Source organism: Streptomyces sp. NPDC059850, assembly GCF_042731515.1.
GTDB lineage: Bacteria > Actinomycetota > Actinomycetes > Streptomycetales > Streptomycetaceae > Streptomyces.
Genome location: NZ_JBHWJI010000013.1, coordinates 13,675 through 126,553, shown reverse-complemented (window position 1 = coordinate 126,553; position 112,879 = coordinate 13,675). Strand labels below are relative to the sequence as shown.

Genomic DNA, 112,879 nt, shown 5'->3' with positions numbered 1-112,879 from the left:
CGTTGCTGCCCTTGTAGACGGCCCAGGTGTGGCCGCCGAGGGTGACCGTGCCCTGCGAGGTGCCGAGGGGGCCGACCGGGCCGGTCTTGTTGACCCACAGCATGATCTCGTAGTCGTAGTTGCTGTCCCAGATGTCGTACGAGGTGTTGTACGCGCCCGAGGACGGGACCGTCACGCTGTAGTTGCTGGTGAGGGTCTTGATCGCGCTGACCTTCTTGCCGACGACCTTCTTGGCGTTCGGGTAGGACTTGATGCCACCGGTGTTCGGGTGGTTGGCCCACACGCCCCAGTCGCTCGCGGAGTTGGCCCAGATGGACTGGGAGCCCGCGCCGGAGCCCCAGATGTTGTTGTAGAGGGTGTAGCCGCCGGTGGACCAGTTGCCCCACTGGTCGGAGGAGGACCAGGTCGCGGCCTGGGCGGGCGCGGCGGCGAAGCCGACCACGGCGAGGAGCGCCAGTAACGGGGTGAGGAGAAGCGTTCGCACGGCTCTGTGCACGATGCCGTCCTTTCGGTGGGGGGACATTCGGGGATTCCGCCGGTCAGAGCGGTGCCAGGACCACGACCGCGAAGCGGTCCAGCCTGACCTGGGTGTCGTACACGCGCCCGGTCAGCAGATCGGTGCGCGCGGACGGGAGGGGGACGACCGCCGGGGAGCGGCCGTGGTTGAGGAGGAAGAGGTACGGGCCGCGCGGTACGGCTTCGACGCCCTCGGGGATGCCGGGCAGCGGCGGCGCGAGCCCGGCCTCGTCGGCGGCGCGGGCCAGCAGGGCGCGCAGCGCGGCGGGTTCGGGGAGGGTGGAGACGTACCAGGCGGTGCCGTCGCCGTAGGCGTTGCGGGTGACGGCGGGCTGCCCGTCCAGCTCGCCGCCCTTGATCCGGGCGACCGGTTCGGCGGTGGCGGGCTCCAGGTCCTCGGACCAGAGGGTGCCGGTGAACGGGCCGAGCCAGGGGCTCTCGGCGGTCAAGGTCACGGTCTCGCCCTCGTCCAGGGGCCACCACTCGTGGACGGTCCGCAGGCCGAGGATGTCGCGCAGCCGCTGGTCGACCCCGCCGGGGCGGACCCGGTCGTCCTCGTCGGCGACGCCGGTGAAGAAGCCGCAGACGAGGGTGCCGCCGCCGCGCACGTAACCGGCCAGGTTCTCCAGCGCCTCATCGGTGAGCAGGTACAGCTGGGGGACGGCGACCAGGGCGTAGTCGGCGAGGTCGGCGTGCGGATGGGCGAAGTCGGTGGTGAGGTTCCGCTCCCACAGCGCCTGGTGCCAGGCGCGCAGCGCCTGGTCGTACTGGACCCGGGAGGAGGGGCGGCCGTCCTGGACGCTCGCCCACCAGGCGTGCCAGTCGTGGAGGAGGGCGGCCCGGGCGGGCACGTCGGAGCCTGCGACGTCGCCCAGCTCGCCCAGGTGGGCGCCGAGTTCGCGCACCTGCCGGAAGGTGCGGCTGTGCTCCCCGGCGTGGGTGACCATGCCGGAGTGGAACTTCTCAGCTCCCTGCCGGGACTGACGCCACTGGAAGAAGCAGACGCCGTCGGCGCCGCGCGCGACGGCCTGCAGCGACCAGAGCCGCATCAGCCCGTGCGGCTTGGGGTGGTTGACGCCGCGCCAGTTGACCGGGCCCGCGGCCTGTTCCATCAGCATCCACGGCCCGCCCGCCTGGGAGCGGGTCAGGTCGTGGATCATCGCCCCGTACGCGCCGCCCCGCGGGTCCTTGGGGTCGGGGTAGACGTCGACGGAGACGACATCCTCCTCGGCGGCCCAGGCCCAGCCGTCCTGCCCGATGAACAGCGGCATGAAGTTGGTGGTCACCGGGATGCGCGGGGTACGCGCGGCCAGGGCGTCGCGCTCGGCGGTGAAGCACTCCAGCAGCGCGTCGCTGGTGAAGCGGCGGAAGTCCAGCGCCTGCCCGGGGTTGCCCAGGTACTGGGCCCGGCGCGGCGGAATGATCTCTTCCCAGGAGTCGTAGCGCTGGCTCCAGAAGGCGGTCCCCCAGGCCTCGTTGAGGGCGTCGAGGCGACCGTACTTGCCGCGTAACCAGCGGCGGAAGTGGGCGGCGGTGGTGTCGCACCAGCAGTGGGTGCCGTACTCGTTGCCCACGTGCCACATACGCAGGGCTGGGTGATCGCCGTAGCGGTCGGCCAGGTCCTCGGTGATCCGCAGCGCGTAGTCGCGGTAGACGGGGGACGAGGCGCAGAACTGGTTCCGCGAGCCGTACCAGACGACCGAGCCGGTCTCGTCGCGCGGCAGGCTCTCGGGGTGGCGGGCGCCCATCCAGGGCGGCGGGGAGGCGGTGGGGGTGGCCAGGCACACCTCGATGCCCCCTTGGTGGAGCAGGTCCATGACCCGGTCGAGCCAGCCGAAGTCGCGGGCGCCGGGGCGGGGTTCGAGCCTCGCCCAGGAGAAGACGCCGACCGTGACGGTGGTGACGCCCGCCTCGCGCATCAGCCGGACGTCGTCGTGCCAGACGCTCTCGGGCCACTGCTCGGGGTTGTAGTCGGCGCCGTAGAGGACGCGGCCGCGGGTGGCGTCGTTCAGGTCGGGCATACCGGCTCTCCCGGGTCGTGACGGTCTGGTGGAACGGGGCACACGGCTTGGTCAGCCCTTGACGGCGCCGATGAGCATGCCCTTGGTGAAGTGCTTCTGGACGAACGGGTAGAGGACGGCGACCGGGATCAGCGCGAGCACCATCACGGCCATCTGCACGGCCAGGCCCGGGACCTGCTGGGTGGAGATCATCTGGGCCATGCCCTGTGGCGCCTGCTGCTTGATGACGAGCTGGCGCAGGATCATCTGGAGCGGCCACATCTGCTGGTCGTTGAGGTAGAGCATCGCGTTGAACCACTGGCTCCAGTAGCCGACCGCGTAGAACAGCGAGACCACCGCGATCACGGCCCTGGACAGCGGCATCACGATCTGGAACAGGATCCGCCACTCCCCCGCGCCGTCGATGCGGGCGCTGTCGACCAGCTCGGGCGCGGTGTCCTGGAAGAACGCGCGCAGCACCAGCACGTTGAAGACCGAGATGGCGCTCGGCAGGATCATCGACCAGTAGCTGCCGTCCAGGCCGACCCCGGTGACCAGCAGATAGGTGGGGATCAGACCGGCGTTGAAGAACATGGTGACGAGCAGCAGCATCAGGATCGGGCGGTGGAGGAACGATCCGGAGCGGGAGAGTCCGTAGGCGCACAGCACGGAGACGACGGTGCTGATCGCGGTGCCCACGGCGGTGAGCGCGAGGCTGACGAGCGTCGCGCGGGTCACGGTGCCGCCGCTCAGCAGCTCGGTGTAGGCGCGGAAGGTGATCGTCTTGGGGACGATGACCAGACCGCCCGCGTCGGTGATGGTCTTCTGGTCGGAGAGGCTGGTGACGACCACCACCCACAGCGGGCCGAGGATCGCCAGGCACACCCCGGTGAGGGTGATGCCCTTGAGCCCCTGGCCGACCTTGCTGGGCTCCTCCTCCCACACCGGGCGCTTCTCCCGGCCACGGCGGCGCAGCGGCTGGGTGGAGGGGGTCGCGGCGGGGGCGGCGGGCCGTTCGGTCACGGTCATTTCCGGTAAACCCCCTGCTCGCCGAGCATATGGGCGACTTTGTTGGCCATCAGCACCAGGACGAGGCTGAAGACGCCCTTGATCAGGCCGCCCGCGGCGGCGATCCCGTAGTCGGTGTTGGCGATGCCGACCCACCACACGTAGGTGTCGAAGACCTCCGAGGCGCCCGGCCCCACCGCGTCGCGCTGCAGCAGGATCTGCTCGAAGCCGACGGTCAGCGCGTCGCCGACGCGCAGCACCAGCAGCAGGGCGATCACCGGGCGCAGCGCGGGCAGGGTGACGTGCCACATCCGGCGCCAGCGGCCCGCGCCGTCCACGGCGGCCGCCTCGTACAGGTCCTGGTTGACGGCGGACAGCGCGGCGAGGAAGACGATCACGCCCCAGCCCGCGTCCTTCCACACCAGCTGGGCGGTGACCAGGTACTTGAAGACGCCGGGGTCGGTCATCAGGTCGAAGCCCTCGTACCCATGGGAGCGCAGCCGCTGGGCGAGGAGCCCTGCGCCGCCGAGCATCTGCTGGAAGATCGTGACGACCAGCACCCAGGAGAAGAAGTGCGGCAGGTAGAGGATCGACTGCACCAGGCCCCGGAGCCGGTCGCTGAGCACGCTGTTGAGCAGCAGCGCGAGCGCGACCGGCACCGGGAAGAACAGCACCAGCTGGATGAAGGTGATGCTGAGGGTGTTGGCGAAGGCGTCCCAGAAGCGGCTGTCCTCGAAGAGCAGGGTGAAGTTGTCGAACCCGACCCAGGGGCTGGTCCACAGCCCCTGGGTGAACGGGTCGTAGTCCTTGAACGCGACCGTGGTCCACAGCAGCGGTACGTAGGTGAAGAGCAGGAGCAGACCGACGGCGGGGGCCGTCATCAGCAGCAGGGCGCGGTCGCGGCGCAGCCGGTGCCACCACCGGGCGCCGCCGGTCCGGTGGCGGTTCCGGTCGCGAAGATTGATCGCCATCAGGCGCCGCTGCCGTTCTCGTCGAGCAGCTTGGCGTACCAGTCGCGGAGCCGGTCGCCGCCGCCGCTGCGCCAGTCGCCGATGGCCCGCTGGGCGTCCTTGATCGACTTGCGGCCGCGGGTGACGTCCTTGGCCAGGTCCTCGAAGGGGGTGTAGAGGGAGGCGTACCGGTTGGGCTCCTGGATCTGCATGCCGTAGAAGAGCGGCTTCTTCGCGAACTTCCCCATGCGCCCCATCCAGCCGCAGTAGTCCTCGACCATCTGCGGGAAGTCCGGATAGGCGACGCTGGCCTGCGGGGATACGACGAAGCGGTAGGTGTCCTGGACATCCCGCACACCGGTGGCGTTCTTGACCGGAACGCCGTCCTTCATGGTGTGGTGCACGCCCTCGACGCCGTAGTCGATGAGCCGCTGCTCCTTGGTGCCGAAGGGCGCGGCGATGAAGTTGGCGAGGGCGAGGATTTCCTCGAGCTGCTCCTTGGAGAGGTTCTTGTTGAGGAAGGACCAGATCGCGGCGGGCGGGTCGAGATAGAGGACCGGGTCGCCGCCGTCGGGGCCGAAATAGTCCATTCCCTGAATCTTGAAGTCCGGGTTGCTCTCGGCCTGTTCGAAGGTGGCGCCGTACCATTTGGCGTCACCGTCGTTGTAGATGAGGGTCTGGCCGGAGGTGAAGCGGGTCAGCGCGTCATTGGCCTTGCCCGCGATGGCGTCGGGGTGGACATAGCCCTGGGCGAAGAGCTTTCGGCACCATTCCAGGGCTTCCAGGTAGTTGTCGGTCTCCACCTTGTGGACGAGCTTTCCGTCCTTCTCCACCCAGTAGTACGGCTTTTCGCCGGGGCAGCCGAAGAATCGCTGCGCCGCCCACCACATGTCGTCGCACGCCCACACCTTGCTCTTGGGGCGGGTGATCTCCTTGGCGAGGGCGAGGAACGCGTCCGGGCTCTTCGGGACCTCGTAGCCATTCTTCTTGAAGAGGTCCTCGCGGTAGAACGGGACGACACTGCCGAGCGGGCGGGACGGCATCGGCAGGCCGCGGAGCTTGCCGCCGAAGACGGACATCTGCCAGGCGGCCGTGGGAATGGCGGCCAGGTTAGGGTATTTCTTCACCTTGTCGCCGGAGAGATACGGGCCGAGGTCGGCGAATTTGGCGCTGACCGCGCCATGGATCTTTCCGCCCATCTCCCACAGCGGAATCATCACGATATCGGCGATGTCACCGGAGGCGAGGACCGCGCTCAGCTTTTCGCCGTAGGTGTTGCCGTCCTGCGGCTGAAGCCTGATCTTCGCGCCGAGCGCGTCGTTGACCGCCTTGTAGTAGGCGTTGTCCTTGGGCGGCGGGGTGCCCCACAGCGGCTCGAACATGGTGTAGCCGCCGCCGTGACCGGGCTTGCCCTTCACGGAGGCGACCAGGGCGGCGGCGGACGGCGCCTTGGTGTAGCCGGGGCTGGAGCCGTTGACGCTCGGAATATCGGGGTCCGCCACCTTGGAGGCCACATAGGTCGGCAGCAGCTTCTTCAGATCCTTGCCGGAGGTGGTCCCGTTCTTGTTGCCGCTCCCCTCCGTGGAGCACGCGGACAACAGCGGAACGCCTCCCGTCACGGCCGCCGCGGCGATCGCCGTGGAGGCCAGGAAGGTTCTCCGGCTGGGAGCGGAAGTAGAGGCCGAAGCCTGGGAGTTCGGCATTGCGTCAACCCTTCGTGGCGAGCCCGCCGTACGACCGATGGTCGAAGCGCTTCGATATTGCGCTGAGATTAAGTCGGGGGGTCAGGTCGCGCAAGGGCCGGGCGGGAAGAGGTCGTTGGCGTTCCGTTGATTCCCGTCTTTCCGTAACCGGGTGGCGGGAAAGGGCCGTTGATACGCCGAGCCTTGACAGGGCGGGACCTGGGCCCCCAGCATCGAAGCGCTTCGAATCACACCTCCGACCTCCGCGAGGGGACCTGTGAGCGGTTGCGAGCCCGGTGAACCGGCGACCCGTCCGCCCTTCCGCGATCCGCGGCTGCCGGTCGGCGCCCGCGTGGACGACCTGCTCGCCCGGCTCACGCCCGACGAGCGGATCGCGATGCTCCACCAGTACGCGCCCGAGGTGGAGCGGCTCGGCCTCGCCGCGTTCCGCACCGGGCAGGAGGCGCTGCACGGCGTCGCCTGGATGGGCCCGGCGACGGTGTTCCCGCAGGCGGTCGGGCTCGGCGCCACCTGGAGCCCGGACCTGGTGCGGCGGGTCGGCGAGGCGGTCGGCACCGAGGTACGGGCCATGCGCGCCCGCGACCCCCGGGTCGGGCTCAACGTCTGGGCGCCCACGGTCAACCTGCTGCGCGATCCGCGCTGGGGCCGCAACGAGGAGGGGTACGCCGAGGATCCGTACCTCACCTCCACCCTGGCCGCCGCCTACACCCGCGGGCTGCGCGGCGACCACCCGGACCGCTGGCGCACCGCGCCCGTCCTCAAGCACTGGCTGGCGCACAACAACGAGACCGACCGCGACACCTCGTCGTCCTCCGTGCGCCCGCGCGTCCTGCACGAGTACGACCTCGCGGCCTTCCGCGGCGCGGTGCGGGCGGGCGCGGTGGCCGGGGTGATGCCCGCGTACAACCTGGTCAACGGGCGGCCCAACCACCTCTCCCCGTATCTGCGGGAGCACTTGCGCACCTGGACCGACCAGCAGTTGGTGGTCTGCTCGGACGCGGGCGCGCCCTCCAACCTGGCCGGGTCCGAGCACTACTTCGACACCCACGAGGAGGGCGTGGCGGCCGCCCTGCTGGCCGGTGTGGACAGCTTCACCGACCACGACCAGGACGCCTCGAAGACCATCGCCCGGGTGCGGGGCGCGCTGGAGCGCGGGCTCATCGACGCGTCCGCCGTCGACACGGCGGTGCGGCGGCTGCTGACGATGCGGTGCGCGCTGGGCGAGTTCGACGGTTTCGGCGGGGAGGACGATCCGTACGCCGATCCACGGAGCGCCGGTTTCGACACACCCGCGCACCGGGCGCTCGCCCTGGAGGCCGCCGAACAGGCCGTCGTCCTGCTCAAGAACGACGGGCTGCTGCCGCTGTCGCCGTCCGCCACCGGAACCGTGGCCGTGGTCGGCCCGCTCGCCGACGAGTGCAAGCTCGACTGGTACAGCGGCAGCCTGCTGCGCCGCAGCTCGCCGCGCGAGGCGCTGGCGGCGCGGCTCGGCGCGGACCGGGTGGTGTTCGCGGAGGGGACGGACACCGTCCGGCTGCGCACCTCGGGGGGCTGGGTGCGGGTGCCGTCCGGTGCCGTAGCGGAGGAGGCGGCGCGGGAGGCGGCGCGGGAGGCGGCGCTCAATCCGGCGCATACGGCGGGACGCACCGATCTGCCGCCGCTGACCATCGGCGACACCCCCACCGACCTGGCCCTCGCTAACTGGGGCGGGGGCGTGCTCACGCTGCGCGCCCCCTCCGGCCGCTATCTGACGGTCGCCGACGACGGCTTCGTGCGGGCCGCCGCCGAGCAGCCCGGAGGCTGGGTGGTCCAGGAGACGTTCGCGCTGGAGCGGCACGGGGACGGGCATCTCCTCAGACACGGCGGGACGGGCGGATATGTCTGTGTCGCCGCCGAGGGCCTGAAGGTTGCCGACCGGTCCCGGGCCGAGATCTTCCACCCGGAGGTCGTCGAACGCGGCGAGGACGCCGTCGCTCGGGCCGCCGCCGGGGCCGACGCGGTCATCGTCGTCCTGGGCAACGATCCGCACATCAACGGCCGGGAGACCGAGGACCGCACCACCCTCGCCCTGCCCGCCGCGCAGGACCGGCTGTGGCGCGCGGCCCACGCCGCCAACCCGCGCACCGCGCTGGTGCTGACCAGCAGCTATCCGTACGCCGTCGGGGACGCGGCCGACGCGCTGCCCGCCCTGCTGTGGACCGCCCACGGCGGCCAGGCGGCGGGCACCGGGCTGGCCCGGGTGCTGTGCGGCGACGTCTCACCGGCCGGGCGGCTGCCGCAGACCTGGTACGCGTCCGAGGACGACCTGCCGGACCTGCTGGACTACGACATCATCGGCTCCCGCGCCACCTACCTCTACTTCGACGGCGCCCCGCTCTTCCCCTTCGGGCACGGCCTGTCGTACACCCGGTTCGGCTACGACGGCCTGTCGGTGCGGCAGTCGGGAGAGGGGGCGGTGGCCGTCGAGTGCACGGTCACCAACTCCGGTCCGTGCGACGGCGACGAAGTGGTGCAGATCTACGCGAGCGCCCCGGGGGCGCGCGCCCAGCGCCCGCACCGGCGGCTGATCGCCCACCGCCGGGTGGCGCTGCGCCGGGGCGAGATGGTGCGGCTGTTCTTCACCGTGCCGGTGGACGAGGCGCTGGGGTTCTGGGACGTGGCGCACGGCCGCTGGACCGTCGACCCGGGCACGTACGAGATCCACGCGGGCGCCTCCAGCGCGGACATCCGCCGCATCGCCGCCCTCACCCTGGAGGGCCCGCCGCCCGCCCCGCGCCCGGTGCTGCGGCGCGGGCTGGAGGCGGCGGACTACGACGCGGCGGACGGCACCGTGCTCGTCGACCGCACGAAGGTGAGCGGTGACGCGGTGGCCTGCGGCGACGAGGCGGTCGGACGGCTCCTCTTCCGCGCCTGCGACTTCGGCGCGGGCGCGGCGGCGGTCACGGTCGAGGCGGCCGTCCAGGCGGTGGCCGGGGCCGTGGTCGAACTCCACCTCGCCGACGGCACGCCCCTGGCCACCGTCGCCGTCCCGCCCACCGGCGGCCGCTACGCGTACACCACCGTGCGCGCCGTCCTGTCCGCGCCGCCGACCGGTGTGCACGACCTCCACGTCACCCTGCGCGGGGCCGTCAGACTGGCGCGCCTCGGCTTCTCCGGCTGAGGGTCCGGAGCAGCCGAGGCGGGCCGCTGTGTTGGTTACAGGTCGATCCCGGTGAGGACCATGACCCGCTCGTACGTGTAGTCCTCCATCGCGAACCGCACGCCCTCGCGACCCACGCCGGACTTCTTCGCGCCCCCGTAGGGCATCTGGTCGGCCCGGTAGGACGGCACATCGCCGACGATCACGCCGCCGACCTCCAGCGCGCGGTGCGCGCGGAACGCGGTCCGCACATCGCGGGTGAACACGCCCGTCTGCAGGCCGTACTTGGAGTCGTTGACGGCCGCGTACGCCGCCTCCTCGCCCTCCGCCGACTGAACGGTGAGCACCGGGCCGAAGACCTCCTCGCAGGAGACCGTGACGTCCGCCGGGACGTCCGCGAGCACCGTCGGGGCGTAGTTCGCGCCCTCGCGCTTGCCGCCCGTCAGCAGCTTCGCACCGGCCTGGACCGCCTCGTCCACCCAGGACTCGACGCGCTTGGCGGCGGCCTCGTCGACCAGCGGGCCGACATCGGTCGCGTCATCGGACGGGTCGCCGGTGACCTGCGCCTCGACGGCCGCGACGATCTTAGGCAGCAGCCGCTCGTACACGGACGCGTCCGCGATGACCCGCTGCACGGAGATGCAGGACTGGCCGCCCTGGTAGTTGGAGAACGTGCCGATGCGGGTGGCCGCCCAGTCGAGGTCGGGGTCGGTGGCGTAGTCGGACAGGACCACCGCCGCGCCGTTGCCGCCCAGCTCCAGCGTGCAGTGCTTGTGCGGCACGGACGCCTGGATCGCGTAGCCGACCTTGTCCGAACCGGTGAAGGAGATGACCGGCAGCCGCTCGTCCTGGACCAGTGCGGGCATCTGGTCGTTCGGTACCGGCAGCACGCTCCAGGAGCCCGCCGGAAGCTCCGTTTCGGCGAGCAGTTCGCCGAGGATCAGCGCGGACAGCGGGGTCGCGGGCGCGGGCTTGAGGATGATCGGCGTACCGACGGCGAGCGCCGGGGCGACCTTGTGCGCGCACAGGTTCAGCGGGAAGTTGAACGGCGCGATGCCGAGCACGGTGCCGCGCGGGAAGCGGCGGGTCAGCGCGAGCCGCCCCTCGCCACCGGCGTCGGTGTCCAGCCGCTGGGCCTCCCCTCCGTTGAACCGGCGGGCCTCCTCCGCCGCGATCCGGAAGACGGAGACGGCGCGGCCGACCTCGCCGCGCGCCCACTTCATGGGCTTGCCGTTCTCGCCCGAGATGAGCCGGGCGATCTCCTCGGTGCGCTCGGCGAGCCGTCGCGACACGTGGTCGAGGGCGGCGGCCCGTACGTGCGCGGGCGTCGCGGCGAACTTCCCGCGCACCGCCTCGGCGGCCGCCACGGCCTCCTCGATCTGCGCCTCGGTGGGGACGCTCACCGCGCCGACGCGCCGGCCGTCCCACGGCGACGTGACCTCGAGCGTGCTCTCGCCCGTCGCCTCGCGGCCGGCGAGCCAGAACGCATGGGTGACAGCTTCGTTTGTGTCTGGCACAGCGGATCCCGACCCTTCTGAAGTGGTGGGGTGATGGTGCGGATGTCTCTCTGCTCCCACCGTAGGCGCGCGGGCCGCGCGGCGCGTTTGTCCGGGGCGGCGCAGTCGGTGCCCGGGGCGCACCGCAATGGCGTGTGGTCTGTCGGACCTCAGGACTTCAGCGTGGGGGTCGCCGGGGCCGTGGCCTTCAGGGCCAGCCAGAGTTCCATGCGGACGTCCGGGTCGTCGAGGGAGCGGCCCAGGATCTCCTCCACGCGGCGCATCCGGTAGCGCAGGGTGTGCCGGTGGACGCCCAGGTCGGCGGCGGCCGCGTCCCACTGCCCATGCCGGGACAGCCAGGCGCGCAGGGAGGCGACCAGGTCACCGCGGCCCGTCGCGTCATGGTCGTGCAGGGCGCGCAGCATGCCGTCCGCGAAGGCCCGTACGGCGTCGTCGGCGAGCAGCGGCAGCAGCGAACCCGCCGCCACGTGCTCGTGCTCGACCAGCACCCGGCCGCGCCGCCGGGCCACCGACAGGGCCTGTTCCGCCTGCCGGTAGGCGGCCGCGGCCGCGATGGGGCCCGCCGGGGCGGACAGGCCGACGACGAGGTCGCCGCCCGGGGCCGCGGCGGCGCGCTCGCGGGGTCGGGTCGCCGCGCCGCGGCGGCTCTCGATCGCCTCGGCATGCTCCGCACAGACGGCGACCGCGGCGCCGCCGTCCGGGGCCAGCACGATCAGCCGCTCGCCGTCGGGCACGACGAGCACCGCCTCGCCGGTGCGGGCCGCGGCGGCCTCCATCGCGTCCACGAGCACCCCGAGGGGGTCGGCGCGGTCCGGATCGCCCGCGCCGGCGCTCGTATCGGCCTCGGCGGCCGCCTCCGCCGCTGTCTCGTCCGCCGCGTACGCGCCGTGCTGCTGGTGCGAGGCCTGCGTACCGCCGCCCGGCACCGCCTCCGCGACGAGCATCCGGAACGGGGCGTCCAGCAGCCCCCCGTACAGCCGACCGGCCACTGCCCGCGCATGGTCCGGCTCCCCCGCGAGCAGCATCCGCAGGACGGCGGTGCCCAGCCGCTGTTCGGCCTCCCGCAGGGCCCGGGACCGCTCGGTGGTGAGGGTCAGCAACGCCACGGCCGAGTGGACGGCGTAGCGCTCGGCGGTGCCCAGCGGCGCGCCCGTACCGACCGCGAGGACGCCACGGGTACGGCGCCCCGTACCCAGCGACTGCAGCTCCACCCGGTCCGTCGCCTCGCCGCCCGCCTCCGCGCCGCCCCCGCCGACCACGACGCTCGCCGGGGCAGGCCGGGCGCGCAGCCGCTCGGCGTCGGCCGTATGGCGGGCGGCGCGGCGGGCCGCCCAGTCGGGGGCGGCGGCGACCACGGAGCCGGAGGCGTCGTAGAGCGCCGCCCAGCCGTCGACGTGCGCGGCGAGCCGGGCGACCAGCGCGGCGGGCCCCTCGGCGCCGATCGCGGCCCGGGTCAGCTCCCGCTGCGCCTCGAACCCGGCGGTCACCGCGCGGTACTGGTCGGCGGCTATCGCCGCCGAGACGGCCTTGCTGATGGCGATGAAGGGCGTCCGCCGCGGCACCACGAGCAGCGGCAGCCCCTCCTCCTTGGCCGCGGCCACGAGCGCCGACGGCACCTCGTCATAGGCGACCCCGACCGCGAACCCCAGCCCCACCACCCCCGCGCCGACCAGCCGCCGGACGTAGCGGGCCATCGCGTCCGGGTCGTCGGCGTCCAGCTTCATCGCGGTGATGAGCAGCAGCTCACCGCCCTCCATATAGGGCACGGGGTCGGCCAGCTCGCTGACATGGGCCCAGCGCACCGGCGTCTCCAGCCGGTCCTCTCCCGCGAGGACGGACAGCTTGAGCGCGGTGTGGTGGACGAGTGAGGCGAGCGTGGGAGGCATGGCACCTTCGATGCGGATGCGACGACGAATGCGACTTCACCGCCCCGTATGAACGGCTACTGCCGATTCTGCCTCAATGGACGAATCCGTGGTATCCACGCCGAGCGGCCCCGCGCCCGGCACACCGGACAGAGCCCCGGCCGGATCGGCCGGGGCTCTCGCTCAGCCGCGCAGGTCCAGCAGTACCGGGGGGCCGCCCTCGCCTCGTACCGATGTCACCGACAGCACCGCGTGTCCGGCGGGGACCGAGTGCGCCAGTTCCGAGGCGGACCAGCGCTCGCGCTCCACCTTCCGCACCGTCACGGACTGGGTCGTGACCGCCTTCCCCGTCACCACCTTGCGGATGAAGTGCAGGACCTTGGTGAACGGCTCGTCCGAGATGATCTGCCGGTCCGTGACGTCCCGGGTCTCGACCCATTCCGTCCCCCACACCTCCGCGAACCGGGCCCCGTCCCACGTCGTCACCCCGGCGCAGGCCATCCGGCAGCCGACCGCTCCCAGCAGCGCGCTGCGCAGCGTCTCGGGGACGTCGTCGAGGGTACGGAGGGTCAGCACCGCGCCCGCGTGGGCGGCGCGGAGGCGCTGGATACCGCGCAGCGCCTCGGGGGTGATGGTGTGCGACGCGTCGTCGAGGACCAGGCACGCGAAGAGCGACCGGTCGGCGCGGCCCGCCGCGCACTCGGAGAACTGCGCGAGCACGAGACGGGCCAGCATGCGGGACGCCTCGGCGTGCCCGCGCTCCGGCAGATCGATACGGACCCGCAGCGGGTGTTCGAGCGCGCGGAGGGAGAACGGACGGCGGTCACCGGTGGTGTCGAAGAAGTTGGCGAACGCGGGCCGGTCCAGCAGCGCGATCCGGTCCGCCAGCAGCGCGCCCGCGTCCCCGGGCGCCCCGGACTGCCGTACCCGCGCCTCCAGCTCGCGCGCCTGCGCCCGCTCCCCCGCCGCGTCGAGCGCCTCGCGCAGCGCGCCGACCGCCGTCTTCGCGCCGTCCAGCAGCTCCCGCAGCTCCGGCACGGACGGGAAGCGGCCGTGCGCGGCGCGATAGGGGCCGAGCAGCTGGGCCAGCGCCGTGGCGGCCCGGCGGCTGTCGCCCCCGGGCAGCGAGGCGGCCATGTCGCCGATCAGCGCCTCGGCGAGGATGCCCGCGGCCTCGTCGGGGTCCGTGGTGCCGCCGTAGAGGTCGAAGTCGTAGACGGAATCGGGGCGGCCGATCTTCACGACGACGTCGAACGCCTCGTCGGGCCCCAGGCCCGCCCCCGCCGCCCCCACGGCCACCACCGCGACCCGCCCGGCGAGCGCCTGCAGACACAGCGACTCCACGACGGGCCGCACCAGCCGCCCGGTCTTCCCCGACCCGGGCGGCCCGACGGCGAGCAGCGAGGTCCCGAGCACCTCGGGGTCGAGGGCGAGCCCGGCGCCACGGTGCTGGTACGGATTGCGCAGATCGTCGACGGCGGTACCGAGGCGGACCTGGTGGGCGAGGAGATCGTGCTCGGCCGTGCGCGCGGGCAGGTCCCGGGCCCCGGACGGATGGCCGTGCGAGGCGGCGCCGTGGCGCAGCACGGTGTCGGTGAACGATGCGAGGGAGTTCCGTCCGGTCCGGACCGACTGCCAGGCGTGCTCGATGCGGGCGTGGTCGACGTCGTTCATCGCCCCGGCCCGCGCCTCGGCCGCCAGCCGGTCGGCCGCCCCATGCGCCCCGGCGGCCCGCAGATGCGGCCACTCGACGGGATCGGCCTCGGGCCGTGCAGGGGCCGCCCGAGACGCACGGTCGCCTCTGACGCGCTGCCAAACAGGCGATACAAAGCGGCGCCAGACCTCGCCCCAATGGCCGACACGGCCGAAGACCGCGAAGATCAACACCCCGAGAACATATTCGTAGACACGTGTGGCCTGAGCGAATCCCTCAAGATCCACGACTCGCCCATCACTCATCCCGACCCAGGAATCTGGAGTGAACACGTAGAAAAACCACATGTACCAGCCGCCGAGATAGTTGTGGATGAGCAGCCGCCAAGCCAGCCAGCCGCAGATTCCAGCGATCAAGGCACCGCTGATCAGCCGTCGCCCAGGGATCCTTTCCGGATCCTCCGGCGGCTTGGGCCTGTGCCCATACGCCCACACCCCCGGCCCCGCCCCCTCGGCCCGCGGAGTCCGCAGCCATGCGGCGAACGACGGCCGGGCGCCGGATGCCGCAGGCGCGCCCGGCGGCACCGGCGCGCCCGGCGGCATCAGCGGTGGCACCGCCGGGGCCGCAGGGGGCACCCGGGGCGGGGTGGGGGGATGGGGGGGTGGGGTGGGTCGGGTGTTGCGGGAGTCGTACGTACCCTCGGTGTCCATCTGCTACCCCTTGCCCCCTGACCGGCTGTGCCTCTGCGTTTCGCGCCACCGCGCCACCGCTCAATCTAGTGTTCCCGCCCGGGGAGTTCAGCGACCCCACCGGGGTGGCACCTCATGACGTGCCGAGGTGACGGCCGGGCCGCGGCTATGGCCGCCGCGGACAACGCACCACCCGCACTGCTCCCGAACGGAACATGCCGCTTCCCGCGCCGCGCGCCTAGCCTGCGAGTAAAGCCCCTGTCACGCCCCCTTCATCCCGTGGAGTACCTCATGACCGAACTGTCCGGAGGCCCGTCCCTCCCCCAGGAGCGTCGCGTCGTCACCGCGATCCCCGGCCCGAAGTCGCAGGAGCTGCTCGCCCGTAAGAACGCGGCGGTCGCCGGTGGCGTGGGGAGCGTGCTGCCGGTCTTCACCACCCGCGCGGGCGGCGGCGTGATCGAGGACGTGGACGGCAATTCGCTGATCGACTTCGGCTCCGGCATCGCCGTGACCTCGGTCGGCTCCAGCGCCGAGGCCGTGGTGCGCCGGGCGTCGGCGCAGCTGGCGGACTTCACGCACACCTGTTTCATGGTGACGCCGTACGAGGGGTACGTGGAGGTCTGCGAGGAGCTGGCGCGGCTCACGCCGGGCGATCACGCCAAGAAGTCGGCGCTGTTCAACTCCGGCGCCGAGGCCGTCGAGAACGCGGTGAAGATCGCCCGCGCGCACACCAAGCGCCAGGCGGTCGTCGTGTTCGACCACGGCTACCACGGCCGGACGAACCTCACCATGGCGCTCACCGCCAAGAACATGCCGTACAAGCACGGCTTCGGCCCCTTCGCGCCCGAGGTCTACCGCGTGCCGGTCGCCTACCCCTACCGCTGGCTGACGGGCGCGGAGAACTGCGCCGAGGAGGCCGCGGCGCAGGCCATCGACATGATCAGCAAGCAGGTCGGGGCGGAGAACGTGGCCGCGATCATCATCGAGCCGGTCCTCGGCGAGGGCGGCTTCATCGAACCCGCCAAGGGCTTCCTGCCGCGGATCGCCGAGTTCGCGAAGGACAACGGCATCGTCTTCGTCGCGGACGAGATCCAGTCCGGCTTCTGCCGCACCGGCCAGTGGTTCGCGTGCGAGGACGAGGGCATCGTCCCGGACCTGATCACCACCGCCAAGGGCATCGCGGGCGGCCTTCCGCTGGCCGCTGTCACCGGCCGCGCCGAGATCATGGACGCGGCGCACTCCGGCGGCCTCGGCGGCACCTACGGCGGCAACCCGGTGGCGTGCGCGGCGGCGCTGGGCGCGATCGAGACGATGCGCGAGCTGGACCTCAACGCGAAGGCCCGGCGCATCGAGGAGGTCATGAAGGGCCGCCTGTCCGCGCTGCAGGAGAAGCACGACATCATCGGTGACCTCCGCGGCCGCGGCGCGATGATCGCCGTCGAACTGGTGAAGCCGGGCACCAAGGACCCGAACCCGGAGGCGACGGCGGCCGTCGCCAAGGCCTGCCACGCCGCCGGTCTGCTGGTGCTGACCTGCGGTACGTACGGCAACGTGCTGCGCTTCCTGCCGCCGCTGGTGATCGGTGAGGACCTGCTGAACGAGGGGCTGGACGTCCTCGAAAGCGCCTTCGCCGAGCTGTAGAGCCACCGGTGACACGAGCGGTGACTGTGGGTGGATCGTCGAGCCGCGTGAAGAAGATGTGCGGGGCCCATGACAGGTGGGTGATCGGCCTGTCCGACAGCCTCTCGCTGCCGTACGGTCATTCCAGATGAGAGAAACACCCCGCTCGCAGGGGACTGCGGGCGATGCCGAGCCGGTGCTTCCCCAGCTCCGACCCGGCTGTGCCCTCGCGCACACCACTGGAGCCTCCGGCTCCGGATCTCCTCACCGATCGGACGGCCGCCCGCCCCAAACCCCCCGGGGCGTGCGGCACACCGGTCGCCACGGCGGCCCCGGAACCACCCCCCCTGTTCCGGGGTCGCCGTCTGTCTTCCTCACGTTCGCGCTCCCCGCCGCGCTGCTGGCGGTGTTCGCGCTGTGCGCCTGGCAGGTCGCCGTCCACGGTCCGCTGCGTACGTTCGACGAGCGGCTCGGCCGCGCGATCGCCGGATCGCCCTTCCCCTCCCCCGTCGCGGAGTTCTTCGCCGACCTCGGCAATACGGCGGTGGCGCTCCCGGTCCTCCTCGCCGCGCTCGCCTGCGCGGTGTGGCGGGCCCGGGCGGCGGCACTCCGGTGGTGGCCGGGTCCGCTGGCCGCCGCGCTGGCGATGGCGGCGGTCCCGGCCCTGGTCGCACCGCTCAAGGCGCTACTCGACCGCCCTGGCCCGCCCGGCCCGCTGGCGGGCGAGACCGGATTCTTCCCGTCCGGCCATGCCGCGACGGCCGCCGTCGCCTATGGCGCGGCGGCCGTGCTGCTGCTCCCCCTCCTGCGCGGTCGGGCCCGGGGGTGGCTCCGGGGGTGGCTGATCGGCGCCGTCGTCCTGCTCAACCTCGCGGTGGGGGTGGGCCTGGTCCGCCGGGCGTACCACTGGCCGCTGGATGTGGCCGGGAGCTGGTGTCTGTGCGGCATCCTGCTGTGGGTGGTGTTCCGGGTACGTGAACGGAGCGAAAACCCGCCCGTCTGACATCGGCGCTCAGCTGTCGAAGCCCAGCCCCACCCGGTCCATCGCCTTCAGCCACAGATTGCGCCGTCCGCCGTTGGCGTCGGCCCGGCTCATCGACCACTGGGTGAGGCCGATCCCCGCCCAGCGGACCGGTTCCGGCGGGAACGGCAGCGGTTTGCTGCGCACCATCTCCAGCCGGGTCCGCTCGGTGGGCTCACCGGCCAGCAGGTCGAGCATCACCTCCGCGCCGAAGCGGCTCGCACCGACGCCGAGGCCGGTGTAGCCGAGGGCGTAGGCGACGCGTCCGCCGTGTGCGCTGCCGAAGAACGCGGAGAAGCGGGAGCAGGTGTCGATCGCGCCGCCCCAGGCGTGGCTGAACCGCACGCCCTCCAGCTGCGGGAAGCAGCGGAAGAAGTGCCGGGCGAGGGTGCGGTAAGTGGCCGGGTGGTGATCGTATTCGGCGCGCACCCCGCCGCCGTAGCGGTAGACGATGTCGTAGCCGCCCCACAGGACGCGGTGGTCGGCGGTGATGCGGAAGTAGTGGAAGTGGTTGGCGGTGTCGCTGAGGCCCTGCCGCCGCTGCCAGCCGATCGCGGCGAGCTGCGCGGCGGTCAGCGGTTCGGTCATCAGGGCGTGGTCGTAGACGGGGACGATGTACGGGCGGACGCGGCGGACCAGGGCCGGGAAGGCGTTGGTGGCCAGGGCGACCTGCCGGGCCCGCACCCGGCCGTACGGGGTGCGCACGAGCATCCCGGACGTGCCGGTTCCAGACGCTCCGGTTCCGGCGCGGCTCAGCTGCTCGGCCGGGGTGTGCTCGTAGATCCGTACGCCCAGCTCGGCGCAGGCCCGCTTGAGCCCCCAGGCGAGCTTGGCGGGGTGCAGCATGGCCACGCCCCGGCGGTCCCACAGCCCGGCGAGGAAGGTGGGCGAGTCGACCTCGGCGCGCACCGCGTCGCGGTCCAGGTACTGGGGCTCGGCGACGCCGAGCGCGGCGGCCTGGGCGGCGGTCTCGCGCAGTCCGGCGATCTGGTGGGGCCGGGTGGCGACGTCGATCTCGCCGGTGCGCTCGAAGTCGCAGTCGATGGCGTAACGGGCGACGGCGGCCTCGATGGCGTCCAGGTTGCGGTGGCCGAGCCGTTCCAGTTCGGGCAGTTCACGGGGCCAGCGGGCGGCGCCGTTGCCGAGGCCGTGGGTGAGGGAGGCGGCGCAGAAGCCGCCGTTGCGGCCGGAGGCGGCCCATCCGGCCTCCCGCGCCTCGACCAGGACCACGTCGCGGCCGGGGTCGCGCTCCTTGGCGGTCAGGGCGGTCCACAGCCCGCTGTAGCCGCCGCCGACGACGAGCAGGTCGCAGTGCTCGTCGCCGACCAGGGCGGGGCGCGGGCGGGGCCGTGCGGGGTCGTCCAGCCAGTACGGGGTGTAGGCGACGTCGGCGAGAGCTTCCATGGCGGTCAGCTCCTTCTGCGGCGGGAACCGGCCAGCTGACCGGCGAGGACGCACAGCACCGCGACGGCGAACATCGCCGTGCCGATCACATTGATGTGGACGGGGGTGCCGCGCTGCGCGGATCCCCACACGAACATGGGGAAGGTCACGGTCGATCCGGCGTTGAAGTTGGTGATGATGAAGTCGTCGAAGGAGAGCGCGAAGGACAGCAGCGCACCGGCGGCGATGCCGGGGGCGGCGATCGGCAGGGTGACGCGCAGGAACGTCTGGGCCGGGGAGGCGTAGAGGTCCTGGGCGGCCTGTTCCAGCCGGGGGTCCATGCTCATCACGCGCGCCTTGACGGCGGTGACGACGAAGCTCAGGCAGAACATGATGTGCGCGATGAGGATCGTCCAGAAGCCGAAGCCGACGCCCATGTTGAGGAAGAGCGTGGCGAGGGAGGCGGCCATGACGACCTCGGGCATCGCCATCGGGAGGAAGATCAGGCTGTTGACCGCGGGGCGGGCCCGGAAGCGGTAGCGGGCCAGCGCGAAGGCGATCATCGTGCCGAGGACGGTCGCGCCGAGCGTGGCCCACACCGCGAGCCGCAGGCTCAGCGCGAGCGAGCCGCACAGGTCGGCGACGCCGCACGGATCGGTCCAGGCGTCGGTGGAGAACCGCTGCCACGCGTAGTTGAAGCGGCCGTTCGGCTTGTTGAACGAGAACACCAGGACGATGACGTTCGGCAGGATCAGATACGCGAGGGTGGCGAGCCCCGCGAGGACCACCAGGTTGCGCCGTATCCAGCGGATGAGGGCCATCAGACGAGATCCTCCGTCCCTGCCTTGCGGATGTAGACGGTGACCATCGCGAGGATCGCCGCCATGAGGAGGAAGGACAGCGCGGCGGCCGTCGGGTAGTCGAGTACCCGCAGGAACTGCGACTGGATGACGTTGCCGATCATTTTCTGGTCGGTGGCGCCCAGCAGCTCGGCGTTGATGTAGTCGCCCGCGGCCGGGATGAAGGTGAGCAGGGTGCCCGCGACGACGCCCGGCATGGACAGCGGGAAGGTGACCTTGCGGAAGACCGTGACGGGGCGGGCGTAGAGGTCGCGGGCGGCCTCGTGCAGCCTGCCGTCGACGCGTTCCAGCGAGGTGTAGAGCGGCAGGATCATGAACGGCAGGAAGTTGTACGTCAGCCCGCACACCACGGCGAGCGGCGTGGCCAGCACCCGCTGCCCCTCGGTGATCCCCAGCCAGCTGGTCACGTCCAGCAGATGCAGGGAGTTCAGCGCCCCCACTACCGGGCCGCCGTCGGCCAGGATCGTCTTCCAGGCGAGCGTGCGGATCAGGAAGCTGGTGAAGAACGGCGCGATGACCAGGACCATGAGCAGATTGCGCCAGCGGCCCGCCCGGAAGGCGATGAGGTACGCGAGCGGATAGCCGAGCAGCAGGCAGAGCACGGTGGCGGTGGCCGCGTACAGCACCGAGCGCAGGAAATGCGGGGCGTATTCGGTGAGCGCGTCCCAGTAGGTCTGTACGTGCCAGGTGACCCGGAACCCCTCTTCGAGGGAGCCGGTCTGGACGGACGTCGACGCCTGGTAGACGAGCGGGGCCACGAAGAAGACCAGCAGCCACAGGATGCCGGGGAGCAGCAGCCAGTAGGGCACCAGCCGCTTGCGTACGGGACGGGGCGCGGCGCTGGCGGGGGTCGGGGCCGCGTCGCGCGCCTCGGTGGCCGTGGCGCTCACGCCGCCTCCCCGCCGGCAGCGGTGTCGGTGCCCGCGCCGATGCCCTGGGCCGGGTCGAGGCCGAAGGTGTGGGCGGGGTTCCAGTGCAGGACGACCTCGGCGCCGGGGACGAGCCGGGGGTCGCGCTCGATGTTCTGCTCGTAGACGGCCAGCTCGGCGCCGTCCGGGGTGGCCACCACGTACTGCGTGGAGACGCCGAGGAAGCTGGCGTCCGCGATGCGGCCGGTCATCCGGTTGCGGGCGGCGGGGACGGCGTCCGTGTCCCCGGCGGGGGTGAGGGAGATCTTCTCGGGGCGCACCCCGACCAGCACCGTGGCTCCGGTGCGGGCGGGCGCGCGGCAGCGCCCGGCGGGCAGGGCGAGACGGCCTCCGGCGGCGGTGAGCAGGAGGTCGCCGCCGCTCTTGTCGGTGATCTCGGCCTCGATGAGGTTGGAGGTGCCGAGGAAGTTGGCGACGAAGGTGGTGCCCGGGCTCTCGTACAGCTCGGCGGGGTCGCCCAGCTGCTCGACGCGGCCGCCGTTCATCACCGCGACCGTGTCGGCCATGGTCATGGCCTCCTCCTGGTCGTGGGTGACATGGACGAAGGTGATGCCGACCTCGGTCTGGATGCGCTTGAGTTCGAGCTGCATCTGACGGCGCAGCTTGAGGTCGAGCGCGCCCAGCGGCTCGTCGAGGAGCAGCACCCGGGGGTGGTTGATCAGTGCGCGGGCGAGGGCGACGCGCTGCTGCTGGCCGCCGGAGAGCTGCTGGGGTCTGCGGCGGGCGAAGTCACCGAGCTGGACGAGTTCCAGCATCTCCCCGACCTGCTTCTTCACCGACTTGATGCCCCGGCGGCGCAGCCCGAAGGCGACGTTCTCGTAGATGTCGAGGTGCGGGAAGAGGGCGTAGCTCTGGAAGACGGTGTTGACCGGCCGCCGGTGCGGCGGGAGGGCGGTGACGTCGTCCCCGGCGAGCCGGATGGTGCCGGTGGTGGGCTCCTCCAGTCCGGCGATCATGCGCAGGGTGGTGGTCTTGCCACAGCCGGAGGCGCCGAGCAGGGCGAAGAAGGAACCGGCGGGTATTCGGAGGTCGAGCGGGTGGACGGCGGTGAAGGACCCGTAGGTCTTGCTGATCCCGTCGAGCCGGACATCGCCGCCGCTGGTGGTGGGCTGGGTCATGGGGGCTTCCTCGCGTGTCAGGCCGTCAGGCGCCGGTGAGCTTGGCGAACGCGTCCTCGAACGCCGTCTCTTCCTTGCTCGACAGGGAGCGGAAGGCATGGGACTTGGCGGCCATCTCCGCGTCGGGGAGGATCAGCGGGTTGTCCGCCAGCTCCTTGTCGATCTTCGCGAGTTCGGCGCGTACGCCGTCGACCGGGCAGACGTAGTTGATGTAGGCGGCGATCTTCGCGGCGACCTTGGGCTCGTAGTAGTAGTCGATGAGCCGTTCGGCGTTCTTCTTGTGGCGGGCCTTGGCCGGGATGAGGAGGTTGTCGGTGGCGGTCATGTAACCGGCGTCGGGGATGGCGAACTCGATCTCCGGGTTGTCGGCCTGGAGCTGGATCAGGTCACCGGCCCAGGCGACGCAGGCGGCGAGGTCGCCCCGGGTGAGGTCGCCGGTGTAGTCGTTGCCGGTGAAGCGGCGGATCTGGCCCCGGTCGGAGGCCTTCTGGAGGCGGGCGATCGCCGCTCCGAAGTCGTCGGCGGTGACGTCCTCGGGCCGTTTGCCCATGTCGAGAAGGGTCAGCCCGACGGTGTCGCGCATCTCGGTGAGCAGGCCGACCCGGCCCTTCAGCCGAGGGTCGTCCAGGAGCTGGGAGACGGAGGTGACGGCGCGGCCGCCGGTGGCCTTCTTGTTGTACGCGATGACGGCGGGGATGCCGGTCCAGGGGTAGGAGTGGGCGCGGCCCGGGTCCCAGTCCGGGTCGCGGAACTCCGCCGCCAGATGCGTATAGGCGTGGGGCAGGTTGGCCGCGTCCAGGGTCTGCACCCAGCCGAGCCGGATCATCCGGGCGGCCAGCCAGTCGGTGACGCAGATGAGGTCGCGGCCGGTGTCCTGGCCCGCGGCGAGCTGCGGCTTGATCTTGCCGAAGAACTCGACGTTGTCGTTGATGTCCTCGGTGTACTTCACCGTGATGCCGGTGCGGCGCCGGAACTCCTCCAGGGTCGGGCGGCGGCCGCCCTTGGTCTCGTCCATGTACTCCGTCCAGTTGGAGAAGGTGACCCTCTTCTCCTCGGCGGAGTGATCGTCCGCGGCGCTGTCGGCGCCGGTCCGCCCGGCGGGCGGGATGCCGCAGCCGCTGAGCGCCCCGAGCCCGCACGCGGCGAACGCTCCGGCGCCGCCCGCGCGCAGCAGGGCGCGGCGGGACAGCGCCATGCGGCCGCCGGTCATGCTGCGCCGGATCGCGGCGAGTTGGGGCGCGGACAGGCTCTCGGGCTCGTGCCGTGATTCCATACGCGGTGCCTTTCGAGGAAGAGCGGCGTGCCTCCGACCACGATTGAAGGCCGATCCTGACAGAGCACCCTTGCCTCAACAAGGGATTTCGTCGTTGCTTTTTGGTTGCGCAACGGATTCGGTGACGCCACCCCGCCGTAACCGTCCCCGCCGCCCGGACCACTGTCGGTGGCCGGGAAGGCGCGGCTGTTCGGGGATGGGGACGCCGAGCGGCGGGCGCTGGCCGCCTCGCACCCCAAGCAGGCCAAGGACGCGGGCCGTTCGGTGCGCGGGTTCGACGAGGCGCGGTGGCGGGAGCACCGCTTCGCGCTGGTCGTCGAGGGCAGTGTGCACAAGTTCGGGCAGCATCCGCCGCTGCGCGACTATCTGCTCGGGACCAACACCCGGGTGCTGGTGGAGGCCAGCCCGGTGGACCGGATATGGGGCATCGGGCTGGCGGCGGACGACGAGCGGGCGGCGGACCCGGCCCGCTGGCGCGGGCTCAATCTGCTGGGCTTCGCGCTGATGGAGGCGCGTCAGCGGCTCATATCGGCGGACGGCACCAGCCGCACGACCGACATCCGCGCATAGCCCGAGTCGTCGGTGTCATCCGAGCTGTCCCCGTCCGCGGCCGCGACATAGACGAAGATCATCGCCACGCCCGCCACCACGGCGGCCGACCCGACGATGAGCCCGGCGAGGGCCACGTTGCCGTTGGTCGCCTCGCCCCGGCTCGCCTTGGCGCGGCCGATCGCCCCGAAGATGATCGCGAGGACGCCGAGGATGATGCCCAGCACGACGCTGGCGAAGAAGGCCAGACCGATGATGCCGAGCACCAGGGCGGCCGTGCCGGTGCCGTTGTTCGGCATCGAGGGACCGCCCGCCTGCCAGCCCTGCGCATAGCCCGCGCCGGGGTAGCCCGCACCCGGGTAAGCCGTGCCGGGATAGGCGGTGCCGGGGTGGCCGGGATAGGCGGTGCCCGGGTAGCCGGGGTACGCCGCGCCGGGGTAGCCGTAGCCGGGCCCGCCGTACGGGGCCTGGCCGCCGTAGCCCGGCTGACCGTAACCGCCGGTGCCGTACGGCGAACCCCGGTACGCGCTCGGGGTGCCCGGGCCGGTCGGGGCGGGCGGCGGCGGGGGCACCGCGCCCGGCGGGATGGCGCCGCTCGGCAGGGTCGGGCCGCTCGGCAGGGTCGGGCCGCTCGGCAGGGTCGGGCCGCCCGGCGGGGGTCCCGGCGCGGCGGGCGGCGGCCCGGGGGCGGGAGGCGGGGGCGGGACGGCCGGGCCCGTGGGCAGCGAGGTGAGCGTCTGCTGTTCGGCCACCGAGGGCCGGGACGACGGCTTGTCCAAAGATGTACGCGGGGCCGGCGGGGCCCAGGGGTCGTGGTCGCGCGGCTCCGGCTGCCGCGGCTGGTCGTGCTGGTCGGGCTGGTCAGCCATGTATCTCCCCCACAGCGATGTCCGCCCATGCTACGGCCTGGCGCTACCGCCCCGTAGGGCCGCGTCTACGATGACCGGAGCCCGCCGCAGGCGGCCGTCACCCGGAGGTTCTCGTTGACCGATCTCACCGCCTTCATCGCCGGACTGCCCAAGGCGGAGCTGCATGTCCACCACGTCGGTTCGGCGTCCCCGCGCATCGTGGCCGAGCTAGCGGCACGCCACCCGGACTCCAAGGTGCCCACCGATCCGGAGGCGCTGGCCGACTACTTCGTCTTCCGTGACTTCGCGCACTTCATCGACGTCTATCTCTCCGTGGTGGATCTGATCCGCGACGCCGAGGACGTGCGGCTGCTCACCTACGAGATCGCCCGCGACATGGCCCGGCAGAACATCCGCTACGCCGAGCTGACCGTCACCCCCTACAGCTCGACCCGGCGCGGCATTCCGGACGCCGCGTTCACCGAGGCGATCGAGGACGCCCGCAAGGCGGCCGAGGCCGAGTTCGGCACCGTACTGCGCTGGTGCTTCGACATCCCCGGCGAGGCCGGGCTGCAGTCCGCCGAGGAGACCGCCCGCATCGCCTGCGACCTGCGCCCCGAGGGGCTGGTCTCGTTCGGCCTCGGCGGGCCCGAGATCGGCGTGCCGCGCCCGCAGTTCAAGCCGTACTTCGACCGCGCCATCGCCGCCGGGCTGCACAGCGTTCCGCACGCGGGCGAGACCACCGGACCGCAGACCATCTGGGACGCCCTCACCGAGCTGCGCGCCGAGCGGATCGGCCATGGCACCACCGCCGTCCAGGACCCGAAGCTGCTGGCCCATCTCGCGGAGCACCGCATTCCGCTGGAGGTCTGCCCGACCTCCAACATCGCCACCCGCGCGGTCGCCACCCTCGACGAGCACCCCATCAAGCAGCTGGTCGAGGCCGGGGTGTTCGTCACCATCAACAGCGACGACCCGCCGATGTTCGGCACCGACCTCAACACCGAGTACGCGGTCGCCGCCCGGCTGCTCGGCCTGGACGCGGCGGGTGTGGCGGCGCTCGCGAAGAACGCCGTCGAGGCGTCGTTCCTGGACGCGCCGGGCAAGGCACGGCTGGCCGCGGAGATCGACGCCTACACGTCGGTCATGACCCGATGACGGTGGCGGGCGCGGCCTTCATACCGGTCGGCCACCGCGGCGACCCGTACACCCACCGCGAGAACACCCTCGCGTCGCTCGGCTCGGCGGTGCGCGCCGGGGCGGGCGCGGTGGAGATCGACGTCCGGCTGACCCGGGACGGCGTCCCGGTCCTGCTGCACGACGCCACCCTCAAACGGCTCTGGGGGCACGACCGGCCGCTGTCCGCGCTGACCGCCGAGGAGGTGCGGCAGCTGTCCGGCGGGGGCATACCCACGCTGCGCGACGCGCTCACGGCGACCGGCCCGGCCCGGCTGCTGATCGACCTGCCCCACGCGTCGGCGGCCCTGGCGGCCGTCGCCGAGGTGCGCGAGGCCGGGGCCGCCGACCGGGTGTACTACTGCGGCGAGCTGTCCGCGCTACGCCGGGTGCGCCGCGCGGAACCCGGCGCTGAGATCTCCCTGACCTGGACCACCCTCGCGCCGCCCCGGCCCACCCTGCTGGCCGATCTGCGCCCCCGCTGGCTCAACTACCGCTTCGGCCTGGTCTCCCCCGGCCTGGTCGAACGCGCCCACGCGGACGGCCTGCTGGTCTCCGCCTGGACCGCCGACACCCGCCGCTCGATGGCGCGGCTGCTGCGCGCGGGTGCCGACGCGATCACCACGAACCGCATCGGCACCCTCTGCGCCCTGCTCAGCCGCCGCTGATCCCGAAAAGGATCAACCCAGCGACGTCATCACGTGCTTGATGCGGGTGTAGTCCTCGAAGCCGTACGCCGACAGGTCCTTGCCGTAACCGGACTTCTTGAATCCGCCGTGCGGCATCTCGGCGACCAGCGGGATATGGGTGTTGATCCAGACGCAGCCGAAGTCCAGCGCCTTGGACATCCGCATCGCGCGGCCGTGGTCCTTGGTCCACACCGATGAGGCGAGCGCGTACTCCACGCCGTTGGCGTACCGCACCGCCTGGGCCTCGTCGGAGAACGACTGGACGGTGATGACCGGCCCGAAGACCTCGTGCTGGACGATCTCGTCGTCCTGCTGGAGCCCGGAGACCACGGTGGGCGCGTAGAAGAAGCCCTTCTCGCCGACCCGGTGGCCGCCCGCCTCGACCTTGGCGTGCGCGGGCAGCCGCTCGATGAAGCCGCTGACCTGGGCCAGCTGGTTGGCGCTGTTGAGCGGGCCGAACAGCACGTCCTCGTCGTCCGGGGCCCCGGTCTTGGTGTCCGCCGCGGCCTTGGCCAGGGCGGTCACGAACTCGTCGTGGATCGACTCGTGGACGAGCACGCGGGTGGCCGCCGTACAGTCCTGGCCCGCGTTGAAGAAGCCCGCGACCGAGATGTCCTCGACGGCCTTGGCGATGTCGCTGTCCTCGAAGACCACGACCGGCGCCTTGCCGCCCAGCTCCAGGTGGACCCGCTTGAGGTCCTTCGACGCGCTCTCCGCGACCTGCATACCGGCCCGCACCGAGCCGGTGATGGACGCCATGGCGGGCACGTCGTGCTCGACCATCAGCCGCCCGGTGTCCCGGTCGCCGCAGATGACGTTGAAAACGCCCTGCGGATGGCCCAGTTCCGCCAGCACCCCGCCGATGATCTCGGCGAAGAGCACGGTGGAGGCCGGGGTGGTGTCGGAGGGCTTGATGACGACCGTGTTGCCCGCCGCCAGCGCCGGCGCGAACTTCCACACGGCCATCATCATCGGGTAGTTCCACGGCGCGACCTGCGCGCACACCCCGACCGGCTCGCGCCGGATGATCGAGGTCAACCCTTCCATGTACTCACCGGCCGAGCGGCCCTCCAGCATCCGTGCCGCGCCCGCGAAGAACCGGATCTGGTCGATCATCGGCGGGATCTCCTCGTCCCGCGTGAGCCCGATCGGCTTGCCGGTGTTCTCCGACTCGACCGCGATCAGCTCTTCCGCCCGCGCCTCGAAGGCGTCGGCGATCTTCAGCAGGGCCTTCTGCCGCTCGCCGGGCACCAGGTCGCGCCAGGCCGGGAAGGCGGCCGCGGCCGCGGCCATCGCCGCGTCCACGTCGGCCGCTCCCGACAGCGGCGCCGTGGCGTACACCTCGCCCGTGGCCGGGTTGACCACCTCCGTGGTGCGCCCGTCCGCGGCGTCCCGGAACTCCCCGTCGATGTAGTTGCGCAAACGACGCAGCTCGGTGGTCACGTGCCACCCCTCCTGTCAGCTGTCCGATGGGTGAGACACCCACCCTAGTCTCGGGGACGACGCTTTCAACATACCCGCCACACCAGAACAACGGAATCAGTGAATTAAACCCACCGCGACAACGAAATTCATTGATCGAGGGTTGCCAGACAGTCGAGGCTCGTGCACAGTGAGGGTCGTGGCCACACCTGATAAGAACGGCACGCAGTCGCTCGACTCCGTATCCCTGGCGATCATCGAGCAGCTCCAGGAGGACGGGCGCCGCCCCTACGCCGCCATCGGCAAGGCCGTCGGACTGTCCGAGGCGGCGGTGCGGCAGCGCGTGCAGAAGCTGCTCGACCAGGGCGTGATGCAGATCGTCGCCGTCACCGACCCCCTCACCGTGGGGTTCCGGCGCCAGGCGATGGTCGGGATCCACGTCGACGGCGATCTCGACCCGGTCGCGGACGCGCTGACCGCCATGGAAGAGGTCGAGTACGTGGTCGTCACCGCGGGCTCCTTCGATCTCCTCGTCGAGATCGTCTGCGAGGACGACGACCACCTCCTTGAAACGATCAACAAGCGGATCCGGACGCTGTCCGGCGTGCGCTCCACCGAGAGCTTCGTCTACCTCAAGCTCCGTAAGCAGACCTACACCTGGGGAACGAGATAGCCATGAGCGCGGACCTCTCCAAGACGGCGTACGACCACCTGTGGATGCACTTCACCCGCATGTCGTCGTACGAGAACGCCCCCGTGCCGACGATCGTGCGCGGCGAGGGCACGTACATCTACGACGACAAGGGCAAGCGCTACATCGACGGCCTCGCCGGGCTGTTCGTGGTGCAGGCCGGTCACGGGCGCGTCGAACTCGCGGAGACCGCCTACAAGCAGGCGCAGGAGCTGGCCTTCTTCCCGGTGTGGAGCTACGCCCACCCCAAGGCCGTCGAACTGGCCGAGCGGCTGGCCCAGCACGCGCCCGGCGACCTCAACAAGGTCTTCTTCACCACCGGCGGCGGCGAGGCCGTCGAGACCGCCTGGAAGCTGGCCAAGCAGTACTTCAAGCTCACCGGCAAGCCCACCAAGCACAAGGTCATATCCCGGGCGGTCGCCTACCACGGCACCACCCAGGGCGCCCTGTCGATCACCGGCGTCCCCGGGCTCAAGGCCCCGTTCGAACCGCTGGTCCCCAGCGCCCACAAGGTGCCCAACACCAACATCTACCGGGCGCCCATCCACGGCGACGACCCGGAGGCGTTCGGCCGCTGGTGCGCCGACCAGATCGAGCAGCAGATCCTCTTCGAGGGCCCGGACACCGTCGCCGCCGTCTTCCTGGAGCCGGTACAGAACGCGGGCGGCTGCTTTCCGCCGCCGCCCGGGTACTTCCAGCGGGTGCGCGAGATCTGCGACGAGTACGACGTGCTGCTCGTCTCGGACGAGGTCATCTGCGCGTTCGGGCGGCTGGGCACGATGTTCGCGTGCGACAAGTTCGGCTACGTCCCGGACATGATCGCCTGCGCGAAAGGCATGACCTCCGGCTACTCCCCGATCGGCGCGTGCCTCGTCTCCGACCGGCTCGCCGAGCCCTTCTACCGGGGCGGCAACACCTTCCTCCACGGCTACACCTTCGGCGGCCACCCCGTCTCGGCCGCCGTGGCCCTCACCAACCTCGACATCTTCGAGCGCGAGGGGCTGAACCAGCATGTGCTGGACACGGAGGGCACGTTCCGGTCCACCCTGGAGCGGCTGCACGACCTGCCGATCGTCGGCGACGTCCGGGGGAACGGCTTCTTCTACGGCATCGAGCTGGTGAAGGACAAGGCCACGAAGGAGTCGTTCAGCGCGGACGAGACCGAACGCGTCCTCTACGACTTCCTCTCCAAGGCGCTGTACGACAACGGCCTCTACTGCCGCGCCGACGACCGAGGCGACCCGGTCATCCAGCTGGCCCCGCCGCTGATCGCGGACCAGGCGCTGTTCGACGAGATCGAGCAGGTGCTCAGGGCCGTGCTCACGGAGGCGTGGACGAAGCTCTGACCGGCGGCGGGGTGGCACTTCCCCACCCCGCCCCTCCCCGAACCCAGGGGCTCCGCCCCTGGACCCCACACCCGGTGCGCTGCCGCGCGCGGCACCCGCAGCGCGAACGAGGTACGCGGCCCAGGCCACAGCCGGGACGCGGCGCCGTCGGCGCGAACGGGGTACGCGGCCCACGCTCCGGCCAGCGGTGGCACCCCTCCGGCAACAAGGCCGAGGCCGAACGCCGAGTTCGTCCTCCACCTCGCCCGGCGCGGTCGGCGGGGCGCCGTCGTCATCCGCGAGCGACCCCGGCGCCCTGCCAGCCGGGCCCCGGCCGCCGGTCCGCCAGCGGCGCGGTCCCAACCCCCGGACGGGTCCGCCCCTTCCCCAGCCGGAGGCTCCGCGGCCGGGGCGCCACCGCCTGCGGGCGGCACCGCCTGCGGGCGGCACGCGGCGGACCGGCGTCCGCACGCGGGAGACGGCGAACCGGCGCCAGGACGACGCGGCCTCACTGCCACTTGAGGGCGAACCACAGTTCCATCCGTACGTCCGCGTCGCTCAGGTCCGCCTCCAGCAGGGCCGCCGCGCGGGCTATGCGCTGGCGGACCGTGTTGCGGTGGATGTCCAGTGCCACCGCCGTACGGTCCCAACTGCCGTGCAGCGACAGCCACATCCGCAGCGTCTCGCGCAGCGCCGGGGCCCCGTCCAGCGGGGCCAGCCGAGTGCGGCCCAGGGCCTGGGCCTCGGCCGGGTCGACCAGCGAGGCGACGCCGCCCGGCTCCGGGGCGTGCCGTACCACCGGCAGCCGCTCCGCGACCGCGCGGCGCAGCGCGCGGGCCGCGTCGGTGCCGCCGTGCGCCAGCCCGTCGGCGGGCACCGGTGCCCCGGTGCCCAGGGTCCAGCCGGGCTGGGCACGGACCTCCACGGCGCCGGGCACCAGGGCGCACAGGTCGTCCCCGTCCAGGTCGATCAGCGGCGTACCGAGCCCGGCGGCGAGGGCCGCCACGGCCAGCAGCCCGTCGTCTCCGCCCCCGCCTCGACCGCGGCGGCGCCCGCGTACCACGGTCCACAGGTCCGCGCCGGTCAACAGCCCGGCGACATCGGCGGGTTCGGCGCCCAGCATCAGCCGTACCAGCGCCGTGCGTTCGGCACCGGCGTCGGCCGTCGCGCGCCCGGTGAGCAGCGCGAGCAGCACCATGGCCACCCCCACCGTGCCCTCGGTCGCGTCGCGCCGGGGCGCGCACACCCCCAGGGCGAGCGGCCGTTCGGGTCCGCCCAGGCCGTACGCGCTCAGGGACGCGCCGTCCGCCGTGCCCGAGGCCGAGACCGGGCCCGCGCGCAGCCGGGCGGCCAGCGAGGCGAGCGCGGTACGCACCTCCGGGGACGGCCGGGCCCCCGCCGCTGCCAGCTCCGCGCCGTCCGGCCCGTACAGCACGGCCCATCCGCCCAGGTGCCGCGCCAGTTGGCGCAGTACGGCCGGGACCGGGTGGGGCCGCGCGGCGGCGGCCGCGAGCGACTGCTGCACCTCGGTGAGCCGCCGCAGCTCCTGGTGGCGGCGCTCGGCCATGGCGTCCCATACGGCGCTCGCGACGGCCGTGAAGGTCGTCTCCCGTGGCACCTCCACCAGCGGCAGCCCATGCCGGTCGCACGCCTCGGCCAGCGCTCGCGGCACCTCCTCGTGCACCGGCGCGATGCCGAACCCGAGCGCGGTGGCGCCCGCCTCGACCGTACGGGCCACATAGCGGTCCCAGTACGCGTCGGTCGCCTCCGGACCGTGCACCCCGGCGCTGAGCAGCAGTTCACCGCCCAGCAGATACGGAACGGGGTCCTCCATCTCGCTCGTGTGCACCAGGTACACCGGCGCCTCCCCGCGCGGCCCGGCGACCTGCCGCAGCCCCAGGCCGGGGTGGTCCAGCAGGACGGCGAGGGGCACGGGCACTGTCGGCGGCATGGCCGTTTCCTCCATCCCGGGAACCACGAGTGGAGGAAACGTACACTTCCCGGCCTCCTCGGCGACACCCTAGGGTCTCGGTCACCGTCCCCCCGCTGAGGAGCCCACCATGAGCGCTGCCGACTACACGGTGATCGTCGTCTATCTCGCGGGCATGCTCGCGCTGGGCTGGTGGGGGATGCGCCGCACCACGTCCACCAGCGACTTCCTGGTCGCGGGCCGCCGCCTCGGCCCCGCCATGTACTCCGGGACGATGGCCGCGATCGTCCTCGGCGGCGCCTCCACCATCGGCGGCGTCGGCCTCGGCTATCAGTACGGGCTCTCGGGCGCCTGGATGGTCCTCACCATCGGCCTCGGCCTGCTCGCGCTGTCCGTCTTCTTCTCCGCGCGCATCGCCCGCCTCAAGGTCTATACGGTCAGCCAGATGCTGGACCTGCGCTACGGCGGGTTCTCCGGGCTGATCTCGGGCATCGTGATGTGGGCGTACACCCTCATGCTCGCGGTCACCTCGACCATCGCGTACGCCACCATCTTCGACGTCATCTTCGGCCTCGACCGGGTCGTGGCGATCGTGCTCGGCGGGGCCATCGTGATCTGTTACTCCACCCTCGGCGGCATGTGGTCGATCACGCTCACCGACATGGTGCAGTTCGTCGTGAAGACCATAGGCGTGCTGCTCCTGCTGCTGCCGATCGCCGTCACCAAGGCGGGCGGCTTCGCCGCGATGAAGGCCGAACTGCCGGACAGCTACTTCACTCCCATGGGCATCGGCGCGCAGACGGTCTTCACCTATGTGCTCATCTACTCCTTCGGCATGCTCATCGGCCAGGACATCTGGCAGCGCGTCTTCACCGCCCGCGACGACAAGGTCGCCCGTCTCGGCGGCACCGCGGCCGGTACGTACTGTCTGGCCTACGCGGTCGCCGGAGCGGTCATCGGTACGGCGGCGAAGGTCCTCTACCCCGATCTCGGCTCCCCCGACGACGCGTTCGCGACCATCGTCAAGGACGCCCTGCCGGTCGGGGTCAAGGGCCTGGTCCTGGCCGCCGCCCTGTCGGCGGTGATGTCGACGTCCTCCGGCGCGCTCATCGCCTGCGCCACGGTCGCGAACAACGACATCTGGGCCCGCCTCCGGGGCCGCCCCGCCGCCGCCTCGCACGACGAGGTCGCGGGCAACCGCCTCTTCATCCTCGTCATGGGCGTCACGGTCGTCGGGATCTCCATCGTGCTGAACGATGTCGTCGAGGCGCTGACCGTCGCCTACAACGTGCTGGTCGGTGGGCTGCTGGTACCGATCCTGGGCGGCCTCCTGTGGAAGCGCGGCACGGGTACGGGAGCGCTGGCCTCGGTGTCCGTGGGCGGTCTGACGGTGATCGGGCTCATGGTCTGGAAGGGCATCCTCGCCAGCGAGCCCATCTACATCGGCCTGCTGGCCTCGCTCGTGGTGTACGTGACGGTGAGCCTGTCCACCAGGCCGACGGACGCGGCGGTCCTGGACGCCTGGCAGCGCCGCCTGTCCGGCGCCCCGTCCCCGGACCCGGACGCGGAACCGGCCCCGGCGAACGTCTAACCCTCACACCCCCCACAGGAAGGGCCACCACCCCATGGGCACCGCACAGGGCGAGCGCCACGGCGGCGATCTCGTCGTCGAATCCCTCACCGCACTCGGCGCGACCACCGTGTTCGGGCTCCCCGGACAGCACGCGCTCGGCGCCTTCGACGCGCTGCGCCGCTCCGGCCTCGACTACATCGGCCTGCGCGTGGAGAACAACGCGGGGTTCGCGGCGGACGCCTTCGCCCGCGTCACCGGCTCCGTCGCCCCGCTGCTGGTGTCCACCGGGCCCGGCGCGCTCATGACCCTCGCCGCGCTGCAGGAGTCGGCCGCGGCGTCCGCGCCGGTGCTGGGGATCGGCAGCCAGGTGCCCACCCCGGGGCTCGGCGGCGGCCGTAAGGGATATCTCCATGAACTGGTCGACCAGAAGGCGTCGTTCCGCGACATCGTCAAGTCCGTCCACCCGGTCCGCACGGCCTCACAGATCCCGTCCGCCATCGCCGCCGCCTGGGCGTCCGCCCTGGAGGCACCGGCGGGCCCGGTGTGGCTGGAGATACCGCAGGACGTCCTGCTCGCCCCCACCTCCGTACCGCCCGTCACCGCGCTGACCGCCACGCCGCGCCCGCTGCCGCCCCGGCCGGAACTGACCGAGCGGGCCGCGCGGCTGCTGGGCGCGGCGGAACGGCCCGTGATCCTCGCCGGGGGCGGCGTCGTCCGCGCGGGGGCGTGCGAGGAACTGCGCGCGCTGGCCGAGCGCCTGGACGCCCCCGTGGCCACCACGTTCGGCGGCAAGGGCGCGTTCCCCTGGGACCATCCCCTCTCCCTCCGGTCCTGGCTGGAGGACCGGCACACCACGGACCTGCTGGAGGACGCGGACGTCCTGCTCGTGGTCGGCTCGGGGCTCGGCGAACTCTCGTCCAACTACCACACGTTCCACCCCCGGGGTCAGCTCGTCCAGATCGAGGCCGACCTCGGCAAGCTGGAATCCAACCACCCGGCCCTCGGCATCCACGCCGATGCTCACCTCGCCCTGACGGCCCTCGCCGCCGCCGTCCCGCCCCGCCCGGAGTCCACCGGCGCCAAGATCGCGGCCGACCTGCTGGCCCGCGTACGGGAGCGGATCGCGGCGCAGGACCTGGACCTGGAGCAGCGGGTCCTGGGCGCCGTACGGGAGGCGCTGCCCGATGACGCGCCCAGCTTCTGGGACATGACGATCCTCGCGTACTGGGCCTGGTCCGCGTTCGACCCGCGCGCGGGCGCGACGCACTCCGCGCAGGGCGCGGGCGGCCTCGGCTACGGGCTGCCCGCCGCGCTGGGGGCAGCCGCCGCGGACCGTACGAAGCCGGTGCTGGCCGTGTCGGGCGACGGCGGGGCGATGTACTCGATCGCCGAACTCGCCACCGCCCGCCAGTACGACCTGCCGGTGACCTGGCTGATCGTGGACGACGGCGGCTACGGGATCCTGCGCGAGTACATGACGGACGCGTTCGGCGAGGCGACCGCCACCGAACTGGCCCGCCCGGACTTCACCGCGCTCGCCGAGTCCTTCGGCGTACCGGCCGTACGGACCGCGCCCGACCGGCTGCGCGCCGACCTGGCGGCGGCGCTGGCCGCCCCGGGCCCCTCGGTCGTCGTCCTCCCCGCCCGCCTGCGCATGTTCGCGCCCACCCACCTCGGAGAGCCGCACCAGGGCTGATCGGAGGAACCCGGCCCGCGCCCGGCCGAGCCTCAGGCGCGGGCCCCGGCGGGAGTCCTTACCGTGCAGTGACCCATTGGCTCCGGCCTCGTTCACCCCGTCGGGGGAACGGGACGATCGCAGGTAAGGCGAGGTGCTCTGGATGGTGGCTCCGCCGGACAACGACGTGCTCCGGGCAGGCACCCTGTCGTACGCCCATGACGGCTCGCCCGCCCTCGCCAGTGTCACCGTCGGCGCCCGCGAGGGCGAGATCCTGGCGGTGACCGGCCCCCGGGGCTGCGGGAAGACCACGCTCCTCAAGTGTCTGTCGGGCCAGTTCCTCCCGGACGACGGCGAGGTGTGGTTCCACGACACCGCCGTGCACTCCCTCACCCCCCTGAGCCGCGAGCGGCTGTGGCGCGACCACTTCGGCTGGATCGACACCGAACCGCAGCTGGTGCCCGAGCTGACCGGCTGGGAGAACGCCGCGCTGCCGCTGATGCTGCGCGGCACCGGGCGGCGCGCCGCGAAAAGCGCGGCGTGCGAATGGCTGGAGCGGCTCGACGTCGCGGAGTGCGCCGGGGCGCGCCCCGGCGCGCTGCTGCAGTCGCAGCGTCAGCGGGTCGCGATCGCGCGGGCGCTGGCCCCCACGCCCAGCGTGCTGTTCGCCGACGAGCCCACCGCGCCGCTGCACCGCGCCGACCGCGCCCAGGTGCTGCGCAGCCTCACCTCGGCGGCGCGGACCCACGGCATCACCGTCGTCCTCGCCACCCAGGACCCGGAGGTGGCCACGCTCGCCGACCGGACCGTGACCCTGCTGGACGGCCGCCTGGTGGACTCGGCGGCGTCCCCCGACGCGGAGGGCATCGCGGCGTGCTCAGCCTCCGCCTGACCCGCGGCTCCCATCCGCTGATCCTGCTGCGCCGGTCGCTGGTGGCCGTCGCGGCGGCGGGCGCGAGCTTTCTGCTGCTGTCCGCCCTGGCGTTCGCGGCGAGCCACCCGGCCGACCCCGACGGGGCGCTGGCGCGGCTGCTGTGGTGCGTCGTCCCGCTGGCCGCGACCGTGCAGCTGGCCATGTCGGTCGCCCGCGCCGACCCCAGCACCCGCCCGGGAGCGGGGTTCGCCGCGGCGGGGCTCGGCCCGGCCCGGCTGGCGCTGCTGGCGGGCGCCGCGACGGCGACGGCCTGCGCGGCCGGGAGCGCGCTGGCCCTGCTGGTCTTCCTCCATCTGCGCGGCGATGTGGGCGGCTCGTGGCTGCTGTGGGCGGGCAGCGGCGCGGCGGGCCGCGCGCTCGGCGGTGAGCGGCCGTTGCCGCTGGTCGGGGCGGTCACGCTGGTGGCCGTCGTCCCGGTGGTGGCGGGCGCGGCGAGCGCGGCGGGGCGGTGGCCCCGGCGGCCGGGGGCCGGGGCGCCGAGGCCGTTCGTCCCCACCCTGGCGACCGGCTCGCCGCACCCGCCACCGCACCGCGCGGCGGCCGCCCTGCCGTGGGGCGTCGCGCTGATCGCGACGGGGCTCGCGCTGGGGGCGTACGCGGGGCGCGGGGCGCATCCGTCCCCCATGCCCCTGTCCGGGCGGTTCGGCGACAGCGCACCCGAGATGGTGGGCGGCTGGGCGCTGACGGTGACCGGTCTTGTCCTGGCCGGACCCGGCCTCGTCCACGGCTGCGGGCGGCTGCTGGCCCTCGGCCGTCCGCGCCCGCTGCGGCTGCTCGCGGGGCGCGTGCTGCAGCAGGAGGCGGGACTGATCGGGCGTCCGGTGGGGGTGCTGTGCACGGTCGCCGCCGGGCTGTACGGAGCGCTGTGGCCGCACGGAGCGGCCCACGGTCGCCCCGGCCCCCATGGGTTCGGTCCGCTCACGGAGCTGGGCGTGGGCCTGGTCCTGATGTGCGCGTTCGCCACGGCGCTCACGGCGGCGCTGGAGGCGCGGAGCGCACGGCGGCGCACCACGGCAGCGCTGCTGCGCCTCGGCGCGTCGGCCCGGTTGCTGCGGGGCGCGGCCGCGCTGCGCGGTGGGGCGCTGCTGCTCCTGCTGGCGCCGGTGGCCTGGGGCGTGGCCCAGCTGACGACGATGCCGTTCGCCCACTCCTGACCCCGCCGACCCTTCCGACCCTGGTCTGACCCCCGCGCCGTCCGGTGTGATTAGCATGACGCCGTGCCCACCAATGACGCTTCGGCGCCCACTGAGACCACCGCACCCGACGTCGAAATAGAATCCCTGGAGGAGTTCGACCAGGTTGTCGCCCGCGGCACCCTGGCCGGATACCGGGTCCAGTCCGTCGATCTGACGGCCCGTACGTCCGCGCTGCTGTCCACCGACACCGACCGGGCGGTGTTCCTCGGCTGCCCGATGGAGCCGGAGGCCGCCGCGCGGATCCGGGCGGCGGGGGCGCTGGTCTTCCCGCCCGTGCCGGACCTGCCGTTCGATCCGTACCGGGGCACCCTCTACACCCCGGCCGAGCTGTTCGAGGGCCTGGACGACGGGGCCGACGGGTACGCGGGCACGCCGGACGCGCTCTCGTACGCCTGGTTCCAGCGGACCAAGGCGGACGGCGACATCTTCGCCTCGATGCTCCGCTCGATCCACGACGACGCGGTCTCCGACGCGCTGGACGAACTCCTCACCGGCTGCCGGGTGGTGGGCGTGATGGGCGGGCACGCGCTGGAGCGCGGCTCCGAGGGGTACGCGGGCGCCGCCCGGCTCGGACAGGCGCTGGCGCGGTCCGGGCTGACCGTCGCGACGGGCGGCGGCCCGGGCGCGATGGAGGCCGCCAACCTGGGCGCGTACACGGCCCCGCTGCCGGACGCGGCGCTCAAGGAGGCGCTCGAACTCCTCGCCCGGACGCCCTCGTTCCGCCCCTCGGTCGGCGCGTGGGCCGGGGCCGCGTTCACGGTGCGGGAGCGGTGGCCGGACGGCGGCGCGTCGGTCGGGATACCGACCTGGTTCTACGGGCACGAGCCGCCGAACGCCTTCGCCTCGCACATCGCCAAGTACTTCGCCAACGCGATCCGCGAGGACGGGCTGCTGGCCCGCTCGAACGCGGGCGTCGTCTTCCTGCCCGGCGCCGCCGGAACCCTTCAGGAGATCTTCGACAACGCCACGCCGAACTACTACGAGTCGCGCGGCGAGCCGACCCCGATGGTGCTCGTGGACCGCGACCACTGGACGCGCCGCCTCCCGGCCTGGCCGCTGCTCGAAGCGCTCGCGGAGGGGCGGTCGATGAAGGCCCGTATCGCGCTGGTGGACTCGGTGGACGAGGCCCCGGACGCGCTGGCCGCCCTGACCGGCTGAACGTTTCTACGGCGCGCCGAGCACCACCACGTCCGCCGCGTCGAACGCCACCCCGACCCGCTCCCCCGCCTCCGGAGCGTCCCGCAGCGCGCAGGACGCCTCCAGGCGGGGGCCGTCGGACGGCTGGAGGATGAGCGCCACATGGTCGCCACGGAAGGTACGGGCGGCGACCGTACAGGGCAGCCCGTCCGAGGGGGCGGTGAGCCGCACCCCGGCCGGGCGGACCAGCAGCCGGACCGGGCCCGGCCGGGAGCCCGGCGGCACCGGCAGCTTGCCCCACACCGTGTCGGCGACATCGCCGTGCACGGTCGCCTCCACCACGTTGTCGAAGCCGAGGAAGCGGGCGACGAACTCGTTCGCGGGGTGCTGCCACACCTCCAGCGGGGTGCCGGACTGTGCGATCCGACCGTTCTCCATGACCACGACCCGGTCGGCGAGCGCGAAGGCCTCGCCCTGGTCGTGGGTGACGGCGAGGACCGTGGTGCCCAGCCGGGCGAACAGCTCCCGCAGCTCCATGACCAGCCGCTCCCGCAGCCCTCGGTCGAGCTGGCCCAGCGGCTCGTCCAGCATCAGCAGCCGGGGCCGAGGCGCCAGCGCGCGGGCGAGCGCGACGCGCTGCTGCTCACCGCCGGACAGCGAGTCGATGGGCCGCCGCTGCGCGCCGGGCAGTCCGACCAGCTCCAGCAGTTCGGCGACCCGGCGATCCGCCTCCGCGCGCCCGGTGCCCCGCATCCGCAGCCCGAAGGCGACGTTGCCGCCCACGTCGCGCTGCGGGAAGAGCTGGTGGTCCTGGAACATCAGCCCCACGCCGCGCCGGTGGGTGGGCACACCGCTCTGGTCGCGGTCCGCGAGCCACACCCGGCCGGAGGCGGCGCGCTGGAGCCCGGCGACCACGCGCAGCAGGGTGGACTTGCCGCTGCCGCTGGGGCCCAGCACACAGACCGTCTCGTGCTCGGCGACGGCCAGGTCGACGGCGTCGAGCGCGTCATGGCGGCCGTACCTGACCGTCACCTCGTCCAGTCGCAGCAGCGTCATCGGGCTCCCCCCATGTCAGAACCCGCCATGTCAGAACCCCTCATGTCAGAACTCCCCCGAGCGGTCGGTGCGGACGCGTTCCAGGGCCAGCAGGGAGCACGCGCACACCAGCATCAGGATCGTGCTCAGGGCCATCGCCTGCCCGTAGTTGAGCTGCCCGGCGCGGCCCAGGAAGCGCGCCACGGCCACCGGGAGCGTAGGCAGGTCCGGGCGGGCGATGAACACCGTGGCCCCGAACTCGCCGAGCGATACGGCGAACGCGAATCCCGCCGCGACCGCCAGCGCCCGCCCCACCAGCGGCAGGTCCACCTCGCGCCAGGCGCGCAGCGGGGAGGCGCCGAGCACGGCGGCCGCCTCCCGCAGCCGGTGGTCCACGGCGCGCAGGACGGGCAGCATCGTGCGCACCACGAAGGGCACGCCCACCAGGGCCTGGGCGAGCGGGACGATGACCCAGGAGGCGCGCAGGTCCAGCGGGGGTTCGTCGAGGGCGATGAGGAAGCCGAAGCCGACGGTGACGGCGGAGGTGCCCAGCGGCAGCATCAGCAGCGCGTCGAAGCCTCGGACGAACCGCCCGGCCCCGCGGGTGAGCGCCGCGGCGGCGAGGCCGCCGACGACGAGCGCGAAGAGGGTGGCGACCGCCGCGTACTGGAGGGAGTTCCCGATGGCGTCCACGGGCGCCACGAAGAAGGTGCCGCCGCTGTCGGCGGCGGACTGGAGCGCCCGGTAGTACGTGAACCCGTAGCCGTCCGGCCCGTGCAGCGAGCGCTCCACCAGCACCGCCAGCGGCAGCACGATCAGCAGCGCGACGACGGCCAGCACCCCCGCGAGCAGCCCCCACTGCGCCGCGCCCTGGGGGCGGCGCGCGGTCCGGGCCGCGTCGACGAGCCGCAGGGCGCCCTCCCGGCGCCGTACGGTCCAGGCGTGCAGGGCGAGCACGGCCGCGACCGCCGCGAACTGGACGAGGGTGAGCACCGCGGCCGTCGGCAGGTCGAGCAGCTGCGCGGTCTGCCGGTAGATGGCCACCTCCAGGGTGGCGTAGCGCGGGCCGCCGAGGATCTGGATCACCCCGAAGGAGGTGAACGTGAACAGGAAGACCATCAGCGCGGCGGCGGCCACGGCGGGCCCCAGAGCGGGCAGGGTGACCCGGCGCCAGGCGGCGAGGCGGCTCGCGCCGAGCACCCGGGCGGCCTCCTCCTGGCGCGGATCGAGCTGCGCCCACAGCCCGCCGACGGTGCGGACGACCACCGCGTAGTTGAAGAAGACGTGGGCGAGCAGGATCGCCCAGACGCTGGTGTCCAGCCGTATCCCCCACAGCTCGTCCAGCAGCCCGCCCCGGCCGAGCAGCCCCAGGAACGCCGATCCGGCGACCACGGTCGGCAGCACGAACGGCACGGTCACCACGGCGCGCAGCAGCCCCTTGCCGGGGAAGTCGAAGCGGGCGAAGACATACGCGCCGGGCAGCGCGACCGCCAGCGTCAGCCCCGTCGACGCGGCCGCCTGCCAGCCGGTGAACCACAGGGTGTGCAGGACGGACGGATCGCCCAGCACCTCGGGTATCCGCCCGAGCCGCCAGCGGCCGTCGGCGCGCAGCCCGCGGGTGACGATCGCGGCCACCGGATACGCGAAGAAGACGCCGAAGAAGGCGAGCGGGATGGCCATAAGGGCGAACCGCACGGCGGCATCGCGGACGCTCCTCCCCGCACCCTTCTCGCGAGGCGCTACAGAACGAGCGAGGACCATGCCTTGACCCAGGGCTCACGGTTCTTGGCGATCTTGCGCGGGGGCAGCGTGGCCGGATCGGCGACCTTGGCCCCGTAACGGGTGAAGATCTCCGGCAGCTTCGCGTCCTCGCGCACCGGATTGACGTACATGTTCAGCGGTACGTCCTCCTGGAAGCGCTTGGTCAGCAGGAAGTCCAGCAGCGCCTTGCCCCCCTTGGTGTTGCCCGCGCCCTCAAGCAGCCCGGCGAACTCCGTCTGCCGGAAGCAGGTGCCCTCCGCCACCCCGGTCGGGGCCTTCGCGGGCTTCGACTTCGCGTCGGCCACCTCGGCGGGCGGGCTGGAGGCGTACGAGACGACGAGCGGCTTGTCGCCCTTGGCGCCGCCCGCAGAGCCGGAGAAGCGGTCGTAGTACGCCTGCTCCCAGCCGTCGACCACCTCGACGCCGTTGGCCCGCAGCTTCTTCCAGTAGTCCCGCCAGCCGTCGTCGCCGTAGCGGGCGGCGGTGCCGAGCAGGAAGGCGAGGCCGGGGGACGAGGTGGCGGCGTTCTCGGTGACCAGGAGGTTCTTGTACGCGGGCTTGGTCAGATCGGCGAACGTCTTCGGCGGCGCCAGCTTCTTCTCGGCGAAGTACGCGCGGTCGTAGTTGACGCAGATGTCGCCGTAGTCGACCGGGGTGACGCGGTGCTTCGCCTGGTCGAGCTGGTACGCGGCCGGGACCTGGTCCAGGCCCTTCGCCTCGTACGGGGTGAACAATTCATTGTCCAGCGCGCGGGAGAGGAGGGTGTTGTCGACGCCGAAGAACACATCGCCCTGCGGATGGCCCTTGGACAGGATCGCCTGGTTGACGGCCGCTCCCGCGTCGCCCCCGGCCTGCACCCGCACCTTGTAGCCGGTGGTGCGGGTGAACTCCTTGAGGACCGCCTTGGACGCCGCGAACGAATCGTGCGAGACCAGGGTGACGGTCTTGGAGTCCTTGCCCTCCGCCGCACCTCCGCCGCAGCCGCTGAGGACGCCGGTGCCGAGGGAGCCGACGAGGGCGGCGGTGAGCGCACGCCGAAGATGGCTGTTCATGGTGAGGCTGACTCCCTACGCCGGTATGACCCGGATCAGGTTGGAGGGTCTGCGGCCATACCGCACTCTCAGCGCTGTCGCGCTCCCCTGTCGGAATGTTCAGTTGTCCGTCACTACGGGATGGTTGTACGACGGATGTGCGAAGGCACCGTATCAGCCGGTGGTCAGCGCTCCGTGGCCGCCAGCTGACCGCACGCCCCGTCGATCTCCTGCCCCCGGGTGTCCCGGACGGTCACCGGCACCCCGTGCCGCTCCAGGGCCGCCACGAACGCCTTCTCGTCCTCCGGCCGGGACGCCGTCCACTTGGAGCCGGGCGTCGGGTTGAGCGGGATGAGGTTGACGTGCACCCGGTGGCCCTTGAGCAGCCGGCCGAGCAGATCGCCGCGCCATGCCTGGTCGTTGATGTCCCTGATCAGGGCGTACTCGATGGAGATCCGGCGGCCGGACTTCTCCGCGTACTCCCACGCCGCGTCCAGGACCTCGCGCACCTTCCAGCGGGTGTTGACCGGGACGAGGGTGTCGCGCAGCTCGTCGTCGGGCGCGTGGAGGGACACCGCGAGGCGGCACTTGAAGCCCTCGTCGGCGAACCGCAGCATCGCCGGGACCAGCCCCACGGTCGAGACGGTGATGCCGCGCTGGGACAGCCCGAGGCCGTCCGGCTCGGGGTCGGTGAGCCTGCGGATGGCGCCGATGACCCGGTTGTAGTTGGCCAGCGGCTCGCCCATGCCCATGAAGACGATGTTGGACAGCCGGGCCGGGCCCCCGGGGATCTCGCCGTCGCGCAGCGCCCGCATCCCGTCGACGATCTGGTGCACGATCTCGGCGGTCGACAGGTTGCGGTCCAGACCCGCCTGGCCGGTGGCGCAGAACGGGCAGTTCATGCCGCAGCCCGCCTGGGAGCTGATGCACATGGTGACCCGGTCCGGGTAGCGCATCAGCACGGACTCGACGAGCGTGCCGTCGAAGAGCCGCCACAGGGTCTTGCGGGTGGTGTCGTCGTCACAGCTGATGTGCCGCACCACGCTCATCAGGTCCGGCAGCAGCTCCGTCGCCAGCTTCTCGCGCGCGGCGGCCGGGATGTCGGTCCACTGGGCGGGGTCGTCGGTGTAGCGGGCGAAGTAATGACGCGACACCTGCCCGGCCCGGAAGGGCTTCTCCCCGAGGGCGGCGACGGCCTCGCGGCGCTCGGCGGGGGTGAGGTCGGCGAGATGCCGCGGGGGCTTCTTGGCCCCACGCGGCACGGCGAAAGTGAGTTCTCCGGGCTTAGGCATGGCCGTACCAGTGTCGCAGACACGCGGAAGGCCCCGCGCCACGGGCGGCGCGGGGCCCTGAACAGCCCTGTTCGGTACGGACGGCTCAGCCGCCGCCCACGAAGATCACGAACAGCAGCCACACCACGGGCGCGGTGGGCAGCAGTGAGTCGAGCCGGTCCATGATCCCGCCGTGGCCGGGCAGCAGCTTGCCCATGTCCTTGATGCCGAGGTCCCGCTTGATCATGGACTCGCCGAGGTCCCCCAGGGTCGCGCTGACCGCGACGGCGAGGCCGAGCAGCAGCCCCTGCCACCACACGCCGTCCCTGATGAGGTACTGCATGCACAGCGCCCCCACGACCATCGCGAACGCCACCGCGCCCATCAGCCCCTCGCGGGTCTTGCCGGGGCTGATGCGGGGCGCGAGCGGATGCTTGCCGAAGCGCCAGCCGACCGCGTACGCGCCGGTGTCGCTCACCACCGTCAGCAGCAGGAAGGTCAGCACCCGCTGCGGGCCGTCGTGCTCGGCGGCCAGTATGAGCGCCACGAAGGTGGCGAGGAACGGCACGTAGAAGGCGGCGAACACGCCCGCCGTGACGTCCCTGAGGTAGTTGTCGGGCGGCTCGGTCATCCGCCACACGAGCACGGCGAGCGCCGTGAGCGACACCGCCACCCAGGCGCCCTGCGCCCCGCGCACATAGCCCGCGACGACCATGGCGACACCGCCGACGGCGAGCGGCACCAGGGGGACCCGGATGTCCTTCCGCTCGGCCAGCCGGGAGGTCAGCTCCCACAGCCCGACGACCACGGCGACCGCTATCACGCCGATGAACACGGGCTTGTAGATGAAGAGCGAGGCGACGATGATCGCGCCGAGGCCGACGCCCACCCCTATCGCGGCGCGCAGATCGCGGCCCGCGCTCTTCTTCTTCGTACCCTGACCGCCGCCGCTGCCGGGCGCGCTCCCGGCGGACTCGGGGCCGGGGCCGGGGGGCGTCGACGGCTGCCCGGCGGGCTGCTGCCGGGGGCCGGGCCGAGGCTCACGCTCATCGCGGAACAAGGGGCCGCCCGGCCGGGCGGCCCCCCGGTCACGGCCGGCGGCGTCGCCGGGGTCGCCGCCTGCGTGCGGCACGGTGGGCATGGGGCGAGTCTGCGCCGCTTCGGCCACGTCGTGCGCGGGACCCGCCGAAGCGGGACCTGCCGAAGAAGGGGGCACCTCCCAGCCGTAGCCGGGGGAGGTGCCCTGATCAGTCGGTCCCCAGAGTCCGGCGCGTGGTGGGGCCCCCCAGGAAGAGTCGTTCATCAGACCTCGAGCAGCTCGGCTTCCTTGTGCTTGAGCAGCTCATCCACCTGCGCGACGTACTTCGCGGTGAGGTCGTCGAGCTCCTTCTCGGCACGGCGGCCCTCGTCCTCGCCGACCTCGCCGTCCTTGATCAGCTTGTCGATGGACTCCTTGGCCTTGCGGCGGATGCTGCGGATCGAGATCTTCGCGTCCTCGCCCTTGCCCTTGGCGACCTTGATGAACTCCTTGCGGCGCTGCTCGGTCAGCTCCGGGAACACCACCCGGATGATGTTGCCGTCATTGCTGGGGTTGACCCCGAGGTCCGAGTCCCGGATCGCCTGCTCGATGTTGCGCAGCGCGCTCTTGTCGAACGGAGTGATCACAGCCATGCGCGGCTCGGGCACCGAGAACGACGCGAGCTGGTTGATCGGCGTCAGCGCACCGTAGTAGTCCGCCACGATCTTGTTGAACATCGCCGGGTGCGCACGCCCGGTGCGGATCGCGGCGAAGTCCTCCTTGGCGACCACAACGGCCTTCTCCATCTTCTCCTCGGCCTCGAGGAGGATTTCTTCGATCACCACTTGCTCCTGGTGTTATCCGTAAGCAGAGCCTCGCCCCTGCGTGCGTCTTCTCCTGCACGGTGTCCGACCGGCAGGCCGTTGTCCATCCCCCGAACGAGCCGTCAGGCGCGTACGTCCCGGTCGCTCACGAGCGTGCCGATCTTCTCACCCTTCACCGCGCGGGCGATATTTCCTTCGGCGGTCAGCTCGAAAACCAGGATCGGAAGCTTGTTGTCCCGGCAGAGGGTGATCGCGGTGGCGTCGGCGACCTTGAGGTCCCGGGTGATCACCTCGCCGTACTCCAGAGCGTCGAACTTGACCGCGTCCGGGTTCCGCTTGGGGTCGGAGTCATAGACCCCGTCGACCCCGTTCTTGCCCATGAGCAGCGCCTCGGCGTCGATCTCCAGGGCACGCTGGGCGGCGGTGGTGTCCGTGGAGAAGTACGGCATGCCCATGCCCGCGCCGAAGATCACGACGCGGCCCTTCTCCAGGTGGCGCACCGCGCGCAGCGGGATGTACGGCTCCGCGACCTGGCCCATGGTGATGGCGGTCTGGACGCGGGAGTCGATGCCCTCCTTCTCCAGGAAGTCCTGGAGAGCGAGGCAGTTCATGACGGTGCCGAGCATGCCCATGTAGTCCGAGCGCGCCCGGTCCATGCCGCGCTGCTGCAGCTCGGCCCCGCGGAAGAAGTTGCCGCCGCCGATCACGATGGCGATCTCCGCGCCGTCCCGCACCACGGCGGCGACCTCGCGGGCGATGGCGTGCACGACATCGGGGTCGACCCCGAGTCCCCCGCCCCCGGCGAACGCCTCGCCGGACAGCTTCAGCAGGAAACGGCCGTGTCGTACTGGGCCGTCCGCGTTCTTGTCGGCGGCCTGATTGGCGTCCGCGCCGTGATTCATTGGAGATCTCCTCGTGCACATACGAAGAAGGCCACTGCCGGGTCCTGGTACGACCTCTGCGGCAATGGCCTCCTCGTCACATCTGCGGCCGACCGGTTGACGGTTGGCTGCCTACGACCCTATCGGTGTCGCCGGTGTTTCGCTGCTCGGCTCAGACGCCGACGCGGAAACGGGCGAAACGGGTCAGGGAGACGCCGGCCTCGTCCAGGACCTTCTGGACGCTCTTCTTGTTGTCCTTGGCGAACGCCTGGTCCACCAGGACGTTCTCCTTGAAGAAGCCGGTGACGCGACCCTCGATGATCTTCGGGAGGGCGGCCTCGGGCTTGCCCTCCTCGCGGGCGGTGGCCTCGGCGACGCGACGCTCGTTCTCGACCGTCTCGGCCGCGATCTCGTCACGGCTCAGGAACTTCGGCGCGAAGGCGGCGACGTGCTGCGCGATGTCCTTGGCGACCTCGGCGTTCTCCTTGTCCAGCTCGACCAGGACGCCGACCTGCGGCGGCAGGTCCGGGCTGGTGCGGTGCATGTACGCGGCGACGAAGCCGCCGGAGAACTGCGCGAAACGGTCGAGGACGATCTTCTCACCGAGGGTGGCGTTGGCCTCGTCCACAAACGCCTGGACGGTCTTACCGGCCTCGATCTCGGAGGCGAGCAGGGCCTCCAGGTCGGCCGGGACGGTCTTGGCGACGTGGGCGGCGATGGCGTCGGCGACGGCGATGAACTTGTCGCCCTTGGCCACGAAGTCGGTCTCGCACTTCAGCTCGACCAGCACACCGGAGGTGTTGTCGTCGGCGATGAGGGAGACAACGGCACCGTTCTCGGCGCTGCGGCTCTCGCGCTTGGCCACGCCCTTCTGGCCCTTGACGCGGAGGATCTCGACGGCCTTGTCGACGCTGCCCTCGGCCTCGTCCAGCGCCTTCTTGCAGTCCATCATGCCGGCGCCGGTGAGCTCGCGGAGCTTCTTGACGTCAGCGGCGGTGAAGTTCGCCATGATCTGTGAATCTCTTCTCGAAAGTCGAAAGCTCTACGGGTGAACGACGGGGGCGGTGCCACCGCACCGTCCCCCGCCGTTGTACACCGTCTGCGTAGGTCAGGCCTGCTCGGCGTCCGCGGCCGGGGCCTCGGCGGGCTTCGCGTCCTCGACCGGCTTCGCGTCCTCGGCCGGCGTCTCGGCGACGGCCTCGGCGGGCTTCTCCTCGACGGCCTCGGCCGGCTTGGCCTCGGGCTCGTCGGCCTTCTTCTCACCCTCGAGCAGGTCGCGCTCCCACTCGGCCAGCGGCTCGGCCGCCGCGCCCTTGTCGGCCTTCTCGTCACCGGTGGCGACACCGGAGCGGGCGATGAGGCCCTCGGCGACGGCGTCGGCGATCACGCGGGTGAGCAGCGTGACGGAACGGATCGCGTCGTCGTTGCCCGGGATCTTGTAGTCGACCTCGTCGGGGTCGCAGTTGGTGTCGAGGATCGCGACCACCGGGATGCGGAGCTTGCGCGCCTCACCGACGGCGATGTGCTCCTTCTTGGTGTCCACGATCCAGACGGCGCTCGGCACCTTCTGCATCTCGCGGATACCGCCGAGGGTCTTCTCCAGCTTGGCCTTCTCGCGGGAGAGGACCAGCAGCTCCTTCTTGGTGAGGCCGGAGGCGGCCACATCCTCGAAGTCGATCTGCTCCAGCTCCTTGAGGCGCTGCAGGCGCTTGTAGACAGTCGAGAAGTTGGTCAGCATGCCGCCCAGCCAGCGCTGGTTGACATACGGCATACCGACGCGGGTCGCCTGCTCGGCGATCGCCTCCTGCGCCTGCTTCTTCGTGCCGACGAACATGATGGAGCCGCCGTGGGCGACGGTCTCCTTGACGAACTCGTAGGCGCGGTCGATGTACGACAGCGACTGGAGCAGGTCGATGATGTAGATGCCGTTGCGCTCGGTGAAGATGAAGCGCTTCATCTTCGGGTTCCAGCGGCGGGTCTGGTGCCCGAAGTGGACGCCGCTCTCCAGCAGCTCCCGCATCGTGACGACGGCCATGGCCGTACTCCTTGAGGTACTCGGTTCCACGGCGGCCGGGCGGCCGCCGCTCCTGACGCCCCGGCGCGCCTGCCACGAACGAGGGCCCTGGTAGGGGGCTCGTCCGAGGACCGAGGGGCGCGGCCGCCGTGCTGCCGATACATGCTCGGGGCGTCGGCGGCGGGGCGTGCGAAGTCGATCCGGTGACCCGGATCGCCATAAGAAGTGTACGGGACCCGTGCGGTGCCGGGTGACGGCGATATCCACAACCCGTGGGTAGTCCCCAGTTCGCGTCCATGATCCACCGGATGCGGCGATTGGCGTCACCGTGGGTGACATGCGACGGCTTGGTGCGGTGTGGGCTCTTGCCCTGTGCGTTCTGATGTGTGTGGTGCGGGCCCCGGCCGCGGTGGCGGCCCCGGGATCCGAGGGCCGGTCATGGCCGGTGGCGGGCCCGGCGGGGGCGGCGCGGCCTGCGGTGCTGAGGGCGTGGCGCCCGCCGCCCGCGCCGTGGGCGGCGGGCCACCGCGGGGTCGATCTGGCGGCGCGGGCGGGGCAGCCGGTGCGGGCGGCGGGCGCGGGGCGGGTGAGCTTCGCGGGGCCGGTCGCGGGGCGCGGGGTGCTCACCATCGAGCTGTCCGGGACCGGAAAGCCCCCGCTGCGGACGTCCTACGAACCGGTGCGGGCCACGGTCGCCAGGGGCGCGCGGGTGGCGGCGGGGCAGGTGGTCGGGGTGGTGGAGGCGGGGCCGTTCCACTGCGCGGCGGGGTGTCTGCACTGGGGGCTGCGGCGCGGGGACCGCTATCTGGATCCGCTGTCGCTGCTGCCGCCGTCGATGCTGAGGGGCGGCCCGTCCCGGCTGCTGCCGGTCTTCGGCGTCCCGGCCGCCGGGGAGTCCGCGGCGGCGCCACCTCCGCGAATCGCCGGGTCGCGCCCGCTTCTGGCGGCGGCCGCCTCCCCCACCGGACCGTCGGGCCTGGTACCGGCCACGGCGCTGGCGGCCGCGGCCGCCTACGCCGGACGCCGCCTGCGCGCCCATGCCCGCTGGGCGCGCGGCGGCGGGACCTCGGGTGTCAGCCGCGCACGCCGTTCAGGACCATGGCGACCGCCGCCTCCGTGATGCGCTCGGGGTCCTCGGCGGCCCCCAGTTCGGTGCGGCGGACCGCGGCGTCCACGACGCCCTGCAGCAGCACCGCGGCCAGTCGGGGCTGCTGATGGCCGAGGGCACCGAGGGCGTCGACCACCATGCCGATCAGCCCGCCGTGGGCGGCGCGGATCTTCTCGCGCGCGCCCGCGTCCAGCTCACCAGCCGAGATCGCCACCACCGCACGGTGGCGGCGGTCGCCGACGAGGGCGAGTTGTCGGCGCACATACGCCTCGACCTTCGCCTCGGGCGTACCGGCCGCCTCCATGGCGGCCTCGACCTCGGCGGCCCAGACCGGGAAGTCGACGGCGCACAGCTCCTCGACCACAGCCGCGCGGGAACGGAAGTACTCATAGACGGACGAGCGGGCGAGGCCCGTGCGCTCGGCGAGTGCGGGGAAGGTCAACGCCTCCGTACCGCCCTCGGACAGCAAGGAGCGGGCGGCCTCCAGCAGGGCGCCGCGCTGCATCGTCCGGTGCTCGGCCACTGAGGCCGCTCGAATCCTGGGCACGCCACCACTGTACGGAGACGTCACGTTCACGTCACGGCGGCGGCGATCCCGGCGGGACGATTCAGCGTCCGACGTCGGCGAGTTTGGCGCGCAGCTGGAGCACGGATTTGGTGTGGATCTGGCTGACCCGGCTCTCGGTGACCCCGAGGACCTGGCCGATCTCGGCCAGGGTGAGCCCCTCGTAGTAGTAGAGCGTGACCACGGTCTTCTCCCGCTCCGGAAGGGTGTTGATGGCGCGGGCGAGCAGCCGGCGCAGCTCCCGGTCCTCGGCCACCTCGACCGGGTTGTCCGCGGCGGTGTCCTCCAGGGTGTCCATGAGGCTGAGCCGGTCGCCGCCCTCGCCGCCGACGTGCAGCAGCTCCTCCAGGGCGACCACGTTGGCCAGCGACAACTGGCTGAAGACCCCGTGCAGTTCGTCGACGCTGATGTCCATCTCGGCGGCGACCTCGGCCTCGCTGGGGGTGCGGCGCAGCGCCGCCTCCAGCGTGGCGTACGCCCGCTCGACCGCCCTGGCCTTCTGGCGGACCGAGCGCGGGATCCAGTCCAGCGCCCGCAGTTCGTCGATCATCGCACCGCGAATGCGGGTGATGGCATAGGTCTCGAACTTGATGGCGCGCTCGGGGTCGAACTTCTCGATGGCGTCGATGAGTCCGAAGACACCGGACGAGACGAAGTCGGCCTGCTCGACGTTGGAGGGCAGCCCGACGCTGACCCGCCCGGCCACGTATTTCACCAGGGGCGAGTAGTGCAGGATCAGCTGCTCCCGCAGCCGCCCGTCGCCCGTGGCTTTGTACGACCGCCACAGCTCGTCGAGCGAGGACGGTGCCGCGGGGCGCACCGCGCCGCGGGCAGCGGGCGGCGCCGCGCGGTCAGACCCGGAGATGTGCTGGGGCATTCGTCGCCTTGAGCCGTTCTGCCATGACATGGGTGAGGTCGTACGCTTCCACCGGAAACCTTGTGAGCGTAGCGTGACTGCGGCGTCGCGGTATGCGAAGGGCGTCGACTCGGCGGTCTGCGGATACGGTCATCGCCTCAACCCTTTCACCCGATTGCCCCGATTTGGGGGATCGCCTCGCCGTGTGCCGTCACTACGGCGTGCGGGCGGCGCCAACTGCCAGCGGTCGCCATGGCGTTCGACGAAACCCAGGGCGAGCAGTTCATAGAGCCGGCCCACGGCCTCCTCACAGCTCGTCCCGGAATCCCTGGCCACCTCACGTCCGTCGTTGCCGCCCTGTGCCGACAACGCTTCCAGCACCCGTGCCGTCACGGGATCGAGGAGGTCCCGCTCGACGAGGGGCCCTTCCCGGACAGGGGCGAGGTCCCCGATGGCGCCGATCAGCTCGGCGACTTCGTCGGCGTCGGTGACCAGGACGGCCTCGCCGCGCAGCAGTTCATGGACCCCCGCGGAGAGCCCGCTGGTGACCGGGCCGGGCACGCCCATGGTGGACCGGCCGAGCTGCTGTGCCCGGCGGGCGGTCACCAGCGATCCGCTGCGGTACTCGGCCTCGATGACGACCGTGCCCCGGGTGAGCGCGGCGATGACCCGGTTGCGCAGCACGAAGCGGCTGCGGGTGGGATGCGCGCCGGGCGGCAACTCGGCCAGTACCAGCCCCTGTTCCGCGATGCGCTCGATCAACTCGGCGTGCCCCCGCGGATAGGGGGTGTCCACGCCGGAGGCGAGCACGGCCACGGTGGCCCCGCCCACGGCGAGCGTCCCGCGGTGCGCCGCGCCGTCCACCCCCTGGGCCGCGCCGGAGACCACGACCCAGCCCCGCTCGGCGAGCCCGGCGCCCATCGTCGCCGCGACATGCGCGCCGTAGTCGCTGCAGGCGCGCGCCCCCACCACGGCGACCGAGCGCAGCGCCCACATGCGCAGCGACGCGGGGCCCCGCACCCATAACCCGACCGGGCGAGCGTCCCCCAGGTCGTCGAGCTGACCGGGCCACTCCATGTCCCCGGGGCAGATGAACCGCCCGCCCCGGGCGGCGATCAGGGCGAGGTCGGCCGCCGGGTCGAGCCCGGCGGCCCGCAGCGCGCATCCGGCCAGCCGGGACGGGCTCGCCCCGGGCGGCGGCTCGGCCTCCCCGGTGAGCGCCCGCCACAGACCGACCGGCCCCAGCCCGCGCAACCAGCGCCCCACCGCTTCGTCGCCGGGCTCCACGAGCCGGGTGAGGGCCGCGCGGGCCAACCGCTCCCCGTCGCCCACGCCCGGCCCGGGGTCCATGGCCGGTGACGGCCGGGGCGCCGCGACCCGGCCTCCCGCCGGGAAGGCGGCCATCAGCACTCCCCCGCGCCGACCGGCACCCCGCGGACCACTCCGGTGCGCAGCTGGAGGGCCTGGGCGACATCCGGCGCCAGCGGCCGGTCGTGCCCGGCGAGGTCGGCGACGGTCCAGGCGACCCGCAGCACCCGGTCCAAGCCACGGGCGGTGAGCAGCCCCCGCTCCATGTCGCGCTCGGCCTCCCGGAGCGCCCCGGGGCAGGCCTGCCAGCGGGTGCGCAGCTCATGGCCCGGCACCTCGCTGTTCAGCCGCCAGGGGGTGTCCGCGAGGCGCGCGGCGGCCCGCTCTCTGGCTTCGCGCACCCGGGCCGCGACCTCGGCGGTGCTCTCCGCCGTGCCGCGCGCCCCGGTCAGCTCGGCCCGGCTCACCGCCTCGACACGGACGCGCAGGTCGACCCGGTCGAGCAGCGGGCCGGACAGCCGCGACTGATAGCGGCGGACCGTCGAGGGCGAGCATTCACAGCCGTCCCCCAGCAGCCCGTGCCGCCCGCAGGGGCAGGGGTTGGCGGCCAGCATGAGGAGGAAGCGCGCGGGCATGCGCATCATGCCCGCCGAGCGGGCGACCACCACATGGCCCGATTCCAGCGGCTGCCGCAGGGCGTCCAGCGCCCGGCCGCTGAACTCCGGCGCCTCGTCCAGGAAGAGCAGCCCCCGGTGGGCGAGCGAGACCGCGCCCGGCCGTGGCAGCCCGTTCCCGCCGCCGACCAGGGCGGCCATGGTCGCCGAGTGGTGCGGCGCGCAGTACGGAGGTGCCTCCACCAGGGGCTGGCCCGGTGGCAGCACCCCGGCCACCGAGTGCACGGCGGTGACCTCCAGCGCCTCCTGCTGGGTGAGCGGCGGCAGCAGCCCGGGCAGCCGCTCGGCGAGCATGGTCTTGCCCGCGCCCGGCGGCCCGACGAGGAACAGATGGTGGCCCCCGGCGGCGGCGACCTCCAGCGTGGTGCGCGCGGCCCGCTGCCCGGCGACCTCGGCCAGATCGGGCCGCCCCGCCCCGGCCCCGGGGAGCGCGGCCACTCCGGTGCCCATGCCCGCGCCGGGCATCGTGAGCCCCGCCAGCATGGGATCGGGCCGCCCGGCCTCCAGCGGCTCGTCCTCCTCGGGGACCGGTTCGTCGGTGAGGACCGCGATCAGCTGGCGCAGGCTCCGCACGCCGAGCACCGAGACGCCCGGCACCAGAGATGCCTCGGCCGCGGTCTGCTCCGGGACGACGACCTGCCGGTATCCGGCCTCGGCGGCCGCGAGCACGGCGGGCAGCACCCCGCGCACCGGCCGGACCCGGCCGTCCAGGCCCAGCTCCCCGATCATCATCAGATCGGCGATCTCCCGTGGGTCGATGCGCTCGGCCGCGCCGAGCACCGCGCAGGCCACGGCCAGGTCGAAGCCGCTGCCGCCCTTGGGGACGGACGCCGGGCTGAGCCCGACCGTGAGCTTCTTCTGCGGCCAGGCGTCACCGGAATTGACCACGGCGGCGCGGACCCGGTCCCGGCTTTCCACCAGGGATTTGTCGGGCAGGCCGACCAGGGCGAAGGCGGCCACGCCGGGCTCCAGATCGGCCTGGACCTCGACCACCACGCCCTCGACCCCGACCAGGGCGACCGAGCAGGTGCGGGCGAACCCCATTCAGGCCACCCCCCGCAGGTGCTCGACCACGGGCCCGCCGCGCCGCGGCAGCACCACGCCCACCAGGTCAATCCGCACGCCCTCGGGCGGCGGCCCGCCGTGCCGCTCCAGCCAGCGCTCGGCGAGGCGGCGCAGCCGGTCGGCCTTGCCGGGCCTGACCGCCGCCGCCGGAGGTTCGTACCCCTCCGCGCGACGCGTCTTGACCTCGCAGACGACCAGCGCCCCGGCGTCCAGCGCGACAATGTCGATCTCGCCGTCCCGGCACCGCCAATTGCGCTGCAGGACGGTCATACCGGCCTCGGCCAGCCGACGCGCCGCCAGATCCTCGCCGTAGCGGCCCAATGCTCCCCGGGCGTTCATTCGGCACCACCTCCGGCACCGACTGTGACGCCCCCGCCCCGAATTCAGGGATCTTGGTGGATTTCTGTGGACGGCCCGCCGCCGGTGGAGAACTCAGCCACCCGGAAGAGTGAGTCAGCCACGGACGGCCGGGTCCGGAAGATCAGCCCCCCGGAAGGTCGAGGTCGCTCTTGTTCAGCTCCTCGATATTCACGTCCTTGAACGTGAGTACGCGTACCTGCTTGACGAACCGCGCCGGTCGGTACATGTCCCAGACCCAGGCGTCCGCCATCGACACCTCGAAGAAGACCTCACCCTGGACCGAGTGCACCTGCATCTCGTAGTCGTTGGTGAGATAGAAGCGGCGCTCGGTCTCGATCACGTATTTGAACAGACCGACGACATCGCGGTACTCCCGGTAGAGCTTCAGCTCCATCTCGGTCTCGTACTTCTCGAGGTCCTCGGCGCTCATGGCATGTTCCCCTTCAGCCGTGCGTCCCCCCATTGTGCGTCAGACGCGCTCAGTCTCCAGGATCACCGGTGTACTGGGCGGTCCCTGTTCCAGCAGCGTACGCAACAGTCCCACGAGCCGGGTCGGGTATACCGGCTCGGTCGCCCCGGCCAGCTCCTCCACCGTCCACCAGCGCAACCCGGTCATACTGCGCCGCTCCAGCTCCGTCAGCCCCTCGGGGCGCGTGGTGGTCTGCTCCGTACGGGCCAGGTAGTACCACTCGTCCTGGTCCCAGCGGCGGCCGTAGAACGGGAAGGAGCAGGTGCGCCGCCACAGCAGCGGGCCGAGCCGGACATCGGTGATCCCGGTCTCCTCCGCCAGCTCGCGCAGGGCGGCCTGCTCGCGGCTCTCGTCGCCCTCCAGCCCGCCGCCCGGGGTGAACCACCAGGTCAGCGAGGGGTCATCCGGTTCGAAGCCGTGCAGCAGCAGGATCCGGTCCTGGGGATCGAGCAGCACCACCCGGGCGACCTTCCGCAGCGGCGTCGCCTCCATACCGGCCTCGTCGGCCCCGTCAGCCATGCCAGTCCCGTCAGCCACTGGCCGCCACCTTCTCCCGCGTCTCGTCCCGCCGGGTGGTGCCGCCTCCCATCCGGCGCGCGACCGGTCCGTAGGCCGCGCCTCCCAGGATGAGCACGGCGCCGGTCAGGACCGAGACCAGGACGATCCGGAGCGGACCGGGCTGCGAGACCCCGCCCGGCAGTTCCTTGAACACCTCCGGGCGCCCCATCATGCCGAAGGCCCCCAGCGGCCAGGCGGTGGCGTCCACCCGGGCCGTCACGGCATCCGTGGGGACGGCTCCATGGCTGCTGTCGCCGAGGTGCACCCGGGAGTCGAGGGAGTCGCTGCGGTGGTCGCCCATGAGGAACAGGCGCCCCTTGGGCACGGTGGTGGAGAACCGGGTCATCGAGGCCGGTTCCTTGGCCTGCAGATACGGTTCTTCGAGGACCTTGCCGTCCACGGTGATGCGGTTCTGCTTGTCGCAGCACACGACCTTGTCACCGCCCACCCCGATGACCCGCTTCACCATCGGCAGGGCGCCCCAGATCTCGTCCTGGAAGACGACCACATCACCGCGGCGCACCTCACCGCCGTCGATGCGCTCCGCGAGCACCCGGTCGCCCTTGCCGATGGTCGGCGACATCGAGTCGGTCGGGACGCTGTACGGCTTGTAGAGCACCGCACCCCAGGCGAAGCCGCCCAGGAACAGCACACAGCCGACGGCCACCGCCAGCCCGGACAGCACGGCGCCCAGCCTGCTGCCCCCCGCCCCTCGGGCATCGCTCATTCCAGTGCTCCCACCGTGTCCAGCAGACATAGAAGGCCATGTTCCGCATGCCCCATGGCACGGGATCGCACCTTACCCGCGGTACGGGCGTCAGTCAGCCGTCCCCCGCACCTTCGCCGCCTGCCTGCGACGACGCCACAGCACGAGCGGCACCGCGCCCGCGAGCCCGAGCGCCGAGGGGGCCATGGAGGCCGCCGCGCTCAGCCCCGGCTGCTCGAAGGTGCCCGGGATCGACAGGGCGGACCAGCGGTTGATGGGCCAGGCGACCACGATCGCGCGCCCGACGACGTCGTCCACCGAGACCGTGCCGTTGTGCAAGTTCTGGTGGTAGCGGGAGTCCAGCGAGTCCTGGCGGTGGTCGCCCATCACCCAGATCCGGTCCTTGGGCACCTTGATCGGACCGAACGGCTTCTCGTCACACGGAGTGTTCCCGGGGAAGATGTACGGCTCGTCCAGCGGCTTGCCGTTGACCATCACCTTGCCGCCGCGCCGGCACGAGACCGTGTCCCCGCCGGTCGCGATCACTCGCTTGATCAGGTCCTTCTCATCGGCGGACGGCATCAGGCCGACGCGGCTCAGCGCCTCCTGGATGCCCTCGGCGATCGGGCCCGCGTCCTGCGTCTGGGTCTCGCCGAGCCAGCCGCCCGGGTCGTGGAAGACGACCACCTCGCCGCGCTCCGGCTTCGAGCCGAACCACGGAGTGAGCTTGTCCACCAGCACCCGGTCGCCCCGCTGCAGCGTGTTCTGCATCGAGTCGGACGGAATGGAGAAGGCTTGCACCAGGAAGGTCTTGATCAGCAGCGCCAGCACCAGCGCGATGAAGATCAGGATCGGCAGCTCCTTCCAGAAGGAGCGCACCTTCTTCCCCTTCGCGGGCCGCCGCCCGGCCCCGGCCGCCTTGCTCGCCTCCTCGGAGCCGGTCTCCCGCTCCGCGCCGGGCCCGGGCCCGGGCCCCGGACCAGGCGGTCCCGAAGGGCCGGAGGGCGGGGTGTCAGCCGGTCCGGCCTCGGGGGCGCCGCCCGGTGCCGGGGACGCCCCGGGCGCTTCCGGTGCCTGGTCCGCGGTCCCCTCTCCGCTCGTACCGGGCCGCCTCTCGGGCTCTTCGTGACCGGAGCGCGCTCCGACCGCCAAGTCCCCCACATTCACTCCTCACGCCGCTGCCGCCTGCTCCACGAACGGCGCAGGCCCACCACTCCCATAACGAGCGGGAGTTCCGCAGGGGTCGGGAGCTGGATCATTCCTTGCTGATCCATGGGGGACAGCCTATGCGGCGCACCGCTCACCTGTGTCGCCCCGCTCGGCGCGCCCGCCACGGACGCGTACGTTCCGGGCTCCTCCAGCTGCCGCATATGGCCGAACGGCCAGGCGATCACCACGGCCCGGCCCACCACGCTCTCATCCGCGACGGTGCCCTGGTACGCCTCGCCGAGGTGCACCCGGGAGTCCGCCGAGTTGGACCGGTGGTCGCCCATCATGAACATCCGCCCCGCGGGGACGGTCACCTTGAACTTGCGCTGCGACGGCGCGTTCCCCGGGTACAGATACGACTCGTTCAGCGGTGTCCCGTTGACCGTGACCCTGCCGTTCGTGTCACAGCATGCCACCGTGTCGCCGCCGACGGCGACCACCCGCTTGATCAGGTCCTGCTCGTCCGACGAGGGCAGCAGACCGATGAAGGTCAGGAACTCCTTGCCCTGCTTGATGACCGGCGGATCGTCCTTGGGCGGCTTCCGCTCGTCCTCGAGCCAGCCGCCGGGGTCCTTGAACACCACCACGTCCCCGCGGGTCGGCTTGGAGCCGAACCACGGGGTGAACTTGTCGACCAGCACCCGGTCGCCGATCTTGATCGTCTGCTCCATCGAGCCGGACGGGATCACGAACGCCTGGACCAGGAAGGTCTTGAGGACCAGCGCGATCACCAGCGCCACACCGATCAGGATCGGTATCTCCCGCACCGCGGAACGGCGTCTTCTGCGCTTGATCCGCTGCTGCACCCGGCGCCGCTCCGCGCGCGTGGCCAGCCGCCGCTGCCCCGGTTCGCGCTGCGGACCGTCGGGAGCGGGCGTGGGAGAGGGCGTGGGAGAGGGAGATGGCCCCGCCCGGCGGGTGCCGGAACGGGGGCGTCCGCGGTTACCCATGCGCACCACCGGGGACCGCCGCGCCCTGCGCACCGCCGGGTCCTGGGACGTGTGCGAAGGCCTCCGCGCCCCTGACGCGGGACCAGCGGCCGAACGGCCAGCCGATCCAGTCGGCCCGCCCGATCACCTGGTCCACGGGGACGGTGCCGCCGCCCGGCTCGCCGAGGTGGTCGCGGGAGTCCCGGGAGGCGCTGCGGTGGTCGCCCATCACCCACAGCCGCCCTTCGGGCACGACGGTGTCGAACGGCACCCGCGAGGCGCTGTCCCCGGGGTACAGATAGTCCTCGTTCACGGGCCGGCCGTTCACCTCGATCCTCCCCCGCTTGTCGCAGCAGACGACCCGGTCACCGCCGACGCCCACCACGCGCTTGATGTAGTCGGTCTCGGCGGGCTCGGCGAGACCGACCGCCGCGGCCGCCGTGCGCAGCGCACCGGTCACCGGGTTCCCGGACGGCCCCTCTCGCAGGAAGGAGCCGGTGCCGTCGAAGACGACAACGTCGCCACGGCGCGGATCGTCCCCGAAACGGTAGGCGAGCTTGTTCACCAGCACCCGGTCCCCCGGGCGCAGGGTGTTCTCCATCGAGCCGCTGGGGATCAGGAACGGCTGCACCACGAACCCGCTCACCAGCAGCACCAGCGCCATGGAGACGGCCGCGAGGAGCGCCGCCCGCCGCCACGGCGGCCGCTCCGGGGTATGCGAAGAGCGCGATCGCTCCTCGTGCTCCGGGTCGGAGCAGGAGGAGCGATCGCGCTCCGCGAGCCGTCCTTCGATGTCCATCGGGCCTGAGCCTATCCGGCCCGGCCGGGGCATCCGACGCTAGCTCAGTAGTCGCACAAAAGTCAGCGGGTGCGCTTCTCCTTGATCTTCGCGGCCTTGCCGCGGAGGTCACGCAGGTAGTACAGCTTCGCGCGGCGCACGTCACCGCGGGTGACGACCTCGATCTTCTCGACGATCGGGGTGTGCACCGGGAAGGTGCGCTCGACGCCGACGCTGAAGCTCACCTTGCGGACGGTGAAGGTCTCGCGCACGCCGGAGCCCTGGCGGCGGATGACGACGCCCTTGAACTGCTGGACACGCGAGCGGTTGCCCTCGATGACGCGGACGTGCACGTTGACCGTGTCGCCGGGGCGGAACGTCGGGATGTCGCTGCGCAGCGACGCGGAGTCGACGTTGTCGAGCAGGTGAGTCATGATCGTCTGCTTTCTTCGCTGATGCCACAGGTCATCAGCGGCATATCGGAATGTTGATTCGGAGTGCCGCCCTCATCGGGCGAGCGTCGGTCCCCCTGTGGCAGGGGCGCACACCCGGACGTACGGCAGCGGCCTATTCTTCCACGGGCCGGTCCGGCCGCCCAAATCGGGCCCGTCCCCCGGTTTCGCCCGCCCCGGGCAGCTCCTCCCAGCCGAGATCGGCCAGGAGCGCGCGGTCGTGCTTGTCGAGCGTCGCCGGGTCGCAGCGCTCGATCAGATCGGGGCGGTGGGCGCTGGTGCGGCGGAACGCCTCGTCCCTGCGCCACCGGGCGATCTTGCCGTGATGGCCGCTGACCAGCACCTCCGGGATGCCCCGGCCGCGCCACTCGGGGGGCTTGGTGTAGACGGGCCCCTCCAGCAGATCGGCCATCGCGCCGGGGGCGAAGGAGTCGTCCTGGTGCGACTCGGCGTTGCCCAGCACACCGGGCAGCAGCCGGGCGACGGCCTCCGTGATCACCAGGACCGCGGCCTCGCCGCCCGCCAGGACGTAGTCGCCGATGGAGACCTCGTGGATCTCCAGCCGCTCCCCGTACTCCTCGATCACCCGCCGGTCGATGCCCTCGTACCGCGCCGGTGCGAAGACCAGCCAGGGGCGCTCGGACAGCTCCACCGCGAGGGTCTGGGTGAACGGGCGGCCGCTCGGCGTGGGCACCACCAGGGTCGGCTTGGGCAGCCCCTCGCCCTCGCCCGACGCGATGACCGTATCCAGCGCCTCGCCCCACGGCTCGGGCTTCATGACCATGCCCGGGCCGCCGCCGTACGGGGTGTCGTCCACCGTGTTGTGCCGGTCGTGCGTCCAGGAGCGCAGGTCGTGCAGGCGGACGTCCAGTACGCCGCGGGCGCGGGCCTTGCCGACCAGCGAGACGTTCAACGGCTCCAGGTACTCCGGGAAGATCGTGATGACGTCGAGCCTCATGACGACGCGTCCTCACCGCCGGTGGCGATCTCCGCCTCGGCCTCGTCCAGCAGTCCCGGCGGCGGGTCGACGACCGCGCGCTGCTCCTCCAGATCGATCTCCGGCACCATCTCGGAGACGAACGGGATCATCACCTCGCCGCCGTCGGGCCGCTTCACGATCAGCAGGTCCTGGTACGGCAGGTGGGAGATCTCGGAGATCCGGCCGACCGCCGTGCCGTCCACGGTGACCACGTCGAGGTCGATCAGCTGGTGGTCGTAGAACTCCTCGGGGTCCTCCGGGACCTCCTCGGGATCGACCTCCGCGATGAGCAGGATGTTGCGCAGCGCCTCCGCGCCCGTACGGTCCCGCACCCCCTCGAAGCGCAGCAGCAGCCGGCCGCTGTGCACGCGGCCGGTCTCGATGGTCAGCGGTCCGGCCGAGGCGGGCTCGGTGGCCAGCACGGCGCCCGGGCCGAGCCTCAGCTCGGGCTCGTCCGTACGCACCTCGACGGTGACCTCGCCCTTGATGCCATGGGCACGGCCGATCCGCGCGACAACCAACTGCACGATGCATGTCCCTTTCACGCACACGGGCCGGGGACGGCCCAAAGCCCTCCCCGGCCCGTGCCGGTGCTCCTATTGATCGCCTCTCAGCTGACCTGATCCACGTCGACGAGGTCGACGCGGATGCCACGGCCGCCGATGGCGCCCACAACGGTGCGCAGCGCGCGGGCGGTGCGGCCGTTACGGCCGATCACCTTGCCCAGGTCATCGGGGTGCACCCGGACCTCGAGCACGCGTCCGCGACGCAGGTTGCGCGAGGCGACCTGCACGTCGTCGGGGTTGTCGACGATGCCCTTCACCAAATGCTCGAGGGCTTCCTCGAGCATCCTCAGGCCTCGGTCGACGCGGTGGACTCAGCGGCCTCGGCCGCCTCGTCCGACTTCTTCTCGGACTTCTTCGCCTTCGGGGTGATGGCCTCACCCTTCGGCTCGTCACCGGCGTCCTTGGCCGCGGCCTCGAACAGGGCGCGCTTGTCGGCCTTCGGCTCGGCGACCTTCATCGGGGCCGGGGCGGGCAGGCCCTTGAACTGCTGCCAGTCGCCGGTGACCTTCAGGATGGCGAGCACCGGCTCGGTCGGCTGGGCGCCGACCTTCAGCCAGTGCTGCACACGCTCAGAGTCGACCTCGATGCGCGAGGGGTTCTGCACCGGGTGGTACAGGCCGATCTCCTCGATCGCCCGGCCGTCACGGCGGGTGCGGGAGTCGGCGACGACGATGCGGTAGTGAGGCGAACGGATCTTGCCCAGACGCTTCAGCTTGATCTTGACTGCCACGGGAGTGGTGTCTCCTGGTCTTGACGTGGTTGAGCACTGCGAAGTGCCGCGTGGGGTTGCGGTACCCGAGTGCCCGATGGACGCGTCAGCCGGAGGAGAGAGGGGTCCTGGTCGACTGTCGAGTACAGCGGACCATTCTGCCACACCGTGGCAGGTCACCCGACCGCGGCCACCGCGTCCGGAATACGGAACGGCTTCCCGCAGCCGCCGCACATGATCGGCGCCTGGGCCAGCACCGACGGAACCACGCGAACGTTCCGCCCGCAGTCGCACACCGCCTTGACGCGGACGCCGCCCCCGGACGAACCGTGCCGTGCCGCGGGCCCGCGGAAGGCGCGGGAGGTCTCGGCCGCGGTCGCGACGGTGTGCGCCTTGAGGGCGCGGTGCAGCCGGTCGATCGTGGTCCGGTAGCGCTTTCTCGCCTCGGGACTGAGGGTGACCAGCGAGAAGCCACTGCTGGGATGCGGTTCCTCGGAGTGGTCGAGACCCAGCTCCTCGGCGATCGCCAGGAACCGGCGGTTGTGGTAGCGGCCGGCGCGCGAGGTATCACGGACACCGCGGGCGGCGGCGATGCCGTGGACTGCCTCGTGCAGCAGCCGTTCGAAGGAGAGCTCGGCGCCACATGCGGACGACGACTCTCCGATCAGCGATTCGGGCGCGGCTAGATCTGGCAGCTCGGGGTGGTGCCGTTGAATGTCGGCCCACGCCTGTGCCAGCTCTGCGGCGAGTACAGGTGGTGTCGTGCTCACGTCGTGCTAACGAGCAGGAGCCGCCCGGTGTTCCGATTCCGGGGCATCTCAAATAATTTGCACGTACCAGTCAGTTCAGCGCTGATGCGTCGCGACGAGGGCGGGTGCGCACATGCATGGATGAGCCGCCCACGGCGCACCAAGGCGGTACGTACCGCCATGTACGGCCCGGCCCGTAGACACCGGACCCGCGGCGGGCCCGTACACCGCCGGGAGGGCCCGTGCACCGTCGGCACCGGCTCACCGGTCCCGCGCCCTCAGTAGGCGCGTGCCACGAAGGCGACGTTACCTGGCGCGTCATCAGCGTCCGGCACCGCCCCGTCCTCGGCGACCAGACACCGTACGGACACCGCCCGCTCGGCGAGCGCGGCCTCGCCCTCCGGGCCTAGATCGGCCCACCGGATCCGCGCCCAGCCGCCCGCGGCCGCCGCCTCCGCGGCCTCCTCCACGGTCCGCGCCTCCACCGTGCGCGCCGCGCGGCGCTCCCGCGCCTGGCGCAGCAGCAGCGCCTGGTCCTCCTCCAGCGCCTTCGGCACCGCCTCGGCCAGCAGGTCGGCGCGCACCGGTTCCTTGCCGCCCGGAACGCGCCGGGCGAGGGTGGCGGTCCCGGCCGCCAGGTCGCGCGGGCCGATCTCGACGCGCACCGGTACGCCCCGCAGCTCCCAGTCGACGGCGCGGCGGCCGAAGGGGACGTCGGTGCGGTCGTCGACCTGGACCCGCACTCCCGCCGCCGCCAGCCGGTCAGCGGTCTCGCGGACCGCGGCGAGCACCGCGTCGTCGCCCTTGACCGCGAGGACGACGGCCTGGACGGGGGCCAGCCGGGGCGGCAGCCGCAGCCCGTCGTCGTCGCCGTGCATCATCACCAGCGCGCCGACCAGGCGGGTCGTACTGCCCCAGGAGGTCTGCCAGACCAGCTCCTGCTCGCCGTCCCGGGACAGATAGCGGGTGTTGAAGGCGCGCGCGAAGTTCTGCCCCAGCTCATGGCTGGTGCCCAGCTGCAGCGCCTTGCCGTCGCCCATCATCCCTTCCAGGGTGAGGGTGTTGACGGCGCCCGCGAAGCGCTCCCGGTCGGTCTTGCGCCCCAGGACGACGTCCATGGCGAGCACGTTCTCCATGAAGTCGGCGTAGACGTCGCGGTGGATGCGGGCGGCGAACTCGCGGGCGTCCTCGTACGTGGCGTGCGCGGTGTGGCCCTCCTGCCAGAGGAATTCGGTCGTCCGCAGGAACAGCCGGGGCCGCAGCTCCCAACGCACCACATTGGCCCACTGGTTGATCAGCAGCGGCAGATCGCGGTAGCTCCGCACCCACTTCGAGAAGTACTCGTTGACGATCGTCTCGGAGGTGGGCCGGACCACCACCGGCTCCTCCAGCTCCTTGCCGCCGCCGTGGGTGACGACCGCGAGTTCGGGCGCGAAGCCCTCGACGTGCTCGGCCTCCCGGGTCAGATACGACTGCGGGATGAAGAGGGGGAAGTAGGCGTTCTGGACACCCGCCGCCTTGATCCGGGCGTCCAGATCGCCCTGCATCCGCTCCCACAGCCCGTATCCGTACGGTCGGATGACCATGGTGCCGCGCACCGGACCGTTCTCGGCCAGCTCGGCCTTGCTGATCACATCCTGGTACCAACGCGGAAAATCCACCGCACGTGGGGTGAGAACGGGTGCTTTGACCATGGCGCCGATCGTACGGCGGCGGCGCGGCGAGCCGCGGCGATTTTCTCCCGGGGCGGGGCGGGGGCGCCTGGGGAGCGGGGCGAACGCGAGGGTGCGTGGGGGCGCACGGAGGGGGCACGCAAGCACGGCCGTGAAAGCTCTGGACGCGGGGACGGATGCGGAGTTCTCTGGCATACGGGGGTGGGACGCGACGAGCGGGTGCCCTGTGGAAGAGCCCGGCACAATCCACACGGCACCCTCTGGCGCACAACGGCGGATCTGACGACGGCACTGCTCTTCGCTGATTGGGGCCCTTTCGATGACATCTACGCTCGTACGGCGGCGCCACCCGCACCCCTCCCCACCGCGCACGGCGGACCCACGCGCCCGCGCCCGCGACTGGGCGGAGATCCAGGAACGGATGCTGGTGCCGCTGTACGAGGCCGTGTACGAACGGCTGGACGTCGGCACCGGCACACGGCTGCTGGGCCTGGGCTGCGGCTCGGGGCTCGCCCTGCTCATGGCGGCCGGGCGCGGCGCCGACGTCTGCGGGGTCGACACGGACGAGCCGCGCCTCGCGCTGGCGCGGGAGCGGCTGGGCGGCCCGGTGCGGCTGGGGCCCGGCGGTCCGGAGTCGGCGTGCGCGCGGGAGGCGGCGGCGACCGCGCGCTTCTCGGTCGTGACCGCCTTCGAGCCACTGCCCGCCCCGGCGGCGGGCGGCCCCGGCGGGCCCGGCGCGGCGGCCTCCTCGCTCACGGCGGCCGCGGCGCTCGCCGAGCGCGGCGGCGCGGTGGTGCTGGCCGGGTGGGGTCCGCCGGAGCGGTGCGCCACCTCGTCGGTGCTGCGGGTGGGGGCCCGGCTCGCCGACCCGATGTGCGCCCCGGCGCGCTGGCGGCCGTGCGGCCGGGACGACCTGGAGACGCTGGCCGAGCGGGCCGGGCTGCGGCCGGACGGATCGGGGCGGGTGGCCTGCCCGTTCGGGTACGCCGACCTGGACAGCGCGGTGCGCGGACTGCTCTCTACGGGGCTGTTCGACGCGGCGGAGCGGGCGACCGATCCGACGCAGGTGCGCAAGGAGATAGCGGAGGCGCTGCATCCGTATCAGCGTCCGGACGGGACGGTGTGGATGCCGAACGTATTGCGGTATCTGATCGCCCGGGTGTGAGGGTGCGGGCGTAACCCATTCGTACACACGCTCGTTGGAGCTCACGTCCGGAGATAACGCGATCTGCTCTCCGCCATCGCGGAGGTGATCCGGGCAACCAGCGGTGCGGCAACCCGATGAAGCGCCGCTCCCCGCCGCTCTGCGGGGTGCTCTTGGGTGGGGCGCACGTGCGCCCCACCCAAGAGCCTCACTTCGGGGGAAGGAAGTTCTTGAACTCCTGCGGCAATTCGAAGTCCTCCGCACCCTGACCACCAGGTGCGCCGAACGCGCCGCCTTGCTGGCCTGACGCCTTGCGCTCGGCAGCCTCCCGCTCCTGCTGCGCCCTCTTGAGCGGGTTGCCCGAGCGCTGCTTGCCCTTGACCTTCTTCTGCGGCTTGCCCTTGCGCTTGGTGGCGCCACCGCCGGGCATGCCCGGCATCCCGGGCATCCCCGGCATGCCGCCGCCCTGGGCCATCTTCGACATCATCTTGCGCGCTTCGAAGAACCGCTCCACCAGGTTCTTGACCGCGCTCACCTCGACGCCGGAACCCCGGGCGATACGGGCGCGGCGGGAGCCGTTGATGATGTTCGGGTCCTGGCGCTCGCCCGGCGTCATCGACTTGATGATCGCGGCCGTGCGGTCCACGTCCCGCTCGTCCAGATTGTTGATCTGGTCCTTCATCTGGCCCATGCCCGGCAGCATGCCGAGCAGCTTGGAGATGGAGCCCATCTTGCGGACCTGCTCCATCTGCGCCAGGAAGTCGTCGAGCGTGAACTCCTTGGGGCCCTTCGCCAGCTTGGCCGCCATCTTCTCGGCCTCTTGCTGGCTGAAGGTCTGCTCGGCCTTCTCGATGAGGCTGAGCATGTCGCCCATGCCGAGGATGCGGGACGCCATGCGGTCCGGGTGGAACGCGTCGAAGTCGTCCAGCTTCTCGCCGTTGGAGGCGAACATGATCTGACGGCCGGTGACATGCGCGATGGACAGCGCGGCACCGCCGCGCGCGTCGCCGTCGAGCTTGGAGAGCACCACGCCGTCGAAGCCGACGCCGTCGCGGAACGCCTCGGCGGTGTTCACCGCGTCCTGGCCGATCATCGCGTCGACGACGAACAGGACCTCGTCCGGGCTGACCGCGTCGCGGATATCCGCGGCCTGACGCATCAGCTCCTCGTCGATGCCGAGGCGGCCGGCGGTGTCGACGATCACGACGTCGTGCTGCTTGGTGTTGGCGAACTCGACGGAGTCCTTGGCGACCTTCACCGGGTCGCCGACGCCGTTGCCCGGCTCCGGCGCGAACACCGCGACGCCCGCGCGCTCGGCGACCACCGAGAGCTGGTTGACGGCGTTGGGGCGCTGGAGGTCACACGCGACGAGCAGCGGCGCGTGGCCCTGGCCCTTCAGCCAGCGGCCGAGCTTTCCGGCGAGCGTCGTCTTACCGGCGCCCTGCAGGCCCGCGAGCATGATGACCGTCGGGGGCTGCTTGGCGAAGCGGAGGCGGCGGGCGTCGCCGCCGAGGATGCCGATCAGCTCCTCGTTGACGATCTTGATGACCTGCTGGGCCGGGTTCAGCGCCTGGGAGACCTCGGCGCCGAGGCTGCGCTCCTTGACCTGCTTGATGAACGCCCGTACGACGGGCAGCGCGACGTCCGCCTCGAGCAGGGCGATCCGGATCTCGCGTGCCGTCGCGTCGATGTCCGCCTCGCTGAGGCGGCCCTTGCCCCGGAGGTTCTTGAAAGTCGCTGCGAGGCGATCGGAGAGGGTATCGAACACGGTGGTCGCGAATCCTTCGGTCGGATGTCGGGTCGGCGGTCGGCCTCCAAGGGTATCCGCACGCCGAGGTAACGGTCTGCCCCCGGGCGCACGACGCGGCATTCCCCCACCCCGCCCCTTCCCGAACCGGGGCCCCGCCCCGGACCCCGCTCCTCAATCGCCGGAGGGGCTGGAGGCGGGGCACATCCGCCCCGGACCCGACACCTCAAACACCGCAGGGCCAGGGACAAGGGCGTCTCCGCCCCCAGGTCCCCAGCCGCTCAAACACCGCAGGGGCTGGGGTGGGGCACCTTCACCCCAGGGCCCGCTCCTCAATCGCCGGAGGGCTGGAGGTGGGGTATCCCCGCCCCGCACCCGACTCCCCAAACACCGGAGCGGCTGGGGGCTGGGGCGTCTCCGCCCCGGGGTCCCCGGCCGCTCAAACGCCGCAGGGGCTGGAGGTCAGGTATCCCCGCCCCGGAACCGACTTCTCAAACGGCGCAGGGGCGGGGGCAGGGCGTCTCTGCTCCGGGGTGCGCGGCTGCGCGGCGTCGGGGAGGCCGGTGGCCGAACGGCGGACAGCGGTGGGGGCCTAGCGCAGGGTCTGCTCTACCTCTTGGGCCAGCTCCGCGGCGCGCATGGGGGACAGCGGGGCGCCCGAGGGGTCCGTGACGTAGAACGCATCGACCGCGTTCGCGCCCAGCGTGCTGACGTGGGCGCTGCGGACCGTCACACCGGACGCCTCCAGGGCGCGGCCGATGCGGTGGAGGAGGCCGGGGACGTCCTGGGCGCGGACCTCGATCACGGTGGCGAGCTGTGAGCTGCCGGGCGCGACCGTCACCCGTGGGGGCGGGGCGTGGACGCCGCGGCGGCGCGGGTACTTGCGGTAGGCGGCCTCGCGCTCGGCGAGCCGGGCGACGATGTCGAGCGAGCCGTCCAGCGCCCGGAGCAGATCGTTCCGCAGCCGCGCGGCCTGCGGCAGCGATCCGTATTCGGCGGCTACCCGCCAGCTCAGAAGCAGGACGCCGCCGGGCTTGTCCGTGCCGTCCAGCTCCGACGGCAGCTCCACGGCGCGCAGGTCGGCCGCCCGGACCGTGAGCCGGTGCAGGGCCAGCACCCCGGCGGCCGCGGCCAGCACTCCGGACTGGTCGGGGACGGCGATCAGCAACTCGACGCCGATCGGTTCCGGTTCCGTCGCCGAGTCACTGGACGGCAGCGCTTCCGACCTCGCGTGCAGGGCCAGCACCGGGCCGCCGGTGCGGCACGCCTCGATCGCGAGCCGTTCCTGCTCGGCGGTGATCTGCTGCGGGTCGTCCGGGTCCGCCGCGGGCTCGCCCGCGAGGACGGCGGCGACCCGCTTGACCAGGTCGGCGACGAGCGCGCCGCGCCAGGCGCTCCACGCCGCTGGCCCGGTGGCCAGCGCGTCGGCCTCGGTGAGGGCGTGCAGCAACTCCAGGGTGGCGGGGGCGCGGACCGCCTCGGCGACCGAGCGCACGGTGGCCGGGTCGTCCAGGTCGCGACGGGTGGCGGTCTCGACGAGGAGCAGATGGTGACGTACGAGGGTGGCGAGGACGGACACATCGGCGCGGTCGAAGCCGATCCGGGCGGCCATGTCCCGGACGATGGTCTCCCCCACCACCGAGTGGTCGCCGGGCCAGCCCTTGCCGATGTCGTGCAGCAGCGCGGCGACCAGCAGCAGGTCGGGGCGGCCGACGCGGCGGCTGAGGGCGCTGGCGCGCACCGCGGTCTCCACGAGATGGCGGTCGACGGTCCAGCGGTGCACGGGGTTGCGCTGCGGGCGGCAGCGCACCCGCTCCCAGTCCGGCAGCAGCCGGGTGATCAGGCCCTCGGCCTCCAGCGCCTCCCAGACCGGGACGGTGGACTCGCCCGCGCCCAGCAGGGTGACCAGTTCCTCCCGGGCCTCCGGCGGCCACGGCACCGGCAGCGGGCCCGAGGCGGCGGACAGCCGCCGTACGGCGTGCAGCGAGAGCGGAAGACCGGCCTGGGCGGCGGCCGCGGCGGCCCGCAGGGGGAGCACGGGGTCGCGCTCGGGGCGCGCGGCGCGGGCGAGCACCACCTCGCCGTCCTGTTCGACGACGCCCTCGGCGAGCGGGCTGCGCTCCCCCGGCGTCTGCCCGGTGCCGGAGCCCCCGCGGCCGCGGCCGCCGAGCAGTCCGCGCAGCCTCGGGCGGCTCGCCGAGCGGGCGCGCAGCACCCGGTCGACCTCGCGCCAGGTGACATCGCTCGCGTACGCGATGGTGCGGGCCGACTCGTAGACCTGGCGCAGCAGGGCGTCGGCGTCCATCAGCCCGACCGCCACCGCGATCTGGTCCTGTTCCTGGAGGGACAGCCGGTCGGTGGCCCGGCCGGTGGCCAGGTGGAGCGCGTCGCGGGTGTCCAGCAGCAGCCGCCGGGCCTCGTCCAGGCCCTCGCGGGGCGCGTCGGCGAGCCAGGAGGCGGCGATGGCGCGCAGCGCGGTGGCGTCGCGCAGCCCGCCGCGAGCCTCTTTCACGTCGGGTTCGAGCAGGTACTGCAGCTCGCCGTGGCGCTCGGCACGCTCCTGGCACAGCTCGCGCAGCTCGGGCAGGCGCTTCGGGGCCTGGGCGCGCCAGTCCGCGAAGACGGAGGTGCGCAGGCCCGCGGTGAGGGCGGCGTCTCCCGCGAGATGGCGGGCGTCCAGCAGGCCGAGCTGGACCTTCAGATCCTCGGCGGCGGTCTTGCGGGCCTCGCCGGGGGTGCGTACGGAGTGGTCGAGGGCCAGCCCCATGTCCCAGACGGGGTACCAGACGTGGTCGGCCAGCGCGGCGAGGGCCGAGGGGTCGGCGGAGCCGTCGTGCAGCAGGACGACGTCGAGGTCGCTGCGCGGGGACAGTTCGCCGCGTCCGTATCCGCCGACCGCCACCAGCGCGACGCCCTCCGTGATCCCGGAGGTCTCGGCGCCGCCGGTGAGCAGCGCGGCCAGCCACTGGTCGGTGAGTCCGGCCAGCGCGCTACGGCGCGGCGGCCCGGACCGCGACTCCTCCTGGAGGAGCCGCAGCCGGGCCGCCGCGTAGCCGCCGGGGCCCGAGTCGGTGGTCGTCTCTGTCGTTGCCTCGACGCGTTCCATCAACTCGGCTGCTCCCTGTCAGCTGGACATGCGCTTGCTGGATGCCTCACGGCTGCTGTCACAGCGCGTCCGGGCCCCGTTCGCCGGTCCTGACCCGGACCGCGGTCTCGACGGGGACGCTCCAGACCTTGCCGTCCCCGATCTTTCCGGTGCGGGCGGCCTTGACCACGACCTCGATGAGGTCGTCGGCTTCCTCGTCCTCGGCCAGCACCTCGATGCGGACCTTGGGCACCAGGTCGACGGTGTACTCCGCGCCCCGGTAGACCTCGGTGTGGCCGCGCTGGCGCCCGTAGCCGCTGGCCTCGGTGACGGTCAGGCCCTGCACGCCGAACGCCTGGAGGGCTTCCTTGATCTCGTCGAGCCGGTGCGGCTTCACAACCGCCGTGATGAGCTTCACGCGTCCACCTTCTTCGGGTCCTTCTTGGCGTCCTTCTTCTTCGCCTCACCGGCCGCCGAGTGCGCCGCCGCCTGGAGGCCGCCGAGGGAGGTGCCGCCGCCCGCGCCCGCGAAGTCGTACGCCGTCTCGGCGTGCTCGACCTGGTCGATCCCGGCGACCTCGTCGTCCTCGTCCACCCGGAAGCCCATGACCAGGTCGACGACCTTGGCCAGGATCGCGGAGACGATCAGGGAGTAGGCGAGGACCGCGAAGGCACCGGCGGCCTGCTTGCCGAGCTGGCTGGCGTCGCCGCCGTAGAACAGGCCCTTGGCCTCGCTCTGCACCCGGCCGGTGGCGAAGAGGCCGATGAGCAGCGAGCCGATGAGGCCGCCGACCATGTGGACGCCGATGACGTCGAGCGAGTCGTCGTAGCCGAACTTGTACTTCAGGCCGACCGCCATGGCGCAGACGACACCGGCGATGACGCCGATCGCGATCGCGCCGAGCGGGCTGACCGCGCCGCAGGCCGGGGTGATCGCGACGAGTCCGGAGACCGCGCCGGAGGCGGCGCCGAGGGTGGTGAAGGAGCCGTGCCGGATCTTCTCGTACGCGAGCCAGCCGAGCATCGCGGAGGCGGTGGCGACCTGGGTGTTGGTGAAGGCGGCCGCGGTGACGCCGTCGGCGCCGAGCCAGGAGCCGCCGTTGAAGCCGAACCAGCCGAACCACAGCAGACCGGCGCCGAGCATGACCAGCGGCAGGCTGTGCGGCCGCATCGGGTCCTTCTTGAAGCCGACCCGCTTGCCGATGACGAGGATCACGCCGAGCGCGGCGGCGCCCGCGTTGATGTGGACGGCGGTACCACCCGCGAAGTCGATCACGCCGAGCTTGAAGGCCCAGCCGTCGGCGGCCCACACCCAGTGCGCGACCGGGAAGTAGACGACCGTCGCCCACAGGGCGATGAACACCGCCCAGGCGGTGAACTTCACGCGGTCCGCGAGGGCGCCGCTGATCAGCGCCGGGGTGATGATCGCGAACATCATCTGGAACAGGGCGAAGACATAGATCGGAATCGTGTAGCCGGGCCACAGCTCGGTCAGCCCGATGTTGTGCATGCCCAGCCAGTCGAAGCCGCCGAACAGGTCATTGCCCTGGTCGAACGCGACGCTGAAGCCGTAGAGGACCCACAGGACGGTGACGATGCCGATGCTGATGAAGCTCATCATCAGCATGTTCAGCACGCTTTTGACGCGGACCATGCCGCCGTAGAAGAAGGCAAGGCCGGGCGTCATGATCAGGACCAGCGCGGCGCACAGCAGCATGAACCCGGTGTTGGCCGCGCTGAGTGCGTCATCGGGCGTGATCTTGTCCGCGGCAAGCGTCGTGATGCCCACTGGCATCGGCGTCTCCTCGCTGTCGAAACGGCCCGTGCGGGCAATAAACAAAAGGGCCGGTATTCGCCACGAGATTGGCGCAGCGCCGTTTCAGTCGATGCCGCTCGATGTTTCGCGGCAGTGACGAAGGGCGCGGGCGTGTTACGCGCCGATGAATTGACGGTAAGCGGTCCTTCCGCTCCGTTACCGTGTCGCAACCCGCTCCGGGCCGCCTCAGACGGCCCGGGGGGAGCCCGTCTCGTCCGGGGAATCGGGCAGCATTTCGACGAGCCTGTCGCTCAGCTCGACGACCTCGGGCACGTCCCCGAAGTGGCGCACCGCCGTGTCCACGGTCTTGCGGAGGCGGTTGTTCACCCGCTCCGAGCGGATGCGCTGGGCGAGCGGCAGCGCCTTCTGGGCGACCTCCACGCACTGCTCGGGCTGCTTCTGGAGGAGGTGGACGGTGGCCATGCCGATCAGGTTGAGCGCATACGAACGCTGGTGCCCGCCCCCACCCTCGGCGGTCTCCTCGCCGAAGAGGCGCACGGCGTTGCGCATCACCGGGTCGGCGAGCTGGGCGTAGGTGGGGCTGCGGCCCGCGACATAGGCGAGGTCGCGGTAGGAGTGGGCGTTCTCCGCGTTCAGCTCGGCCTCGGAGAAGAAGCCGATCCAGTTCGGGTCGCCGTCGCCCGTGGCGCAGTCGGCGAAGGTGTCCTCGGCCATCTTGACGGCGCGGTGGCACTTGCTGGGCTGGCCCATGTTGGCGTACGCCCGGCCCTCCATCGCATACAGCATGGCCTGGGTGCGCGGGGTGGCGCTCTCCCGGCTGCCGTACTGCGCGAGGTGGATCAGCTCCAGCGCGTCGTCGGGCCGCCCGACGTGGATCATCTGGCGGCTCATGCTGGAGAGGATGTACGAGCCGAGGGGGCGGTCGCCGGACTCCTTGGCGGCGTGCAGCGCGAGGACGAAGTACTTCTGGGCGGTGGGCTGGAGCCCGATGTCGTAGCTCATCCACCCGGCCAGCTCGGCCAGCTCGCCCGCGACCTTGAACAGCCGCTTGGACACCGCCTCGGTATGCGACTCCTGGAGCAGGTCGGTGACCTCGTGCAGCTGGCCGACCACCGCCTTGCGGCGCAGCCCGCCGCCGCACTGGGCGTCCCAGGCGCGGAACATCGTGATGGTGGACTCCAGCAGCTCCAGCTCCGGTTCGGAGAGCCGGGAGATGCGCCGTGAGCGGCCGCTGTCCGCCGCGCGCGCGCCGCCGGGCGCCCCGCTCGGCGAGGGCACCAGCCAGCGCTGCATCGGCTCGATGAGGGCGGGGCCCGCCGAGAGGGCGAGGGAGGTGCCGAGGAAGCCGCGCCGGGCGAGCATGAGGTCGCTGCGGGAGAACTCGCCGATCAGCGCGACGGTCTCGGGACCGGCCCACGGAAGATCCACTCCGGACACGGACGGTGACCGGTGGGCGGGGCGCAGCCCCAGGTCCTCGATGCCGACCACACAGCCGAAGCGCTCGGAGAACAGCTCGGAGAGGATCTGCGGGATCGGCTCGCGCGGCTGTTCCCCATCCAGCCAGCGGCGCACCCGCGAGGTGTCCGTACTGATGTGATGCGCGCCTAACTGACGCGCCCTGCGGTTCACTTGGCGGGCCAGCTCCCCCTTCGACCAGCCGCTGCGCACAAACCACGATCCCAGCTGCGCGTTGGGTCGCTTGTCAGCACCGCCGCCGCTGTCGCCCACCGGAACGCCCCCATCCCACGAATCTTCCCGGACCGCCACCAGAATGCCTTCTGTCACGGTCAGTTGTCCCCGCGATACGGCGCATCAACCGTCCGCCACGGGAACCGGCCCTTGCCAGTGGCAAGTACCGGACCGCGGCCGGGCATATGCTCGCAACCGGGGATCGTGCACCGAAAGTAATCCTACGATCACGCCCCATGCGAGGTGGATCGGGAAAACGCCACCATTCGCCACCCCTTCGAATGAACCCCTTCACCGATTCACACGATTCACTTGACACGGAGCGACCGGAAGAACGCGAAGAGGTGCACAGCGGGGCGCATGCGCCGTTCCGCACCACCCGTTACACCGCGACACACCACCTGCCGCACCACTTCGGCGACGGAGCGTCATGAGTGCGCTCCGGCTCGTAACCATCGAGAGCGCGACCCGTTGGAGGGGGCATGGGCTTCACGATCGGCGGCATCCGGGAGATGCGGTCCGGCTCACGGCGCCGCGGCCGTACGTCCGAGTCCACCACGGTGGCGGAGTACACCGGGCTGTGGGGCTGGGACGTGGTGCCGGGCGCCCGGGCCGCGCGCGGTTCGGGCGAATGCTCCTGCGGTGCGGCCGACTGCCCCGCCCCCGGCGCCCATCCGCTCGGCTTCGTCCCCGGCGTGCCCGCAGGCGCCACGCTCGACGCCGCCGCGGCGGCGTGGGAGGAGGTCCCGGGGGCGGCCGTGCTGCTGCCGGTGGGCCGGTCGTTCGACGTCCTGGAGGTGGCCGAGTACGCGGGGCGGCACGCCCTGGTGCGGCTGGAGCGGATGGGGCTGCCGCTCGGCCCGGTCGCCGTCACCCCGCACGGGCGCGCCCAGTTCTTCGTCGAACCGGGGGCCGCGGCCGAACTCCCCGAGCTGCTCTACCGCATGGGCTGGGACGACGCGGACCTCGATCTGCGCTGCTTAGGGAAGGGCGACCACATCACCGCGCCGCCCTCCGACCTCGGGGGCCTGGGGCCGGTGCGCTGGCTGCGCCCGCCGACCCTCGACACGGCGGGCCACCCGCCGCACGCCCGGCTGGTGCTGGGCACCCTCGCCTATGTGAGCCACCGCGCCGGGTCCTGAGTCCTTCCCGTACAACGCCGGACAGCCGGACAAACGCCGGACGGGCTTGAATCGATGGTCGATTCAAGCCCGTCCGGCGGTGCGGGACCGGATCAGTCGCCGATCAGCGCGTCGACGAACGCCTCCGGCTCGAACGGCGCCAGATCGTCCGCGCCCTCGCCCAGTCCGATCAGCTTGACCGGTACGCCCAGTTCGCGCTGGACCGCGACGACGATGCCGCCCTTGGCGGTGCCGTCCAGCTTGGTGAGCACGATGCCGGTGATGTCCACCACCTCGCGGAAGACCCGCGCCTGCACCAGGCCGTTCTGCCCCGTGGTGGCGTCGAGCACGAGCAGCACCTCGTCCACCGTGCCGTGCTTCTCCACGACCCGCTTGACCTTGCCCAGCTCGTCCATCAGACCGGTCTTGGTGTGCAGCCGCCCGGCGGTGTCGATGAGGACGACGTCCGCGGACTCGGCGATGCCCTCCTTCACCGCGTCGAAGCCGACCGACGCCGGGTCGCCGCCCTCGGGGCCGCGGACCGTACGGGCGCCGACCCGCTCGCCCCAGGTCTGCAGCTGATCGGCGGCGGCCGCCCGGAAGGTGTCCGCCGCGCCCAGCACGACCGACTTGCCGTCGGCCACCAGGACCCGGGCCAGCTTGCCGGTGGTGGTGGTCTTGCCGGTGCCGTTGACCCCGACGACCATGACGACGCCCGGCTTCTCCTCGCCGTTCGCCCCCACCCCGCTCTCGGTGTGCACGGTGCGGTCGGCCTCGGTGCCGACGAGGTGCAGCAGCTCCTCGCGCAGCAGCCCGCGCAGCTCCTCGGGGCTGCGGGTGCCGAGCACCTTGACGCGCTCACGCAGCCGCTCGACCAGCTCCTGGGTCGGGGCGACGCCGACGTCGGCGGTCAGCAGCGTGTCCTCGATCTCCTCCCAGGTGTCGTCGTCGAGGTGCTCACGGGAGAGCAGCGTGAGCAGCCCCTTGCCCAGAGTCGTCTGGGAACGGGACAGCCGGGCGCGCAGCCGGACCAGCCGTCCGGCGGTCGGCTCCGGGACCTCGACCGGCGGGGCCTCCGGCGCGGCGGGGGCGGCGGCCTCCGCGGGCGCGGCCGGCGCCTCGGCGCCGGGCAGGTCCACCTCTTCGATGGTTCTGCGCGGTTCCTCGCGCGGGGTTTCGGCCTCCTCGCCGACGTGCGGTTCGGCGGGCGGCGCGGTGACGGACGGGCTGCTCGGCGGTGCCGGGGGCAGTCGCTTCTTCTTGCGGCTGCTGATCACAAGCCCGCTGATCGCGGCGAGCGCGACCACAGCGATGACTACAGCAAGGATGACGAATTCCATAACCCACCCAGTATCAGACACATGGCCAAGCGAGTCATTCGCCTCGTCATCGCCTCATCGTCCGCCTCGTCACTCGCCGCCGAGCCCGGCTTCGCGGGCCCGGACGATCGCCTGGGCCCGGTCGTGCACTTGGAGCTTGGCGAAGATCGAGCCGACATGGTTGCGCACGGTCTTGTCCGTGACCACCAGCCGCTGGGCGATCTGCCGGTAGCCGAGCCCGCCCGCGAGCAGGTCCAGCACCTCCCGCTCGCGCGCGGTGAGCGTCGGGAACGCCTCCTTGGCCGACGCCGCGCCGGAGGCGCCCAGCAGCACCCCCAGCCGCTCCGCCATGCGCGGGCTGAAGACGGCGCCGCCGCGCACCACCGTGTGCAGGGCGCGCAGGATCTCGTCCCGGCCCGCTCCCTTGAGGAGATAGCCACGAGCCCCGGCGCGCACGGCGGCCAGCAGGCTGTCGTCGTCCTCGGACATCGTCATGACCATCACCCGCGCCTCGGGGCGGGCGCACAGGATGCGCCGGGTGGCCTCCAGACCGGACCGGCCGGGCAGCCCGAGGTCCATCACCACCAGATCGGGCGCGGCCCGCCCCGCCTCGGCGACCGCCTCGTCCGCGCAGGCCGCCTGGCCGACGACGGTGAAGGCGTCGTCCAGGTTGAGGGCGGCGGCCAGGCCCTCGCGGAAGAGCGGATGGTCGTCGACGAGCAGGACGCGCCACTGCGCGGTGTCCACAGGGGCGGTCACGGCGGCGCCCACCGGGGCGCCCACCGGCGCGGTCATGGCGCCGGGGTCCTCTCTCTGGGCTTGGCCTGGGTGATGAGTGTCGTACAGGACCGGCATCCGGTGTGCTCCAGGTGTTCCTCTGGGTCCTCGTGCTCCCCCGGGCCGATGAGCGGCAGCACCGCGTGCACCACGGTGCCGGTCGCGGAGCCGGTGACCGTGCAGGAGCCGCCGATCTCCTCGGCCCGCTCCCGGACCGAGGCCAGCCCGACGCCGCGCACCGCGGTCTCCGGAAGTCCGCTGCCGTCGTCGGTGATCGTGATGTCGAGGGTTTCGGGGGTGTCGGGGTCGGTGGCGAGTTCGACCCGGACCTGGCGCGCCCGGGCGTGTCGTACGGCGTTGGTGAGCGACTCGGCCGCGATCCGGTACGCAGCGGTCTCCACCCCCGGCGACAGCGGGGGCAGGACGGCGGGTCGGCTGGCCACGCTCACCCGCAGCCCGTCCACGCCGAGCCGCCGCGCCAGGTCCCGCACCGCACCGGCGAGGCCGCGCTCGGCGAGGGCGGCCGGGGCGAGCCCGGCGGTGATGCGGCGCACCTCGACCAGCGCCTCGGCGAGGGTTTCGGCGGCCTCGGAGAGCTGGACGCAGGCCGGGTGGCCGGGCGGGCAGGAGGTCTGGGCGATGTCCAGGCGCAGCCGTACGGCGGCGAGTTGGGGCCCGAGGCCGTCGTGGATCTCCCGGCGCAGCCTGCGCCGCTCCTGTTCGCGGGCGAGCACCAGCCGCTCGCGGGCGGCCTGGGCCTCCTCGGCCAGCCACAGGGCGGCGAGCGCGGGGGCGGCCTGGTCGGCGAGGAGGGACAGCAGCCCGCTGTCGCGCTCGGCGGGGGTGCCGGAGCCGTCGCGGGAGACTTCGAGCCGCCCGACGGTGCGGCCGTGGTGGCGCAGCGGGTAGGTCTGGACGCGGCCGGTGAGCGGCGCCCCGGCGTCGGCCAGGCGACGGGGCCCGGCGCGGGTGTCGACGCTGACGGCGGCCCCGGAGACGCCGAGGTCCTCGACGGCGCTGCGGCAGATCTGCTGGGGCACCTCGCCGGGGTGCGGGGCCTGTTGCAGGCGTACGGCCAGGGCGCTGACGGCTTCGTGCGGCCGGGCCCGGGGCCCGTAGAAGGCGCGCTCGACGCGGAGGGTGAGCCAGCGGGCGGACGGCCGCAGGGCCCAGCCCAGCAGCAGGGCTCCGCCGACGGCGACGACGGTGGTCCCGTCGCGTACGGAGGGGAGTCCGGCCTGCACGGCGACGGCGGCGCAGACGACGACGGCGGCGAACGAGGTGAGGACGAAGGCGCGGGCGAGCCGGTGGCTGGTGGAGCGGTCGAGCCGCCAGATCCCGGTGCGGGCGACGCCCAGACAGATGGCGGCCGCCCAGACCGCGCTGCCGAGGGTGCGGGCGGCGATGGTGGGCATGCCCTCGCCCCACTCCGACAGCAGGAGCGAGACGCAGGCCGGGTAGGCGGCGGCCAGCAGAGCCCAGTCGCGCCGCTCGGCGCCGCCGGAGACGGCGGCGCGGCAGCACAGGGCGGCGGTGACGGCGACCGCCACGCTGCGCAGCACCCAGGGTTCCGCCGCCGCGTAGGTGTCGAGGTGGTCGAAGGCCCATTGGCCGCCCGCGGTGTGGAAGGCGGGGTTGGTGACCGCGCCGACCCGTGGCTCGCTGATCAGCCACAGCGCGGCGTAACCGAGCCAGTAGGCGGAGGCGGCCGCGCTCATGGCCCACCAGTGCCAGCGCCGCTTGGCGCCGCGCGGGAAGAGCCACAGCGGCAGCAGCAGGACGGTCAGCGGCCGGCAGACCATGGCGGCCACCGCGAGCAACAGGGACAGGGCGGCGCCCGCCGGTCCGAGCCCGGCGGGCCCCAGCAGGTCGGCGACGGCCGAGGGCAGCAGCCACAGGGCGCCCGCCACCAGCAGCACTCCGCCGTAGCGCCGGGCGGACCGCTCGGCGAGCAGCAGGACGCCGACGCCGAGCACCGGGACGCCCACGGCCACCGAGGTCAGGAGCGTGGTGCCACGCATGCGGGTGGAGGACAGGTCGAGCCACTGGTCGTTGATCCGCAGCAGACCGGCGAGCCAGCCCGCCAGCACCACGACGAACAGCGCCGACACCCCGCCCGCGGCCTGCACGGCACGGTCTTTCGGAAGGGCGTGCCGCATGTCAGCCGGCGGTCGGCCCGGTGAGGCGCGCGCCGCCGCCCCGGACCCACAGCGTGACGTAGTTGGCGCTGCGGCCGGGGCGGCACTTGTACTCGTCCCACTTGCTCTTCTCCACCCCGGCCTGTCCCGCCTTCCGGCAGGCGCCCTGGGTGTCGAAGTGCCCTTCCTCGCGCCACCCCGCGCCACCGGAGGCGGTGGCGGGGGAGGCACTGGCGGTCCACATGACGGTTCCCGCGAGCAGGCCGAGCGCCGTGGTGGCGCGGATTCGGGAAAGTCGCATCTTCAACCTCCTGGTACTCGCCCGTGCCTTACCCCGCTCCACGGCGCTGAAGTGCGCGGACGGCATGCCCCACCCGAACCGGTGACCCGCCCGCACCCGCGTTCCGGTGGCGCGTTCACCCTTTCCGGTTCATCGCGGCTCCACCGCGCCCGCTGCCAGACCTGTCACCAGACCTGGAAGAGGATGGCGACGGCGATCGACTCGGCCTCGTCGTAGGGGATTCCGTACCGCATCAGGGTGAGCATGACGGGCTGCGCGGCCCAGATGTCCAGGGTGTCCAGGTAGTTGGCGAGCCGGTGGGCGTAGCGGCGCACCATGGCGGTCTCGCGCGGGGTGAGCCGCCCGAGCACCTTGGCGAGGAGATCGCCGCCGTGGCGCAGCGCGGTGACCATCAGCCGCTGACGGATGCGCTGTGCCTCGGCGGGGGTGAGCCCGCCCGCGAAGAGCGCTTCCTTCGCGGCCTCCAGTTCCCGGGTGTCACCCGCGCCGAGCCGGACCCGGCCGACCAGGTCGTCGATGTCGGATGTGGTGATGAGCGTTTCCCCCGTGGTGATCATGCGCCCCTCCTCGGGTGATGGTGCGATGTGGTTCCCGGGCCCGGCTCGCCGGGCCCAGGATGAGATTCGCGCGCCCCGCGTCCCAGGCGCATGAGTCATCCGTCCCGGCTCCGCCCGGCGCCTCGTGGTGGCGATTTGACGTTCCGTCAGCTACGGTCCGGTGGCCCGCTCCCGCCCGCCCCGCGCCGAAGGGGGACCCTCCGCCATGGCCGTCACGGTCGTACGCCTCAACCTCGTCGATCCCGCCGCCACTCCGCGCGCACTGGCCGAGCGGTACCGCGCCGCCCTCGACATGGCCGCCTACGCCGACGAACGGGGCATCTCCACCGTCCAGACCGAGGAGCACCACGGCGCCGCGAACGGCTGGCTGCCCGCGCCGCTGGTCTTCGCGGGCACGGTGCTCGGCGCCACCCGCCGGATCACCGTGACGGTCTCCGCGCTGATCACCCCGCTGTACGACCCGCTGCGGCTGGCCGAGGACATCGCGGTGCTCGACCTGGCCAGCGGCGGACGGCTGATCACGGTGGCCGGGATCGGCTACCGGCCGGAGGAGTACGCGGCGCACGGCAAGGACTGGCCGGGGCGCGGCGCGCTCCAGGACGAGGCGCTGGAGACGCTGCTCGCGGCGTGGACGGGCGAGCCGTTCGCGTACCAGGGCCGCACCGTGCGGGTCACCCCGCGCCCGTACACCCAGCCGCATCCGCTGCTGCTGGTCGGCGGCAGTTCGAAGGCGGCGGCCCGGCGCGCGGCCCGGCTGGGGCTGCCGTTCTTCCCGAGCGCTCATCTGCCGGAGCTGGAGGGGTACTACCACGCGCGGCGCATGGAGTACGGGACCGACGGCTGGTGCCTGATGCCCCCGGCGGTCACCCCGCTGCTGCACATCGCCGAGGACCCGGACCGGGCCTGGGCGCTGTACGGGGAGCATCTGCTGCACGAGGCGCGCACGTACGCGTCCTGGCAGTCGGGCGCGGTGCGCTCGGCGGTCCGCTCGCACGCCGCGGACGCGGGGGCGCTGCGCCGCGAGGGCGTCTACCGGATCGTCACGCCCGAGGAGTGCGTGGCGTACGCGCGGCAGAGCGGCGAGCAGGCGAGCCTGGTGCTGCATCCGCTGTGCGGCGGGATGCCGGTCGAGGAGGGGTGGCGGGGCTTGCGGCTGTTCGCGGAACGAGTGCTGCCCCGCCTCAAGGAGTGAGGCGGGGCAGTTCTCTTGGGGTGAGGAGTGGGCGGCGGGGGGTTAGCCCATCTCCTCCAACGCCTTGCCCTTGGTCTCCGGCACCCACTTGAGGATGAACGGGATCGAGAGCACGGCGAAGGCCGTGTAGAGGATGTAGGTCGCGGAGAGGTTCCACTCCGACAGGCTCGGGAAGCTGGCGGTGATGGCCCAGTTGGCGATCCACTGCGCGGAGGCGGCGACGCCCAGGGCGGCGGCGCGGATCTTGTTCGGGAACATCTCGCCGAGCAGCACCCAGACGACCACGCCCCAGGAGAGCGCGAAGAAGAGCACGAACGCGTGGGCCGCGACCAGCGCCACGACGCCCTCGGTGTGCGGAAGCTTGCCGTCCACCAGGTTCGCGGAGAAGGCCCAGGCCACCAGCGCGAGCGAGAGCGCCATGCCGATCGAGCCGATGAGCGCGAGCGGCTTACGGCCGATCTTGTCGACGAAGATCATCGCGATCACGGTGCCGAGGATGTTGATGATCGACGTGGTGAAGGAGTAGAAGAACGAGCTGCTCGGGTCGACTCCGACGGACTGCCACAGCGTCGAGGAGTAGTAGAAGGCCACGTTGATGCCGACAAGCTGCTGGAAGACCGAGAGTCCGACGCCGATCCACACGACCGGCAGCAGCCCGAACCGGCCGCCGAGCAGGTCCTTGAACGTCGACTTGTGCTCGCTGCGCATCGCCTGCTCGATCTCGTCGACCCGGACGTCCAGGTCGACGGCCTTGCCCTCGACCTCCGCCAGGACCTTCTTGGCCTGGTCGTTCCGGCCGACCGAGATCAGGTAGCGGGGGGACTCGGGGATGGCGAAGGAGAGCAGCCCGTACACGACGGCCGGGATGACCATGACCCCGAGCATCCACTGCCAGGCCTCAAGACCGGCGATCTTGCCGCGCTGGTCGCCGTCGGCCAGGTTGAGGATGCCGTAGTTGACGAGCTGGGAGACGGCGATGCCGATGACGATCGCGGCCTGCTGGAACGAGGCGAGCCGGCCGCGGTACGCGGGCGGGGCGACCTCGGCGATGTAGGCCGGGCCGATCACGGACGCCATGCCGATGCCGATGCCGCCGAGCACCCGCCACATGGCCAGGTCCCACAGGGCGAACGGCAGTGCCGAGCCGACCGCGCTCACGGTGAACAGCACGGCGGCGATCTGCATGACGCGGATCCGGCCGATCCGGTCGGCTATCCGGCCCGCGGTGGCCGCGCCGATGGCCGAACCGATCAGTGCGATGGCGACGACCTGGGCGAGGGCGGCGGACCCGATGTCGTACCGGCCGCGGATGGCCTCGACCGCTCCGTTGATCACCGAGCTGTCGTAGCCGAAGAGAAAGCCGCCCATCGCGGCGGCAGCGGTAATGAAGATGACATGGCCGAGATGGTCCGGCTTGGCCTTGCGGCCTTCGGACCCCTGTGCCTGCACGGTGGTGGACAACGTGAACTCCTGTGGCCCGTCCGGCAACGCTGCCGGACGTGGGGGGCAGACCCTTCCGGTGGAGGCGGAGCCGGAGAGGTCGGCCACCACTTAAAGGTAAAAGCGACGTTGCAGAGACTATTCCTTCAAGTTTCGAAGTCAATAGGGGGAGGCCAAGAAGTTACGCTGCACCCTTTGCACCATTGACTTCAAGTATTGAAGTGGTCACCGCAGGCGTTGACTAATGACTTTCGACACTCCGTCGCCCTGCATCGAGACGCCGTACAGCGCGTCCGCGACCTCCATCGTCCGCTTCTGGTGAGTGATCACGATCAGCTGGGACGACTCCTGCAGCTCCTCCATGATCCGGATCAGCCGCTGCAGATTGGTGTCGTCCAGCGCCGCCTCGACCTCGTCCATCACATAGAACGGACTCGGCCGCGCCTTGAAGATCGACACCAGCAGCGCCACGGCCGTCAGGGAGCGCTCCCCGCCGGACAGCAGCGACAGCCGCTTGACCTTCTTGCCCGGCGGCCGCGCCTCCACGTCCACGCCCGTGGTCAGCATGTTGTCCGGGTCGGTGAGCACCAGCCGACCTTCCCCACCTGGGAAAAGCCGCGAGAACACGCCCTCGAACTCGCGCGCGGTGTCCCGGTACGCCTCCGTGAACACCTGCTCGACGCGCTCGTCGACCTCCTTCACCACCTGGAGGAGATCCGCCCGCGTCTTCTTCAGGTCCTCCAGCTGCTCGCTCAGGAACTGATGCCGCTCCTCCAGCGCCGCGAACTCCTCCAGCGCCAGCGGATTGACCTTGCCGAGCTGCTGATACGCCCGCTCGGCGGCCTTCAGCCGCTTCTCCTGCTGCCCCCGGACGTACGGCACCGGGCGGTTGCGCGGGTCCTCCGGATCCTCCGGCAGCTCCTCGCCCTCCGCGGGCGGCGACGGCGGTACGAGCTGATCGGGGCCGTACTCGGCGATCAGCCCGGCCGGTTCCACGCCCAGCTCTTCCAGCGCCTTCGACTCCAGCTGCTCGATCCGCATCCGCTTCTCGGCACCCAGCACCTCGCCCCGGTGCACCGAGTCGGTCAGCTTGTCCAGCTCGCCCTTGAGGTCACGGCCCCGGTTGCGCGCGGCCTCCAGCTCGCGTTCGCGCTCGGCCTTGGCGCGCTCGGCCGCGTCCCGCTCCTCGGCGGCCCGTACGAGCGACACCTCCACGTGCGCCAGCAGCTGCCGGGTTCCGTCCGCCACCGCCGACGCCACCCGCTCCTCGTGGCGCAGCCGGGCGCGCCGCTGCTCGGCGCGCGCCCGCGCCTCGCGCTCGGCGCGCGCGCCCCGGTCGAGCGCGTCGGCCCGCCCCGCGAGCCCCTTCACACGCTCCTCATGGGTACGGGCCTGGAGCCGCGCCTCCATCTCGGTCTGCCGGGCATTGGCGCCGTCCGCGGCGAGCCGGTCCCGTACGGAGGTGTCCGGCTCCTCCTCCCCCGGCTGCTCCTCGGCCACCGCCAGCCGCTCGGCCAGCTCCTCGGCCTCCCCCATCGCCTTCTCCAGCGCCTCCTCGGCCCGTGCGGCGGCCGCGGCCGACCGCTCCGCCTCCCCCGCGGCGCCCCGCGCCTGCCCGGAGAGTCGGCCGAGGTCCTGCGCGACCTGCGACTTCTCCCGGTCCGCCGCGCTGCGCCGGGCCGCCAGCTCATCCACCAGCGCCACGCACTCGGTACGCCGCTCCCCCGCCGCGCGCTGCGCCCCGGCCAGCTCCTCGCACCGTACGGCCAGCTCCTCCAGCTCCGCCGCCGCCTCGTCGACCGACGCCTGCACCTCCAGCAGACTGGGCGCCCCGGCGGACCCGCCCTGCGCGAAGTGCGCCCCGAGCAGATCGCCGTCGGCGGTCACCGCGGTCAACTCGGGCCGATCCCGGACCAGTTCCTCGGCCTCCTCCAGCGTCCCGACCGCCACGACACCGTCAAGCAACCGCCGCACGACCCCCACCAGCCCAGCGGGCCCGTCCACCAGCCCCGCCACCGATTCACCCCCGGCAGGACCCGGCACCCGAACCGCCTGCGCGGCATCCACGCCCCGCGCCCCTGGCACCACGGGCTGCTCCACACCGGCGACCGTGGCCGTCACCTCCGGCCCGGCCGGGCCACCCGGCGCCGCGTCAGCGGCCACCGGACGAGGCTGATCGCCGCCCCCACCAGTACGGGCCTCCGGCAGCCCCGCCGGACCGTCCGACACCTCGGAGGCACCTCCGGCCCCCGCGCCCGGGACAGGCGAGTCCGCCCGGGCGGTGACGCCACCCGCCCCCGACACCGCCGCGCTGGCACCCCCCGAAGCGGCGGCCGGGACGGCGGGCTCACCGGCAGCACCGGGCGCCCGCGTACCCGGCACCGCACGGGACGCGGCACCCGACGACAGGTCCGCCGGACCGGGCGCGTGCTCAGCGCCTCCTGTACCGGAACCGCCGACGGCCGCCCCCGGCACGGGCTGCGAGCCCGATCCCGAGCCGCCGCCCGCCTCCGGCACCGCCGCGTGGGCCTGACCCCCCGAAGCGGCCACCTGGGCGGAGGGCTCACCGGCAACACCGAGCGCGGCGCCCGAGGACAGGTCCGCCGGACCGTCCGACACCTCGGAGACGACACCGGCCCCCGCGCCCCGGGCGGGCGAGGCACCCTGCTCGGCGTCGCCGCCTGCCGGGGCGATGGGGTCACCACCGGCGGCACCGGCCGCCCGCGTGCCCGGCACCGCGTCAAGCGCGGCGCCCGAGGACGGGTCCGCCGGGCCGTCCGCCGGGGCGGGGGCGGCCTCACCAGGCGGGGTCCGTGTGCCCGGCACCACGGGCGGGCCCGTTGGCCCGTCCGACGCCACGGAGGTGGCGCCCGGATCCGTACCCGCACCGCCCGGCGTGCCGACGGCAGCCGCTGCCGCGTCGGTCTGGCCCCCCGAGGCGGCGGCCTGGGCGGAGGGCTCACCGGCGGCGCCGGGCGTTCGGGTGCCCGGGGGCGGGGCGCCGGTTGGGAGCAAGGTGGCTCGGCCCGCGTCTTCGGTGCGGAGGTGGCGGATCGCCTGCGCGGCGGTCGTGGGGTCGGTGACGGCGATCGCGTCGGCGGCGGCGCCCAGGGCCGCGGCGACCTGGACCTCGTAGCCGGGGCTGACCGTCAGCAGTTCGGCGGCCGGGCCGAGGAGGCCGGTGAGGCGGTCGGCCGCGGCCAGCAGCGCGCCGGTGCCGTCCTTGCGGCGGAGGCCGAGGGCCAGGGCGTCGTGCCGGGCGGCGGTCGCGGCGCGGTCGCGTTCGGCGGCGGTCGCGGCCTCGCGGGCCGCGCTCAGCGCGGTCTCCGCCTCGGACAGCTCCCGCTTGGCGGCCTCGTGGCGCTCCGCCAGTTCCGCGTCGTCCGCGTCGAGTCCGTCGACCTCGGCCTTGAGCTGTTCGTACTCCTCCTGCGCGGCGGTGGCCCGGGTCCGGGCCTCGTCGCGGGCGGCGGCCAGGCGTTCGATCTCGGCGCGGGCCGAAGCGGCGCGGCCACGGGCGGCGTTGACCTGGCCCTGGAGCCGGGCGAGCCCTTCGCGGCGGTCGGCGATGGCGCGGGCGACGTCCTTCAGGCGGCGCTCCTCCTGCGCCAGGTTCCGTTCGAGTTCCGCGCGGTGCTCGACGGTGTCGTCCAGGGCGCGGCTGGCCGCCTCCAGGGCGGCTTCCAGTTCGGCTTCCTGTTCCCGGATGCGGGCCGCCTCGCGTTCCATGTCCTCGGGGTCGCGGCCGCGCCGCTCCTCGGCGGGGGTGGTGGTCGCGCTCTTGACCCGGGCGTCGGCCAGGCTGACCGTGCCGCGCACCCGCTCGGCGAGCTGGGACAGCTCGTACCAGGTCTGCTGGGCGTCGCGGAGCCGCGGGGCGAGCTGCCGGACGTGTTCCTCCAGGGCGGCCTCGCGCTGCTGGGCGGTGCGCAGCTCCGCCTCCGCGGCCTCCTTGCGCTTCTTCAGCTCGGCCTCGTCGGCGACCTCGGCGCGCAGTGCCTCGCGCAGGGTGACCAGGTCGTCGGCGAGCAGCCGCAGCCGGGCGTCGCGCAGGTCGGCCTGGATGACGGCGGCCCGGCGGGCGACCGCGGCCTGCCGCCCGAGGGGTTTGAGCTGCCGCCGCAGCTCGTCGGTGAGGTCCTGGACGCGGGCCAGGTTGGCCTGCATGGCGTCCAGCTTCCGCAGCGCCTTCTCCTTGCGTCTGCGGTGCTTGAGGACGCCCGCGGCCTCCTCGATGAAGGCCCGGCGGCCGGTCGGGTCGGCGTGCAGGACGCCGTCGAGCTGGCCCTGTCCGACGATGACGTGCATCTCGCGGCCGATGCCGGAGTCGGACAGCAGTTCCTGGATGTCCAGCAGACGGCAGGTGTCGCCGTTGAGCTGATACTCACTGCCGCCGTTGCGGAACATGATCCGCGTGATGGTGACTTCGGCGTAGTCGATGGGCAGCGCGCCATCGGCGTTGTCGATGGTGAGGGAGACCTCGGCGCGGCCGAGCGGGGGCCGCCCGGTCGTCCCGGCGAAGATGACGTCCTCCATCTTGCCGCCGCGCAGCGACTTGGCGCCCTGTTCGCCCATGACCCAGGACAGCGCGTCCACGACGTTGGACTTGCCCGACCCGTTGGGGCCGACGACGCAGGTGATACCCGGTTCGAAGCGGAGCGTCGTGGCAGAGGCGAAGGACTTGAAGCCTCGTAGGGTCAGGCTCTTCAGGTGCACGCCGTTGGACTCTACCTTCCGGGCCCCTTCCGGCAGCCTCCCCTGCGCGTGGCGCCGCGGGCCCGTCCCGGCTTTTTCCCGCTTTCCTCAATGATCGGTTTCACCGACGAGGGGGTGGGGCACATCAGTCGGTAAGAGAAAACTGGAAACGCGGGGGAACGACGAAGGGACGCCGAGGCGTCCCTTGAAGATTCTCAAGCGGCTGACGGTTCAGCCCGACCGGCCCGAGGGCTGGGTCAGGCGAGCGCAGGCTCCGCCTGGGATACGTCGATGCTGTCGAGCAGCGAGTCGCCGTGACGAGCGGCGGCCGACAGCGAGTCGTTCTCGGCCTGAATCCGAACCAGCTCGGATTCAAGATCCTGAACGCGCTGCTGAAGCCGTCGCATCTCGGCGAGGACTCGGGGGTCGGAGCCGCCGACGTAACCGAGAAGCGCCTTTGCCATGATGGATGGTCCTCCACACTGAGTGACCGACCGAAGCGGTGTGGGTCGTGAGGGATTCGCACCCGCGATGTCCGCCGATATTGCCGTGCTGAGGTGGCGGACAAGTTAAGGTGCGCGGGGACTTCCAGAGTCTCACCAATTGGTTTGAGGGTCAACACGATCACATGCCGCCGGCACCGCGAGGGCCGAGAGCACAAGGGGGCACGAGCTGCGCCGCCGCTCTCCAGAGGACCCGTAGCGGTTGGGGATCTTCCTACGCTCCGCAGCCTTCCACGGAGCGGCGTCGTTCGCAACCATCAGCCGATTTCTGCTCACAGCGCGCACGGAAGCCGTGGTCAGCGGGGCGTCGGGAGGGGGCCGAACGGGGGTCCCGCGAGGGCTCGCTCAGCGGATCTCGAAGCTCTCGTAGACACCCCGCGGTGTGTCCCAGATCTCGGTGACACCGTCGACCCGCCCGGGCGTGTCGCCCTCCCGCAGCCAGTCGAGCAGCTGTTCGCACCCCGCACGCGAGCCCTCCGCGACCACCTGTACGCGACCGTCGGCGAGGTTGGAGGCGAAGCCCGCGAGGCCTCCGATGCGCAGCGCGTTGGCCCGGGTGAACCACCGGAAGCCGACGCCCTGGACCCGGCCGCGGACCCACACCGTAAGGCGCACATTGTCGTTCATGTGCGCACGCTAACCGGCTAATTGGCGCCTCGGCACATTCAGCTCCTACCGCATGGCGTACAGTCCCGCCTCAACGAGACTCACTCACACGAGTGACACATGAGTTGCCCACAGAAGCCACACATTTGACGCTCTCACACATAAGGAAGGCAGGAGATGGGCCGCCATCGACGATCTGCCCCCGGCTCCGCGACGCCGCCCGAGGTGGGCGCCGGCCGCCACCGGGGACCGCGCCGTAGCCCTCTCGCACCGGTGAGAACCGGACTGTTGAGTGTGTCCGCCGCGGTCGCGGTGGGCGCTGTGGCCATGGCCTCCGGCCTGGTTCCGGGTGGCCCCGCCGGTCTCGGCGGCGGCAGTGAACCCGCCGGTCAGGTGCAGGCGGGCGGATCGCCCGGCACCGGCCTGGACACCCAGGGCCCGGGGGCGTCCTTCCCCTCGGGCGGCACCGGGACGTCGACGGGTTCCGGCGAAGCGAGCCCGCAGTCGCCGTCCACGTCCCCCTCCCAGACCCCCTCGAAGCCCGCCGGAACGCCGTCCACGACACCGGCCGAGCGCCCCGGGTCCGGCAGCAAGCCCGGCGGGTCCGGCGGCGGTGACGGGTCCGGCGGCGGTGGCGGTGGCGGATCGGACTCGTCCACTCCGTCCCGTACGCCCACGACCGACCCGGTGCCCAGCCTGCCGCCGGAGAAGCCGGACCGGGCGGCGGCGGCCGAGAAGGCGGTCATCGCCCTGGTGAACCAGGAGCGGGCGGCGGTCGGCTGCCAGCCGGTGACCGAGGACCGGAAACTCGCCCAACTGGCGCAGGACTTCAGCGACGACATGGCGATACGCGACTTCTTCGACCACACCAGCCCGGACGGCGAGGACCCCTGGGAGCGCGCCAAGCTCGCGGGCATCCTGGACCTGGGCGGGGAGAACATCGGCCGGGGCCAGACCACCGCGCAGGACGTGATGGACTCGTGGATGGACAGCCCCGATCACCGGGCGAACATCCTCAACTGCCAGTACACGACACTCGGCGTCGGCGCGCACTTCGGTGACGACGGCCCCTGGTGGACCCAGGACTTCGGTTACTAGACGCGGAGAGTGCTCCAGACGCGGAGAGCGCTCACCGGACGACAGCGCGATCCGGCGGAGAGCGCTGAGCGTATGGTGTGTGCATGGAATGTGAACGCACCGCCGCCAGCCACCCGGCGGAGGACACCGCCGGGGACCTGGCCTTCGACGTGTTCGCGCGCGCCTGTCCGTCCCGCGCCACGCTGGAGCACATCACCGGCAAGTGGGGCGGCCTCACCCTGACCGCCCTCGCCGAGAGCGGCTGCCGCTTCAACGAGCTGCGGCGGCGGGTCGACGGGGTCAGCGAGAAGATGCTGTCCCAGACGCTGCACGCGCTGGAGCGGGACGGTCTGGTGCACCGCGAGGCCCAGCCGGTCAATCCGCCGCGCGTGGACTACCGGCTCACCCCGCTGGGGCAGGCGGTCGCCGAACGGCTGCTGGCGCTGATCCACCTGGTCGAGGGGCGGATGCCGGAGGTGCTGAGCGCCCGGGAGGCCTACGACGGGCGGCGCGGCGAGAGCGCCGAGGCGCCGACCGGGCGCGGCGGGCGCTGACAGCGCGGGCAGAAGTAGCTGGAGCGGTTCATCCACGGGCGGCGGCGCATGGCGGTGCCGCAGCGGCGGCACGGCTCGTCCTCCCGGCCGTAGGCGTCGAGCGAGCGCTCGAAGTAGCCCGACTCGCCGTTCACGTTGACGTACAGGCTGTCGAAGCTGGTGCCGCCCACCTCCAGTGCCGCGCTCATGACATCCCGCACATGGCCGAGGAGTTCGGTGGAGCGCGGCCGGGTGAGGGTGGCGGTCGGCCGGTCGTAGTGCAGCCGGGCGCGCCACAGCGCCTCATCGGCGTAGATGTTGCCGACGCCGCTGATCAGCGACTGGTCGAGCAGGGCCCGCTTGACGGTGGTACGGCGGCGGCGCAGCGCGAGGTGGAAGGCCGCCTCGTCGAACGCGGGGTCCAGCGGGTCGCGGGCGATGTGCGCGATCGCGTCCGGCAGCCCCTCCAGGTCGCCGGGTACGGAGCCGTGCAGCGAGAGCCCGCCGAAGGTGCGCTGGTCGACGAAGCGCAGCTCGGTGCCCACGTCGTCGGCGAACCGGACCCGGATGCGCAGATGCTTCTCGTCCGGGGCGGCGCCGGGCTGGACGAGCAGCTGACCGCTCATGCCGAGATGGGCCAGGACCGCTTCGGCGGTGTCCTCGAACGGCAGCCACAGATACTTGCCTCGGCGGCGGACCGCCCCGGTGCGGCGGCCCTTCATCCGGGCCGCGAAGTCCTCCGCGCCGCCCAGGTGACGGCGGACCGCGCGGGGGTGCAGCACCTGGACCTCGTCGACCGTACGGCCGCTGACCCAGCGCTCCAGACCGCGCCGGACCACCTCGACCTCGGGCAGCTCGGGCAACGTGACTCCTGAAGAGGGATCACCGGCACTCCGGCCCCGGTCGGTGACCGGGGCCGGGGCGGTGCCTAACGGGTGGTGGTGGCCGAGTCCGCGGCCGGGGCGCTCGCGGCCCCGGCGCCGTCGGCGGCTGTCCCGGCCTCAGCCTCGACCTCCGCCTTGGCCGCTGCCTCGGCTTCCGTCGCGACTTCCGCCTTGGCCTCGGCTTCCGCCGCGGCTTCGGCCTCCGCCTTGGCCTTCGTCTGCGCCTCGTCGGCGGCAGCGCGGATCGCGCGCCAGGCGGCCTCGGCCGCCTGCTGCTCGGCTTCCTTCTTGCTGCGGCCGGTGCCGGTGCCGTACGCGACACCACCGACGCGGGCGGCAGCCGTGAAGGTCTTCTCGTGGTCGGGCCCGGTCTCGGAGACCAGGTACTCCGGAACCCCAAGACCCTCGGTGGCGGTCAGCTCCTGGAGACTGGTCTTCCAGTCCAGGCCGGCGCCGAGGTTAGAGGACTTCTCGATCAGTGGGTCGAAGAGCCGGTGCACCAATTCGGCGGCGGCGTCGAGTCCCCGGTCGAGATAGACCGCGCCGATCACCGCTTCCAGGGTGTCGGCGAGAATGGATGCCTTGTCCCTGCCCCCGGTGCCCTCTTCGCCCCGGCCGAGCCGGATGAAGGCGCCGAGGTCCAGACCCCGGCCCACCTCGGCGAGCGCGCGCGAGTTGACCACCGCGGCCCGCAGCTTGGCCAGCTGACCTTCGGGCAGATCCGGGTGGATGCGGTACAGCGTGTCGGTGACCACCAGGCCGAGCACCGAATCCCCGAGGAATTCCAGCCGCTCGTTGGTGGGCAGCCCGCCGTTCTCGTACGCGAAGGAGCGATGGGTGAGCGCACGCACCAGAAGGGCGGACTCGAGCTGATACCCGAGCCGCCCTTCCAGGATCGTGTGGGACGAGGCCTTGTCCGCCTGGACCGTATCGCCGCCGCGCTGATGACCTCCGCGAGGTTCACCCGCGCGCTTGCGGGACGGCGTGCTGGCGTCCGACATAGAGCCTGTCACCCGCCGATCAGACCTCGAGGACCTGGCGGCGGTTGTAGGTGCCGCAGCTCGGGCACGCGATGTGCTGCTGCTTCGGCTCGTGGCAGCGCTCGCACGCCACCAGAGTGGGGACCGCAGCCTTCCACTGCGACCGGCGGTGGCGCGTGTTGCTGCGCGACATCTTCCGCTTCGGAACAGCCACGGCTACTTCTCCTGTGGGTCATCCCCGCGCGGGCGGGGGGCGTTGTCCTTCTCGCCGTCCTGAATGGACCCGGCGAGTCCCTGCAATGCCGCCCAACGGATGTCGACGGCTTCGTGGTGGTGGTCCGGGTCGTCCGCGAGGCGCGCACCACAATCGGCACACAGCCCCGGGCAGTCCTCCCGGCACACCGGCTGCAACGGCAGTGCGAGCACCACCGCGTCGCGCAGCACGGGCTCGAGGTCGAACAGGTCGGCCTCGAGGAAGAGGGTGTCCTCCTCCTCGGCGTCGTCGCCGGTGTCCGCGTCGCGGCTCCGGTCGTCGGCGTCGGGGTAGGAGTACATCTCCTGGAAGTCCACTTCGAGCTCTCGCTCCAGCGGCTCCAGACACCTTACGCACTCCCCCGTGAGCGGTGCACGGGCGGTGCCTGTGACAAGCACCCCTTCCATGACCGACTCAAGGCGGAGGTCAAGCTCCACGGTCGCGCCTTCCCGCACCCCGATGACCTCGATGCCGAGGTCCTTGGGGGCCGCCACGGAGCGGGAGACCCGCTTGAGCGCACCAGGACGCCGCCCCAGCTCGCGTGTGTCGAACACGAGGGGGGCGCGGTGGTCGAGGCGGGCGTTCAGGGCTTCCTGCTTTCTACGCTGCGGCGGGCAGCCCGGCATGGACTTGAAGCGGGCAGCCGAGATCGCGGACGTACTCGCGACCGAAGAGCCAGGATACTGGACGGGCCGCTTCAGGCCCAATCGGGTGCCGGACGGCTCCGGAACGCCGGAGGGCTAGCGTCCCTGCTCGTACTGGCGCAGCTGATCGAGGTCGATCATGCTCGTGTCGAACAGGCTGGTCTCGTCGAGCGCCGCGCCCGGCTGCTGCGGGGGGTACGGGGGCTGCTGCGGGTGCTGCGGCTGCTGGACGTAGCCGTTCGGGTCGTAGCCCTGTTGCTGCTGCTGCCAGCCGTAGGCGTCCTGCTGCGGATATCCCGCCTGCTGGACGTACGGGTCCGGCTGCTGGACGTACCCCTGCTGCGGATAGCCGTACGCGTCCTGCTGCGGGTAGCCCGGCTGCTGGGCGTAGTACCCGGCGGCCGCGGCGGGGTCCATCGCGGCGGGCTGGACGGCAGCGGGCTGCACGGCGGCGGGCTCGATGACGGGCGACTGCGGTACGGCCGCGGGCTGCGCGGTGGCGTCCTGCGACTGGGCCAGCTCCGCGTAGTAGTCGTCGTCGCTGGTCCGCAGGGCCTGGGCGGCCGCGTCCTGGGCCGCCATATGGGCGCCCAGCTCATCGGCCGGGCGGGAGCCGAGCAGCTTCTGCCGTCCCCGGCCGACCGCCTCCAGGGTCTTGCCGAGCACCGCGGAGACGGCCCCCAGCTTGGTGTCCACGTACTCGTCGGCGCGCTGCCGCAGGGTGTGCGGATCGGCGCTGCGCTCCGGCTCGTCGTCCAAGCCGTCGCCGCCGGGCACCCGGCCGAGCAGCTTGTCGCGGCCTCGGTCCACCGACCCGATGGTCTTGGTCAGCACGACCTCGAAGTTGGCGAGCTTGCTGTCGACGTAGTCGTCCGCCTCGGCGCGGATCTCTTCGGCCTCCCGGCGGGCCTCCCCGAGGATCCGGTCGGCCTCCTCCTGCGACGTGCGGGCCACCTCGGTCGCGGAGATCAGCTGGGCGCGCTCGGCGTGCGCGGACTCGATGATCCGCGTCGCCTCCTGGCGGGCGTCGTCCACCATCCGGTCCCGCCCGCCGATCAGCTCCTCGGCATGGGCGAGCGAGTCGGGGAGCGCGGCGCGCACCTCTTCGAGCATGGCGAGCAGGTCGGCGCGGTTGACCACGCACGAGGCCGACATGGGCATGGCCCGGGCACTGCCGACGGCGCTCACGATCTCGTCGAGCTTCTTCTGCACGTCCACCTTGGGTGCTCGCAGTCTGAGTCGGAGGGGATGAGACGGGACCGACTGTACGGCCAGCGGGCGCCTGCCCGACACCCGCTGAGCCGCCGCCAGTGCCCGTCCGTGCTACTTCCGCCGGAGCCGTTCGTCCAGGGCCTCCAGGACCAGCGGCGGCACCAGGTGGGAGATGTCGCCGCCCCAGGCCGCGACCTCCTTGACCAGGCTGGAGGAGAGGAAGCTGTAGGTGGGGTTGGTGGGCACGAAAAGGGTCTCCACGCCCGACAGGCCGTTGTTCATCTGGGCCATCTGCAGCTCGTAGTCGAAGTCGCTGACGGCCCGCAGCCCCTTGACGATGGCGGGGATGTCGCGCTGCTTGCAGAAGTCCACGAGCAGCCCGTGGAAGGCCTCGACCTCCACGTTCCCGTACTCGGCGGTGGTCTGGCGGAGCAGATCCATCCGCTCCTCCACCGTGAACAGCCCCTGCTTGGACTTGTTGATCATCACGGCGACGTGGACGACGTCGTACAGCTTGGACGCTCGGCCGATGATGTCCAGATGCCCATTGGTGACGGGGTCGAAGGACCCCGGACAGACTGCGCGGCGCAACGGAAGTTCCTCGCTCTCGGGTCCGGTCATGACGCGTTGTCGCACGTCGAGGCGGCGCGACCGTACCAAAGCGTGCCCTCGCCGTAGCGACGGGACCGCAGTCCCTCGAAACCGGCCGGCCACCCGAACTCCCCGCCTCTGGTGCTGCGCTCCACGGTGACCAGCGCTTCCGGTGCGAGCCAGCCTTTGCCACGGAGTGTGATCAGGATCTCGCGGAGATCGTCGTCGGTGACGGCGTAGGGCGGGTCCAGGAAGACGACGTCGTACGGACCGGAGGCCGGAGCCGGGCCGTCGACGGCCGCCTCGGCCTTCCCGGTCCGCAGCTCGGCGCCGGGCAGCCCCAGCGCCCGGACGTTCTCCCGGATGGTGCGGGCGGCGCGCGGGTCCGACTCGACCAGCAGCACATGGGCCGCGCCCCGGGACAGCGCCTCCAGGCCGACCGCGCCCGAGCCGCCGTACAGATCGAGGACGCGGACCCCGCTCAGCGAGCCGAGCAGCGACTCCCAGGTGGAGAACAGGCCCTCGCGCGCCCGGTCCGAGGTGGGTCGGGTGCCGTTTCCCGGCGGCACGGCCAGGCGACGTCCGCCGGCCGCTCCGGCGATCACGCGGGTCATGGGTGTCGTAGTCCTTCGCGGTGGTCGTCGCGGTGGTCGGGGCGGCGGCGGGCGGGTACGCCGACCCGCCGCCCCTCCACGATATGGCGTCCGGCGCCGCACGGGACCCCTGCACGCCCCCTAGGGGGTGTCTTGCCGATCATGCCGGGCTCCCGACGCCTGGCACGGCACCTCGCGGCTCACCCCTTGTCGAGGAATTCCTCCCGCTCCTTGTCCAGCAGGGCGTCCAGCGCGGTGCGCAGCTCGGGGTAGCCGGTCAGCTCGGGGTCGGCCGTGACGATCGCGGTGGCCTCCTCCCGGGCGGCGGCGATGACCTCCTCGTCGTCGATGACGGCGAGCACCCGCAGCGAGGAGCGGACGCCGGACTGGGCCTGGCCGAGGACATCGCCCTCGCGGCGCTGCTCCAGGTCGATCCGGGACAGCTCGAAGCCGTCGAGGGTGGCCGCGACCGCGCCGAGCCGCACCCGGGCGGGGCTGGCCTCGGGCATCTCGGTCACCAGCAGACACAGCCCCGGGGCCGAGCCGCGCCCGACGCGGCCGCGCAGCTGGTGCAGCTGGGAGACGCCGAACCGGTCGGCGTCCATGATCACCATGGCGGTGGCGTTGGGGACGTTGACGCCCACCTCGATGACGGTCGTGGCGACCAGCACGTCCACCCCGCCCGCGGCGAAGCGGCGCATCACCTCGTCCTTGGCCTCCGGCGCCATCCGGCCGTGCAGCACCTCCACCCGCAGATCGCGCAGCGGGCCGGTGGCGAGCTGGTCGGCGACGTCGAGGACGGCGAGCGGCGGGCGCTTCTCCGCCTCGGCGGACTTCTCCTGCCCCGCCTTGGCCGCCTTCGCCCCCTTCGCCCCCTTCGCCCCCTGCTCCTCGTCCTCGTCGTCCCCGATGCGCGGGCACACCACATACGCCTGGTGGCCGCCCGCCACCTCCTCCCGCACCCGCTCCCAGGTCCGGGCCAGGAAGTGCGGCTTGTCCTTGGCGGGCACCACATGGGAGGCGATCGGGGAGCGGCCGGCCGGCAGCTGGTCCAGGACGGAGGTCTCCAGGTCGCCGAAGACGGTCATCGCGACGGTCCGCGGGATCGGGGTGGCCGTCATCACCAGCAGATGCGGCGGCTGCTTGCCCTTGGAGCGCAGGGCGTCGCGCTGCTCGACGCCGAACCGGTGCTGCTCGTCGACGACCACCAGGCCCAGATCGTGGAACTGGACCTTGTCCTCGATCAGGGCGTGGGTGCCGATCACGATCCCGGCCTCGCCGGTGACCAGGTCCAGCAGCGCCTGGCGGCGGGCGGCGGCGCCCATGGAGCCGGTGAGCAGCACGACCTTGGTGCCCTGCTCGGCGCCGCCCAGCATGCCTCCCTCGGCCAGCTCACCCATCATCTCGGTGATCGAACGGTGGTGCTGCTGGGCCAGGACCTCGGTCGGCGCGAGCATCGCCGCCTGTCCCCCGGCGTCGACGACGCCGAGCATCGCGCGCAGCGCGACCATCGTGTTGTGGGTCACCGTGAAGTGATCCGTCACATAGGCACGGCTCGGGTGGGCGACGCTGATGCACTGGACCGGTTTCCGGCCCACGTACTCCACCGCCCTGATCCCGCGCCGGAAGGTGTTGTACTTCGGCCGCCCCCGGAGACGTGCCGCCTTTCTGGCCAGCCTGAAGGGCACATATTCGTCGGGCAACCCGACAGAGACCACGTAAGCCGCACTCTTCCGCAGGACCCGGGCCCGGCCGCCGAGGGAGCGCACCAGCCACGCCACATCATCGGCCAGTTGACGCGACGCGGAGCAGTACGAGACGTCCAGCCCGTCCGACTGCACGGTGCCGTCCGTGTCCATCAGGCCCTGGAGCAGCGCCAGGCGGTCCTTGATCGTCGCGTTCTTGTAAGCAGCGGGAACGAACTTCTCGTGCGACGTCACACCCCAGAGCCCGAAGTCCCGCAGCGCTTGGATCACTGGATTCCGGATTTCGGCATCGACGCTGGAGAGCCTCAGATTGTGACGGAATGAGCCATCCCCGAGGAGGAGACCGAAAAAATAGGGATCAAGCGAAAGATCCGTACCGTCCTCGAGGTCGGTCGGCTGCGCGACGGGCAGGTACCACTTGGACGACCCGTTGGCCGTGAACAGGTCGCCTCTGATGTCGCGGGTCGACATCACTTTCGGCTCCTGCCCACGAGCCCAGGCACAGCTCGTCCCCACGATCCACAGGTGCTCGTCGTCGCATTCGACGCTGGTCCCGTCCGACAGGACCAAACGCCATACGTCGCGCTCACCCTGTGGAAAGACCCCGTCGACGACCGCGCGCTCCCCGGAGGGCACCACCACCTCGTCTCCTGGGGCGATCTCTCCCATCGGCCGGTAGCCACACGGCGTCAGCACCAGGGAGTCGAGCGGCTGCGCCTTGCCCGAACCGACCTCGCCCTGGAGCAGCCGGTGCATGGGGTGGTCGGTGGCCAGGTCGGTGAAGATCTCGGCGCTGACCCGCTGCTGGCCGTCGGTGAGGGTGAACGGCAGCCGGGCGTCGAAGGCGTCCAGCAGGCCGCCGTCCACCCGCCTGCGGGGCGCGGCGGGGGCCGTCGCGTCGGCCTGGCGGCGGCGGGCGAGGGCGACCTGCAGGACGAACGCCTCGTCCCACTTGAGCCGGTCGCGCGCGTCGGCGATGTCGGCCTTGGTGCGCGGGCGGTGGATGCGGCGCAGCGCCCCGGGCAGCGTGGCCAGCCCCCGGCCCTCGCGGAGGGACTCGGGCAGCGGGTCGATCAACCCGGCCAGCACGGTGTCCTCCTGGCCCGCCGGGCCGAGCACGGTGTCGACGGCCTGCTGGATCTGCCAGGACTCCATCTGCTTGCAGGCCGGGTACAGCGGCAGCAGCTGGTTGGCGAACGCCTCCGCGGCGTCCGATCCGCTGTCCCCCCGCAGCAGCTTGAACTCGGGGTGCGCCAGCTGCCGCTTGTGGTTGAAGACCGAGACCTTCCCGGCGAACAGGGCGCGGCTGCCGGGCAGCAGCTCGGAGCGCGGCTTGTGGACGCCCTTGCCGAAGAAGACGAGCTGGAGACGGCCGCTGCCGTCGGTGATGGTGACCTCCAGCCGCTGGCCCCGGCCGCTGTTGAACTTGTGCACCCGGGCGTCCGCGACCTGCGCGACCACGGTCACATGCTCGTCCAGGGGCAGATCGGCCAGCCGCGTCAGCTCGCCGCGCTCCGCGTACCGGCGCGGGTAGTGGTGCAGCAGGTCGCCGACCGTGTGCAGGCCGAGGTGCTCGGCCATCACCTTCGCGGTGTTGCCGCCGAGGACTTTCTTCAGGGGTTCATCCAGCACGGGCACGCAGTCCATTCCACACCACGCCACCGACAAGCGGGGCCCTTCACGGGGTCATGCCCGGGATCATTCCCGGGATCATTCGACGCCTATGATCAGCGGCGCGGAGGGCTGGCCGCCCCGGTAGACGATCGTGTCGACGGCGAAGTGGCCCTCCCGTACGTGCCGCTCCAGCCGCTCGGCGATGTCGTCCGGGAGGTCCGCGCCGAGCACCAGCGTGACCATCTCCCCGCCCGCCGCCAGCATCCGGTCCAGGACCGTCTCGGCGGTCGGGGCCAGTTCGGTGCCGATCACCGCCACATCGCCGTCGATCAGGCCCAGGACGTCCCCGGCCTGGCATACCCCGGCCATGGTCCAGGACCGGTGCTCGGCGACGGCCAGTTCGGCGCAGCGGGTGGCGCCCGCGGCGGAGGTCATGGCGACGACGTCCTCGTCGAAGCTGCGGGCGGGTTCGTGTACGGCGAGCGCGGCGATGCCCTGGACCGGGGAGCGGGTGGGGATGACGGCGACCCGTACGCCCTCGGCGCGGGCCTGCGCGGCGGCGGCCGCCGCCGGGTGGCGCAGCTCGGCGTCGTTGGGCAGCAGCACCACCTCGCGTGCGTGGGCCCGCAGGATCGCCTCGGCCAGTTCGCCGCCGCCGGGCGGCTTCCCGGGCTCGGTGGCGACCACGGTGGCGCCCGCCTCGGCGCACAGCGCGGCGAGCCCGTCGCCGGGTACGACGGCGACCACGGCGCGGGTCGCGCGCTCGCCGGACGGCCGGTCGGGCCGCCGCCCCCTCCGGCTCGCCTCGGGGCGGCCGGGCTCCGGGACGGCGGCGGGACGGCGCTCGGCGGGGGCGCCGAAGTGGGTGATGCGGACGCGGTACGGGCGTCCGGCCTCGATGCCCGCCTCCACCGCGGCGCCCGCGTCGTCCACATGGACGTGGACGTTCCACAGCCGGTCGCCGCCGACGATCACGAGGGAGTCGCCGAGCGCGTCCAGCCGCTCGCGCAGGGCGGGGACGGCGTCGTCGTCGGCTTCCAGGAGGTAGATCACCTCGAACGCGGGCCCGTCGGCGGAACAGTCCACCGGACCGGGCTCCCCGGAGGGCAGGGCGGGAGCGGGGATGGCGGGGGCGGCGGGCGGCGCGGCCGGGGGTTCGCCGGAGAGCGCCTCGGCGAGCCCGCCCAACACCGTGACCAGGCCGTAGCCCCCCGCGTCGACGACGCCCGCGCGGGCCAGCACGTCGAGCTGCCCGGGGGTCGCCTGGAGCGCGGTGCGCGCCCCTTCGTACGCCGCGCGCGCCACCGCGCCGACGTCCCCGGTGGCCCGCTCCGCGCTCTCGGCTGCGGCCATGGCCACGGTCAGTACGGTCCCCTCGACGGGGTGCGCCACGGCCAGGTACGCCAGCTGGACGGCACGCCGCAGGGCCCGCCGCAGCCCGTCCGCCTCGCCGCCGCTCCCCGTACCGCCGCCCTCGGCCAGTACGTCCGCCATGCCGCGCAGCAGCTGGGCCAGGATGGTGCCGGAGTTGCCGCGCGCGCCGATCAGCGCGCCATGGGCCATGGCGCGCACCACGTCGGCGAGGCTGGGGCGGGCGGCCCCGGCCGAGGCGGGGTGGCGGTCGAACGCGGCGTCGACGGCCTGTGCTGCGGACTCGACGGTCAGATACAGATTGGTGCCGGTGTCACCGTCCGCGACCGGATAGACGTTGATCGCGTCGATGTCCTCGCGGGCCCGGCCCAGCGCGTCCAGCGCCAGCCCGCACCAGATCCGTACCGCATCGGCGTCGAGCGTGTGCGGCACGTACGTACTCCTCGGGGTCGGGCTGCGCGTCATCGCAGGCTAGTCGCCGCCCTCCGCAGGGGCTGGGGCAGCCATGATAGTTTCGTTGTACGGGAGTGGCCGTTGTATGCTGCTCCGGTTGCCCGATGAGAGTCGGGCTATTCCCCTGGCGCCGCCGGTCTTCCACGATCTTGGCTACGCCGGGGTTCCGTTCAAGTTTCTGTCTCCTCGCGGGAAGCGAGGCTGACCCGTCTTTGGAGTAACCCGTGGCTGCCAACTGCGACGTCTGCGGCAAGGGGCCGGGCTTCGGCAACAACATCTCGCACTCGCACCGCCGCACCCGCCGTCGTTGGAACCCCAACATCCAGACGGTGCGCGCTGTGGTCGGTCGGACCCCGAAGCGGCTCAACGTCTGCACCTCGTGCATCAAGGCCGGCAAGGTCTCGCGCTAGGCGCACGCCTTCCCCCCGCGCAAGCGGGGTTCCGGTTGCCGAGGCCGGTCCACGCATGACGGTGGACCGGCCTTTACGCATGCCCGGACGCGCCCTTCGAGGCTTACTCGCCGGTCGTCAGCCAGCCGTGGTCGACCGGGCCGATGCCCGCGCCCAGGGGGAAGCCCGCCTCGATCGCGCCCGTGACGTACGCCTTGGCCGCCGTGACGGCCTCCGGGACCGCCATGCCGCCCGCGAGGTAGGTGGCGACCGCCGAGGCGAGGGTGCAGCCGGTGCCGTGGGTGTGGCGGTTGTCGTAGCGGGGCGCCCGCAGCCAGTGCTCCTCGGTGCCGTCGGTGAGCAGGTCCACCGCGTCGCCCGGCAGATGGCCGCCCTTGATCAGCGCCCAGCGCGGGCCGAAGTCCAGCACCGCGCGCGCCGCCCGCCGCAGATCGCCCTCGGAACCGGCCCGGATGCCGGTCAGCTGGGCCACCTCGTCCAGGTTGGGGGTGGCGACGGTGGCGGTGGGCAGCAGCTTGGAGCGGACCGCGTCCAGCGCCTCGGCGGCCAGCAGCGGATCGCCGTGCTTGGAGACCCCGACCGGGTCGACGACCACCGGCGCGGGCAGCCCCGCGAGCAGCCCGGCGACGGTCTCGACCAGCTCGGCGGTGGCCAGCATGCCCGTCTTGACCGCCTGGACGCCGATGTCGTCCACCACGCTGCGGAACTGGGCGCGGACCGCCTCCGCGGGCAGCTCCCAGGCGCCCTGGACGCCCTGGGAGTTCTGCGCCGTCACCGCGGTGAGCACGCTCATCCCGTGCGCGCCCAGGGCCAGCATCGTCTTCAGGTCGGCCTGGATGCCCGCACCGCCGCCGGAGTCCGACCCGGCGACGGTGAGGACGCGGACGGGCACCTGGTGGTCACGGGGTACGCGGGGGACATCGGTAGACATGGCCATACGGCCGAATCTACTCGGCGCCCTGGTCATCCCCGAAATGGTCCCAGCCCGCGTGCACCCAGGGCGCCCCGTCGACCGTCACCTGCGGCAGCGCCGACGGGTTGAGCACCTCGCCGATCACCTTCCAGCGGGCGGGCAGCTTCACGTCCGACGGGAAGGTGGCCACGATCGCGTGGTCCTCTCCCCCGCTGAGCACCCACTGGATCGGGTCGACGCCGACCGCCTGCCCGATGTCCGACATCTGCGTGGGGATGTCGATGTCCCCCGAGCGCAGATCGATACGGACCTGGCTGGCGTCGGCGATATGCCCGAGGTCGGCCACCAGACCGTCGCTGACGTCGGTCATCGCGGTCGCGCCGAGCCCGGCGGCGGCCGGTCCCGCGTGGTACGGCGGCTCCGGGCGGCGGTGCGCCTCGACGAAGGCGCGCGGTGAGCGGAAACCCCGCGAGAGCACCGCGTGCCCGGCGGCCGACCAGCCCAGCCAGCCGGTGACGGCGACAACGTCGCCCGGCCGGGCACCGGATCGGGTGACCGGCTCATGGTTGCGCAGATCGCCCAGCGCGGTGATGGCGATGGTGATGGCGTCTCCGCGCACCACATCGCCGCCGACCACCGCGGCGCCCGCCACCTGGCATTCGTCGCGGATCCCGTCCATCATCTCGGCCGGCCAGGTCACCGGCAGATCGGCGGGCACCACCAGGCCCAGCAGCAGCGCGGTCGGCACCGCGCCCATGGCCGCGATGTCCGCGAGGTTCTGCGCGGCGGCCTTGCGGCCGACGTCATAGGCGGTGGACCAGTCCCGGCGGAAGTGCCTGCCCTCCAGCAGGACGTCCGTACTGGCCACCACCCTGCGGTCCGGGGCGGCCACGACCGCCGCGTCGTCCCCGGGCCCCAGCTTCACCGCCGGGGTGGTGGTGAGCCGGGAGGTCAGCTCTCTGATGAGCCCGAACTCCCCCAACTCGCCCACGGTGCCCTTCATCGCATTGCCCCTTCGTGCTCGTGGCCCTCTGCCCGCCGCGCGGCGCACCCCGCGCGGGTCTCCCCGCGCCGCATGGCGACGCGGTACCGTGGCGTCCCTTCTCCCCACATGATCCTCGTAGCCGCCCTGGAGGTTCCGTGGTACAGGCGTACATCCTGATCCAGACCGAGGTTGGCAAGGCGTCGACCGTCGCCGACGTCATCGCCAAGCTCCCGGGGGTGATACAGGCCGAGGACGTCACAGGGCCGTACGACGTGATCGTGCGCGCCCAGGCCGAAACGGTCGACGAACTCGGCCGCATGGTCGTCGCGAAAGTCCAGCAAGTGGAAGGGATCACGCGCACGCTCACCTGCCCGGTGGTCCACATCTAGATCCAGCTCCCCCCGAGCGCTCGGCCGGTGAGGCGGGCCACCGGGCCGACGCGGCCCGGTGGCCGGACGCCTTACGGAACTAGCGCAGCCCCGTGGAGCGGCGCAGCGCGGCCTGGATGAGCCGGTCCACCAGCTCGGGGTAGGTCACGCCGCTCTCCTGCCACATGCGCGGGTACATGGAGATCGGGGTGAAGCCGGGCATCGTGTTGATCTCGTTGATCACGAACTCGCCGCTGTCCAGCAGGAAGAAGTCCGCGCGCACCAGGCCCTCGCAGGACACCGAGTCGAAGGCGCGCACCGCCAACTCCTGAACCCGCTCGGTCTGCTCCGCGGTGAGCGGCGCGGGCACCACACCGGGGGCCGCGTCGATGTACTTGGCCTCGAAGTCGTAGAAGTCGTGGCTGGAGACCGGGGGGATCTCGGCGGGCACGCTGGCCCGCGGCCCGTCCTCGAATTCCAGCACCCCGCACTCGATCTCGCGACCGCGCAGCAGCGCCTCCACGATGACCTTCGGGTCGTGGCGGCGGGCCTCCTCGATCGCCTCGTCCAGCTGCTCCGGGCCGTCGACCTTGGTGATGCCGATGGAGGAACCGGCCCGGGAGGGCTTCACGAACACCGGCCAGCCGTGCTCGGCGGCGAAATCGGTGATCCTGGCGCGGGCGGCGGTGGGGTCGCGCTCCCAGTCGCGGGGGCGGATGACCTCGTACGGGCCGACGGGCAGCCCGAACGAGACGAACACCCGCTTCATGTACTCCTTGTCCATGCCGACCGCGGAGGCCAGCACCCCGGCGCCCACATAGGGCACCCCGGACAGCTCCAGCAGCCCCTGGAGGGTGCCGTCCTCGCCGTACGGGCCGTGCAGCATGGGGAAGACGACGTCGACGTCGCCGAGCGCCTTGGGCACCGCGCCCGGCTCGCTGTAGACGACCTCGCGGCTGCCCGGGTCGACCGGCAGCACGACCGACCCCTCCTCGGACTCGGCGAGCCGGTCGACGCTCGGGAGCCGCCGGTCCGCGATGGCCATCCGCTCGGGCTCGTCGGCGGTGAGCGCCCAACGGCCGTCCGACGTGATGCCGATCGGCAGCACGTCGTACTTCTCGCGGTCGATGGCGCGCAGCACGGCCCCCGCGGTGACCACCGAGATGGCGTGCTCGGAGCTGCGTCCGCCGAAGACGACGGCGACGCGCGGCTTCCGCGGCTCGCCGGTGGAGGAAGCCGGGACAGGGCTTGAGGAAGGAGTCTCGCTGCTCATATCGCGTTGAGGTTACCTTGCGGTTCGGACGGCGTCAGTGCCGCTCGGCCTTCGCGCTGCGCGACATCAGCTCTTTGAGCGCGACGAGCGGCTGTTTGCCGTCATGGACGATGCCCACCACGGTCTCGGTGATCGGCATGTCGACGTCGTAGCGCCGGGCGAGATCCAGTACGGACTCGCACGACTTGACGCCCTCCGCCGTCTGCCGGGTGACCGCGATGGTCTCCTCCAGCGTCATCCCGCGGCCCAGGTTGGTGCCGAAGGTGTGGTTGCGGGAGAGCGGCGAGGAGCAGGTGGCGACCAGGTCGCCCATGCCCGCCAGGCCCGCGAAGGTGTGCGCGTCGGCGCCCATCGCGAGGCCGAGGCGGGTCGTTTCGGCGAGCCCGCGGGTGATGAGGGACGCCTTGGCGTTGTCGCCGAGCCCCATGCCGTCCGCGATGCCGACGGCCAGCGCGATGACGTTCTTCACCGCGCCGCCGAGTTCGCAGCCGACCACGTCGGTGTTGGTGTACGGGCGGAAGTAAGGGGTGTGGCACGCGGTCTGGAGGCGGCGCGCCACGTCCTCGTCCGGGCAGGCCACCACGGAGGCCGCGGGCTGCCGGGCGGCGATCTCCTTGGCGAGGTTGGGGCCGGTGAGCACCGCGACGCGCTCCGCGGGCGCTTCGGCGACCTCCGCGATGACCTCGCTCATCCGCTTGGCCGTGCCGAGTTCGACGCCTTTCATCAGGGACACCAGCACGGTGTCGGCGGGCAGCAGCGGGGCCCAGGCGGCGAGGTTGCCGCGCAGCGTCTGGGAGGGCACGGAGAAGACGGTGAACTCCGCGCCGCGCGCGGCCTCGGCCGGGTCGGTGGTGGCTCGTACGCCCTCGGGGAGGCGGATGCCGGGGAAGTAGTCGGGATTGGTGCGGCCGGTGTTGATGGCCTCGACGACATCGGGCCTGCGGCCCCACAGCGTCACCTCGCAGCCCGCGTCGGCGAGCACCATCGCGAAGGCGGTGCCCCAGGAGCCGGTGCCGTAGACGGCGCAGCGCGTCACTTGCTCTCCTCCTCGGCCACGGGGCGTTCCGCGATGACGTCGGCCGTCCGGGCGGGCACCGGCTCGTCGCGGACTTCGGCGAGGAGTTCGGTGACCGCGGCCATGATGGTGTCGGTGGCCGCCCGCAGCACGTCGGCGGTGGGCTCCTGGCCGTAGTACTCGGACAGGTCCACCGGCGGGCCCGCGTGCACCTTGAGGGTCTTGCGCGGGAAGAGCCGGACCCGCCGCTCCTTGGCGTACGGCGGTACGGCCTCGTTGGCACCCCACTGGGCGACCGGGATGACCGGGGCCTTGGTGAGCAGGGCGACCCGGGCGGCGCCGGTCTTGCCGCGCATCGGCCACATGTCGGGGTCGCGGGTCAGGGTGCCCTCGGGGTAGAAGGCCACGCACTCGCCCTTGTTGATGGCGTCGACGGCGGCCCGGAAGGCGTTGGCCGCGTCGGTCGACTCGCGGTAGACGGGGATCTGCCCGGTGCCGCGCAGCATGGTGCCCATGAAGCCGCCCTTGAAGAGGGCGGCCTTGGCGAGGAAGCGGGGCACCCGTCCGGAGTTGTACTGGAAGTGCGCGTAGGAGAGCGGGTCGAGATACGAGTTGTGGTTGACCGCGGTGATAAAGCCACCGTCGGCCGGAATGTGCTCCATTCCGTGCCAGTCCCGCTTGAACAGAACCACCATCGGTGGTTTCACCATGACCGCCGCCATGCGGTACCAGAAGCCGATTCTGCGGCCGGACACTCGGAACATCCTCCTCTTGACCCTGCTGACCTGCTGGCTTGCTGCCGTCCTGGCAGCCGCACAAGTCTCGCTCCAGGTACTCGGTCTGTCGAGGACACCGTAACCCCGCCACGTCCGGGACGAGCCGGGCAGCAGGCGAGAATGGGGTCCGTGGGAAGAAACGCAAGCCCTGTGGTGTGGACGCTGGTGGTGCCGCTGAAACCCCTGTCACGGGCGAAGAGCAGGCTCTCCGACGCCACCGGGGACGCCCTGCGGCCGGGGCTCGCGCTGGCGTTCGCCAAGGACACGGTGGGTGCGGCGCTGGCCAGTCGGCGGGTGGGCGGGGTGACCGTGGTCACGGACGACCCGCTCGCCGCGCGCGAGCTGGCTACCCTCGGCGCCCGGATCCTGCCCGATACGCCGGGCCGTGGACTGAACGCGGCGCTCACGCACGGCGCCCGGACGGTACGGGAGGGCCGCCCCAGGGCCTTCGTGGCGGCGCTGAACGCCGATCTCCCGGCGCTGCGGACCGCCGACCTCGACCAGGTGCTCGAAGCCGCCGCGGGCTTCCCACGCGCCTTTCTGGCGGACGCGGCGGGGGTCGGTACGACACTCCTCGCGGCGTCGCCTGGCACCGACCTCGCCCCCGCCTTCGGGGGCGCCTCCCGGGCCCGGCACCGGGCGTCCGGCGCGTACGAGATCGAGCTGCCCGGGGTCGATTCGGTGCGGCGCGACGTGGACACCGGGGAGGACCTGCGCGCGGCGCTGGCGCTGGGCGTCGGCCCCCATACGGCCCGGCTGTGCGGCACCTCCTGCCCGCCCGGTCGGCGGGCGGCGCTGCCGGGGACATAGGGGTGCCCCGAGGGGAGGCGCCGGGCGGGGCGCACTAGGCTGGCGGGTATGCAGGGAACGGCCTACACCTACGACTCCGACGCCCGTACGGGCAGTGTGCTGCTCGACGACGGCACGCCCCTGCCCTTCGACGCGGCGGCCTTCGACGCCGGGGGGCTGCTGACGCTGCGGCCCGGGCAGCGGGTGCGGATCGAGGTCGCGGGCGAGGGCGACGAGCGGCGCGTCGTCTTCATCACCCTGCAGACGTTCTGACACCCCAGGCGGGGGTTCCGGGCCCGTGACGCACCGCGGGCCGGGCTCCCTCTTCGGAGCCCGGCCCGGCGCGTGAAAGGTGCCGCTGTACGGCGCTGACTAGCGCTTCCTGGCGGTGGTGGTCTTCTTGGCGGGGGCCTTGCGCGCGGTCGTCTTGCGCGCCGGGGCCTTCTTCGCGGTGGCCTTCTTGGCGGGCGTCTTCTTCGCCGGAGCCGCCTTCTTGGCGGTGGCCTTCGCCGGAGCCTTCTTGGCGGGCGCCTTCTTGGCCGCGGTCTTCTTGGCGGTCGCCTTCTTCGCCGGAGCCGCCTTCTTGGCGGTGGCCTTCTTGGCCGCGGCCTTCTTCGCGGCGGCCTGGAGGCTGCCCTTGGGGGCCTTCTTCACGGCCACCTCGCCGCCCCGCGGCAGCTTCTTCGAACCGCTCACCAGGTCCTTGAAGCCCTGACCCGCACGGAAACGGGGCACCGAGGTCTTCTTGACCCGGACCCGCTCTCCGGTCTGGGGGTTACGGGCGTACCGGGCGGGCCGTTCCACCTTCTCGAACGATCCGAAACCGGTGACCGAAACTCGATCCCCGCCGACCACCGCGCGGACGATGGCGTCCAGGACCGCGTCGACCGCTTCGGCGGCCTGCTGTCGTCCGCCGACCTTGTCGGCAATCGCTTCTACGAGCTGCGCCTTGTTCACGTCTTCCCCTTCGGAGACATTGCTGGAACGAATGTGTTCAAGCTTTTTCGCACGTTAGGCAGATATATACCGCAAATCAAACACGAAACGGGCTAATCACCCTTGTGCCGCAACGCACTCGGTCGTCACGGACTTCGGTAGGAGTCGGGATCTTCGGGGAAACGGCCCTCGTCGAGGTCGTTCATCAACCGCTCCAGACGCCTTGCCGCGTCTGCGAGATCGTGTTTTGACGCTGCCGTGATCACCAGCAGCTTCCGGGACAGCGCCATCCGTACGCCCTCCGGGACTTGCAGTGTGCGCACCCTTGTGTGCGCTTCCTTGAGCCGGGCAGCGACAAGACCGTAGAGCTCGAGTTGGCCGTCGCGTTCCATGCACTGATTGTGCCATCTGAGGCGAGTTGTCGCTTCACGGGGCCTCAACATGACGATGCGCCGCCAGTCCGAGGACTGGCGGCGCATCATGCCAAACCCGCTCTGTGCAGGGGAAACCGGGGGGTCAGAGCACCGTCGTGGTGGGCTTGAAGGAGAAGCGGCGACCCTCGTACGCGACGATGTCGGCCTCCTCCCTGAGGGTGAGGCTGATGTCATCCAGCCCCTCCAGGAGTCGCCACCGGGCGTTCTCGTCAAGCTCAAAATCAGCCGTGATTCCCTCGGCTCGAACCTGACGGTCGACGAGGTCCACGGTGACCTCCGTGGCGGGGTCCGCCTCGACCAGCTTCCAGAGCCGTTCCACGGTCTCCTGCGGCAGGACGACGGTCAGCAGCCCGTTCTTGAGGGAGTTGCCCCGGAAGATGTCGGCGAAGCGCGAGGAGATCACGGCCTTGAAGCCGTAGTTCTGCAGCGCCCACACCGCGTGCTCGCGCGAGGAGCCGGTGCCGAAGTCGGGGCCGGCCACCAGGACCGTCCCGCCCTTGTGTTCGGGCTGGTTGAGCACGAACTCCGGGTCCTTGCGCCAGGCCTCGAACAGCCCGTCCTCGAAACCGTCGCGGGTGACCTTCTTGAGCCAGTGCGCGGGGATGATCTGGTCGGTGTCGACGTTGCTGCGGCGCAGCGGAACGGCCCGGCCGGTGTGCGTGGTGAATGCTTCCATGGCTGCTCAGACCCCCACGGGAACGGTGACGTCGGCGTCGGACAGGTCGGCGGGCGAGGCCAGGTGGCCGAGGACCGCGGTGGCGGCGGCGACCTGCGGCGAGACCAGGTGGGTACGGCCGCCCTTGCCCTGCCTGCCCTCGAAGTTGCGGTTGGACGTGGACGCCGAGCGCTCACCGGGGGCGAGCTGGTCGGGGTTCATGCCCAGGCACATCGAACAGCCCGCGTGCCGCCATTCGGCGCCGGCCTGGGTGAAGACCTTGTCCAGCCCCTCCTCCACGGCCTGCAGCGCGACCCGCACCGAGCCCGGTACCACCAGCATCCGCACCCCGTCGGCCACCGAACGGCCGTACAGGATGGAGGCGGCGGAGCGCAGGTCCTCGATGCGGCCGTTGGTGCAGGAGCCGACGAAGACGGTGTCCACCTTGATCTCGCGCAGCGGCTGACCGGCCGTCAGACCCATGTACTCCAGGGCCTTCTCGGCGGCGTACTTCTCGCTGGCGTCCTCGAAGGTGGCCGGGTCCGGCACCGACTCCGACAGCGGCGCGCCCTGACCGGGGTTGGTGCCCCAGGTGACGAACGGGGCCAGCTCGGAGGCATCGATGACGACCTCGCGGTCGTAGACCGCGTCGTCGTCGCTGCGCAGCGTGCGCCAGTACTCGACGGCCCGGTCCCACTCCTCGCCCTGCGGGGCGTGCGGGCGGCCCTGGAGGTAGTCGAAGGTGGTCTCGTCCGGGGCGATCATGCCCGCCCGGGCGCCCGCCTCGATGGACATGTTGCACACGGTCATCCGGGCTTCCATCGAGAGCTGCTCGACGGCGGAGCCGCGGTACTCGATCACGAAGCCCTGGCCGCCGCCGGTGCCGATGCGGGCGATGATCGCCAGGATCAGGTCCTTGGCGGTGACGGTCTCGGGCAGCTCGCCCTCGACGGTGACGGCCATGGTCTTGAACGGCGCGAGCGGCAGCGTCTGGGTGGCCAGCACGTGCTCGACCTGGCTGGTGCCGATGCCGAACGCGAGCGCGCCGAAGGCGCCGTGGGTGGAGGTGTGGCTGTCACCGCAGACGACGGTGGTGCCGGGCTGGGTCAGTCCCAGCTGCGGTCCCACCACGTGGACAACGCCCTGCTCGACGTCGCCGAGCGGGTGCAGACGCACCCCGAACTCCGCGCAGTTCTTGCGCAGCGTCTCCAACTGGGTGCGGGAGACGGGGTCCGCGATCGGCTTGTCGATGTCGAGGGTCGGGGTGTTGTGATCCTCGGTCGCGATGGTGAGATCGGTGCGGCGCACCTGGCGGCCGGCCTTGCGGAGGCCGTCGAAGGCCTGCGGGCTGGTCACCTCGTGCAGCAGGTGCAGATCGATGAAGAGGAGGTCGGGCTCGCCATCGGCGTGCCGGACGACATGATCGTCCCAGACCTTCTCCGCGAGTGTCCGTCCCATCGCTTTCCCTCCGACCGGCCTCTTCGCCGGCCCAACTCGTGTCGAGTACGTGCCCTGGGTCGCGGGCCCGCCAGTTACAGAGTGGCGGGTATCCCGAAAAATTGAACTTGCGTTTCACACTGTGAGACGCGAGTATCGTTTCATGGACAACTCTAGCGGCGTCGGCGTTCTCGACAAGGCGGCTCTGGTATTGAGCGCTCTGGAGTCCGGTCCGGCCACCCTCGCGGGGCTGGTCGGAGCCACCGGTCTCGCGCGCCCCACGGCGCACCGGCTGGCGGTAGCACTTGAGCACCACCGGATGGTGGCGCGTGACATGCAAGGGCGCTTCATTCTGGGCCCGCGCCTGGCCGAGCTGGCCGCGGCGGCGGGCGAGGACCGGCTGCTCGCCACGGCAGGCCCGGTCCTGACCCACCTCAGGGACGTGACCGGGGAGAGCGCGCAGCTCTACCGGCGCCAGGGCGATATGCGCATCTGCGTCGCGGCGGCCGAGCGGCTGTCCGGATTGCGGGACACCGTGCCGGTCGGCTCCACGCTCCCCATGAAGGCGGGCTCTGCGGCCCAGATCCTGATGGCCTGGGAGGAGCCGGAGCGGCTGCACCGGGGCCTCCAGGGCGCCCGCTTCACCGCGACGGCGCTCTCCGGCGTACGGCGGCGGGGCTGGGCCCAGTCGATCGGCGAGCGGGAGCCGGGCGTGGCGTCCGTGTCCGCCCCGGTGCGCGGCCCGTCCAACCGTGTGGTCGCCTCCGTCTCGGTCTCCGGACCGATCGAGCGGCTGACCCGCCACCCGGGCCGTATGCACGCCCAGGCGGTCATCGACGCGGCGGCGCGCCTCTCGGACGCGCTGCGCCGGGGCCACTGATGACCGCGTTACGGGCGCCTGATCGCTACGCGCCCACTCCCCCGCCGCGCGGTGGCTACGCGCCCTTCAGCGACAGCCGGTCGGCCGCGCGCTCGCCGCGTCGGCCGACCGGGACGACCCCGGTGGCCTTGCCCAGCCCGAACGCCGGCATGCCGGAGTAGATCGACTCGTGCGCACCGGCCGGTACGACGTACGTCTCGTGCCAGATGCCGACCTTCCCCCCGCCCTCCCGGGCCCGCCGGTTGAACGCGGCCCAGGCCGGGCGGTGCTCCTTGCCCTGCGCCGAGGCGTACGCCATCAGCTTCTCGTGCGAGTCCCAGTACTGGACGACGCACAGCACCCGGGGCGGGCCCACCAGCAGCTCGTAGCCCAGCAGCCCGCTCTCCTTGTCCCGCGACAGCTCGCGCAGCATCCGCGGCATGGCGTTGAACACCGGCAGCCAGCTGCGCAGCGCGCGGAAGCGGTTGACGCGCATCCCGATGAGGAAGACGGTCACCTCCCCCTCGCCCTCGGCGGTCATCCGGCCTTCGATCACATCGGCACCCATGGCGATCCCCTCGCTCCGACGTCACGGCAACACTCACGACATATTGGATAGTGAAGCTATCCAATGATTGGATAGTGGCACTCTCCATACGGAAGCGCAAGAGAGAACTGCGAGGGAAAGGGACGGCATGCGACTGGCGGAGCTGAGCGAGCGCAGCGGAGTGTCCACCGCGACGATCAAGTACTACCTGCGCGAAGGGCTGCTGCCGCCGGGCGAGCGCCTCACCGCCACGAAGGCCGCGTACGGCGAGGAGCATCTGCGCAGGCTGCGGCTGGTGCGGGCGCTGATCCAGGTCGGCCGGATGCCGGTGGCCACCGCGCGCGAGGTACTGAAGGCGGCGGAGGACGAGTCGCTGAGCCAGCACATGCGGCTGGGCGCCGCGGTCTGGGCCCTTCCGCACGGCCCGGAACCCGATAACGACGCCCCGGAGACAACCCGCGCCCGGGAGGAGGCGGGCGCGCTGCTGGAGCGGCTCGGCTGGACCCACGACCGGGACTCCCCCGCCTACCGGATGCTGGTGGAGGCGATCGCGTCGCTGGCCCGCCTCGGATACCCGTATGACACCGGCCACTTGCTGCCGTACGCCCGGCTGGCGTCCGAACTGGCCGTCCACGAACTGGACGTGGTGGAGACGTACGACACGCCCACCGAGCAGATCGAGGCGTCCGTCGCGCTGACCGTGCTGTACGAGCCGGTGCTGCTGAGCCTGCGGCGGCTCGCCCAGGCCGAGGAGTCCGGCCGCCGCTTCGATGACGTGGAATAACACGAAAAGGCCCTCCGTGTCTCCACGGAGGGCCTTCCCTGTTCTGTACCCCCGACCGGATTCGAACCGGCGCTACCGCCTTGAGAGGGCGGCGTGCTAGGCCGCTACACAACGGGGGCCTGAATCAGCACATCCTGCACTGCGCTGGGCTACCAGGACTCGAACCTAGACTAAATGAACCAGAATCACTCGTGCTGCCAATTACACCATAGCCCATGGTATAGACCAGTACCCCCGACCGGATTCGAACCGGCGCTACCGCCTTGAGAGGGCGGCGTGCTAGGCCGCTACACAACGGGGGCCCTAGCGATCTCCGTAACTGCTGGAGATCTGTACCCCCGACCGGATTCGAACCGGCGCTACCGCCTTGAGAGGGCGGCGTGCTAGGCCGCTACACAACGGGGGCCTGGTTTTGCTTGATCAAGAGATTCACGAAGAAATCGAGAAGATCTCTTGCTGGGGTACCAGGACTCGAACCTAGACTAAGTGAACCAGAATCACTCGTGCTGCCAATTACACCATACCCCACCAAAACTCCACCCCTGTCGGGGTGTTGTCTGGGTTTGCGCCCCGGTCCGGCCTTCGGCCCGCCCGGGCGGCGCAGGAAGAACATTACCCGATGGTGGACGGGCCACCAAAACGGATTGCCGGGGCGGTGGCGCCGCCCGGCCGGCCACCCGCGCCCCGCCCCGGCGCGGACGGCCCCGCGGCCCCCCGCGAGTGCGCGGGCGCCGGGGTGCGGGGCAGGGGGCGCGCGCG

At 72.2% G+C, this 112,879-nt stretch carries 99 protein-coding genes, 5 tRNA genes, 2 pseudogenes and 1 riboswitch (1 of these 107 cut by a window edge); of the genes and pseudogenes, 25 read left to right on the top strand and 81 right to left on the bottom strand.

Annotation, left to right across the window (positions count from 1 at the left end; all coding sequences use genetic code 11):
* The 5 genes in view from ACFV9T_RS13480 to ACFV9T_RS13460 are tightly spaced (at most 51 nt apart) and all read right to left on the bottom strand, a layout consistent with a single transcriptional unit that may run on beyond the window.
* A protein-coding gene (locus tag ACFV9T_RS13480) for a hypothetical protein (protein WP_385439499.1) crosses the window boundary here: on the bottom strand, window positions 1-523 show its 5' portion. It extends 206 nt beyond the left edge of the window; only the first 523 of its 729 coding nucleotides appear in the window; the start codon lies at window positions 521-523; its stop codon lies beyond the left edge, outside the window.
* 16 nt (window positions 524-539) lie between these two features.
* On the bottom strand, window positions 540-2,537 hold the full coding sequence (locus ACFV9T_RS13475; RefSeq protein WP_385439496.1) for a beta-galactosidase: 1,998 nt from the start codon (window positions 2,535-2,537) through the stop codon (window positions 540-542).
* Between the two features lie 51 nt (window positions 2,538-2,588).
* Window positions 2,589-3,545, bottom strand: a complete 957-nt coding sequence (locus tag ACFV9T_RS13470) for a carbohydrate ABC transporter permease (protein WP_385439494.1) — start codon at window positions 3,543-3,545, stop codon at window positions 2,589-2,591.
* Complete coding sequence (locus ACFV9T_RS13465) at window positions 3,542-4,495, bottom strand: ABC transporter permease (RefSeq protein ID WP_385439493.1); 954 nt, start codon at window positions 4,493-4,495, stop codon at window positions 3,542-3,544. The genes ACFV9T_RS13470 and ACFV9T_RS13465 overlap by 4 nt, the downstream gene beginning before the upstream one ends.
* Window positions 4,495-6,177, bottom strand: a complete 1,683-nt coding sequence (locus ACFV9T_RS13460) for an extracellular solute-binding protein (protein ID WP_385439490.1) — start codon at window positions 6,175-6,177, stop codon at window positions 4,495-4,497. Before ACFV9T_RS13460 ends, ACFV9T_RS13465 begins: the two co-directional genes overlap by 1 nt.
* 256 nt (window positions 6,178-6,433) lie before the next feature.
* Between ACFV9T_RS13460 and ACFV9T_RS13455 the strand changes: the two genes are divergently transcribed.
* Complete coding sequence (locus ACFV9T_RS13455) at window positions 6,434-9,337, top strand: glycoside hydrolase family 3 C-terminal domain-containing protein (protein WP_385439488.1); 2,904 nt, start codon at window positions 6,434-6,436, stop codon at window positions 9,335-9,337.
* A 35-nt stretch (window positions 9,338-9,372) separates the two neighbouring features.
* On the opposite strand, the gene ACFV9T_RS13450 is transcribed toward ACFV9T_RS13455, so the two are convergent.
* From ACFV9T_RS13450 to ACFV9T_RS13440, 3 genes are all read right to left on the bottom strand, one after another.
* Window positions 9,373-10,833 (bottom strand): aldehyde dehydrogenase family protein, encoded by a 1,461-nt coding sequence (locus ACFV9T_RS13450; RefSeq protein ID WP_385439486.1) that lies wholly within the window; start codon window positions 10,831-10,833, stop codon window positions 9,373-9,375.
* A gap of 149 nt (window positions 10,834-10,982) precedes the next feature.
* Window positions 10,983-12,719 carry a PucR family transcriptional regulator gene (locus tag ACFV9T_RS13445; protein ID WP_385439484.1) on the bottom strand — a complete coding sequence of 579 codons (1,737 nt, stop codon included), beginning with the start codon at window positions 12,717-12,719 and terminating at the stop codon, window positions 10,983-10,985.
* A gap of 162 nt (window positions 12,720-12,881) precedes the next feature.
* The gene (locus ACFV9T_RS13440; RefSeq protein WP_385439481.1) at window positions 12,882-15,062 is read right to left on the bottom strand and encodes an ATP-binding protein; all 2,181 of its coding nucleotides are present in this window, start codon (window positions 15,060-15,062) and stop codon (window positions 12,882-12,884) included.
* Between the two features lie 270 nt (window positions 15,063-15,332).
* Between ACFV9T_RS13440 and gabT the strand changes: the two genes are divergently transcribed.
* Both gabT and ACFV9T_RS13430 read left to right on the top strand, forming a co-directional pair.
* Window positions 15,333-16,682, top strand: coding sequence for a 4-aminobutyrate--2-oxoglutarate transaminase (gene gabT, locus ACFV9T_RS13435; RefSeq protein ID WP_385439477.1), 1,350 nt, complete (start codon window positions 15,333-15,335; stop codon window positions 16,680-16,682).
* Window positions 16,683-16,965: 283 nt separating this feature from the next.
* Window positions 16,966-17,664, top strand: a complete 699-nt coding sequence (locus tag ACFV9T_RS13430; RefSeq protein ID WP_385439475.1) for a phosphatase PAP2 family protein — start codon at window positions 16,966-16,968, stop codon at window positions 17,662-17,664.
* 9 nt (window positions 17,665-17,673) lie between these two features.
* Here the strand turns inward: ACFV9T_RS13430 and ACFV9T_RS13425 are convergent, their stop codons facing one another.
* The 5 genes from ACFV9T_RS13425 to ACFV9T_RS13405 are packed head-to-tail and all read right to left on the bottom strand — an operon-like array spanning window position 17,674 to window position 23,245.
* Window positions 17,674-19,086, bottom strand: coding sequence for an NAD(P)/FAD-dependent oxidoreductase (locus tag ACFV9T_RS13425; protein ID WP_385439473.1), 1,413 nt, complete (start codon window positions 19,084-19,086; stop codon window positions 17,674-17,676).
* Window positions 19,087-19,091: 5 nt separating this feature from the next.
* On the bottom strand, window positions 19,092-19,886 hold the full coding sequence (locus ACFV9T_RS13420; protein WP_385439471.1) for an ABC transporter permease: 795 nt from the start codon (window positions 19,884-19,886) through the stop codon (window positions 19,092-19,094).
* Entirely contained in the window at window positions 19,886-20,815 is a 930-nt protein-coding gene (locus ACFV9T_RS13415) for an ABC transporter permease (protein ID WP_385439468.1), read from the bottom strand. The genes ACFV9T_RS13420 and ACFV9T_RS13415 overlap by 1 nt, the downstream gene beginning before the upstream one ends.
* The gene (locus ACFV9T_RS13410) at window positions 20,812-21,972 is read right to left on the bottom strand and encodes an ABC transporter ATP-binding protein (RefSeq protein WP_385439466.1); all 1,161 of its coding nucleotides are present in this window, start codon (window positions 21,970-21,972) and stop codon (window positions 20,812-20,814) included. Before ACFV9T_RS13410 ends, ACFV9T_RS13415 begins: the two co-directional genes overlap by 4 nt.
* A gap of 25 nt (window positions 21,973-21,997) precedes the next feature.
* Window positions 21,998-23,245 carry a spermidine/putrescine ABC transporter substrate-binding protein gene (locus tag ACFV9T_RS13405; protein WP_385439463.1) on the bottom strand — a complete coding sequence of 416 codons (1,248 nt, stop codon included), beginning with the start codon at window positions 23,243-23,245 and terminating at the stop codon, window positions 21,998-22,000.
* Window positions 23,246-23,413: 168 nt separating this feature from the next.
* Here ACFV9T_RS13405 and ACFV9T_RS13400 point away from each other — a divergent pair.
* Window positions 23,414-23,815 (top strand): annotated as a pseudogene (locus ACFV9T_RS13400) (NADAR family protein); the annotation flags it as partial.
* Here ACFV9T_RS13400 and ACFV9T_RS13395 read toward each other — a convergent pair.
* Window positions 23,761-24,663, bottom strand: coding sequence for a DUF4190 domain-containing protein (locus ACFV9T_RS13395; protein WP_385439461.1), 903 nt, complete (start codon window positions 24,661-24,663; stop codon window positions 23,761-23,763). The pseudogene ACFV9T_RS13400 and the gene ACFV9T_RS13395 overlap by 55 nt on opposite strands.
* 114 nt (window positions 24,664-24,777) lie before the next feature.
* On the opposite strand from ACFV9T_RS13395, the gene ACFV9T_RS13390 reads away from it, so the two are divergent.
* Window positions 24,778-25,800 carry an adenosine deaminase gene (locus ACFV9T_RS13390; protein ID WP_385439459.1) on the top strand — a complete coding sequence of 341 codons (1,023 nt, stop codon included), beginning with the start codon at window positions 24,778-24,780 and terminating at the stop codon, window positions 25,798-25,800.
* Window positions 25,797-26,486: a glycerophosphodiester phosphodiesterase gene (locus ACFV9T_RS13385; RefSeq protein ID WP_385439456.1), complete on the top strand. Its 690-nt coding sequence runs from the start codon at window positions 25,797-25,799 to the stop codon at window positions 26,484-26,486. Before ACFV9T_RS13390 ends, ACFV9T_RS13385 begins: the two co-directional genes overlap by 4 nt.
* Window positions 26,487-26,498: 12 nt before the next feature.
* On the opposite strand, the gene ACFV9T_RS13380 is transcribed toward ACFV9T_RS13385, so the two are convergent.
* Window positions 26,499-27,950 carry a gamma-aminobutyraldehyde dehydrogenase gene (locus ACFV9T_RS13380; protein WP_385439454.1) on the bottom strand — a complete coding sequence of 484 codons (1,452 nt, stop codon included), beginning with the start codon at window positions 27,948-27,950 and terminating at the stop codon, window positions 26,499-26,501.
* A 178-nt stretch (window positions 27,951-28,128) separates the two neighbouring features.
* Here ACFV9T_RS13380 and ACFV9T_RS13375 point away from each other — a divergent pair, with 178 nt between their 5' ends.
* Window positions 28,129-28,602 (top strand): Lrp/AsnC family transcriptional regulator, encoded by a 474-nt coding sequence (locus tag ACFV9T_RS13375; protein ID WP_385439452.1) that lies wholly within the window; start codon window positions 28,129-28,131, stop codon window positions 28,600-28,602.
* Between the two features lie 2 nt (window positions 28,603-28,604).
* Window positions 28,605-29,966 carry an aspartate aminotransferase family protein gene (locus ACFV9T_RS13370; protein ID WP_385439450.1) on the top strand — a complete coding sequence of 454 codons (1,362 nt, stop codon included), beginning with the start codon at window positions 28,605-28,607 and terminating at the stop codon, window positions 29,964-29,966.
* Between the two features lie 487 nt (window positions 29,967-30,453).
* On the opposite strand, the gene ACFV9T_RS13365 is transcribed toward ACFV9T_RS13370, so the two are convergent.
* On the bottom strand, window positions 30,454-31,896 hold the full coding sequence (locus ACFV9T_RS13365; RefSeq protein ID WP_385439449.1) for a PucR family transcriptional regulator: 1,443 nt from the start codon (window positions 31,894-31,896) through the stop codon (window positions 30,454-30,456).
* A 109-nt stretch (window positions 31,897-32,005) separates the two neighbouring features.
* Between ACFV9T_RS13365 and ACFV9T_RS13360 the strand changes: the two genes are divergently transcribed.
* From ACFV9T_RS13360 to ACFV9T_RS13340, 5 genes are all read left to right on the top strand, one after another.
* Window positions 32,006-33,466: a sodium:solute symporter gene (locus tag ACFV9T_RS13360; protein WP_385439446.1), complete on the top strand. Its 1,461-nt coding sequence runs from the start codon at window positions 32,006-32,008 to the stop codon at window positions 33,464-33,466.
* 34 nt (window positions 33,467-33,500) lie between these two features.
* Window positions 33,501-35,144: a thiamine pyrophosphate-binding protein gene (locus ACFV9T_RS13355; protein ID WP_385439443.1), complete on the top strand. Its 1,644-nt coding sequence runs from the start codon at window positions 33,501-33,503 to the stop codon at window positions 35,142-35,144.
* A gap of 142 nt (window positions 35,145-35,286) precedes the next feature.
* Window positions 35,287-36,015, top strand: a complete 729-nt coding sequence (locus ACFV9T_RS13350) for an ABC transporter ATP-binding protein (protein ID WP_385439441.1) — start codon at window positions 35,287-35,289, stop codon at window positions 36,013-36,015.
* A complete protein-coding gene (locus ACFV9T_RS13345; protein WP_385439439.1) occupies window positions 35,997-37,211 on the top strand; it encodes a hypothetical protein in 1,215 nt (404 codons plus the stop codon). Before ACFV9T_RS13350 ends, ACFV9T_RS13345 begins: the two co-directional genes overlap by 19 nt.
* Before the next feature lie 63 nt (window positions 37,212-37,274).
* Window positions 37,275-38,411, top strand: coding sequence for an LOG family protein (locus ACFV9T_RS13340; RefSeq protein WP_385439437.1), 1,137 nt, complete (start codon window positions 37,275-37,277; stop codon window positions 38,409-38,411).
* A gap of 6 nt (window positions 38,412-38,417) precedes the next feature.
* On the opposite strand, the gene ACFV9T_RS13335 is transcribed toward ACFV9T_RS13340, so the two are convergent.
* The 9 genes from ACFV9T_RS13335 to rpsB form a co-directional block, all read right to left on the bottom strand.
* Complete coding sequence (locus ACFV9T_RS13335; protein WP_385439434.1) at window positions 38,418-39,446, bottom strand: ABC transporter ATP-binding protein; 1,029 nt, start codon at window positions 39,444-39,446, stop codon at window positions 38,418-38,420.
* Window positions 39,447-39,491: 45 nt separating this feature from the next.
* Complete coding sequence (locus tag ACFV9T_RS13330) at window positions 39,492-41,105, bottom strand: ABC transporter permease (protein WP_385439614.1); 1,614 nt, start codon at window positions 41,103-41,105, stop codon at window positions 39,492-39,494.
* Window positions 41,106-41,164: 59 nt separating this feature from the next.
* The gene (locus tag ACFV9T_RS13325; protein ID WP_385439432.1) at window positions 41,165-42,238 is read right to left on the bottom strand and encodes a thiamine ABC transporter substrate binding subunit; all 1,074 of its coding nucleotides are present in this window, start codon (window positions 42,236-42,238) and stop codon (window positions 41,165-41,167) included.
* Window positions 42,234-42,337: riboswitch (TPP riboswitch) on the bottom strand. It overlaps the preceding gene by 5 nt.
* 65 nt (window positions 42,338-42,402) lie before the next feature.
* Window positions 42,403-43,509, bottom strand: a complete 1,107-nt coding sequence (rlmN, locus tag ACFV9T_RS13320) for a 23S rRNA (adenine(2503)-C(2))-methyltransferase RlmN (RefSeq protein WP_385439429.1) — start codon at window positions 43,507-43,509, stop codon at window positions 42,403-42,405.
* A gap of 85 nt (window positions 43,510-43,594) precedes the next feature.
* On the bottom strand, window positions 43,595-44,791 hold the full coding sequence (locus ACFV9T_RS13315; protein WP_385439427.1) for a phosphatidate cytidylyltransferase: 1,197 nt from the start codon (window positions 44,789-44,791) through the stop codon (window positions 43,595-43,597).
* Window positions 44,791-45,348 carry a ribosome recycling factor gene (frr, locus tag ACFV9T_RS13310; protein ID WP_009714720.1) on the bottom strand — a complete coding sequence of 186 codons (558 nt, stop codon included), beginning with the start codon at window positions 45,346-45,348 and terminating at the stop codon, window positions 44,791-44,793. Before frr ends, ACFV9T_RS13315 begins: the two co-directional genes overlap by 1 nt.
* A 104-nt stretch (window positions 45,349-45,452) precedes the next feature.
* Complete coding sequence (gene pyrH / locus ACFV9T_RS13305) at window positions 45,453-46,232, bottom strand: UMP kinase (protein ID WP_385439424.1); 780 nt, start codon at window positions 46,230-46,232, stop codon at window positions 45,453-45,455.
* A 151-nt stretch (window positions 46,233-46,383) separates the two neighbouring features.
* Window positions 46,384-47,220 (bottom strand): translation elongation factor Ts, encoded by an 837-nt coding sequence (gene tsf, locus ACFV9T_RS13300; RefSeq protein WP_385439422.1) that lies wholly within the window; start codon window positions 47,218-47,220, stop codon window positions 46,384-46,386.
* Window positions 47,221-47,319: 99 nt separating this feature from the next.
* A complete protein-coding gene (gene rpsB / locus ACFV9T_RS13295; RefSeq protein ID WP_385439420.1) occupies window positions 47,320-48,246 on the bottom strand; it encodes a 30S ribosomal protein S2 in 927 nt (308 codons plus the stop codon).
* Window positions 48,247-48,562: 316 nt separating this feature from the next.
* On the opposite strand from rpsB, the gene ACFV9T_RS13290 reads away from it, so the two are divergent.
* Complete coding sequence (locus tag ACFV9T_RS13290) at window positions 48,563-49,345, top strand: M23 family metallopeptidase (RefSeq protein ID WP_385439418.1); 783 nt, start codon at window positions 48,563-48,565, stop codon at window positions 49,343-49,345.
* On the opposite strand, the gene ACFV9T_RS13285 is transcribed toward ACFV9T_RS13290, so the two are convergent.
* The 18 genes and pseudogenes from ACFV9T_RS13285 to proS form a co-directional block, all read right to left on the bottom strand.
* Window positions 49,299-49,838, bottom strand: coding sequence for a TetR/AcrR family transcriptional regulator (locus ACFV9T_RS13285; RefSeq protein WP_385439613.1), 540 nt, complete (start codon window positions 49,836-49,838; stop codon window positions 49,299-49,301). The genes ACFV9T_RS13290 and ACFV9T_RS13285 overlap by 47 nt on opposite strands.
* A gap of 103 nt (window positions 49,839-49,941) precedes the next feature.
* Window positions 49,942-50,775: an RNA polymerase sigma factor WhiG gene (gene whiG / locus ACFV9T_RS13280; RefSeq protein WP_358621081.1), complete on the bottom strand. Its 834-nt coding sequence runs from the start codon at window positions 50,773-50,775 to the stop codon at window positions 49,942-49,944.
* A gap of 129 nt (window positions 50,776-50,904) precedes the next feature.
* Complete coding sequence (gene dprA, locus ACFV9T_RS13275; protein WP_385439415.1) at window positions 50,905-52,158, bottom strand: DNA-processing protein DprA; 1,254 nt, start codon at window positions 52,156-52,158, stop codon at window positions 50,905-50,907.
* Window positions 52,158-53,780 carry a YifB family Mg chelatase-like AAA ATPase gene (locus ACFV9T_RS13270; RefSeq protein ID WP_385439412.1) on the bottom strand — a complete coding sequence of 541 codons (1,623 nt, stop codon included), beginning with the start codon at window positions 53,778-53,780 and terminating at the stop codon, window positions 52,158-52,160. The genes dprA and ACFV9T_RS13270 overlap by 1 nt, the downstream gene beginning before the upstream one ends.
* The gene (locus tag ACFV9T_RS13265) at window positions 53,781-54,140 is read right to left on the bottom strand and encodes a YraN family protein (protein WP_385439411.1); all 360 of its coding nucleotides are present in this window, start codon (window positions 54,138-54,140) and stop codon (window positions 53,781-53,783) included.
* A 142-nt stretch (window positions 54,141-54,282) separates the two neighbouring features.
* Complete coding sequence (locus tag ACFV9T_RS13260; protein ID WP_009714730.1) at window positions 54,283-54,591, bottom strand: DUF2469 domain-containing protein; 309 nt, start codon at window positions 54,589-54,591, stop codon at window positions 54,283-54,285.
* A 39-nt stretch (window positions 54,592-54,630) separates the two neighbouring features.
* Window positions 54,631-55,149: an NUDIX hydrolase gene (locus ACFV9T_RS13255; RefSeq protein ID WP_385439611.1), complete on the bottom strand. Its 519-nt coding sequence runs from the start codon at window positions 55,147-55,149 to the stop codon at window positions 54,631-54,633.
* Window positions 55,150-55,159: 10 nt separating this feature from the next.
* On the bottom strand, window positions 55,160-55,915 hold the full coding sequence (lepB, locus tag ACFV9T_RS13250; RefSeq protein WP_385439410.1) for a signal peptidase I: 756 nt from the start codon (window positions 55,913-55,915) through the stop codon (window positions 55,160-55,162).
* 90 nt (window positions 55,916-56,005) lie between these two features.
* Complete coding sequence (lepB, locus tag ACFV9T_RS13245) at window positions 56,006-57,046, bottom strand: signal peptidase I (protein WP_385439409.1); 1,041 nt, start codon at window positions 57,044-57,046, stop codon at window positions 56,006-56,008.
* Window positions 56,946-58,053: pseudogene (gene lepB, locus ACFV9T_RS13240) on the bottom strand (signal peptidase I); the annotation flags it as partial. The gene lepB (ACFV9T_RS13245) and the pseudogene lepB (ACFV9T_RS13240), both read right to left, overlap by 101 nt.
* Window positions 58,046-58,831, bottom strand: a complete 786-nt coding sequence (lepB, locus tag ACFV9T_RS13235) for a signal peptidase I (protein ID WP_385439408.1) — start codon at window positions 58,829-58,831, stop codon at window positions 58,046-58,048. The gene lepB (ACFV9T_RS13235) and the pseudogene lepB (ACFV9T_RS13240), both read right to left, overlap by 8 nt.
* Before the next feature lie 62 nt (window positions 58,832-58,893).
* Window positions 58,894-59,244 carry a 50S ribosomal protein L19 gene (gene rplS / locus ACFV9T_RS13230; RefSeq protein ID WP_055557941.1) on the bottom strand — a complete coding sequence of 117 codons (351 nt, stop codon included), beginning with the start codon at window positions 59,242-59,244 and terminating at the stop codon, window positions 58,894-58,896.
* 133 nt (window positions 59,245-59,377) lie between these two features.
* A complete protein-coding gene (trmD, locus tag ACFV9T_RS13225) occupies window positions 59,378-60,220 on the bottom strand; it encodes a tRNA (guanosine(37)-N1)-methyltransferase TrmD (RefSeq protein WP_385439407.1) in 843 nt (280 codons plus the stop codon).
* Window positions 60,217-60,768 carry a ribosome maturation factor RimM gene (gene rimM / locus ACFV9T_RS13220; protein WP_385439405.1) on the bottom strand — a complete coding sequence of 184 codons (552 nt, stop codon included), beginning with the start codon at window positions 60,766-60,768 and terminating at the stop codon, window positions 60,217-60,219. Before rimM ends, trmD begins: the two co-directional genes overlap by 4 nt.
* 83 nt (window positions 60,769-60,851) lie before the next feature.
* Window positions 60,852-61,091 carry an RNA-binding protein gene (locus ACFV9T_RS13215; RefSeq protein ID WP_003958958.1) on the bottom strand — a complete coding sequence of 80 codons (240 nt, stop codon included), beginning with the start codon at window positions 61,089-61,091 and terminating at the stop codon, window positions 60,852-60,854.
* A gap of 2 nt (window positions 61,092-61,093) precedes the next feature.
* Window positions 61,094-61,537 carry a 30S ribosomal protein S16 gene (gene rpsP, locus ACFV9T_RS13210; RefSeq protein WP_385439403.1) on the bottom strand — a complete coding sequence of 148 codons (444 nt, stop codon included), beginning with the start codon at window positions 61,535-61,537 and terminating at the stop codon, window positions 61,094-61,096.
* A 155-nt stretch (window positions 61,538-61,692) separates the two neighbouring features.
* A complete protein-coding gene (locus ACFV9T_RS13205) occupies window positions 61,693-62,286 on the bottom strand; it encodes a hypothetical protein (protein ID WP_009714740.1) in 594 nt (197 codons plus the stop codon).
* 257 nt (window positions 62,287-62,543) lie between these two features.
* Window positions 62,544-63,959 (bottom strand): proline--tRNA ligase, encoded by a 1,416-nt coding sequence (proS, locus tag ACFV9T_RS13200; protein ID WP_385439401.1) that lies wholly within the window; start codon window positions 63,957-63,959, stop codon window positions 62,544-62,546.
* Window positions 63,960-64,257: 298 nt separating this feature from the next.
* Between proS and ACFV9T_RS13195 the strand changes: the two genes are divergently transcribed.
* Entirely contained in the window at window positions 64,258-65,103 is an 846-nt protein-coding gene (locus tag ACFV9T_RS13195) for an SAM-dependent methyltransferase (protein WP_385439399.1), read from the top strand.
* A 187-nt stretch (window positions 65,104-65,290) separates the two neighbouring features.
* Here the strand turns inward: ACFV9T_RS13195 and ffh are convergent, their stop codons facing one another.
* From ffh to ACFV9T_RS13170, 5 genes are all read right to left on the bottom strand, one after another.
* Window positions 65,291-66,850: a signal recognition particle protein gene (ffh, locus tag ACFV9T_RS13190; RefSeq protein ID WP_385439397.1), complete on the bottom strand. Its 1,560-nt coding sequence runs from the start codon at window positions 66,848-66,850 to the stop codon at window positions 65,291-65,293.
* Window positions 66,851-67,421: 571 nt separating this feature from the next.
* Window positions 67,422-69,935, bottom strand: coding sequence for a [protein-PII] uridylyltransferase (locus tag ACFV9T_RS13185; RefSeq protein ID WP_385439395.1), 2,514 nt, complete (start codon window positions 69,933-69,935; stop codon window positions 67,422-67,424).
* Window positions 69,936-69,993: 58 nt separating this feature from the next.
* Complete coding sequence (locus ACFV9T_RS13180; RefSeq protein WP_358621118.1) at window positions 69,994-70,332, bottom strand: P-II family nitrogen regulator; 339 nt, start codon at window positions 70,330-70,332, stop codon at window positions 69,994-69,996.
* Window positions 70,329-71,708, bottom strand: a complete 1,380-nt coding sequence (locus tag ACFV9T_RS13175) for an ammonium transporter (RefSeq protein WP_385439393.1) — start codon at window positions 71,706-71,708, stop codon at window positions 70,329-70,331. Before ACFV9T_RS13175 ends, ACFV9T_RS13180 begins: the two co-directional genes overlap by 4 nt.
* Window positions 71,709-71,915: 207 nt before the next feature.
* Window positions 71,916-73,418, bottom strand: coding sequence for a hypothetical protein (locus ACFV9T_RS13170; RefSeq protein ID WP_385439609.1), 1,503 nt, complete (start codon window positions 73,416-73,418; stop codon window positions 71,916-71,918).
* A gap of 443 nt (window positions 73,419-73,861) precedes the next feature.
* Here ACFV9T_RS13170 and ACFV9T_RS13165 point away from each other — a divergent pair, with 443 nt between their 5' ends.
* Complete coding sequence (locus ACFV9T_RS13165) at window positions 73,862-74,521, top strand: bifunctional DNA primase/polymerase (protein ID WP_385439391.1); 660 nt, start codon at window positions 73,862-73,864, stop codon at window positions 74,519-74,521.
* Window positions 74,522-74,613: 92 nt separating this feature from the next.
* Here ACFV9T_RS13165 and ftsY read toward each other — a convergent pair whose 3' ends face one another.
* The 5 genes from ftsY to ACFV9T_RS13140 all read right to left on the bottom strand — a co-directional run bounded on the left by ftsY (window position 74,614) and on the right by ACFV9T_RS13140 (window position 79,592).
* A complete protein-coding gene (gene ftsY / locus ACFV9T_RS13160) occupies window positions 74,614-75,840 on the bottom strand; it encodes a signal recognition particle-docking protein FtsY (RefSeq protein ID WP_385439389.1) in 1,227 nt (408 codons plus the stop codon).
* Between the two features lie 69 nt (window positions 75,841-75,909).
* The gene (locus ACFV9T_RS13155; RefSeq protein WP_385439387.1) at window positions 75,910-76,614 is read right to left on the bottom strand and encodes a response regulator; all 705 of its coding nucleotides are present in this window, start codon (window positions 76,612-76,614) and stop codon (window positions 75,910-75,912) included.
* Window positions 76,611-78,755 (bottom strand): sensor histidine kinase, encoded by a 2,145-nt coding sequence (locus ACFV9T_RS13150; RefSeq protein ID WP_385439385.1) that lies wholly within the window; start codon window positions 78,753-78,755, stop codon window positions 76,611-76,613. Before ACFV9T_RS13150 ends, ACFV9T_RS13155 begins: the two co-directional genes overlap by 4 nt.
* Window position 78,756: 1 nt before the next feature.
* Window positions 78,757-79,035, bottom strand: coding sequence for a hypothetical protein (locus tag ACFV9T_RS13145; RefSeq protein WP_385439384.1), 279 nt, complete (start codon window positions 79,033-79,035; stop codon window positions 78,757-78,759).
* A gap of 164 nt (window positions 79,036-79,199) precedes the next feature.
* Complete coding sequence (locus tag ACFV9T_RS13140) at window positions 79,200-79,592, bottom strand: hypothetical protein (protein WP_385439381.1); 393 nt, start codon at window positions 79,590-79,592, stop codon at window positions 79,200-79,202.
* Window positions 79,593-79,797: 205 nt separating this feature from the next.
* Here ACFV9T_RS13140 and ACFV9T_RS13135 point away from each other — a divergent pair, with 205 nt between their 5' ends.
* Window positions 79,798-80,784, top strand: coding sequence for an LLM class flavin-dependent oxidoreductase (locus ACFV9T_RS13135; RefSeq protein ID WP_385439380.1), 987 nt, complete (start codon window positions 79,798-79,800; stop codon window positions 80,782-80,784).
* A 42-nt stretch (window positions 80,785-80,826) separates the two neighbouring features.
* Here the strand turns inward: ACFV9T_RS13135 and ACFV9T_RS13130 are convergent, their stop codons facing one another.
* From ACFV9T_RS13130 to ACFV9T_RS13115, 4 genes are all read right to left on the bottom strand, one after another.
* Window positions 80,827-82,245, bottom strand: a complete 1,419-nt coding sequence (locus ACFV9T_RS13130) for a sugar porter family MFS transporter (protein WP_385439378.1) — start codon at window positions 82,243-82,245, stop codon at window positions 80,827-80,829.
* Window positions 82,246-82,449: 204 nt separating this feature from the next.
* The gene (locus ACFV9T_RS13125) at window positions 82,450-86,940 is read right to left on the bottom strand and encodes a chromosome segregation SMC family protein (RefSeq protein WP_385439376.1); all 4,491 of its coding nucleotides are present in this window, start codon (window positions 86,938-86,940) and stop codon (window positions 82,450-82,452) included.
* Window positions 86,941-87,176: 236 nt separating this feature from the next.
* Window positions 87,177-87,383: a hypothetical protein gene (locus tag ACFV9T_RS13120; RefSeq protein ID WP_385439375.1), complete on the bottom strand. Its 207-nt coding sequence runs from the start codon at window positions 87,381-87,383 to the stop codon at window positions 87,177-87,179.
* 384 nt (window positions 87,384-87,767) lie between these two features.
* Entirely contained in the window at window positions 87,768-88,049 is a 282-nt protein-coding gene (locus ACFV9T_RS13115; protein WP_385439373.1) for an acylphosphatase, read from the bottom strand.
* A gap of 273 nt (window positions 88,050-88,322) precedes the next feature.
* On the opposite strand from ACFV9T_RS13115, the gene ACFV9T_RS13110 reads away from it, so the two are divergent.
* Window positions 88,323-89,126, top strand: a complete 804-nt coding sequence (locus ACFV9T_RS13110; RefSeq protein WP_385439607.1) for a CAP domain-containing protein — start codon at window positions 88,323-88,325, stop codon at window positions 89,124-89,126.
* Between the two features lie 83 nt (window positions 89,127-89,209).
* A complete protein-coding gene (locus ACFV9T_RS13105) occupies window positions 89,210-89,659 on the top strand; it encodes a winged helix-turn-helix transcriptional regulator (protein ID WP_385439370.1) in 450 nt (149 codons plus the stop codon).
* Here ACFV9T_RS13105 and mutM read toward each other — a convergent pair.
* The 9 genes from mutM to ACFV9T_RS13060 all read right to left on the bottom strand — a co-directional run bounded on the left by mutM (window position 89,602) and on the right by ACFV9T_RS13060 (window position 99,951).
* Entirely contained in the window at window positions 89,602-90,501 is a 900-nt protein-coding gene (mutM, locus tag ACFV9T_RS13100; RefSeq protein WP_385439368.1) for a bifunctional DNA-formamidopyrimidine glycosylase/DNA-(apurinic or apyrimidinic site) lyase, read from the bottom strand. The two genes, ACFV9T_RS13105 and mutM, sit on opposite strands and share 58 nt — an antisense overlap.
* A gap of 65 nt (window positions 90,502-90,566) precedes the next feature.
* Window positions 90,567-91,523: a ribonuclease III gene (rnc, locus tag ACFV9T_RS13095; RefSeq protein WP_385439366.1), complete on the bottom strand. Its 957-nt coding sequence runs from the start codon at window positions 91,521-91,523 to the stop codon at window positions 90,567-90,569.
* 19 nt (window positions 91,524-91,542) lie between these two features.
* Complete coding sequence (gene rpmF / locus ACFV9T_RS13090; protein WP_009714764.1) at window positions 91,543-91,716, bottom strand: 50S ribosomal protein L32; 174 nt, start codon at window positions 91,714-91,716, stop codon at window positions 91,543-91,545.
* Between the two features lie 2 nt (window positions 91,717-91,718).
* Window positions 91,719-92,381 carry a YceD family protein gene (locus ACFV9T_RS13085; protein WP_385439364.1) on the bottom strand — a complete coding sequence of 221 codons (663 nt, stop codon included), beginning with the start codon at window positions 92,379-92,381 and terminating at the stop codon, window positions 91,719-91,721.
* A 114-nt stretch (window positions 92,382-92,495) separates the two neighbouring features.
* Window positions 92,496-93,617 (bottom strand): cell division initiation protein, encoded by a 1,122-nt coding sequence (locus tag ACFV9T_RS13080; RefSeq protein ID WP_385439363.1) that lies wholly within the window; start codon window positions 93,615-93,617, stop codon window positions 92,496-92,498.
* A 105-nt stretch (window positions 93,618-93,722) separates the two neighbouring features.
* A complete protein-coding gene (gene coaD / locus ACFV9T_RS13075; RefSeq protein ID WP_385439361.1) occupies window positions 93,723-94,202 on the bottom strand; it encodes a pantetheine-phosphate adenylyltransferase in 480 nt (159 codons plus the stop codon).
* 26 nt (window positions 94,203-94,228) lie between these two features.
* Window positions 94,229-94,816, bottom strand: coding sequence for a 16S rRNA (guanine(966)-N(2))-methyltransferase RsmD (gene rsmD, locus ACFV9T_RS13070; protein WP_385439359.1), 588 nt, complete (start codon window positions 94,814-94,816; stop codon window positions 94,229-94,231).
* Between the two features lie 179 nt (window positions 94,817-94,995).
* A complete protein-coding gene (locus tag ACFV9T_RS13065) occupies window positions 94,996-98,148 on the bottom strand; it encodes a helicase-related protein (RefSeq protein WP_385439356.1) in 3,153 nt (1,050 codons plus the stop codon).
* A 63-nt stretch (window positions 98,149-98,211) separates the two neighbouring features.
* A complete protein-coding gene (locus tag ACFV9T_RS13060) occupies window positions 98,212-99,951 on the bottom strand; it encodes a DAK2 domain-containing protein (RefSeq protein WP_385439355.1) in 1,740 nt (579 codons plus the stop codon).
* Window positions 99,952-100,163: 212 nt separating this feature from the next.
* Between ACFV9T_RS13060 and rpmB the strand changes: the two genes are divergently transcribed.
* Complete coding sequence (gene rpmB / locus ACFV9T_RS13055) at window positions 100,164-100,349, top strand: 50S ribosomal protein L28 (protein ID WP_009714771.1); 186 nt, start codon at window positions 100,164-100,166, stop codon at window positions 100,347-100,349.
* A gap of 103 nt (window positions 100,350-100,452) precedes the next feature.
* On the opposite strand, the gene thiD is transcribed toward rpmB, so the two are convergent.
* Together thiD and ACFV9T_RS13045 are read right to left on the bottom strand one after the other, a co-directional pair.
* Entirely contained in the window at window positions 100,453-101,280 is an 828-nt protein-coding gene (gene thiD / locus ACFV9T_RS13050; RefSeq protein ID WP_385439605.1) for a bifunctional hydroxymethylpyrimidine kinase/phosphomethylpyrimidine kinase, read from the bottom strand.
* Between the two features lie 16 nt (window positions 101,281-101,296).
* Entirely contained in the window at window positions 101,297-102,265 is a 969-nt protein-coding gene (locus ACFV9T_RS13045) for a thiamine-phosphate kinase (RefSeq protein WP_385439351.1), read from the bottom strand.
* Window positions 102,266-102,402: 137 nt separating this feature from the next.
* Here ACFV9T_RS13045 and ACFV9T_RS13040 point away from each other — a divergent pair, with 137 nt between their 5' ends.
* Complete coding sequence (locus ACFV9T_RS13040; protein WP_009714774.1) at window positions 102,403-102,636, top strand: Lrp/AsnC family transcriptional regulator; 234 nt, start codon at window positions 102,403-102,405, stop codon at window positions 102,634-102,636.
* A 79-nt stretch (window positions 102,637-102,715) separates the two neighbouring features.
* Here ACFV9T_RS13040 and ACFV9T_RS13035 read toward each other — a convergent pair whose 3' ends face one another.
* From ACFV9T_RS13035 to ACFV9T_RS13025, 3 genes are read right to left on the bottom strand one after another with little or no spacing between them, the layout of a single operon-like run.
* Window positions 102,716-103,888: a D-alanine--D-alanine ligase family protein gene (locus ACFV9T_RS13035; RefSeq protein WP_385439349.1), complete on the bottom strand. Its 1,173-nt coding sequence runs from the start codon at window positions 103,886-103,888 to the stop codon at window positions 102,716-102,718.
* Between the two features lie 34 nt (window positions 103,889-103,922).
* A complete protein-coding gene (locus ACFV9T_RS13030; RefSeq protein ID WP_385439347.1) occupies window positions 103,923-104,924 on the bottom strand; it encodes an NAD(P)H-dependent glycerol-3-phosphate dehydrogenase in 1,002 nt (333 codons plus the stop codon).
* Window positions 104,921-105,658 (bottom strand): lysophospholipid acyltransferase family protein, encoded by a 738-nt coding sequence (locus ACFV9T_RS13025; RefSeq protein ID WP_385439345.1) that lies wholly within the window; start codon window positions 105,656-105,658, stop codon window positions 104,921-104,923. The genes ACFV9T_RS13030 and ACFV9T_RS13025 overlap by 4 nt, the downstream gene beginning before the upstream one ends.
* Window positions 105,659-105,829: 171 nt before the next feature.
* Here ACFV9T_RS13025 and cofC point away from each other — a divergent pair, with 171 nt between their 5' ends.
* Entirely contained in the window at window positions 105,830-106,489 is a 660-nt protein-coding gene (gene cofC / locus ACFV9T_RS13020; RefSeq protein ID WP_385439603.1) for a 2-phospho-L-lactate guanylyltransferase, read from the top strand.
* A 48-nt stretch (window positions 106,490-106,537) separates the two neighbouring features.
* On the top strand, window positions 106,538-106,741 hold the full coding sequence (locus tag ACFV9T_RS13015; RefSeq protein WP_385439343.1) for a hypothetical protein: 204 nt from the start codon (window positions 106,538-106,540) through the stop codon (window positions 106,739-106,741).
* 99 nt (window positions 106,742-106,840) lie between these two features.
* Here ACFV9T_RS13015 and ACFV9T_RS13010 read toward each other — a convergent pair whose 3' ends face one another.
* The 4 genes from ACFV9T_RS13010 to leuC all read right to left on the bottom strand — a co-directional run bounded on the left by ACFV9T_RS13010 (window position 106,841) and on the right by leuC (window position 109,951).
* Window positions 106,841-107,425 carry an HU family DNA-binding protein gene (locus ACFV9T_RS13010; protein WP_385439341.1) on the bottom strand — a complete coding sequence of 195 codons (585 nt, stop codon included), beginning with the start codon at window positions 107,423-107,425 and terminating at the stop codon, window positions 106,841-106,843.
* Between the two features lie 125 nt (window positions 107,426-107,550).
* Window positions 107,551-107,796, bottom strand: coding sequence for a hypothetical protein (locus ACFV9T_RS13005; protein WP_179936968.1), 246 nt, complete (start codon window positions 107,794-107,796; stop codon window positions 107,551-107,553).
* Window positions 107,797-107,920: 124 nt separating this feature from the next.
* Window positions 107,921-108,514: a 3-isopropylmalate dehydratase small subunit gene (gene leuD / locus ACFV9T_RS13000; RefSeq protein WP_385439338.1), complete on the bottom strand. Its 594-nt coding sequence runs from the start codon at window positions 108,512-108,514 to the stop codon at window positions 107,921-107,923.
* A gap of 6 nt (window positions 108,515-108,520) precedes the next feature.
* A complete protein-coding gene (gene leuC, locus ACFV9T_RS12995) occupies window positions 108,521-109,951 on the bottom strand; it encodes a 3-isopropylmalate dehydratase large subunit (protein WP_385439335.1) in 1,431 nt (476 codons plus the stop codon).
* Between the two features lie 142 nt (window positions 109,952-110,093).
* Here leuC and ndgR point away from each other — a divergent pair, with 142 nt between their 5' ends.
* Complete coding sequence (ndgR, locus tag ACFV9T_RS12990; protein WP_385439332.1) at window positions 110,094-110,810, top strand: IclR family transcriptional regulator NdgR; 717 nt, start codon at window positions 110,094-110,096, stop codon at window positions 110,808-110,810.
* Window positions 110,811-110,865: 55 nt separating this feature from the next.
* Here the strand turns inward: ndgR and ACFV9T_RS12985 are convergent, their stop codons facing one another.
* Entirely contained in the window at window positions 110,866-111,357 is a 492-nt protein-coding gene (locus ACFV9T_RS12985) for a DUF4188 domain-containing protein (RefSeq protein WP_385439330.1), read from the bottom strand.
* 127 nt (window positions 111,358-111,484) lie between these two features.
* On the opposite strand from ACFV9T_RS12985, the gene ACFV9T_RS12980 reads away from it, so the two are divergent.
* Window positions 111,485-112,120, top strand: a complete 636-nt coding sequence (locus tag ACFV9T_RS12980; RefSeq protein ID WP_385439328.1) for a MerR family transcriptional regulator — start codon at window positions 111,485-111,487, stop codon at window positions 112,118-112,120.
* A gap of 46 nt (window positions 112,121-112,166) precedes the next feature.
* On the opposite strand, the gene ACFV9T_RS12975 is transcribed toward ACFV9T_RS12980, so the two are convergent.
* The 5 genes from ACFV9T_RS12975 to ACFV9T_RS12955 form a co-directional block, all read right to left on the bottom strand.
* Window positions 112,167-112,239 (bottom strand) — tRNA-Glu (locus tag ACFV9T_RS12975).
* A 25-nt stretch (window positions 112,240-112,264) separates the two neighbouring features.
* Window positions 112,265-112,336: transfer RNA gene (locus ACFV9T_RS12970), tRNA-Gln, on the bottom strand.
* A gap of 13 nt (window positions 112,337-112,349) precedes the next feature.
* Window positions 112,350-112,422 (bottom strand) — tRNA-Glu (locus ACFV9T_RS12965).
* Window positions 112,423-112,453: 31 nt separating this feature from the next.
* Window positions 112,454-112,526: transfer RNA gene (locus tag ACFV9T_RS12960), tRNA-Glu, on the bottom strand.
* Between the two features lie 50 nt (window positions 112,527-112,576).
* A tRNA-Gln gene (locus ACFV9T_RS12955) sits at window positions 112,577-112,648 on the bottom strand.
* Between the last annotated feature and the right edge of the window lie 231 nt (window positions 112,649-112,879).

Excerpts from the sequence above, each read along its gene's own strand:
- ACFV9T_RS13005 (WP_179936968.1), bottom strand. The coding sequence starts at position 107,796 with ATGGAACGCGACGGCCAACTCGAGCTCTACGGTCTTGTCGCTGCCCGG.
- ACFV9T_RS13355 (WP_385439443.1), top strand. The coding sequence starts at position 33,501 with ATGGGCACCGCACAGGGCGAGCGCCACGGCGGCGATCTCGTCGTCGAA.
- ACFV9T_RS13445 (WP_385439484.1), bottom strand. The coding sequence starts at position 12,719 with ATGCCTCCCACGCTCGCCTCACTCGTCCACCACACCGCGCTCAAGCTG.
- ACFV9T_RS13105 (WP_385439370.1), top strand. The coding sequence starts at position 89,210 with ATGGAATGTGAACGCACCGCCGCCAGCCACCCGGCGGAGGACACCGCC.
- ACFV9T_RS12985 (WP_385439330.1), bottom strand. The coding sequence starts at position 111,357 with ATGGGTGCCGATGTGATCGAAGGCCGGATGACCGCCGAGGGCGAGGGG.
- pyrH (WP_385439424.1), bottom strand. The coding sequence starts at position 46,232 with ATGAATCACGGCGCGGACGCCAATCAGGCCGCCGACAAGAACGCGGAC.
- rnc (WP_385439366.1), bottom strand. The coding sequence starts at position 91,523 with ATGTCGGACGCCAGCACGCCGTCCCGCAAGCGCGCGGGTGAACCTCGC.
- rlmN (WP_385439429.1), bottom strand. The coding sequence starts at position 43,509 with ATGCCTAAGCCCGGAGAACTCACTTTCGCCGTGCCGCGTGGGGCCAAG.
- ACFV9T_RS13260 (WP_009714730.1), bottom strand. The coding sequence starts at position 54,591 with ATGAGCGCCGAGGACCTCGAGAAGTACGAGACCGAGATGGAGCTGAAG.
- tsf (WP_385439422.1), bottom strand. The coding sequence starts at position 47,220 with ATGGCGAACTTCACCGCCGCTGACGTCAAGAAGCTCCGCGAGCTCACC.
- ACFV9T_RS13085 (WP_385439364.1), bottom strand. The coding sequence starts at position 92,381 with ATGCCGGGCTGCCCGCCGCAGCGTAGAAAGCAGGAAGCCCTGAACGCC.
- ACFV9T_RS13285 (WP_385439613.1), bottom strand. The coding sequence starts at position 49,838 with ATGCAGCGCGGCGCCCTGCTGGAGGCCGCCCGCTCCTTGCTGTCCGAG.
- ACFV9T_RS13215 (WP_003958958.1), bottom strand. The coding sequence starts at position 61,091 with ATGCTCGAGGAAGCCCTCGAGCATTTGGTGAAGGGCATCGTCGACAAC.
- ACFV9T_RS13175 (WP_385439393.1), bottom strand. The coding sequence starts at position 71,708 with ATGCCAGTGGGCATCACGACGCTTGCCGCGGACAAGATCACGCCCGAT.
- ACFV9T_RS13195 (WP_385439399.1), top strand. The coding sequence starts at position 64,258 with ATGACATCTACGCTCGTACGGCGGCGCCACCCGCACCCCTCCCCACCG.
- ftsY (WP_385439389.1), bottom strand. The coding sequence starts at position 75,840 with ATGGAATTCGTCATCCTTGCTGTAGTCATCGCTGTGGTCGCGCTCGCC.
- whiG (WP_358621081.1), bottom strand. The coding sequence starts at position 50,775 with ATGCCCCAGCACATCTCCGGGTCTGACCGCGCGGCGCCGCCCGCTGCC.
- ACFV9T_RS13335 (WP_385439434.1), bottom strand. The coding sequence starts at position 39,446 with ATGACGCTGCTGCGACTGGACGAGGTGACGGTCAGGTACGGCCGCCAT.
- ACFV9T_RS13330 (WP_385439614.1), bottom strand. The coding sequence starts at position 41,105 with ATGGCCATCCCGCTCGCCTTCTTCGGCGTCTTCTTCGCGTATCCGGTG.
- gabT (WP_385439477.1), top strand. The coding sequence starts at position 15,333 with ATGACCGAACTGTCCGGAGGCCCGTCCCTCCCCCAGGAGCGTCGCGTC.
- ACFV9T_RS13360 (WP_385439446.1), top strand. The coding sequence starts at position 32,006 with ATGAGCGCTGCCGACTACACGGTGATCGTCGTCTATCTCGCGGGCATG.
- ndgR (WP_385439332.1), top strand. The coding sequence starts at position 110,094 with ATGGACAACTCTAGCGGCGTCGGCGTTCTCGACAAGGCGGCTCTGGTA.
- ACFV9T_RS13350 (WP_385439441.1), top strand. The coding sequence starts at position 35,287 with ATGGTGGCTCCGCCGGACAACGACGTGCTCCGGGCAGGCACCCTGTCG.
- ACFV9T_RS13405 (WP_385439463.1), bottom strand. The coding sequence starts at position 23,245 with ATGGAATCACGGCACGAGCCCGAGAGCCTGTCCGCGCCCCAACTCGCC.
- rsmD (WP_385439359.1), bottom strand. The coding sequence starts at position 94,816 with ATGACCCGCGTGATCGCCGGAGCGGCCGGCGGACGTCGCCTGGCCGTG.
- ACFV9T_RS13365 (WP_385439449.1), bottom strand. The coding sequence starts at position 31,896 with ATGCCGCCGACAGTGCCCGTGCCCCTCGCCGTCCTGCTGGACCACCCC.
- ACFV9T_RS13165 (WP_385439391.1), top strand. The coding sequence starts at position 73,862 with ATGGGCTTCACGATCGGCGGCATCCGGGAGATGCGGTCCGGCTCACGG.
- ACFV9T_RS13315 (WP_385439427.1), bottom strand. The coding sequence starts at position 44,791 with ATGAACGACTCTTCCTGGGGGGCCCCACCACGCGCCGGACTCTGGGGA.
- ACFV9T_RS13185 (WP_385439395.1), bottom strand. The coding sequence starts at position 69,935 with ATGGAACGCGTCGAGGCAACGACAGAGACGACCACCGACTCGGGCCCC.
- ACFV9T_RS13410 (WP_385439466.1), bottom strand. The coding sequence starts at position 21,972 with ATGACCCAGCCCACCACCAGCGGCGGCGATGTCCGGCTCGACGGGATC.
- ACFV9T_RS13065 (WP_385439356.1), bottom strand. The coding sequence starts at position 98,148 with ATGGACTGCGTGCCCGTGCTGGATGAACCCCTGAAGAAAGTCCTCGGC.
- proS (WP_385439401.1), bottom strand. The coding sequence starts at position 63,959 with ATGGTCAAAGCACCCGTTCTCACCCCACGTGCGGTGGATTTTCCGCGT.
- ACFV9T_RS13145 (WP_385439384.1), bottom strand. The coding sequence starts at position 79,035 with ATGCGACTTTCCCGAATCCGCGCCACCACGGCGCTCGGCCTGCTCGCG.
- ACFV9T_RS13015 (WP_385439343.1), top strand. The coding sequence starts at position 106,538 with ATGCAGGGAACGGCCTACACCTACGACTCCGACGCCCGTACGGGCAGT.
- ACFV9T_RS13140 (WP_385439381.1), bottom strand. The coding sequence starts at position 79,592 with ATGATCACCACGGGGGAAACGCTCATCACCACATCCGACATCGACGAC.
- ACFV9T_RS13115 (WP_385439373.1), bottom strand. The coding sequence starts at position 88,049 with ATGAACGACAATGTGCGCCTTACGGTGTGGGTCCGCGGCCGGGTCCAG.
- ACFV9T_RS13395 (WP_385439461.1), bottom strand. The coding sequence starts at position 24,663 with ATGGCTGACCAGCCCGACCAGCACGACCAGCCGCGGCAGCCGGAGCCG.
- rpsB (WP_385439420.1), bottom strand. The coding sequence starts at position 48,246 with ATGGCCGTCGTCACGATGCGGGAGCTGCTGGAGAGCGGCGTCCACTTC.
- ACFV9T_RS13290 (WP_385439418.1), top strand. The coding sequence starts at position 48,563 with ATGCGACGGCTTGGTGCGGTGTGGGCTCTTGCCCTGTGCGTTCTGATG.
- ACFV9T_RS13265 (WP_385439411.1), bottom strand. The coding sequence starts at position 54,140 with ATGAACGCCCGGGGAGCATTGGGCCGCTACGGCGAGGATCTGGCGGCG.
- lepB (WP_385439410.1), bottom strand. The coding sequence starts at position 55,915 with ATGAGCGATGCCCGAGGGGCGGGGGGCAGCAGGCTGGGCGCCGTGCTG.
- ACFV9T_RS13440 (WP_385439481.1), bottom strand. The coding sequence starts at position 15,062 with ATGGACACCGAGGGTACGTACGACTCCCGCAACACCCGACCCACCCCA.
- ACFV9T_RS13370 (WP_385439450.1), top strand. The coding sequence starts at position 28,605 with ATGAGCGCGGACCTCTCCAAGACGGCGTACGACCACCTGTGGATGCAC.
- ACFV9T_RS13465 (WP_385439493.1), bottom strand. The coding sequence starts at position 4,495 with ATGGCGATCAATCTTCGCGACCGGAACCGCCACCGGACCGGCGGCGCC.
- trmD (WP_385439407.1), bottom strand. The coding sequence starts at position 60,220 with ATGAGGCTCGACGTCATCACGATCTTCCCGGAGTACCTGGAGCCGTTG.
- ACFV9T_RS13035 (WP_385439349.1), bottom strand. The coding sequence starts at position 103,888 with ATGAGCAGCGAGACTCCTTCCTCAAGCCCTGTCCCGGCTTCCTCCACC.
- ACFV9T_RS13420 (WP_385439471.1), bottom strand. The coding sequence starts at position 19,886 with ATGGCCCTCATCCGCTGGATACGGCGCAACCTGGTGGTCCTCGCGGGG.
- ACFV9T_RS13135 (WP_385439380.1), top strand. The coding sequence starts at position 79,798 with ATGGCCGTCACGGTCGTACGCCTCAACCTCGTCGATCCCGCCGCCACT.
- ACFV9T_RS13460 (WP_385439490.1), bottom strand. The coding sequence starts at position 6,177 with ATGCCGAACTCCCAGGCTTCGGCCTCTACTTCCGCTCCCAGCCGGAGA.
- ACFV9T_RS13425 (WP_385439473.1), bottom strand. The coding sequence starts at position 19,086 with ATGGAAGCTCTCGCCGACGTCGCCTACACCCCGTACTGGCTGGACGAC.
- ACFV9T_RS13270 (WP_385439412.1), bottom strand. The coding sequence starts at position 53,780 with ATGGGGTTCGCCCGCACCTGCTCGGTCGCCCTGGTCGGGGTCGAGGGC.
- ACFV9T_RS13045 (WP_385439351.1), bottom strand. The coding sequence starts at position 102,265 with ATGAAGGGCACCGTGGGCGAGTTGGGGGAGTTCGGGCTCATCAGAGAG.
- ACFV9T_RS13470 (WP_385439494.1), bottom strand. The coding sequence starts at position 3,545 with ATGACCGTGACCGAACGGCCCGCCGCCCCCGCCGCGACCCCCTCCACC.
- ACFV9T_RS13325 (WP_385439432.1), bottom strand. The coding sequence starts at position 42,238 with ATGAACAGCCATCTTCGGCGTGCGCTCACCGCCGCCCTCGTCGGCTCC.
- ACFV9T_RS13475 (WP_385439496.1), bottom strand. The coding sequence starts at position 2,537 with ATGCCCGACCTGAACGACGCCACCCGCGGCCGCGTCCTCTACGGCGCC.
- ACFV9T_RS13255 (WP_385439611.1), bottom strand. The coding sequence starts at position 55,149 with ATGGCTGACGGGGCCGACGAGGCCGGTATGGAGGCGACGCCGCTGCGG.
- ACFV9T_RS13150 (WP_385439385.1), bottom strand. The coding sequence starts at position 78,755 with ATGCGGCACGCCCTTCCGAAAGACCGTGCCGTGCAGGCCGCGGGCGGG.
- leuC (WP_385439335.1), bottom strand. The coding sequence starts at position 109,951 with ATGGGACGGACACTCGCGGAGAAGGTCTGGGACGATCATGTCGTCCGG.
- ACFV9T_RS12980 (WP_385439328.1), top strand. The coding sequence starts at position 111,485 with ATGCGACTGGCGGAGCTGAGCGAGCGCAGCGGAGTGTCCACCGCGACG.
- ACFV9T_RS13155 (WP_385439387.1), bottom strand. The coding sequence starts at position 76,614 with ATGACCGCGCCGGTGGGCGCCCCGGTGGGCGCCGCCGTGACCGCCCCT.
- ACFV9T_RS13060 (WP_385439355.1), bottom strand. The coding sequence starts at position 99,951 with ATGACGCGCAGCCCGACCCCGAGGAGTACGTACGTGCCGCACACGCTC.
- ACFV9T_RS13385 (WP_385439456.1), top strand. The coding sequence starts at position 25,797 with ATGACGGTGGCGGGCGCGGCCTTCATACCGGTCGGCCACCGCGGCGAC.
- dprA (WP_385439415.1), bottom strand. The coding sequence starts at position 52,158 with ATGGCCGCCTTCCCGGCGGGAGGCCGGGTCGCGGCGCCCCGGCCGTCA.
- ACFV9T_RS13120 (WP_385439375.1), bottom strand. The coding sequence starts at position 87,383 with ATGGCAAAGGCGCTTCTCGGTTACGTCGGCGGCTCCGACCCCCGAGTC.
- lepB (WP_385439408.1), bottom strand. The coding sequence starts at position 58,831 with ATGGACATCGAAGGACGGCTCGCGGAGCGCGATCGCTCCTCCTGCTCC.
- rplS (WP_055557941.1), bottom strand. The coding sequence starts at position 59,244 with ATGACTCACCTGCTCGACAACGTCGACTCCGCGTCGCTGCGCAGCGAC.
- thiD (WP_385439605.1), bottom strand. The coding sequence starts at position 101,280 with ATGTCTACCGATGTCCCCCGCGTACCCCGTGACCACCAGGTGCCCGTC.
- leuD (WP_385439338.1), bottom strand. The coding sequence starts at position 108,514 with ATGGAAGCATTCACCACGCACACCGGCCGGGCCGTTCCGCTGCGCCGC.